Genomic DNA, 115,343 nt, shown 5'->3' with positions numbered 1-115,343 from the left:
CTCGAGTTCGTCGATCGCGTTGGATCGGCGCGAACCTGGCCGGCGCGAGGAATAGCCTTTCGGCTATCCGTCAGCCCCTGCGGTTCCCTCGTTAACGGGTCGTTAACCCGCGTCCGCCACGGTTAATCTGTCGTTAAAAGACGAGTCGCGAACGCGTCAGGTTGCGCTCGGGGGGCGCATGCGCACGGCGGACCATCACCACAGATCAGCGGACAATCCGCCCGACATCGATGAACTGTCGGCGCGGCTGGCTGCCTTGGCCAACCGCATCGACACGCTCAATGGCGGCCGGCGGCCCCCAGGAGCCCGCAGCGGCCCTGCGGCAGCGCCCCGCCGCGAACCCGCGGCGTCGCCAGCCGGCGACGGCGGCGTGCGCCAGTGGCCGCGCCTGCCGGTGCCGGACGAGGCCCCGGCGCCCGACCGTGCCGAATCCGTTCCGCCGGCCCGTGTCGTTCACATGGGCGATCACGAGCAGCGCCTTGCCGAACTCACCGCCGCCCGTGATCGCCAGGCGACCGATCTGCGGGAGGCCCGTGAGCATCTCGAGCGCCAGGCGCTCGCCATCAAGAGCCTGCGCGACCTCGCCAGCGAGCGCGATGCCGAAGTCGCCGAACTGACGCGCCGGCTGATGGAATCGGAAGCCGACAAGGTGGCGCTGGAGTCGCAGCTCGCCTCGGCGCTGCGCGATGCCAGCAATTCATCGGTGCGACTGGCGGCCAAGGAAGGCGCGCTCAACAACCAGTCGGCCGATCTCGCCGACGCCCAGCAGTTGATCGACCATTTGCACGCCGAACTGGCTGCAGCGCAGGTGGCGGTCGCCACCCAGGTCGTCGCCACCGAGGAACGCATTGAACGCCGCCACGAATTGGAGCGCAGTGCGCTGATCGCCAACACCGAACGGCGTGTCGCCGATCTGCAGGGCATCATCGCCGAGCGCGACGCCCGCCTCGAGGCGTTGGAGCAGGACAAGGTCACGCTGGCGGAGGAAATCGCCGCGCTGCGCGCCCTGCTCGACGACAGCCATGCCGAGATCACCGCCGCTATCGAAACCGCGGCCGGCAAGGACAGCCACATCGCCTTCCTCGACACCGTCATCAATGTGACCCGCGAGAACGCGGAGGCGACCGTCAAGGAACTCATCGCCGAATTCGATCGCGAGCGCACTGAGTTTAAGCGCGAACGCGAGGCGCTCATCGCCAAGGCGCAAACCGCCAGCGCCTTCCAGCAGGACATCGCCAAACTGCTGCCGCGGCTGCTCGAGCGCCGCGCCGCGGCCGCCTAGCGCGGCGCCAGCAGCGCGCCGCGCAGCAACAGATACAGCACCAGCCCGTTGAGCGTGTGCCAGAGGAAATGCGTGCCGAGCGGCACCGCCTCGCACACCGCCTGGTCGATACTGCGGAAAACGATCGACAGCGCGAATACGGCCGCCGCCGCGAACAGGCACCGCCGCGTGACGCCCGGGCGGCTCAACCAGCCGACCACGATCAGCGCGGCCAGCGCGGGCAGATAGGCATGCGAGCCGTTGAGCGTGCCGGGCGGCACCAGCGCGCCCTCGGCCGCGCTGAACACGCCGAAGGCCACGACCAGCGCCGGCGCCACCCACGCCGACAGGCCCAGGAAGCGCCGCAGCGCCAGCCATAAATAGCCGTAGATGAAAACCGCGATCGGCACGGTGTCGAACAGCGCCGCCCCGCGCGTCGCCACCGTATGGAAAATGAAGGAGCCGACACCGATCGCCGCCGTCACGGCGATCAAGGCGAGCGCCGGAATATCCCCACCCCCGCCGCGCCGCCACTGCAGAAAGGCGGCAACGGCAGCGATCAGGAATGACGCATTGGTGACGGCATTGACCGGCTCGGCCCAGAACGACGGGTCTAGCCTTTCGCAGTAGAGATCGACGGCGCGTGACCAGTCCATCAACCTCTTCCCCGCCGCCGTCTACTTGCGAACGATGCCGGCCTTGTCGACCACCATGTTCAGATTGGCGATATCGTCCTTGAGCCGCTGCATCAGCTCTTCCGGGCTCGACGGTTGCGCTTCGATGCTGAGCTTGGCGAACTGCTCCTGCACCTCTTTCATGGCGAGCACTTCGCGGATACCCTTATTGAGCTTGTCGACAATCTCCTTCGGCGTGTCCTTCGGCGCAAAGATGCCGTTCCACGAATAGACGCGGAAGCCCTTCATCCCCTGCTCCGCCGCGGTTGGGACGTTCGGGAACATCTGCGAGCGCTTGTCCGCGGCCGTGGCCAGCAGCCGGATGTCACCGGACTCGACCTGGCCCTTCACCGCCGGCGGAAAGTCGAGCATCATCTGCACGTCGTTGCGCAGAAGCCCGACGACGATATCCGGCGAGCTCTTGTAGGGAACGATCACGACGTCGATATCGGCCGCCGACTTGAAGTATTCGCCGCCGAGATTCTGCGTCGAACCCGCGGTGATGGTGCCGACATTGATCTTGCCCGGATTGGCCTTGGCGGCCTTGAGGAGATCGCCAAGCGTCTTGAATTCGGACTTCGCCGACACCGCGAGCACGGCGTCGAACTGGCCCATGGTCGAGACCATGGCGAATTCGGTGAGCGGATCGAATGGCAGCTTCTTGAAGGTGGCCACCGCCGCCGCCGTGCCGTTGCTCAGAAGGCCAAGGGTGTAACCGTCAGGCTGCGCGGTCGTGACCGCCCGCGCCGCGCTGATGCCGCCGGGCCCGGGCATGTTCTCGATGGCGATACGCTGGCCGAGCTTATCGCCCAGTTTCTCGGCGACGATCCGCGCCGTCACGTCGCCGACACCGCCGGCGCCGAACGGCAGCACAAGGCGTATCGGCTTGTCCGGCCAAGCGGCCTGCGCCTGCGGCATGGCCGCCAACATGACGGCAGCCGCGCCGGCCAGAATGATGCCGCGCCGCGTACCATCAAAAACACGTTTTGCCATTGGGGCCTTCCTCCACTGTCGTTTGTTGAATTCTTCCGGCTTCTCAGAAACCATACAGACGCGCCGGGTTGTCGACCAGCAGGCGTTGCTGCGCCCGTTCGTTCACGGCGTAATGCGGTATCAGGTCGACCAGATCGGCCTCGTCGCATTCGTGGGTCGAGTTGGGATGCGGGAAGTCGGTGCCCCACAGCACCCGCTCCGGATTGACCTCGACGAGGATACGGGCAATCGGCGCCGCGCGGTTGTAAGGCGGCAGGTCGATGCGCTCGGCGCCGCAAACCTTGATCCAGCAATTGTCGAGGCGCGCGAGCTTGACCAGCGCCCGCAGCGGCTCCTGATCGACGCCGGCCAGCGCCGGCACACGGCCCATGTGATCGACAATGAAGGGCAGCGGCAGGCGTGAAATCATGCCCGACAAAGGCACGATGTCGGGGGCGTCGAGATGCAGCACGACATGCCAGCCCAGCCCCTTCACCCGGTCGATGACGCGCATGAACACGTTCATGTCCGGTGCGCCACCCAGATGCTTGACGAAGTTGAAGCGAACGCCGCGAACGCCGCCCTCATGCAGCGTCTCGAAGTCCTTGTCGGTAAAGGTGCCATCGACGATGGCGACGCCGCGGTAGCGCTTGGGGTCGGAAGCGATGCAGTCGAGCATCGCGCGGTTGTCGGTGCCGTGGCAGCTCGCCTGGACGATAACGGCCCGTGAGACGCCGAGATGGTCGTGCAGCGCCCGCAGCGCTTCCTTAGGGGCGTCCTTGGGGGTGTAGCGGCGGTTCGGCGCGTAGGGAAACGTGTCGCCTGGCCCGAACACATGGCAATGCGCGTCAGTCGCCCCCGCCGGCAGCTTCACCCGCGGTGCGCGCCGGTGTTCCAGAAAGGTGAGATCGACGGTCATGGGGACGCAGCTCCAAGTGAGTTCGTGGCGTGGCATAGCGAAGGCAACGGCCGGAGACAATCGCCCCGTCATTCCGGCCCGGCAGCGAAGCGAACGGCCCCGAAATAACCGGTCCTTTACAGGGGCGGCAGATCGCCCTTGCGCCAGCCTTCCAATACCGTCTCCCGGTAATCGGCAAAGCGCCCGGCCTCGATCGCGGCGCGCATACCGGCGGTCAACGCCTGGTAGTAGGCGATGTTGATAGTCGACAGCATCACCTGTCCTAGCATCTCGTTGGCCTTGGTCAGGTGGTGCAGATAGGCGCGCGAATATACGCGCGCCAAGGGGTGCGGGCTGTCCTCGTCGAGTGGGCGCGGGTCGTCGGCGTGTCGCGCATTGGACAGGTTGATCTGGCCGAAACGGGTGAAGGCCATGCCGTGGCGGCCGTTACGGGTCGGCATCACGCAATCGAACATGTCGACGCCGCGGGCGACCGCCTCGATGAGGTCGTGCGGCGTGCCGACCCCCATCAGGTAGCGCGGCGCGGCTGCCGGCAGCGCCGGCGTCGTCTCCTCAACCACCTTAAGCATCACTTCCTGCGGCTCGCCCACCGCCAGCCCGCCAATGGCGTAGCCGTGGAAGCCAATATCGGTGAGCGCCTTGGCGCTCTGTTGCCGCAGCGGGACGTCGTCGCCGCCCTGGACGATGCCGAACAGCGCATAGCCGTCGCGCGCGCGGGCCTCGAAGGCGCGCTTCGACCGCTCGCCCCAGCGGATCGAGAGCTGCATCGCGCGCTCGATCTCCTCCCGCGAGGCCGGCAGCTTCAGGCATTCATCGAGCTGCATGGTGATGTCAGTGCCGAGCAGAGCCTGAATCTCGATCGAACGTTCCGGCGTCAGCTCATGTTTGCTGCCGTCGATATGCGAACGGAAGGTAACGCCCTGCTCCGTGAGCTTGCGCAAGGTGGCGAGCGACATGACCTGAAAGCCGCCCGAGTCGGTCAGAATGGCGTGCGGCCAGTTCATGAATTTGTGCAGGCCGCCCAGGGCGGCGACGCGTTCGGCGCCCGGCCGCAGCATCAGGTGATAGGTGTTGCCAAGCAGGATCTGCGCGCCGGTGCCTTCCACCGCTTCCGGGTAAAGCCCCTTCACCGTGGCCTGGGTGCCAACGGGCATGAAGGCCGGCGTCTCGACCGGACCATGCGGCGTCACCACGGTACCGCGCCGGGCCATGCCGTCGGTCTTGTGAAGAGTGAAGGAAAAAGATTGGGTCACGCGGGCTCAAATCTCCTGCGGGCTACAGCCGAAGCGCAGCAGGTTGCCGTGCGGGTCATGGATGTAGAACTCCTTCATGTCCCACGGCCGGACCTCGAAATCGGACAATCGCTCTACGCCCCGCGCTTTGTATTCCTCGTAGAGCGCCACAATCTGGCCTCCGCGGATATAGCAGGAGGTGTTCTCGGGATGAATGCGATCCGGCGCCAGCCAGAAATGCAGTTCCATCTCGTCGCGCCGGACAATCAGATATTTGTCGTCGCGATATCCGGCCTCGAAGCCGAGCTTGCCGACATAGAAGTCGTGCGACTGGGCGATATCGAGCGAGGCCAGAACGGGGATGCACCGAGCCGGATCGGACGGAACCGTCATTGTCATGCCTTTGCTGCGGCGACTGCCGGATGCAGCAGGCAGGCATCGCCGTAGGAGTAGAACCGGTAGCCGGTCTCGATGGCATGGCGGTAGGCGCGCTGCATCGTCTCGAGGCCCGAGAAGGCCGAGACCAGCATGAACAAAGTCGAACGCGGCAGGTGGAAGTTGGTCATCATCAGATCGACCGCCTTGAATCGGTAGCCGGGCGTGATGAAGATCGCGGTGTCGCCCGCGAATTCATGAATAACGCCGTCCGCGCCGGCCGCGCTTTCCAGAAGCCGGAGCGCCGTCGAGCCGACCGCCACGATGCGCCCGCCCTTGGCGCGCGCCGCGTTTAGCGCTGCGGCCGTAGCGGCGCTCACCACGCCGAATTCGGCATGCATCTTGTGGTCGGCCGTGTCGCCCGCCTTGACCGGCAGGAAGGTGCCAGCGCCGACATGCAGGGTCACCTTGTGGAGGGCGACGCCGCGCGCTTGAAGCCGCGTTAAGAGCTCGGCGGTAAAATGTAATCCGGCAGTCGGTGCCGCCACCGAGCCGTCCGCATGCGCGAAGACGGTCTGGTAGTCGGTCTTGTCCTGCGCGTCGGTTGGCCGCTTCGAGGCGATGTAAGGCGGCAACGGCATGTCGCCCCGCTCCTCGATCGCCTGATCCAGATGCGGACCATGCAAGGAAAATGAGAGGGTTACATCCCCGCCCTCATCTTTATGTAAAACTTGAGCATCGAGCTGATCGAGGAAGCAGACCCGCCCCTCGGAGCCGAATCGCAGCACGTCGCCGGCCTGAACCTTCTTGGCGCCGAGGATGAAGGCCCGCCAGGTCGAGCCGTCGAGCCGCTTGTGCAAGGTCGCCTCGATGGCCGGCTCCGTCTCACCCCGCCCGATACGGCGGCCCTTGAGCCGCGCGGCGATCACCTTGGAATCGTTGACTACCAAGCAATCGCCGGGCTGCAGGAACTCCGGCAAATCGCCAACCGTGCGATTTTCGAATTCCGCCGCCTGCCCCGGCCTGACGACCAGAAGCCGCGCGCTCTCACGCGGCGACACCGGCCGCAAGGCAATGCGGTCGGGCGGCAGATCGAAGTCGAAGAGGTCGGTGCGCATAACTGTCCGTCATTCCGGGACGGCGCGTGAGCGCCGGGCCCGGAATCCATACTCCGCAGCGCTGGGGTTATGGATTCCGGGCTCGCTCGCTATCGCTCGCGCCCCGGAATGACAATACCTTACGCCCCCATCGTCGCCTTGACGATCTTGTCGGGGCTCTGCACCGGCTCGCCGCGCTTGATCTTGTCGACGTTCTCCATGCCGGAGATCACCTTGCCCCAGACCGTATACTGGTTGTCGAGGAAGGTGGCATCGTCGAACACGATGAAGAACTGACTGTCGCCCGAATCCGGGTTCGAGGCGCGCGCCATCGACACCGTGCCGCGCACATGCGGCTCGGTGTTGAACTCGGCCTTCAGCTTTTTGCCGGAACCGCCCATGCCGGTGCCCTGCGGACAACCGGTCTGCGCCATGAAGCCATCGATGACACGGTGAAAGACAATGCCGTCATAGAAGCCTTCCTTCACCAACTCCTTGATGCGCGCGACATGGCCGGGCGCGAGGTCGGGGCGCATCTCGATGACGACGTTGCCCTTGGTGGTTTCGAGCGTCAGCGTATCTTCTGGCTTGGCCATAATCGGAAAACTCCTTGTCCTGGAAATCGAAGGCTTGTCGTCAGGGGACGATGGTCGCCTTGGTGACGTGATCGAGCCGCGGAAAGCCTTGCGTCAGATACGCATTGCCTTCCGTCTGGATGCGGTTCTGGTCGGGGCCGCGGCCGTTCGGCGCGCCCTCGCCATAGCCCGAATAGAGCTTGTCGACGATATCCATGCCCGAGACGACCTTGCCGAACGGCGCAAAACCCATGCCGTCGAGCCGGCTGTTGTCGTCGAAATTGATGAAGACCTGCGTGGTGCGCGCGTTCGGGCCGGAAGTCGCGAAGGTGACCATGCCGCGCGTGTTGCTCTGGGAGACGCGGTCATCCTGAATACGCGCGACGCGCCATTTAGCATTCAGCGCCGGATCGGCATTGAGGCCGAACTGCACCATGAAACCCGGGATAACGCGGAAGAAGCGGCCATCGTCGAAATAGCCGTTCTTGACGAGATTGTAGAAGCGGTCGGCGCCGGTCGGCGCCCAGGCGCGCGTCACCTGGATGACGAAGGAGCCCTTCGATGTGTCGAACTTGGCCTTGTAGGTTGCCGGCGCCTGTTCGGTGAGCGCGGCGGGATTGGCGAGTTTGGCGTTCTGCGCCAAAGCCGGAGACAAACCAGCCGTCAGCAGCGCCACCGACAAGAGAAGTCGTCGAGAGATCATGGTCGGTCTCCGGAAAATCAGGATTTGGCGAAGCGCTTTTTCAGCCGCTCGGCGACGCTGGCCGGCACGAATGACGACACGTCGCCGCCCATCGCGGCGATCTGGCGCACCAATGTGGCGGTGATCGGGCGCACCATCGGCGAGGCCGGCAGGAACACGGTCTGAATCTCGGGGGCCATCGCCTCGTTCATGCCGACCATCTGCATTTCGTAGTCGAAGTCCGTGCCGTCGCGCAGGCCGCGGATCAGGATGCTCGCGCCGGCCTTTTGCGCCGTGGCGACCAGCAGGCCGTCGAAAGTGATGCAAGTCATCTCGCACTTGGCCGCCTTGGCCAGCGGCGCACAGGTCTCTTCGAGCATGGCCAGTCGCTCCTCGGCCGGAAACAGCGGCGCCTTGCCCGGATGAATGCCGATGGCGAGGATGAGCTTGTCGGCCAGCCGGACGGCATGGCGCACAACATCGATATGGCCGTTGGTGACCGGGTCGAAAGAGCCGGCGTAAAGGGCAATCCGCGACATGGGTTCCGTCTACCCCGGCCCCGCCCTTGCGGCAAGGGTCGGCCGGTCCAGCATCCCGGCTGCGGCCGCGGGCCGCGCCCTGATGCCGGATGAACGGCCCGCATTCGGGGTTAGTCTCGGGCAAATCTTGGCGGCCAACCATCCGGGGACCCATCCGATGCTCATCCGCTTCATTGTTGCCGCCCTCGTCCTGACGGCCCCGGTTGCGTCGGCGCAGGTGGCCCCCGATGCCACCGAGATCGCGGCGTATCAGGGCCTGCACGCTGCGGCCGCCGCGGGTGACGCAGCAGCGGTCGAACGGCTGGTGAAAAACGGCGCCGCGCTCGAGGCGCGCGACAAAGGCGGGCGCACGCCGCTCCATGTCGCCGTGCATCTGAAAAAGGCCGACGCCGCCCGCGCCCTGCTCCGCCTCGGCGCCGACGCCAATGCGCTCGATGCGCAAGCCTATGACATCGTCACCATCGCTTCGGTCGCCGACGATGTGGCGATGCTGAAACTGTCACTCGATGGTGGCTGCAAGGCGACAAACATCACCAGCCCCTATCACGGTACGGCGCTGATCGCCGCCGCGCATCTCGGCCATGATGAGGTGGTGCGCATGCTGATCGCGGCGAAAGCGCCACTCGACCACGTCAACAATCTCGGCTGGACCGCGCTGATCGAATCCATCGTGCTCGGCAATGGCGGCGCGCGTCACACCGCGACGCTGAAGGCGCTGGTCGAAGCCGGCGCCAACGTCAACATCGCCGACCGCTCCGGCGCAACACCGCTGACCTTGGCGAAGACCCGCCGCTACGCGGACATGGTCGCGATCCTGGAACGCGCCGGCGCGCGCTGAGCGTCAGGTCTGGCGCGCATCCACACGTCATAGAACCGTCGCCTCTGATCCCAGACTGGGACACCAAGCCCAATCTGAGCCATGCCCATTCTTGAATGGATGGTCCGTTTGGCCGGATAACACTGGGGCGGCTCCAACAGCTCAAATACCCATATCCGACACGACATGACTTGATCGTTTCAAGTATCGCGGACGCATGTCCGATCTACTGAGAAATTTTGCTGACGGAGGGAGCGACAGGAGGCCGCTACGCGTCAGGGACTGAGGATTTGAAATGCGAAATGGACGACCCCCGGTTGGGTCTTCACAGGCTTCGACGTCACCCTCTTCGACTTCAACGAACGCAAGACGCCAGACGGTCCGCTCAGGGCTATTGTCCTCCACCGCACTCGCCGAGCCAGCCGCATCGGTACGCGCTGTCGCCTGCGGCGTGACCGCGCTGACGCTGGCAACTCTTGTCGGCGTCCCGGCATCGGCCGGCACCATCGACTACACCGACGGCGCAAACCTCACCGTCCCCATTACTCTCAGCAACCCGGCAACGCTCAACGTCAACAGCGGCGCTGCCACACAATCCGGAGCGCTTGGCGAAGGCGTTGCCGGCATGGCCGTGACCAAGACCGGCCCCGGACAACTGACGCTGTCCGGCACCAACACCTATACCGGTCTCACCACCATTGCCGGCGGCACGCTGACCATGGGCATCGCGAACGCCATCGCAACCTCGTCCGGCGTGCTTGTGCAGTCCGGCACGACCTTCGACCTCGGTGGGTTCAACCAGTCGATCGGCACGCTCACCATCAATAGCGGCGGCACGGTTCAGATCGGCGCCAAGGCGCTGACCATCAGCGACAATGCCAACACCGTCTGGTCCGGCACCATTCACGGCACCGCCGATACCGGACAGATCAAGAAAACCGGCACGGGCACCGTCACCTTCGACAATTTCACGCAAGACGGCGGCGAACTGCACATCAATGGCGGCGCGGCCGCGCTGACGTCCGGGACGTCCTCTATCTGGTATCTCGCGGTCGGCTCCGACTCCGGCACAGCGGGCATGACCATGTCCGGCGGCACGCTGAACATCAGCGGCGGGCCGGGCGGTTCGCTGGATCCGGCGTTTCAGATCGGCGACTGGGGCGGCACCGGCACCATGAACCAGACCGGCGGTGCCGTCACGGTGACCTCGGGCAGCATGAACATCGGCAATCAGGGCGGCACCGGCACCTACAATATCAGCGGCGGCACGCTCAGCCTCCTCGGCGGTCTGCACAACATCGGCCGCAACACCAGCACCAATCCGGCGAGCACCGGCACGCTGAACATCAGCGGCACTAGCCTCGTCGTCGTCGACACCGACTCGATCTCCGCCGGCAGACTGATCATCGGCAATCGCGATGCCACCGCCACCGTCGGCCAGGGCAGCGGCACGATCAATCAGAGCGGCGGCATCCTGCGGATCGGGGCCATCTCCGGTCTTTATCTCTCCGCTTATGGCGATGGCACCTATAACCTCACCGGCGGCACACTTCAGATTGGCGGCAGTAACCTGCATGCGCGTAACGCCGGCAGCGGCAGTTATGCCTTCAATCTCGGCGGCGGCACCGTGCAGGCCTATGGTTCAGCGCTGACCGCCGCCGTAAATGCAACGCTGCTGAGCGGTACCACATCGACGATCGACACCAATAGCCTCGGCGTTGCCTGGTCCGGCGTGCTGTCCGGCAGCGGCGCGCTGAGCAAGATCGGCGACGGCACACTGACGCTGTCCGGCAACAACACCTTTAGCGGCGGCACCACGCTCAATGGCGGCACGCTGCGTCTGGGTCACGGCAACGCCCTCGGCACTGGCGGCCTGACCGTGCAGAACGGCGGCGTCGACTTTGCAAGCGCCGTCACGATCGCCAACAACATAACGATGAAGGCATCGACGACCTTCAACGTCGACAGCGGCTCCGCCACGCAAAACGGCATCGTCGGTGAAGACAGCGGCAGCTTCGGTCTCACCAAGACGGGCGGCGGCACCCTCACCCTCGGCGGCGTCAACAACTACACCGGCGCCACCACAATCTCGGCCGGCACCTTGTCCACGACCGCCGCCAACGCCTTCTCCAGTCTGACGGCCATGAGCATCGCGTCGGGCGCCATCTGGAATGCCGGCAGCAATAATCAGTCCATCGGCTCGCTGGCCGGCGCCGGTATCGTACAGACCGGCGCGATGGCGCTCACGATCGGTGGCAATAACACCAGCACAACCTTCTCCGGCGTCATCGGCGGCAATGCCTCGTTAATGAAATCAGGTACGGGCACGCTCACGCTGAGCGGCGCCAACACCTACGCCGGCGGCACCACCATCTCCGGCGGCACGCTGCTGGCCGGCGCTGTTAATGTGCTGCCGACCGCGACCTCACTCACCATCGGCACCGGGGGCGCGTTCGATCTCGGCGGCTTCAACCAGACCACAGGCGCGCTGACGAACGCGGGCAAAGTCTCGGTCGGCGCCGGAACCAGCTATTCCGTCATCGGCAACGTCACCTTCAATGCCGGCTCGACGTTCGAGGTCGGCACCAATGCGACGCAGGCCGGCAAGATTGTCGCCACCGGCAACGCCAGTTTGGACGGCACGGTGACCGTGCGCGCCGGAACCATCAGCAACAACACCGCGACCATCCTGCAAGCTGCGACCATCAGCGGCACATTTGCCGGTGTCAATTCCACCTACGCCTTCCTCAATGCCGCGCTGAACTACAGCGCGACCGATGTCACGCTGACGCTCACCCCCAATGGCCATGCGTGGTCCAGCGTCGCAGCCACGTCCAACCAGAGCGCGGTGGCGGCCAGCGTCGAAGGCCTCAGCCGCGCCAACCCCTTGTACCAGTCGCTGCTGTATCTCGACGCGGCCGAAGCACGAAAGGCATTCGATCTGCTCTCCGGCGAAGTCTTCGCTACGCTGCAAGGCACGCTGATCGGCGGCACGCAGACCATCAATGCGTCAATCTTCAACCGCCTGGCACAAGGCTCGGGCGCCAGCGCCCGCTTCAGCGGTCCGACGGCGATGCAGGTGTCGGGCGGCGCGTCGTCGGCCTATGCCGACGACGGCAAAACGCGCCGTCCCTTTGCCGGCCGCTGGCCTTTCACGCGCGCCGAAGACAACAGCCGCAAGGTGTCGCTCTGGAGCCAGGCCTTCGGCAATTGGACCCGCACCTACGGCAACGCCGACATGGCGGAATCGCGCAGCAACACCGGCGGCGTTGTCACCGGCTACGATGTGACCGTTGATCGCATTTGGCGCTACGGGCTTGCCGCCGGTTTCGACCGGACCTGGATCTCGTCCGATGCGCGGCTGTCGAACGCCACCTCCGACGGTTATCACGTCGCCGCCTATGGCGGCGTGCAGCAGGACAGCTACGCCCTGCGGGGCGGTGCGGCCTTCACCTGGAACGACATCAGAAGCAACCGCACGGTGGCGTTCACCGGCTTCAATGAAAAGCTCGAAGCTCAATATCAATCCATGAGCACGCAGCTGTTCGGCGAGATCAGCACGCGCCTGCCGGCGGGTGCGGCCATCGTCGAGCCCTATGCAGGCCTCTCCAACGTGAACACGGTGACGCCGGGCTACAGCGAGACCGGGGGCTCCGCTGCCCTCACCGCGGCGCGCACGGTGCACAACACCGGCTTCTCGACGCTCGGCGCGAGAGCGGCCGGCGCGCTGCCCTTCGGTCCGCAAGCGGTGACGCTGCACGGCGCACTTGGCTGGCGCCACGCCTTCGGGCAACGGGCGACAACAACGCAGCTCGCACTCGGCGGTGCGTCGGCGTTCAACGTCAACGGCGCGCCGATCGTCGGCGACACCTTGCTCTACGACGCCGGACTGACCTGGGCGATCCGGAACGGCATGAGCTTCGACCTGAGCTACGCCGGAGAACTGTCCACGGCCGCGATCAGCAATACGGTGCGCGGGACGTTTACCTATCGCTACTGAGCGATATCAGGCCCCGCGCACGTTCTTGCTCCCGGCGGCGCCGGGCGTATCAGCCCGGCCGGCGTGTCAGGCTCAGCCATACGCCGCCGCCCATGAGCACGAGGCCCGAGATGCGGCCCAGCAGCTTGTTGTGGTGGGGTTTCAGGAACCAGGCACGGCCAAGCCCGGCGGCAACCGCCCAGCATGAGTCCAGCACCGCCGCGATCAGCAGCGACGTCACCGACATCACGAAGATCTGGAAGCCGACCGGCAGCGCCGGATCGATGAACTGCGGCAGGAAGGCCGTGAAGAAGGCAATGGTCTTCGGGTTGGTCACCGCGACGAGAAAGCCGCGGGTCGCAAACACATGGCCGCGGGGCTCGAGCTTCGGCACCGGATCACCGGCATGCCGCCAGGCCTGAATGCCGAGATAGAACAGATAGGCGGCGCCCGCCCAGCGCATGATCTCGAACAACGTCGTCGACATCCGCAGCAGCCACTCGAGGCCGAAGCCGATGGCGGCCAGCAGCACCGCAGTGCCGGCCATGGTGCCGATCACGGTCGCCAGCGCCGGACGAATGCCGCGCTGCGCGCCGGTCGCGATCACCAGGGTCACGACCGGACCCGGAACCGCAATAAGGATCGTGGTGATAACGAGAAACGCCGAGAAAAGCTGCCAGTTCATAGGGAGTTCTCACTGTCATCGTCCGCAAACGCGGGCGATTCAGTAATCCCTGTCTGAACGGAAATGTCCAGCCGGGGAGATTTACTCCCCGCCTTCGTCCTCGCTGAGGCGCTCGACCGACACGACGCGCTCGTCGTCCGCCGTATCCAGCACGATAACGCCCTGCGTCGACCGTCCGGCGAGACGGATGCCCGTGACTGGCGTGCGGATCAGCTTGCCGGCATTGGTCACCAGCATCACTTGATCGTCTTCCTCGATCGGGAACGACGCCGTCAGGCGGCCGATCTTCGGCTTGAGTTCGAAGCCGCCGCCCTTGGCCTTCTGCCAGATATCCATTGCGACGATGCCTTTGCCGCCGCGGCCGGTGATGCGGTACTCGTACGACGACGTCCGCTTGCCGTAGCCGCGCTCCGACAAGGTCAGCACGAACTGTTCGGCCGCCGACATCTCGACATAGCGCTCTTCGCTGATCTCGATCGCGGCCACATTCTCTTCGGCTTCGACCTGCATGGCCGCCACCGCTTCGTCGTCGCCGCCGGAACTGCGGCGCACCGCGCTCGCCTTCTTGAGATAAGCCGCGCGCTCTTCCGACGACGCCTCGCTGTGGCGCAGGATCGACATCGAGATCAGGCGATCGTCGTCCTCGAGCGCAATGCCGCGCACGCCCATCGAGGTACGACCGGTGAACACGCGCACCTCCGGCACCGCAAAGCGGATGCACTGACCGCCCGACGAAGTCAGCAGCACATCGTCCTTCTCGGTGCAGATCTGCACGCCGACAATACCCTCGCCGTCCGCGAGCTTCATGGCGATGATGCCGGAGCGGCGTACTTCGACGAAGTCCGACAGCTTGTTGCGGCGGACCGTGCCCTTGGTGGTGGCGAACATGACGTCGAGATCGCCCCAGGTCTTCTCGTCCTCGGGCAGCGGCATGATCGAGGTGATGGTCTCGCCGTTGTCGAGCGGCAGGATGTTGATGAACGCCTTGCCGCGCGCCTGCGGCGCCGCCAGCGGCAGCCGCCACACCTTCTCCTTGTAGACCTTGCCGGCCGACGAGAAGAACAGCACCGGCGTATGCGTCGAGGCGACGAACAGCCGGGCCACGAAATCCTCGTCGCGCACCTGCATGCCGCCGCGGCCCTTGCCGCCGCGGCGCTGCGCCCGGTAGGTCGAAAGCGGCACGCGCTTGACGTAACCCAGATGCGACACGGTCACGACCATGTCCTCGCGCTGGATCAGGTCTTCGTCGTCCATGTCGCCGGCCGCTTCCGAAATCTCGGTGCGGCGTGGCGTGGCGAACTGCGCCTTCAGCGCCGCCAGATCGTCCTTGATGATGGTCTGGATGCGCGCGCGCGAGCGCAGGATGTCGAGATAGTCGGCGATCTCGGCGGCGAGCTTGTCCAGCTCTTCCTTGATCTCGTCGCGGCCCAGCGCGGTCAGGCGCTGCAGGCGCAGATCGAGGATGGCCTGGGCCTGTTCGGCCGACAGCCGCGTCGAGCCGGTATCGGAGACGCGGTGCCGCGGATCGTCGATCAGCAGCACCATGTTGATCATGTCTTTGGCCGGCCAGTCGCGCGCCATCAAGGCCTCGCGCGCTTCCTTGGCGTCCTTCGAGGCGCGGATCAGCTTGATCACTTCGTCGATATTGGCCACCGCGATGGCGAGACCGACGAGGATATGGGCGCGGTCGCGCGCCTTGCCGAGCAGGAACTTGGTGCGCCGCGACACCACCTCTTCGCGGAAGGCGACGAAGGCGGTCAGCATGTCCTTCAGCGTCATCAGCAGCGGACGGCCGCCATCGAGCGCCACCATGTTGACGCCGAACGACGTCTGCAGCGGCGTGAAACGATAGAGCTGGTTGAGCACGACTTCGCGCTCGGCGTCGCGCTTGAGCTCGATCACGACGCGATAGCCGTCGCGGTCGCTCTCGTCGCGCAGGTCGGAAATGCCTTCGATCTTCTTGTCGCGCACCAGTTCGGCGATGCGCTCGACCATGGTGGCCTTGTTCACCTGGTACGGGATTTCCGAGATGATGATGGACTCGCGGTCCTTGCCGAAGGTCTCGAAGGCGACCTTGCCACGCATCACCACCGAGCCGCGCCCGGTCGTGAAGGCCGAATAGATGCCGGAGCGGCCCAGGATGATGCCGCCGGTCGGAAAGTCCGGTCCCGGCACGATGTTGAGCAGGTCGTCGGTCGTGATCGCCGGATTGTCGATCATCGCCACGCAGGCGTCGATGACTTCGCCGAGATTGTGCGGCGGGATATTGGTCGCCATGCCGACGGCAATGCCGCCGGCGCCGTTCACCAGCAGGTTCGGATAGCGCGCCGGCAGCACCGCCGGCTCCTGCTCGTTGCCGTCGTAATTGTCCTGGAAATCGACGGTGTTCTTGTCGATGTCGTCGAGCAGCGCCATCGCCGGCTTGGCGAGACGGCACTCGGTGTAGCGCATCGCCGCCGCCGGATCACCGTCGACCGAGCCGAAATTGCCCTGCCCGTCGATCAGCATCAGGCGCATGGAGAAATCCTGCGCCATGCGCACCAACGCGTCATAGATCGCGCTGTCGCCATGCGGGTGATATTTACCCATCACGTCGCCGACGACGCGGGCCGACTTCACGTATTTCTTGTCCGGCGTATGGCCTTGCTCGTGCATCGAATAGAGGATGCGCCGATGCACTGGCTTGAGGCCGTCGCGCACATCGGGCAGCGCGCGCGACACGATCACGCTCATGGCGTAATCGAGATAGCTGCGCTTCATCTCTTCGGTGATCGAAATCGGGCGCACGTCGGAGGGGTTTTCACCCCCCGTTTTGGGGATCTCGGTATCGGACAAGGACGCGTTCCTGAGGGCAGAGAATCTGCTGCGGATTTGTAGCTGATTTGGCCCCCGGACGCCAATTTTAAAGCCCCGGCAAGACAGTCTTTTTTTCTTGCAATTTCAATATTTTACAGCCGATTTTCCAAGCCCTCGGAAAGGGCACACGCGCGCCGCGAATAAAGCCGCGCAAAAGCGCTTTTAGGGCGCGTCAACGCCCCCGCGAACGGCTACCATCGGAACTATGGTGCTTGGCTCCGTCCCCTTCGATTTCCTGATCTCGGCGCTGGTCACGCTGCTGGTCGTCATCGACCCGATTGGCCTTGTCCCGGCCTTCCTCGCCGTCACCCACGGCTTGCCGGAAAAGAACCGGCCGCAGGTGGCGCTGCGCGCCTGCATTATCGCCACCATCATTCTCACCGGCAGCGCCATGATCGGAAACTGGCTGCTGCATGCGCTGTCGATCACGCTGCCGGCCTTCCGCATTGCCGGCGGCCTGCTGCTGTTCTCGATCGCCTCTGAAATGGTGTTCGGCGTGCGCGTCACGCGGCAGACCGAAGCCGCCGAACAGGCGATCGAGGAGCGCGTGCGCAACATCGCCGCCTTCCCGCTCGGAATTCCGCTGATGGCCGGCCCCGGCGCCATCACCGCGTCGGTCCTGCTGTCCGGCCGCGCCGGCGGCGACCCCATCAAGCTCGGCATGCTGTTCGCGGTAATCGTCGCCATCATGCTGCTCTGCCTTGCCGTGTTCCTGATGGCGACGCGGCTCGGCCGGCTGCTCGGCAGCACTGCCAATATGGTGCTATCGCGCCTGCTCGGTGTGCTGCTGGCGGCACTGGCGGTGCAGTTCGTCATCGACGGCATCCGCGCCACCATCGGCGCGTAGTCGCGTAAAGAGTCGCGCGGCAAAGTGCCGCCACGGGGCCGCGCCGGCCCTCGCGAACCATTAGATTGCCGTCATGGTCTATATCGAAATCGCCATCGTCATCGCGCTCACTTTCGTCAATGGCGCGCTTGCCATGTCGGAACTGGCCATCGTCTCGTCGCGGCACAGCCGCCTGAAGACGATGATTGCCCGCGATGTCTACGGGTCGCGGCGGGCGCTGGCGCTCGCCTCCGATCCCGGCCGCTTTCTCTCCACGGTGCAGATTGGCATCACTCTGGTCGGCATTCTATCAGGCGCCTTTTCCGGCGCGACGCTCGGCCTGCGCCTGACCGGCGTGCTGCAGAATCTCGGCGTGCCGAATGTCATTGCCGACTCCCTCGGTGTCGGTCTCGTCGTGCTCGTCATCACCTATCTGTCGCTCATCCTCGGCGAACTGGTGCCGAAGCAGGTCGCGCTGCGCGACCCCGAACGTGTCGCCTGCCGCGTTGCGCCGGCGATGACCGTGCTGTCGAAGATCTCCGCGCCGCTGGTAACGCTGCTCGACTTCTCCGGCCGAACCGTGCTGCGCCTGCTCGGCCAGGGCGAACGCGGCCAATCGCGCGTCAGCGACGAGGAAATTCAGAGTCTGATGGCGGAAGCCGAAAGCGCCGGCGTCATCGAGGCCGGCGAGCGCAAGCTCATCTCCGGCGTGATGCGGCTCGCCGACCGCTCGGTGCGCGGTGCCATGACGCCGCGGCATGAGGTCGAATGGATCGACTGCAATGCCGACGACGAAACCGTGCGCGGCATTCTGAACAGCACCAGCCGCGCCATTCTCCCCGCCGGAGAAAACATCGACGACATTCACGGCGTCGTGCGCATTCGCGACATGCTGCGCGCCGCGCTGGCCGGTGAGGACTTGTCGGTGCGCCGCTTCGTCAAAACCGCGCCGGTCGTCATCGACACCATGGATTCGCTCGACGTGCTGCCGGTGCTGCGCGATGCGGCGATTCCGCTGGCGCTGGTACATGACGAATACGGCCACTTCGAAGGCATCGTCACGCCGGCCAATCTGATGGAAGTCATCATCGGCGCCGGGCAGGCCTCGCATGATGAGCCGTCCGCCGTTCGCCTCGGCCCCGAACGCTGGTCGCTGGCCGGCTCGCTCGCAGCCGACGAGATGGCGGAGTTGCTCAGCATCGCGCTGCCGCGCGATCGCGGTTACCAGACCGCCGCCGGCTTCCTGCTGGCGCGGTTCCAGGCCATTCCGCAGATCGGTGACGCCATCGCCGCGCATGGCTGGCGCTTCGAGATTGCCGACCTTGACGGCCGCCGCATCGACCGCATTATCGCGACACGCGTCGTGACGGCGAACAGACGCCAGAAACTCTGAACGGCTGGCAGGTTTCAACACCACGACACGCCCTTGCCGCAGTTCGGAAGCACTTTGCGCCGATGCTTGCCCTGCAATTCGTCGCGCTCTTCCTCACCGCCTTCGCTCTGGTCCCGGGCGGCTCGCATGCCGCCTCGCTGATGACCAAGCTCGCCATGACGCAGGAGACCTATTTCGCGGCGCAGGCAATCTATAACGGCTGGGCGCTGTTCGGCATTGCCTCGTTCGGCGCGCTCGCCGCCAATGCCGTGCTGGCCGTTGCCCTGCGACGGCAGGCGATGCCGTTCCGACTCATGTTGCTTGCGGTCGTGTGCCTCGCCGGAGGCCTCGCGATCTTTTTCGCCTTCACCTATCCCGCCAATGTCGCGACGGCGAACTGGACCGTGGCGCCGGCCGGTTGGCAGGCGCTGCGCTGGCAATGGGAAATGTCGCACGCCGCCAATACGGCACTGACGCTCGCGGGATTCTGCGCGCTGTGTCTGGCAACGCTGCTGACCGAGCGCACGTAACCTGCGCGAGCGTTAGGCCGGTGCCCTACATCGGGCACTTCATCCTGTTCGGCTTCCAGCTGATGACCCGGAGCGACCACGCCCCGCACAGGAAGTTGTAATCGCCCTTCTCGCCGACCAGCGTCACGCCGATGCCGGCCGGCACAGACGCTCCGATCAGGGCATACGAAGACTTGCCGGTCTTCAGCATCGTGCAGAACGGCACTTTGAAGCTGGTGCAGCCGCTGGCAAAAACCTTGTTGCCGCGCATTTTCTCTGCCGACCAGGCGGCAGTGGACGCCGCAACGCACAGTGCGCCGGTGAGCGCAATCAACAGAACGCGATGCATGACAGACCTCCCCGTGAGCCGTTGAAACGGGAGCGATCTAACCATGCATCGCGGACGCTTACAATCTATGCGTTAGCGGCCACGGGCCATTACAACCGATTTCAGAACGGGATCTCGTCGTCCATGTCGTTGCTGCGGCCACCGCCGCCGGCCATCGCCGGCTGCCGGCGCGGCGCGCTCGACGACGGGCCGCTGGAGCCGAAGTCGTCGCTCGATCCGAAGTCGCCGCCGCTCGCACCGCCGCCGCCGCTGCGGCCGTCAAGCATGGTCAGCACCGAGTTGAAGCCCTGCAGCACGACCTCGGTCGAGTAGCGATCCTGACCGTCCTTGTCCTGCCACTTGCGAGTCTGCAGCGCGCCCTCGAGATAAACCTTGGCGCCCTTCTTCAGATACTGCTCGATGACCTTGCACAGGCCTTCGTTGAACACGACGACGCGGTGCCACTCGGTCTTTTCCTTGCGCTCACCGGTGTTCTTGTCGCGCCACGTTTCCGATGTCGCGATGCGCAGATTGGCGATCGGCCGGCCGTCCTGCGTGCGCCGAATTTCCGGATCGGCGCCCAGATTGCCGATCAAAATCACTTTGTTGACGCTACCCGCCATGATGCTCTCCGCCTGGCTGACCGATCTGCCGACAAAAGCCGAACCGAACCGTTCTTGAACCTAATCTTGCGCCACAGCTGATCCTAAACAGCTTAGGCGCAACGCAACCGGTCGCCGCTTCCGTTAAAAGGGTCCGCTCGCCGTGCGGCGTTCCCTGCCAATCTCACCCTACCGGCGCGGCATGGGAGGCGTCTCAGGTCGCCGCCTGTAATCCACAGCGGATCATGCCCCGCTTCGGGCGCCGACGACAGCGACGTAGCCACAGCGCCGAATGTTCTTATTTTGTTCTAGTTATCGAGCCCGCCTTTGTCAAATGGGTCGAGACAGCGTGTGGCACCCGCATTGCCGGAATGGTCGGCTGACGACACAACCCTGGCCTGTAGAAAAGTTCCCGCAATGGAACTTTTCGATCCCGGAGTTCCAAAATAGATTATAAGTTCCAGTAGCTTATATGCAACAGCTTTTACGCGAACATCGGATATAGGTTGCACACTACGCAGGTATTGCTTTCTTCTGCGCGTCCAAACCGGGAGCTTCTGATGCGATCAATTCATCTTTTCACTGCAGCGCTGGCCGTCATCGGCCTTACTGGCGCCGCCTCTGCCGCCGACATGCCGGCGCGCAACTACACCAAGGCTCCGCCGATGGTGGCTGGCTATAACTGGACCGGCCTCTACGCCGGCCTGAACGGCGGCTACGGCTGGGTCGACACTGGCGGCAACCCCGGCGGCTTCGTCGGCGGCGGCCAGATCGGCTACAACTGGCAGGCCTATGGCAGCCCGCTGGTGCTCGGCCTCGAAGCCGACATCCAGGGTGCCGACATCGACGAAACCGTGACCGGTGGCGGCATCTCGACCACCACCCGCATCAACGCCTTCGGCACCGTGCGCGGCCGTATCGGTTATGCCTGGGACCGCTTCATGGTCTACGGCACCGGCGGTTTCGCCTATACCCGCACCGAACTGAGCGCCACCAACGGCGTTGCTTCGGTTTCGGACAAGTCCTGGAGCTCGGGCTACACGCTCGGCGGCGGCCTCGAATGGGGTGCCTGGGATCGCTGGACCGTCAAGGCCGAGTACCTCTTCATTCACTCGGGCGACGTCAACCTGAACCTTGCCGGCGTTCCGGTGTCGGGCAACTACGACTTTAGCGTCGTGCGCGCCGGCCTGAACTACCGCTTCTAAGTTTCGCATCGACGAGACTGAAAAGGCCGGCCTCGTGCCGGCCTTTTTTTTGTGGTTTTGCGATGTATTTCCCCGCGCAGCGACATTGTCCGGCCACCGGTTATCCCCATATCGCAGCCGGCCGCAGCGAAAGCGTGCGCCGCCCCTAGCGAACCGGACCCGTTCTCACTACGTTCCACCCTGTCGTGTGCTCCAGCGGACCCAGTCGGTCGCCGGAACGCCGGCCTTTTGCCGCGCCAACAGGTTCTTCCGTGCCCATGAACGACAGAGCAACCGACAAATCCGCCAAACGCGCCCTCGACTCCCGCCAGATCACCATCCGCGGCGCCCGCGAGCACAATCTCAAGAACGTCGACGTCGTGATCCCGCGCGACCAGCTTGTGGTGTTCACGGGCCTGTCAGGTTCCGGCAAGTCGTCGCTCGCCTTCGACACCATCTATGCCGAGGGCCAGCGCCGCTACGTCGAGTCGCTGTCGGCTTACGCGCGCCAGTTCCTCGAGATGATGCAGAAGCCGGACGTCGACCAGATCGACGGCCTCTCCCCGGCCATCTCCATCGAGCAGAAGACGACGTCGAAGAACCCGCGCTCGACCGTCGGCACCGTGACCGAGATCTACGACTACATGCGTCTGCTGTGGGCGCGCGTCGGCATTCCCTATTCGCCCGCCACCGGCCTGCCGATTGAATCGCAGACCGTGTCGCAGATGGTCGACCGCGTCCTCGCGTTGCCCGAAGGCACGCGCATCTATGTGCTGGCCCCGGTCGTGCGCGGCCGCAAGGGCGAGTACAAGAAGGAGCTCGCCGAGTACATGCGCAAGGGCTATCAGCGCGTGAAGATCGACGGCGAATTCCACGAGATCAGCGAGGTCAAGCCGCTCGACAAGAAGTTCACCCACGACATCGATGTCGTGGTCGATCGTCTGGTCGTGAAGTCCGACATCACCGCGCGCCTCGCCGACTCGCTGGAGCAGTGCCTCAAGCTCGCCGAAGGCCTCGCCGTGGTCGAGCTTGCCGACGCCAAGGCGACCGGCGCCGCCGCCAATCGCGGCCGCAACGCCACCCACGAGCGGCTGATCTTCTCGGAAAAATTCGCCTGCCCGGTCTCCGGCTTCACCATTTCGGAAATCGAGCCGCGGCTGTTTTCATTCAATAACCCGTTCGGCGCCTGCCCGGCCTGCGGCGGTCTCGGCGTCGAGCAGCATATCGATGCCGAGCTGGTGATCCCGGACCGCGACGCCAAGGTCGGCAAGGGTGCCATCGCGCCCTGGGCCAAGTCGTCGTCGCCTTATTACACGCAGACGCTCGAGGCGCTCGGCAAGCACTACAAGTTCACGCTCGACACCAAGTGGAAGGACCTCGGCAAGAAGACCCAGGAGGCTATCCTCTACGGCTCCGGCGAGGACGAGATCAAATTCGTCTATGACGACGGCATGCGCGGCTACACCACCAAGAAGCCGTTCGAGGGCGTCATCACCAATCTCGAACGCCGCTTCAAGGAAACCGATTCCGAATGGGCGCGCGAGGAACTGGGCAAGTATTTCACCGACACGCCCTGCGCCGCCTGCCATGGCGCGCGCCTCAAGCCCGAGGCCCTGTGCGTCAAGATCGCCGGCCTGAACATCTCGCAGGTCACCGAACTGTCGGTACGCAAGGCCGAGGAATGGTTCACCGACCTCCCCAAGCAGCTCAACAAGAAGCAGGCCGAGATCGCGCCGCGCATCCTCAAGGAAATCCGCGACCGCCTGCGCTTCCTCAACGATGTCGGCCTCGATTACCTGAACCTGTCGCGCGCCTCCGGCACCTTGTCCGGCGGCGAGAGCCAGCGCATTCGCCTCGCCTCGCAGATCGGCTCCGGCCTCACCGGCGTGCTCTACGTGCTCGATGAGCCGTCGATCGGCCTGCACCAGCGCGACAATGCCCGCCTGCTCGACACCCTCAAGCGCCTGCGCGATCTCGGCAACACCGTGATCGTGGTCGAGCATGACGAGGATGCCATCCGCATCGCCGATCATGTGCTCGATATCGGCCCCGGCGCCGGCATTCACGGCGGCAACATCATCGCCGAGGGCCAGGTCGAGGACCTGATCGCCGCGCCGCAGTCATGGACCGGCAAGTACCTGTCCGGCGAACTCAACGTCGCGGTGCCGCAGCGCCGCACGCCCAATCCGCGCCGGCAGATCAAGGTCGTCAACGCCCGCGGCAACAACCTCAAGAACGTCACCGCCGACATCCCGCTCGGCCTGTTCACCGCCATCACCGGCGTGTCCGGCGGTGGCAAGTCGACGCTGCTGATCGACACGCTCTACAATTCGGTGGCGCGCAAGCTGAACAACGCCTCGCTCGCCCCCGCGCCGCATGACCGCATCGAGGGCCTCGAGCACATCGACAAGATCATCGACATCGACCAGTCGCCGATCGGCCGCACGCCGCGCTCCAACCCGGCGACCTATACCGGCGCCTTCACGCCGATCCGCGAATGGTTCGCCGGCCTGCCCGAAGCCAAGGCGCGCGGCTACGAGCCCGGGCGCTTCTCCTTCAACGTCAAGGGCGGCCGCTGCGAGGCCTGCCAGGGCGACGGCGTCATCAAGATCGAGATGCACTTCCTGCCGGACGTCTACGTCACTTGCGACGTCTGCAAGGGCAAGCGCTACAACCGTGAAACGCTCGAGGTGCTGTTCAAGGGCAAGTCGATCGCCGACGTGCTCGACATGACGGTCGAGGAAGCGCTCGAATTCTTCAAGGCCGTGCCGCGCGTGCGCGACGTGCTGGCGCTGCTGCACCGCGTCGGCCTCGACTACATCCATGTCGGCCAGCAGGCCACGACCCTGTCGGGCGGCGAGGCGCAGCGCATCAAGCTTGCCAAGGAGCTGTCGAAACGCTCGACCGGCCGCACGCTCTATATTCTTGATGAGCCGACGACGGGCCTGCACTTCCACGACGTCGCCAAGCTGCTCGAAGTGCTGCACGAGCTGGTCGAAGGCGGCAACACCGTGGTGGTGATCGAGCACAATCTCGAGGTCATCAAGACCGCGGACTGGGTGATCGACCTCGGCCCCGAAGGCGGCGACGGCGGCGGCGAGATCGTCGCCAAGGGCACGCCGGAGGACATCGTCAAGGAAAAGCGCAGCTACACCGGGCAGTATTTGAAGCCCGTGCTGGCGAAGAAGGATGCAGGCCCGAAGAAGAAGGGTCAGAAGGCGGCGGAGTAAGACCTACCGTCAGCACTACTGAGCATCAGGCGAATCGGCTAAAATTAACTTCTTACGTTTCGCCATGCGCGATTTATGCAGCCGGTGCATAAAACCGGACTACCATCAAACCCGCCTTTTTCGGGGTTGCAGAGTATTGACTCGCAGCCATTAATTGTATTCGATTTTATAAAGAAGTCGAACCCGGCCAAAATACAGTTAAACCTCATTTCCAGCCCTAGAGACCCTCCAATAGAACGTCTCCTCGCCATACCGGTGCATCTTTTCTACTGGGTTGTCGGCGCCTCCGCGATAATCACGGTAGCGCTTGCGTATGTTAATTCGAATCACCCGGCCACATTCGAGAATATATTTGAGTTCGTAATTTCCGACCCGATTGCGCAAAAAATCTATGCAGCGCGCTACGGAATTGTGTTGGTGGCATTTCTTACGCTTCTATTGCGGGGCGCTCTTCGAGAGCGAGAGGAGCGCCGAAAATGGATTGCAATCCTGAAAGAAATGGAAAGCACGTATGCAATCTTCGATCATATACGCGAAGAACTCAACAGCCACACTGGCTACATATCACAAGACTTAAAATACCAACTGAATCTCGAGCTAACAAGACTCGCCAACGCGACATGCAACATTCTTGGTACTTATACCGGGTATTCATGCCACGTTTCTATTAAGACACTTAGTGCTTCAGGCCTAGTGCAAACCGCAACACGTTGCGAAGCGAGCGCAACCGCGAGACGAGACGCAGACGACCGACTTGAGCAATTCCATTATCAAGGCAACACAGCGTTTAAGGCCATTGTAGATCCGCCAACTAGGTGGCAACGAAAGCGCGGGTACTACATTTCAAATCATTTACGTTTACTGTGGGCGCTACGACTTTATAAAAATCAAAACAAAGACTGGTTCAAAAAGTATCGCGCAACACTGGTCGTGCCGATTACGACGGCCAAATCGGATGCACAAGTTAGCATCGATAACACTTATGGATTTGTTTGCGTGGATAATAAGCATGGGCGTTTTGACAATGCCGCAGCCCGCCTCCTCTTGGCACGCACTGCCTCCCTATGCGTAGGAGTTCTTACTAGACTCTCCCGGCAACGCTCCTCCTAAAAGGACAGGCCACATGACAACAAAAGACGCCCTCTCTTACGCGACACCCTCCATCGTCGATATATCCGACGAAGACACCTTCAACCTCCAGCAGAATCGGCAATACGTAATCAAGATACTTTTGGAAAGCAGAGATATTTATCTTAGAAAGAGAGATGCACACGAGCTGCCAGAAGATTTGACCGCGTTAAGTGCGCCACAGCCGCTGATATTCAGATTTTTACATGCTCTGCGTCATGACCAGCAATCAAAAGCCGGAGGGAGAAAATAGCGTCTTAATCAAACCCGACCTATAGGACGCGTTTCGCGTAACGACCATTGAGTATGCGCCCCGAACATTTTTTATCGCCCGAACAAATCGAGTCTATTTGCCATTCCGACACCGCCTCGTCAGCGATGTTCGGATATGTTTCCGGCTTGAGCGATGAGCTATTCTTAGATTACGTCGGCATGCACCGCAGTCACCCAACCGTACGACGCATTTTCTTCAATGAAATCACAAAACGCCCTTCACTACCGAGCGAAGCGATCGATCGTCTAACAGAATTGTTAGTTCTGGACATTGAACGAGGAATTGATCGACAGAAGAACGAAACACTTATCCGTCACCTTTTTACAAGCATGTCAATGCAAATGCGGACACGGACATTTCGCTGCTTGATGAGCAATGGTACCCGTTCTGCAAAGAAGTTCATGCTCCGAAGAACAAGTCCCGATATGGTTCCGGGAATTGAAGATGTCGTTCTATCTTTGGCTTTAGCTGAGAGAAATGAAGATGCATTAGTCGGCATTGTATACCGCTGGCCGCTTCCAATGTGGCATAGTCGCGCGCTGGAGCTTTATCAGGCCGCCGCTGATCTTCCGTGGCTGCAACGCAAAATAATCTTCAACACCAATGAACCGGATGCGTTTCTACAAAGCGGATTGGTCAACGACCCAATAACTGAGCTCTATGTTCGGGCAAGATATTCTCGCCCGGCGGCAGAAATGCTGTTTGACGCAGCTATCAAAGCCGCAATTGATGAAGTTGATCTTCTCGCTGGCGTCAATCGCCTTGGTCTGGTTGCGTGGTGTTTAGGGCGATACAAGGCATTCGATCATTTGGCCAAAATTCCTTCCGTATTCGAGATCAATGGATTACCGATCGAATAGGCTGTCTGGACACATTCTTAAAAGATTCAGCCCGTAGACCGCACGCCGAACTAGCGAAGCGTAATTCGCCGTTTAAGCCAGCGGTGACAATTTGGTGGGTTACGGCGCCACGCGCCTGACCCGCCCTGCAATCCCCAAAACACCAGGCGTGGAAAGTCCCTACTCCGCCTTTTCTTTCTCCTTCACGCGCCAAAGCTGAAATCCCACCAGCTTGAGCGCGGCCTCGATCTTGAAGCGGGAGAAGTTGTGCGGCGGCTGCGCGCCGTTCTCGACAAAGCCGGCGGGCGTCCACGGCGCGAATTGCGCCGGCAGCTTGGCGCCCTCCTCATCGCCACTGAAGGCGGAAAGGTCATTGTCCTCGGACGTGAAAATATAAATACGCATGCAGATGACTCCTTACAGTTAGGCGGGCCGAGGGCCGCGCGGCGCGAGCGGCTTGCCCTGGGCGTCGAGTTTCGGTTTCGGCTTCGGCGCGGGCAGCAGGCCTTCGCGGATCGCCTTCTTGCGCGCCAGCTTGCGGATGCGGCGCACCGCCTCGCCCTTCTCGCGCACCGTCTGCTCGGACGGCTTCTCGTAAAAGCGTCGGCGCTTGAGCTCGCGGAACACGCCCTCGCGCTGCATCTTCTTCTTCAGAACGCGCAGCGCCTGATCGACGTTATTGTCGCGAACGAAAACCTGCATCCATCGGTGCTCCTGTTGAGGCGGGAGCCCGGACACCTGGCGCAGCGTCTCGCTGTCTCTCAGCCACCGGCGCCTGTTGCATCAGCCGATGATGGAATCGAACCTAGGCCCTTTGGCGCGCAATAGCGAGGCACGAGCGTTGACCGCGCGGCACTAGGACCGGCCGCGAGGAGTTCGCTGACAGTGCGCGCTACCTGCCGAAAGGCAGATCAGCCGCCGGAAGCGCGGCCCGGCGCCGCCAGGAGAAGCGCGATGACGGAGCAACGCTCAGCCGTGGTCGACACCCTCGCCGCTCTGCGATTTTGCGGGCCGCTGGCCAAGCTGTTCGACCTCCTCCACCGTCCTGCCTTCCCTTGCGCGGTACACCGGCAGCGACCAGTGATAATGCAGGGCCAATGCGCGGATGGTGAAGCACAGCGCAAAGCCGGTCCCTGTGGCCGCCGCGTTTGACACACCCAGCCCGATCAGCCCGACATAGGCACCCGCGCCGGCCAAAGCCGCGGTGACATAGATCTCCTTGCGCAGCACCAGCGGGCTCTCGCCGCCGAGAATGTCGCGGATCACCCCGCCGAAGGTCGCCGACATCACGCCCATCGCCACCGCGATGAAGCCGCCGGTGCCGGCTTCGAGCGCCTTGTCGGCGCCGACCACGCAGAACAGCGCCAGCCCGGCGGCGTCGAGCCAGAGCAGCGCGCGGTAGCGCGACTCCGGAATATGCGCGAGGAAGAAGGTCGCCGCCGACACGACGAGGCAGATCACCAGCGACGCCGGTTCCTTCACCCAGAACACCGGCAATTGCCCCAGCATCACGTCGCGCAGGCTGCCGCCGCCGATGCCGGTGGCGGCGCCGAGCAGCATGAAGCCGAAAATGTCCATGCGCTTGCGTGAGGCGACCAGCGCGCCGGTCACTGCGAAAATCGCAATGCCGAACCAGTCCAGCGCAGTCAGCCAGGACGTGGGCATTGAATCGGGCATAAGTGCTTGTAGCGGGACCGGTGCCGGCAGGAAAGGCGGAGTCGAACCATGATAGGCTGCCCGCACGACCAGCGCCCGACCGGAGCGACCGCCAGCGTGACCCGAGCGAAAGCCAGACCAGCCAACAGGACAAAAACCGCCCCCGGCCGCTTGGCCGGGTTTCGCGGGTCCCTGCAACAGCTCTACGAAGGCGCCACGCCGGCGGCCTATCGCTTCCGTTATGCGCTGCTGGCCTTCGACATCGGCACCATCCTCTTCATCGTCGGAACCTCGTTCATCGCGCGCGAGCGATGGGTCGAGACCTGCGACATCGTGTTCGGCCTCATCATCCTCATCGATTTTGCTGCGCGCCTGTTCATCAGCGACCGGCGCTGGCGGGACCTGATGCATCCGGCGACCTGGGCCGACATCGCGGCCATCGTCTCGTTTCTGGCGCCCATCGTCGGCGAAGGCGCGGGCTTCCTGCGCATCCTGCGCACGCTGCGGCTGCTGCGCAGCTATCGCCTGCTGGCGCAACTGCGCGCCGACAGCGGCTATTTCCGCCGCTACGAGGAAGTCATCTTCGCCGTCATCAACCTGGCGGTCTTCATCTACGTGATGACCGCGGTCGTCTATGAGACGCAATATCCCGTCAACAAGGAAGTCGCCAATTATGCCGACGCGCTGTACTTCACCGTCACGGCGCTGACCACCACCGGCTTCGGCGACATCACATTGCCCGGCACCACGGGACGGCTGATCACCGTGGCGATCATGATCTTCGGCGTGACCTTGTTCTTCAATCTGGCACGGGCCTTGATCAGCCCGAACAAGGTCCGCTTTGCCTGCCCCGATTGCGGCCTGCAGCGCCACGATGCCGACGCCGTGCACTGCAAGGCCTGCGGCCGGACGCTGAATATCCCCGATGAAGGGCACGTATGACGCAGCGTGCCCGTGACGTCGCCCGTCAGCTTTCGGCGGCGTCGCGGTGCTCGATGATGTGCATCGCCTCGTCGGCGATCGTCTTCAGCGCCATGAACAAGGCAATCGCCCAGCCGCCGGTCGCCGCCAGCAGCGCGCCGCCAATTATGAAGGCGTGCATCGGCAGAATGCGGATATAGGGAAACGCCATCATCGTACCGATGTTGGGCGGCACTTTGCGCACGCGGCCGCGGTTGTCGAGATACGAGAACAAATGATTGGCGAAGAAGGCGAGCCCGGACAGGGCCACATCGCCCCAGGCGATGGCGCCGTATTGCACAATGAACATCGCATAGACGAGGTGGAAGAAGCCGTAATGGACGAGGAAGAAGGCCACCATGCCGCGCTTGGTCGCCACCGTGGGCTGCACCGGCACGTCGTTCATCTTCACGCCCTCGGTCGAGAACACCGTGAGGTCGGCCATCTTCTGCGCCTGGAACAGGCCGATGATGATGCTCTGCAGCCAATAGCTGGCAAGAACGGTGGCCAGGCTCCAGTCCTGCGTGACGGCAAGGCCGATGACGCCGAGATTGACGCCGAGCAGCGCCCATGACGATCGCGAAACCAGCGCCTCCATGCGTCCCCCGCCCCGTCCGCGCCGTTGCGCGTCACAGTTCCCTCGCCGCCTCATTGCGCCTGCGTTGATCCAGCGCAAGGCCGCGGCGGCGCGCTTCGTATGTGCTGCGGTCACTGGAATGACCGTCAAAGGAATCGCGTTATGGCCAACATGATGAAAGCCGCTGTGGTGCGCCAGTTCAAGGCGCCGCTCGTCATCGAGGATATGCCGGTGCCCGTGCCTGGGCCCGGCGAAGTGCTGGTCAAGGTCGCCGCCAGCGGCGTCTGTCACACCGATCTTCACGCCGCCAGCGGCGACTGGCCCGTAAAGCCGACGCCGCCTTTCATCCCGGGTCACGAGGCGGTCGGCGCCATTGCCGCTGTCGGCAAAAGCGCCAATGGCAAGGCGCCGTTCGGCCTGCGCGAGGGCGATATCGTCGGCGTGCCGTGGCTGCACGATGCCTGCGGCGGCTGCGAATATTGCACCAGCGGCTGGGAAACCTTGTGCGGCGAGCAGCACAACACCGGCTACAGCGTCAATGGCGGCTTCGCCGAATATGTCATCGCCAGCGCGCCTTACGTCGGGCGCATTCCCAAGGGCGCCGATCTCGTCAACATGGCGCCGATCCTCTGTGCCGGCGTCACCACCTACAAGGGCCTGAAAGAGACCGAGGCCAGGCCCGGCGAATGGGTCGTCATCTCCGGCATTGGCGGGCTCGGCCATGTCGCCGTGCAATATGCCAAGGCCATGGGCCTGCATGTCGCCGCCGTCGATGTCGCCGACGACAAGCTGGCGCTGGCGCGCAAACTCGGGGCGGACGTCACGGCCAATGCGATGACGGAGGACGCGGTCGCCAAGGTGATCAAGGAGACCGGCGGCGGCGCCCATGGCGTGCTGGTCACCGCGGTGTCGAACGCGGCGTTCGGTCAGGCCATCGCCATGGCGCGCAAGCGCGGCACCGTGGCGCTGGTCGGCCTGCCGCCGGGGGACTTCCCGGCGCCGATTTTCGATGTCGTGCTCAAGCGCATCACCGTGCGCGGCTCCATCGTCGGCACCCGCCGGGATCTCGCCGAGGCCATCGCCTTTGCCGCCGAGGGCAAGGTGAAATCGACCACGACGACGCGCAGGCTCGACGACATCAATACGGTGTTCGACGCCATGAAGAAGGGCGCCATTGACGGCCGGGTCGTGCTGACGATGTGAGATTCGTATTCCGTTACCGGGAGAGCCGGTTGCGCGCACGGCGCTTTGTTTCCATCATGGGCGCAATCAACAATGCGTCGCACCGGGTCACCCGGGCGCTCTTCGAGGAAACGAGCCATGAAGACCGGCACGCAGGTGCAGATCGCCCTGCTCTTCTACACGACATTCAACCTCGTGGTGTTCACGGCGGCGATTTACGCCGGCACGCTGTTTCCGCCGCTGGTGCCCTATGCCGGGCTGGTGATCACCGGATTCATGACCGTGGGTCTGATTGGCGGCTTGCCGCTCGCCTGGCTCGTCGGCCGCTCCTGCCCGGCCGACTGGCACAAGGAGCTCCTCGCCCGGCCGTCGCCGCTGGCACACGAGCCTGGCCGCGAGATCTAGTCAAGCCGCCGACCAAGCGTCGAAAACGGCCTGCTACTTTGCGCCATCGCCCGCGGCACCAAGCCGTGCGCCGACATCCCGCTGCACTGCAATACAAATTTTGATGAGAATTCGCCGCCCCAGCGCAATTTAAGTAGTGCGACAGCGCGATCACGCGCAATTTTAACAAAACTGTTTGCCGATACCTGCAATTTCTATAACGTTTTACCGATCTGACGTCGGTGGGACGGACGATGCTGCGCTTGTTTGCCGGTGACAAAGCTGTCGAGGAGACCGTCCGCTTCGCCGAGGAAGTGGCGGGCTACGGGCTATGGCAAATCGACTTGGGCAGCGGGCAAATCGGCTTCTCCTCCAACAGCTATCGCCTGCTCGGCCTGAAGGTGCCCGACGGGCCCCTTGAGACAATCGAGGGTCTCACCTTCAGCGTGTTCGAGAAGGTCACGCATCCGGACGACCTGCCCGTGATGGCCGACATTCAGCACATCCTTGCCGAAGGTCTTCCGTTCGAGCGGACGTTTCGCGTCATTCATCCCAACGGCCGGGTTCGCACCATGGCGATCCATGGCGAGGTCGTGGTCGATGTCACCGGCCGCAAGTCGCGCGCCATCGGCGCGCTGATGGATGTCACCGCCCATGTCGAACATGTCCGGGCCTCCCAGGTCGATTCCGAGCGCGTGCGCACCATCATGTCGGCGATCGACGGCCGGCTGTGGACTGCCCGATCGGACGGCTTCCGAACCGATCTTCTGCTGCGCGGCCGCTCGAGCACCGCCATCGCCAGCAACTGGCTCGGTTTTGGCTGGCTCAGCCGAGTCCACCCCGACGATGCCGAAATCGCCCGCACCGCCTGGGCCACCGCTGCGGAACGCAAAAAAAGCTTTACGCTCGACCTGCGCGTCCGCGGCGAGGACGACAATTATCACTGGCGGCGCCAATATTGCTCGCCGATCATCAATGACGACGGCAGCGTGCGCGAATGGGTCGGCCTGTCGCAGCTCATCAATGGCGACCAGATCGCGGCGGAATCTGCCGCCGGGCTCATCACGGGCGCGCAAATTCGCGCGGCTCGCGGCATCCTGAATTGGTCGGTGCGCGACCTCGCCGACCGCACTGGCCTGTCGACCGGCACGCTGCGCCGGATCGAAGCGCACAATGGCTATAATAAAGGTGCGTCGCCGGCACTGCTTTTGATCAAAGATGCGCTTTCAGCCGCCGGTATCGATTTTTTCGTTCTTCCGACCGGAGAAGCTGGCGTGTATCCGACGCACAAGGGCTCGCGACTGAAAGTCGTCGGCAAACGCGACGACGCCAAGAAAGCTTCCGCCTGATTTCGGACAACCGACGGAATTGGTTCGCCAAGCCTCATCTGCCTACCACTGCGCGGCTATTTATAATCGCCAATGCCGCGAAACGGTAAAAGAGACCGCGCCCGCCGTCAAAATTACGCGTCAGAGTTCCATCGCCCGTCATAATTCTTTCATGGCTGCATTTTTTGGCGGCTGGCTTCATTGCGGCGAAAGCATCATGGTCCGCGCGCTTCCAGGTCGGGAGCAGACGGAGATTCGAGAGATGAATTCGGCGATCACCAAACGGTCGGTGTTGATCAATGGACACAAGACCAGCATCAGCCTGGAAGACATGTTCTGGCACGCGCTGAAAGACATCGCCGCGGTACAGCGCGTTTCGGCGACCGCATTGCTGGTGCAGATCAATCAGACGCGAGGCGCGACCAATTTGTCGTCGGCGGTTCGCCAGTTCGTGATGGCCTACTACATCAATCTCGTGAGCGACCTGCGCAAGTCCCTGACACCCGGCGCACGCGCGGCGTAAAGCGGTCGAACAGCGTGACACCCGTGCCGCTGCCGCTTAAATTGAGCTGAAGGCACCCGCGAGCGCGGTCCGCCGCCGCGCGAGGACACCTTCCGAATGTCGAATCAGGTTCACGACGCCACGGAGCGCCAGCGTTTCGAGCTGGACATCGACGGCCACATCGCTTTTTCGACCTACCGGCGTGATGGCGACGTCATCACCATTCTGCACACCGAAGTGCCGAAGGAACTTGGCGGCCACGGTGTCGGCTCGGCACTGGCCCGCGGCCTGCTCGATCTGATCCGCAGCAACGGCCTCAAGGTGAAACCGCTCTGCCCCTTCGTGAAGGCCTATATCGACAAACATTCCGAATATGCTGATTTGCTGGCCTGACGATTCGGCACACAACGTCACGTCGGCCTAACGTTATTTTTACGTTTCGGTAAGACATTGGGCGCCTGCGGCAGTTTTTGCAGGGAGCCTCTCTTGGACTTTGCAAGCGGCGTACAATTTTTACTTGGCCAGTGCGAGAAATTGCTGTTCTCGCTCGGTTCTCCTTTCTCCCTGACCTCGCTGACGGCCGCGTTTATCGTCGCCATCGTCTTCTTTATGGCGCAGCGTCTCAAACGCGGTCGCCGCCTAAGCTGGCGCACCTTATGGCGCGCGTTGTTCCCCAAGCGCATCGTCACGTCGAAATCGAACGAAGCCGATATCGGCTATGTGATCTTCAACGTCTTCGTCTACGGCGTGGTGTTCGGCTGGGCCGTAATTTCATACCAGTCGATTTCGCACGGCATCGTGGCGAGTGCGACCGCACTGTTTGGCCCGATCGAGCCGACAACGTTGCCCGCGTGGGTGCCACGCACCGTCATTACGGTCATGCTGTTTCTGTCCTACGAGCTCGGCTACTGGTTCAATCACTGGCTCAGCCACAAGGTGCCGCTGCTCTGGGAGTTTCATAAAGTCCATCACAGCGCCGAAGTTCTGACGCCGCTGACCAATTTCCGCGTTCACCCGGTCTACGCCTTGATCTTCGCCAATATCCTTGCCTTCTCGGCGGCGATTGCCAATGGACTGGGCCACGCCATGTTCGGCCAGACAGTGCCGCAATATGCGTTCACTGACACCAATATGATCCTGGTGCTGTTCATTCACACCTACGTGCATCTTCAGCATTCGCACATGTGGATCTCGTTCCAGGGGCTTCTGGGCCGCATCTTCATTTCGCCAGCGCATCATCAGGTGCACCACTCGGCCGACCCGAAGCACTTCAACCGAAACTTCGGTAGCTGTCTGGCGCTCTGGGACTGGATGTTCGGCACGCTGTACATACCGGCCAAGAAGCGCGAAGCCATCACCTTCGGCTTTCCCGGCGATCCGGATGCGCACACGGTCAAGGGCGAGCTGATCAATCCGCTGATCAACGCCGCCGGCCATTTGAAGCCGTGGTGGCCGAAGAAGTCTGAAAATCCGGTGCCAGCAACCAGCCGCGAGCAAGCGTAACCGCTATCAATCGGCCGCGTGGCCCATCGCCTCGACCTCGTACAGCCAGGCGTGACGCTTGTCGTCACCGGCGGCCTCGATCATGCCGAAGATGGTCGAACGCACCGGCTTGATGCCGATGAAGCCGAGGATGTTGCGCTTCATCAGTTTGAGTGCATGCGCGCCATAGTACCAGCGATAGAACCAGCCCGGCATGCCCATGGTCATGATGATGCGGGCCGATTTGCCGGCATAGACCTTCCAGTTGGCGCCACCGCCGCTTTTCTGAAACGCCAGCAGATCGGACTGCAAAATGCGTTCGATAAATCCCTTCATGATGGCCGGCATGTCGCCGCACCAAAGGGGAAATACGAACACCAAATGGTCAGCGGCCTTGAAGGCGTCGCGCGCAGCAACAAGATCCGGCTCCAGCGGCTGCTCGCGGCGATAGCCCTCGCGCAGCACGGCGTCGAACCGCATCTCGCCCAGCACGAACAGGTCGGCCTGATGCCCTCCGCTTTCGGCGCCGCGTTGATAGGCGCGGCCGACCGCCTCGCAATAGCTGTCCTGCAACGGCGTGCCGACAATGATCGCGATCTTCGCCATGGCCTGCTTCTCCCGTTCGGGACAGGCAGCCTAGCCGCGGGCGATCGTCGCGCGTTGATTCAGCGCAAAGCGCCGAGCCAGCTCAGGCGACGATACGGCTCAGAAGGTCGGCAAAGGCCTGCGGCGCCGTGATGTGCGGATTGTGGCTCGCGTCTATTTCGTAAGGCTGCCAGCCCGCTTCCACCTTCGCGCGTTCGTAGAACGGCCGGAAACGGTCCTCCGGGGTATGCCGCGTGCAGTAGATGTAATGGCGCGGCAGCGTCAGGTCGCCGTTCTGAAATTTGAGCTTCTGCTCGAACGTCTTGAGCGGCTGCGGCACGCGGCGCGGTGCGCACCAGACCTGATCCTCCGGCGTAGTGTCGGCCGGCATCGGTCCCGGCGGAATGCGCCAGCTATCGGGCCCGCCAGCCGCTGCCGACTGGCGCTGCTGGCGTGTCGATTCCGGCATGACATCGAAGGCGCTCTCGCCGTTGCGCGGCACGAAGGCGTCGACATAAATCAGCTTGCCGATGCGGTCGCGGGCGCGATCGGCGACGCCGGTCGCAACCATGCCGCCATAGGAATGGCCGATCAGGCAGACGTCGCGAAGATCGTTATAGAACAGGCAGGCCAGCACATCGGCGATGTGCGTTTCGAGATCGATGCCCGGATGGGCAAGATGGCTGCGCTGGCCGAGGCCCGTCAGCGTCGGGATGACGAGATGAATGCCGCGCGGCTCCAGCAGCGGATACATCTTTTTCCAGGCCCAGGCCGAACTCCACGCGCCGTGCGCAACGACACAGAATGGCATGCCTCTTCCCCGTCTCTATTGAACCGCGACCGGCCGCGCGGACCGGCTATTCCATCGGGCGCGCACGAAATCAAGCACGACCACGGCAAGCCCGGCGGCCAGGACCTGCCAGCCGGGCCGGATGCCGGCGTCGAAATCGAACGCCGTGGCCAGCACCCGCATGGGCGACACACCGAACTGAACGGCAATGCCGATCGCCTCGCCGGCGAAAGTCAGCGCCCCTACGATCACGCTGAGCGCCAGCAGGCTCAGGGTCGAGAGTTCGGCCTTGTCCTGCCACCACGCCCAGATCCGATAAGCGAGCAGCCAGCCGAACAGGCCGGCGACGAAGACAGGCACCGTGACGTCGGCCTTGGTTTGCTGGAAGTAGTGGATGAGCGCGAGCAGCGCGATGGCGTAGATCGCCTGATGCAGGCGGCGCCAGCTCCGGCCGCCCATGCGCTTGATCATGCCGTCGGTCGAAGTAATCGCCAACGCCGCAAGACCGGTGAACGCCACCATGCCGATGATGAGATAGACGCGCCGCGTGATCTCCTGAAACACCTTGACCAGATCGAAGCTTTGATCGGCGATGTAGAGCAGGATGTGGGCGAACGCGTAGCAGAAAGTGCCAACGCCGATCATGCGGCGCACGTCAATAAGATTGCCATAACGTGCGACCCGCCGCAGCGGCGTGATGGCCAAAGTCACGCCGAGAAACACCAGGGTCCAGAAGCCTGTGCGGTGAATGACGTCGTTGAGCGGCCGCGCGCCGCCGGCGATAACACCGGCTTCGACAAGCGCCTTGACCACCGGGAACAGCAGCAAGGCGACCGCGACAATGCGCAAGGTGGAAACACGGCCCCGCCGGTCTCGCCAAAGCTCAAAAGACGCCATTCCATGCCCTCGCGTCGCGCCCTCGTGATGTCGCGCGCTGACGATGCCATAACACGGCCCGCCTTCACCAACTTCTAAAGCCTGCGTGAGCTTTGTGTGAGCGGTCTAAACCCGCGGCAGCGGCCGGCCACCCTGCTCTTTCGACGGCACCTTTACCCAGGCTTCGCCGTCCAGCACGACATCATCGCCGACCTTGCAGATGCAGGATAGGCGCGCGCGCGCGCGTTCAGGCATGAGTTCGGCGACCGACACGATGACCTCGACCGTGTCGTCGATCTTCACCGGCGCGCGGAAATTCAGGGTCTGCGAGATATAGATGGCGCCGGGACCGGGCAGACGGGTGCCGAGCACGGCCGAGATCAGGCTCGCGGTGTAAAGGCCATGCGCAATGCGGGTGCCAAACGGCGTCTGGGCCGCAAAATGCTCGGACAAATGAATCGGATTGCGGTCGCCCGAAATCTCCGCGAAACCGACCACGTCGGACGCGCTCACCGTCTTCGACAGTTTCTCCGTCTGACCGACGGACAGGTCTTCGAAATACAGCGTTTGCAGCACCAGCATTGTCACGGTTCCGTTCGCAGTTGAGCCCGGCACATCGTCCACAACAGAGCGATCAGCACCACATTGATCAAAGCGAACGCGGTCAATAGGCCGATGGTCGCATCGACACCAGCGTGTTCGATCATCAGTGCGCCGGCCGAGGGCGCAAGTGCCTGGACGATCAGGCTGGGGAACGCAATCTTTCCCATCAGTCTTGGGAAACGAACCGGCCCGAACAGCGCAAGCGGCAGCGTACCGCGGCCCACCCAGGATATGCCGTACCCGGCACCGTACAGCAGAATGGTAACGACGAGCCACGCGAAATGGCCGAAAAGCAGCGCTAAACTCACAGCCATCAGCACGCAACACGCGACCATGGTCCAGATCGGATGATAGCGCGTGCCGAACAGCCGCTCGATGATGCGCGCGCCCACCTGCGCCGGCCCGAACAAAGTGCCGAGCGTAACGGCGGCGGCTTCGGCCACACCGCGCGACTGCAGAAATATCATGAAGTGGACAATGACGATCGACCCGATGCCGGCGGCGAGCGAAAGAATCGTGGCAACCAGAAGGAAGATCCGTCGCTCGTGCTTGCTCGAGACCGTTGGCGGCTGCGGGGCGACTTCGTCATTCGTTGTCGTTGCGGATGGTACTATTCGCCGATTGCCCGTGACCGCGTATTGCAACGGTAGCGCGACCAGAATGTGCAGGCCGGCGTAGATGAAACAGGCCATGCGCCAGCCGGTGTGCTCGATCAGGAAAGCGCTCAGCGGCCAGCATATCGTGCTGGAAAAGCCGCCGAACAACGTCAGATTGGTAATCGGCCCCCGCGCCTCGCGGCCGTAACGCTGGCCGAGCGCGGCAAAGACGGCATCGTAAAGACCCGTGCCCATGGCCAGACCGATCACCACCCAAGCGATGAGATAGACGGCGACATTCGGCGCCAGACCGACGGCAATGAGGCCCGCCGCATTGAGCAGCGAACTGGCACAAATCACAGGCCGCGCGCCGTGGTGATCGATGAGGTGGCCCACCTGCGGCGAGATCAATCCGGCCACCAGAAGCCCGATCGACGTCCCGGAAACCACCAGGCCCAGCGACCAACCGGTGTCGGCGACGATCGGCGTAGCGAACACGGCGGGAAAATAGAATGAGGTGCCAAAGCCGAGAATCTGCGCGACGCCGAAGGCGGCGACGACCAGACGGCGATCGGGTCCTAGCCCGTCGGTAGCCCTTGTCACTGCGCCAATCCCTGAATGGCGCGCCCCCAGGGCCTTGAGGCGCAGCATCGTTTCAGCAGCAAAGCGCGCGCCCGACCCATGTACCGCCCCCTGCTGAACGCTTAAAATTTACACGCCCGTCGCCCGGCGCGATACCGGCCAATACCCCACGAAACCCTCAAGAAACGGCTCGATTCGTGGGCTTGGCGCCTTCATATGCGCTTAACGCATAGGACAAAATTGTGACACCTGCACCGATCAGCCGGGATTGCGTCGATTCGTCGCCAGTATGATCAAACTGGGGACGATTCTGGGCGATGTCGTGGGTTTCCAGGCTTGGAGGGCTCTTCTCTTCGCGCTTGCACAATAAGTAGGCTGATAAAATGACTGCCTAACCCGCAGCCTTGGCCAAATTTTCTATTTTTTAGTTTTATTACAGATACTTAAGCTATGCAAATTCGCTTAGCTGCATCGCAACATAAGTGCTTTTCATATGAGCAGCGATGAGTATGTTCGTTGCAGATTGATCGGGACGCCCAACATCCCGGTCGAAGCGAAGACTTCAAAAACAGATAGCTGAAAGAGAAATCCCATGTTTGCCGCCCTCGTCCGCTTCATCCAGGAATGGAAGCGCTACAGCCGCAGCGTCCGTGAATTGTCCCGTCTGGACGATCGCGAACTGGCTGATATCGGTCTCAACCGCTCGGAGATCGAACGCGCTGCCTGGGGCGCCGCTCAGGTCCGCTAAGGTCCCAGGAAGCGTTTTAAGTGTCTGAAACGCCCGCAACTTTGCGGGCGTTTTGATTCCGAACCGAGATCAGTCGAGCTCCTTCCAGCGATCGAGCGGCATGACTTCCGGCGCCTGGCCGTAAGACCTGGTCCATGCGTCAACCGACCATTTGACGCCGCTGCCCTTCTCGACCAGCACCGCCGTCGCGTGCGGTGCATTGAAATCAATAATATGGCCCCGCGCCTCCGGTTCGGCGACGACATGATATTTGAGCAGCCCCAGTTCATCGAGCACTAGCAGGAGACTGGTGATGTTACGGCTGGTGTCGATGCAGTCGAACTGGCCTTTGTCGAACATGTAGTCGCGGTTGGCGCGCGCAACGTGGCCTGCCGTGCCGGCCAGTGGCGCAATGCGCTTATCGAACCAGGCGCCTACCGCAGCCACTGCCTTGCGTTCGCTCGCCGCCGACGCCTTGCCTGCCGCCATCAGCCGCCGCAAGGTCGCTTGGTCCGTTAAGGAGAAGCCGAGCTCCACCCGGTACTGACAGCCGAAACCATGACACACGGTCATGAATTGCGCCGTCGGCGCCGAAATCGACAGGTCGGCATAGGCCGCCTGCTCGACCGCCGCACGGTCGGCGTGGGCCGGCGCCGCCAGAACCGGCGCCATCAGGACGGCCAGCAGGGCATTCCGACCCAAACTCATCGCTCGACTCTCGACCATTGCCGGTCCGCCTCTCAGCGCCTAATGATCACGCAATGACCATCAAACACCCGACGACCATGGCGAAATTCGCACCCATCCACATCGTCGGCGGCGGATTGGCCGGTTCCGAAGCGGCCTGGCAACTCGCCCGCGCCGGAGTGCCGGTGATCCTGCACGAAATGCGCCCGCAGCGCGAGACTGCGGCGCATAAAACCGACGGCTATGCGGAACTCGTGTGTTCCAATTCCTTCCGGTCCGATGACGCCGCCGCCAATGCCGTCGGCCTGCTGCACGAGGAAATGCGCCGCCTCGGCTCGCTGATCATGCGCGCGGCCGACGCCAACCAGGTTCCCGCCGGCGGCGCGCTCGCGGTGGACCGCGATGGCTTTTCCGATGCCGTGACCGCAGCGCTCAAGGCCGAGCCGCTGATCACACTGGAGCGCGGCGAAGTCACCGTACCGCCGGCCGACTGGGACAGCGTCATCATCGCCACCGGTCCGCTCACCTCGCCCGATCTTGCCGCCGCTGTGGCGCAGAAGACCGGCGAGACGCAGCTCGCCTTCTTCGATGCCATCGCGCCGATCGTGCATCGTGAATCGATCGACATGGACAAGGCCTGGTTCCAGTCGCGCTACGACAAGGCGGGGCCCGGCGGCTCAGGCGCCGACTACATCAATTGTCCGATGTCGCGCGAGCAATACGACGCCTTCATCGATGCGCTGCTCGCCGGCGACAAGACCTCGTTCAAGGAATGGGAAGCGAACACGCCCTATTTCAACGGCTGTCTGCCCATCGAAGTGATGGCCGAGCGTGGCCGCGAAACCTTGCGCCACGGCCCGATGAAGCCCTTCGGCCTTACCAATCCGCGCTCGCCCGATGTGAAGTCCTACGCGGTCGTGCAACTGCGGCAGGACAACAAGCTCGGCACTCTGTTCAACATGGTCGGCTTCCAGACCAAGCTGAAACACGGCGAGCAGGTGCGCATCTTCCGCACCATTCCGGGCCTCGAGAATGCCGAGTTCGCCCGTCTCGGCGGCCTGCACCGCAACACCTTCCTGAATTCGCCCAAGCTTCTTGATGAGACGCTTCGGCTGAAGGCCAATCCGGCCTGGCGTTTCGCCGGCCAGATCACCGGCTGCGAGGGCTATGTCGAAAGCGCTTCGGTCGGCCTGATGGCGGCGCGCTTTGCTGCCGCCGAGCGCCGTGGCGAAACGCTTCCGCCCCCGCCGCCGACCACGGCGCATGGCGCGCTGCTGGCGCACATCACTGGCGGCCACATCGAAACCATCGATGGCGGCGCCTCGTCCTTCCAGCCGATGAATGTCAATTTCGGCCTGTTCCCGCCGATCACCGAACCGGTCGCCTACGACAAAGACGGCCGCAAATATGGCCGCGGCTCGGCGAAGAATGTCGCGCGCAAGGGCGCGCTCAGCGCCAGGGCGTTGGCCGATCTGGCGCTGTGGATGGACGGCACCAAAGCCGACGCGGCGGAATAATCAGACGGCGAAGATCCGCTGCGGGTCGCGAGAGGCCCGCCAGATCAGCCACTGGCGCCTGAGCCGCGACAGCGGCGTTACATCGAACGGCTCATAGCCGCGCCGGTCCATCGGCTTGAGCGTCGGGCCGATGAGCGCCAGCGGCAGCAGCGCCGGCAATATCGCCAAAGGCACCTGCGCCCCGTCGTTACGAGCGGCGATCATCTGCCGCCGCGCATGGCGGCGCATTTCGGCGAGCGCGTTCTTCAGCGCCTCGCTCGTCTTGCCGGCATAGACTTCGTCGATGTTGACGCCATGCCTGTCGAGCACCTCGATCGGCACGAACATCTGACGTCGCGAGACGTGTTTCGCCAGATGGACCAGACTGTCCGTCACCGTCAGCGCAATGCCGGCGCCGCGGATCACCATCATCGCTTCCGGACCGCCGCCGCCGAGAATATCGATGGCGACATCGAGCAGCGCCGATTGGGTCATCACGCCATAATTGTCGAGATCGTCGAGCGTGCCCATCGGCTCGTCATAGAGATCGAAGCCATGCGCATCGACAATGCCGACGAGACGGTCGGGCTTGATGCTGTGGCGCTTGAGGCCCGCCATCAACGCGGAAGCCACCGGATGGGCCGCTGCCTCGCCGTCGCGCTTCCCCTCCAGCACCTCGCGCCACCATTGCAGCCGGATTTCACCGGGCATCGGCTCGCGCGCCACATCGCGCACGCGGCCGATTTCGATGGCGAAGGCATAGAGGGCGAACAGTGCGGCGCGTCGGTCGGCAGGCGCGAACAAGGTCGCAAGATAGCGATCGCGATCGGCCTCGCGGACCAGTGACGCGCAGTGATCGGCTTGGTTCGCCATGACAGCTACTCGACCGCGATCAGTCCGGCGCCGGCGCGGCGGTTCTCCGCCAGCAGGACATTATAGGTGCGCACGGCCGCGCCTGTGGTCATCACGTCGACCGAAATCGAATGGTCGTGGAACATCTCGCGCAAGGCAGACGGCAGCAGCGCCGGGTCGCGCCCGGCACCGATCAGGAACACGTCGAGCGTCGCGCCGCGAGCGAAGACCTGCGCCAGCGTCTCCGCCGTCACGTCCATGAACGAGGCGACCGGCCAGGCCCACATGCCGTCGGGAAAGCAAATCAGCGACCCGCGATGCGACATGCCGCCAGAATGGCCGCCGAAACGGAAGCCGCCATTGCCGTAGGCGTCGATCGGCGCCGGTGTCGGCAGATGCGGCGCATCCGTGCCGAGCCCGGCCGCCATCGTCAGCGGCGGCCTTTGGGCTTCGGCTTGTTGGTGATCGAGGTCTTGCCGCCCGGCCGCGAAGCCGGTTTGTCGGCGACTTCGTCCGCGGCCGTATCCTCGACAAAGCGCGCCGGAATGGCATTCGGATTGATGATCTCGGGCTCCGGCTCTGCCGACAGCGCATCGCGGCCGGTGCCGACACCGAGATAGATAAGGATCGGCGCCGCGATGAAGATCGACGTATAGGTGCCGACCAGCACCACGCCGAACAACATGGTCGCGGTGAAGGAATGGATTGCCGGGCCACCGAACAGAAGCAGCGCCAGGAGCGCCAAAGTCACGGTGACGTGGGTGATGACCGAACGCGACAAGGTCTGGTTGACCGAGGCGTTCAAGAGGTCCGCCATCGGCATCTTCTTGTAGCGCCGCAGCATTTCACGGATACGGTCGTAGATAACGACCGTATCGTTGAGCGAATAGCCGAGAATGGTCAGCAGCGCCGCGATGCTGGTCAGATCGAAGTCGATCTGCGCGATGGACATGAAGCCGATGGTCAGCACGAGATCGTGCACGTTGGCGATCATGGCGCCGAGCGCGAACTGCCACTCGAAGCGGAACCACAGATAAATCAGGATGCCGATGATGGCGAGGCCGAGGCCGACAACGCCGTAGGACAACAGCTCGCCCGACACGCGCGGACCGACCACTTCAACGCGGCGATAGTCAATCTGATCGCCGAGCGCGGCGCGCACCTTCTGCACCGCCTGCTGCTGCGCGGCATCGCCGCCGGGCTGCTCGGCGATACGGATCAGGACCTCGCCGGCGCTGCCGAACTGCTGGAGCTGCACCTCGCCGAGATTGAGCCCGCCGAGCGTCGCACGCATCTTGGCGATATCCGCCGGGCCCGACGTATCGCGAATTTCCATCAGCGTGCCGCCACGGAAATCGATGCCGAAATTCAGGCCGTGCGAGAAGTACAGGACGATCGCAAGAATCGACAGCAGCGCCGACAGCGGAAAGCTGATGTGGCGAAACCGCATGAAGTCGAATTTGGTATCGTCCGGGACAAGGCGGAGGAGCTTCATGATCGTTTCTCCCGCCGTCAGATCGTCAGCCGTTGCGGACGGCGCCAGCGCACCCACGTCGCAACGATAAGCCGGGTCACCGTGAAGGCCGTGAAGACCGTCGTGATGATGCCGATGCCGAATGTCACCGCAAAGCCGCGCACCGGGCCAGTGCCGATATAGAACAGCACGGCGGCCGCGATGAAGGTGGTGATGTTGGAGTCCAGAATGGTCGCCAGCGCGCGCGCAAAGCCCGCGTCGATGGCGCTGATGACCGTCCGGCCGGCGCGCAGCTCTTCGCGGATGCGCTCGTAGATCAGCACGTTGCTGTCCACCGCGATGCCGACGGTGAGCACGATGCCGGCAATGCCAGGCAGCGTCAGCGTCGCGTTCAGCATCGACAGGACGCCGAAGATCATGGCGACGTTGATGGCCACGGCAATGTTGGCGAACAGGCCGAACAGCCCGTAGGTCACGAGCATGAACAGCACGACGAGACCGGCGCCGACATAGGACGACACCTTGCCCTTGGCGATGGAATCCGCGCCGAGGCCCGGACCGACGGTGCGCTCTTCGATGATGGTCAGCGGCGCCGGCAGCGCACCGGCGCGCAGCAGGATCGCGAGGTCGTTGGCGCTCTGCACCGTGAACGAGCCGGAAATCTGGCCCGAGCCGCCGAGAATCGGCTCGCGGATCACCGGTGCCGAGATCACCTCATTGTCGAGCACGATGGCGAAAGGCCGGCCGACATTCTCCTGCGTCGCCTGAGCGAATTTGCGGGCGCCAGAGGTGTTGAAGCGGAACGAAACGATCGGCTCCGACGTGCGCTGGTCGAAGCCCGGCTGGGCGTCGGTCAAATCGCCGCCAGACACCAGAACGCGCTTCTCGATGAGATATGGCGTCTTCGGCGCGGTGGCGCTGTACAACAGGTCGTCTTCAGGCGGCACCCGGCCCTGGAGGGCCTGCTCGACCTGGTTGTTGGAATCGACCATGCGGAAGTCGAGCTTGGCGGTCTTGCCGAGCAGTTCCTTGAGGCGCGACGGGTCCTGCAGACCCGGCACCTGCACGAGAATACGGTCGGAGCCCTGACGCTGGATCAGCGGTTCGACAGTGCCGAGTTCGTTGACGCGGCGCTCGATGATCTGGATCGACTGCTCGACCGACTGGCGGATGCGTTCCAGCATCGCCGCATCGGTCACGGTCAGGCGGATCAGGTTGCTGTCCGACGACACTTCGAGGCTGCGCTGGCCGCTGCCGCCGAGAATGCCGCCAAGCGGCACCGAGAGTTCGCGCAGCTTGGTGAGCGCCTGGCCGGCATTGGCATCCTCACGGACGCGCACCTCGACGCTGTTGCCGCGAATATTCAGACCCGTATAGCCGATACGGGCGTCGCGCAGCACGCGGCGCACGTCGTCGCGGGTGGTCTCAAGCTTTTCCTTGCGCACGGCATTAGAGTCGACTTCGAGCAGGATGTGCGAGCCGCCCTGCAAATCGAGACCGAGCACGAGATGACGCTGCGCCCATTTCGGCCAACCGGCGACGATGTCGCTCGGAATGAAATTGGGAACCGCGCACAGGCAGATGACGAGCGCCGTGAGGATGGTCGCTGCCGCCTTCCACCGTGAAAAATAAAGCATGAGATCCTGGCTTGCTTGACCGAGTAAAGACGTCCGCGCCGTCAGCTGGCGGCGGCTTCGTCCTTCACCGGTTCACCCTTGGCGCGCACTTCGCTGATCATGCCGCGCATCTGACGCACGCGCACGCCGTCGGCGATTTCGATTTCGATGTGGTCGTCGGTGTCGGAGACCTTGGTCACCTTGCCGACAAGGCCGCCGCTGGTGACGACCGAGTCGCCGCGGCGCACGTTCTTGACCATCTCCTGATGCGCCTTCACGCGCTTCTGCTGCGGACGCAGAATGAGGAAATACATGATCACGAAAATCAGGACGAAAGGCAGAAGCGACATAAGCATGCCGCCGTCGCCGCCCAGTCCCGGTGCCCCTTGCGCAAATGCGGACGTGATGAACATCGTTTTTCAGACCCCTGGCTGGTTATTCGGTCGCGCTGGGCCTTTAGCCCATGCCGGACCCGGCTCAAATCGTTTGAATTCGGCGCGGACTATAGCGGCCGCCCGCTCAATTGCAACGCTGCCAGACCCCGGAATCAGAGGCGTTTTCTTGGCCGTTTTCAGTCATTTCCGGCTGGTTCGGGTTGCCGGACAAGCGCCCACCCGCTAAGGAGCAGCCCGTCAGTTCCGAAAGCACCGCCATGGCCAAAAAGAAGACCTCCAGGACCGCTTCGAAGAGCAAATCCTCCAAGGGAAAGACGCCCTCGCGCAAGCCGGCCGCCGGCCCGTCGCAGGCTGGCGCCGACCCCATCGTGCTGGCGCGGATCGCCGATGCGCTGGAGCGGCTCGCCCCGCCGGCCAAGAAGCCGATCGACCTTGAAGCCGCCGACGCCTTCGTCTGGCAGCCGGACGGCCAGCTATCGCCGGTGCCGCACGTCAACCGCGTCGGTATGTCGCTGCTCAAGGGCATCGACCGGGTGCGCGACACGCTCATCGAAAATACCGAACGCTTTGCCCGCGGCCTGCCCGCCAACAACGCCCTGCTCTGGGGCGCGCGCGGCATGGGCAAGTCATCGCTGGTGAAGGCCGCGCAGGCCACCATCAATGCCGACCTTGCCAAGAGCGGCAAGCGGCCGCTCAAGCTCGTCGAGATTCACCGCGAGGATATCGAGACGCTGCCGAACCTGATGGCGATCACCCGCGCCTCGCCCTACCGCTTCGTGCTGTTCTGCGACGATCTCTCGTTCGACAACGAGGACACCAGCTACAAGTCGCTCAAGGCCGTGCTCGATGGCGGCATCGAAGGCCGCCCCGAGAACGTGATCTTCTATGCGACGTCGAACCGGCGCCACCTGCTGTCACGCGACATGATCGAGAACGAGCGCTCGACCGGCATCAATCCCGGCGAAGCGGTCGAAGAGAAGGTGTCGCTGTCGGATCGCTTCGGCCTGTGGCTGGGCTTCCACCGCTGCTCGCAGGACGAGTTCCTTGCCATGGTGCAGGGCTATGTCAGCCACTACGGCCTGACGCTGCCGGCAGACGAACTGCGCCGCGAGGCTCTGGAATGGGCGACGACGCGCGGCTCGCGTTCGGGCCGCGTGGCGTGGCAGTTCATTCAGGAAATCGCCGGGCGTCAGGGCGTGGCGCTGAAGGACTAGCGCACGCAGGCGCGCTAGTTGCTCGCCAGATACTTGGTCGGATCGACCGGCGTCGAGCCCTTGCGGATCTCGAAGTGCAGTTGCGGCGACGTGACGTTGCCGGTCTGGCCGGACAGCGCAATCACCTGCCCGCGGCGGATGGTGTCGCCGCGCTTGACGAGCAGTTCGCTGGCATTGGCGTAAGCCGACACATAGCCGTTGGCGTGGCGCACCAGCACGAGATTGCCGTAGCCCTTCAGCTCATTGCCCGAATAAGCGACGACGCCGTCGTCGGCCGCCTTGATCTGCGTGCCTTCCGGCACCGCGATGTTGATGCCGTCGTTCTGCGTGCCGTTCGGCTTGGAACCGAAGCCGGCGATGACGCGGCCATGCACCGGCCAACGGAATGACTGCAGGCTGCCGGCGGGCTCGGCGGCCTTTTCAGGCGCCGGCTCGGCCTTCGGCGTCTCCTGGCTCACCATGCGCACGCTCTGCGTCGGCTCGGCGGCGGGCGCGCGGTCGATCGGGATGGTGCGCGGCTGCGCGACCTGCTGCGTGTTGTTCGGCCAGGTCGAAGTCTGAGCCGCCGTGGTCTGCGGCCTTGCGACCTGCGGCGCCGGCGTGGCGGCAGCGTAACGCTGCGGCTGCGGCGCAACCGGCTTGGACTGTTGCGCAACGGTCTGGCGGCTGTTGCCCGGCACCTTGATGCGGTCACCGACATTGACCCGCGTGTAAGGCGAGATGCCATTGTAGCGCGCGAGTTCGGTCAGCGTGGTGCCGTAGCGGCGCGACACGCCGATCAGGCTTTCGCCGGGCGCGATGACATGGACATTCGCTCCGGCAGCGGGCGCCGCATGCGCGACGGGGGTCGGCGCTGGAGCGGGCGTGTAAGCCGGCGCGGCAACCTGCGGCGCGGGCTGGGCCGGCGCAGCGGTCGAAACGTAACGCGGAATGACGAGACGCTGGCCCGGGCGGACCTGCGACGCATCGGAAATGCCATTGGTTTGCAGGATCGCCGAGACCGGCACGCCCTGCCGGCGCGCGATCATGTCGACGGTTTCGCCGTTGCCGACGGTGACCGGATGGCCGCCATCCCAGGTCCACTGACCGGCCGGTTGCGGCGGGCTCGACACGCTGCCGGTGACGTCGCCGTAACGCTGCGCCGGGCGATAGGCGCCAAGCCCCTGCGAGCCGCCGGAGGTGCCACCGCCGGACGCCACGGTCTGCGGCGGGGTCGGCAGCGGCTGCGAGGTGATGCGCGTCGTCGGCGCCGGAGGACGCGTGGCGATGGAACCAGTGACCTCGCCGCGCATCGGCGTCGTCTGACGCGAGGCAGTCGGGTACGGACTGTCGAAGCGGCTGGAGTTGGAGCAACCGGCAAGCGCTATGCCAAGCGCAGCGACGGCGGCAACGCGCGGTCCTACACGCGATGGAAATGACACGACGGCACGTGACATATGGTTACTCACTCGGGCACAAAATTACGTGAGTTTTAAATAAAGCAGCACCAAGTAAATAAGGCTTTAAGGTCTCGAATCCGGAACATCGCCGCCACATTGCGGACTCGGCAATTCGTGCCCGCTCGCTTTGGCCATGGCGACAGCGTGAATAGCTAGAGTTCGCGGGCCTTGCCGCGCAGCATCGGTACGAAGCGCACCGGGATCAGCTTCTCCTGACCAAGCCTGACGCCCTCCGGCGTTTGCGATTTGGTAAGCTTGACGAGATGCTGCGGTCCGTTCTCGGGGCCCAGTGGCATAATCATCACACCACCGTCGGCCAGTTGCTCGGCCAAGGCTTCGGGCACCTCCTCCGCCGCAGCGGTGACGATGATGCGGTCGAACGGTGCCCGGTCCGGGCAACCCTCGAAGCCGTCCCCGACGATCACCTCGACATTGGCCGCGCCTTCGGCGCCAAGCCGCCGCCGCGCCTGATCGGCCAAAGTGCGGTAGCGCTCGATGCTGACCACCTCGCGCGCCAGCTTGGCCAGGATCGCGGCCTGATAGCCCGAGCCGGTGCCGATCTCGAGCACGCGATGGTGCGGCTTCAGGCCGAGCTGTTCGGTCATGTAGCCGACCACGTAAGGCTGGCTGATGGTCTGCCCGCACTCGATCGGCAGGGCCTGATCGGCATAGGCGCTGGCTATCGTATCCGGCGACACGAAGGCGGTTCGCGAGACCTCGCCCATGGCGCGCAGCACCGCCTGGTCCGAAATGCCGCGCCGGCGCAGCGTCAGCAGAAAGTTGACGCGGTCAATATCGGCCTGGTTGGCGGTTTCGTCTGTCATCGCTCCATCTCCATGCTAAGATTACCATGGACACGCGGCAATTCGGCTTCTAGGTGCATCGAAGGCACGGACGCCGAACAGGAAGACAAATCGTATGGCAGAGCAAGCGGCAACGCCAAAAACCGCACGGATTCTGGTGGTCGAGGACGAGGCTCTCATCCGTATGCTGCTTGAGGACATGCTGACCGATCTCGGCCACGAGATCGCCGGCACGGCCGCCACGGTCGAAGCGGGCAAGACGCTGGCGGTCGCCGGCGGCTTCGATGTCGCCATCCTCGACGTCAATCTCGAGGGTCAGGAAATTTTTCCCGTCGCCGAAATCCTCGCCGCAAACGGCCTGCCCTTCGTCTTTGCCAGCGGCTACGGCCATGCCGCCCTGCCCGAGCAGTTCCGCGACCGGCCGATCCTGCAGAAGCCGTTTCAAGGCGAGCAACTCGAAGCCGCGCTCAACCGGCTTCTCGCACTCGCATAGATCGCTTGCCCCGGACGCGGCGCGGCACGAAGTGATGCACCGCAGATCCGGAGCCATCCCAACGAACGAGTTTTCCGCGGTCCCGGTTCTGCGCCGCACCGTTCATTTCATTCACGCTGCGTCGCGCCCGGGACAGGCTAAGCCAGCAACTGCGCCAGCCTGGTCATGAACGGCTCGTCGGTGAGATCGAGCCGCAGGGGCGTGACCGAGATCTTCTTGTTGTCGAGCGCGGCCAGATCGCTGCCCGGGGGCGCAGTCGGCTTGAGACCGCGCGCAATGGCGATCCAGTAATAAGGATTGCCGCGGCCGTCATGGCGCGCGTCGATTTTCAGAAACTCGGCGTCGCGCTTGCCCTGCGTCGACACCGCCACACCCTCGACTTCCTCGGGCAGGCAGTCGGGGAAGTTGATGTTGACCATTACATCCTTCGGCAAGCCCTGCTTGAAGATCTTCTGGATCAGCGCCGGACCGTGAGCGATGCCGGTCTGCCAGTGCGGCAGATGCTTGGTGGTGAAGGCATAAGCCTGCGACAGCGCGAAGGACGGAATGCCGAGCACGGTCGCTTCCTTGGCGCCGGCCACCGTGCCGGAATACAGCACGTCCTCGGCGACGTTGCGGCCGCGGTTGACGCCCGAGATCACCAGATCCGGCTTGTCCGGCATGATGTGGCGCACGCCCATGATGACGCAATCGGTCGGCGTACCCTTGACCGCGAAGTGACGCTCGCCAATTTCGCGCAGGCGCAACGGGTCGTTCAGCGACAGCGAATGCGACACGCCGGACTGGTCGGTCTCCGGCGCCACGATCCACACATCATCGGAAATCGCGCGCGCGATCTTCTCGCAGGCGACCAGGCCGGGCGCATGAACGCCGTCGTCATTGGTGATGAGGATGCGCATTGTTATTTCCTATCATGGCCGGGCTTGACCCGGCCATCTCGCTTAGGGACGCACAGTGCCCGCCTAAGCGGGATCACCGGGACAAGCCCGGTGATGACAACGGAGCTTGTTGCGGCGCTTACGATCACTTCTTCTCAATCACGCTGACATTGCCCATGTACTTCTTCAGCACGTCCGGCACGGCGATCGCGCCGCCGTCCTGCTGATAGGTTTCCATCACGGCGATCAGCGCGCGGCCGACGGCGACGCCCGAGCCGTTGAGCGTGTGAACGTGACGCACCTTGTTGTCCTTGTCGCGGAAGCGCGCATTCATGCGCCGCGCCTGGAAATCGCCGCACACCGAGCACGACGAAATCTCGCGATACATGTTCTGGCCCGGCAGCCAGACCTCGATGTCATAGGTCTTCTGCGAGGCAAAGCCCATGTCGCCGGTGCACAGCGTGATGACGCGATAATGCAGATCGAGCTTCTTCAGCACCGCCTCGGCGCAGGCGAGCATGCGCTCATGCTCTTCCTTCGATTTCTCCGGCGTGGTGATGGAGACGAGTTCGACCTTGGTGAACTGGTGCTGGCGGATCATGCCGCGGGTGTCGCGCCCCGCCGCGCCCGCTTCGGCGCGGAAGCACGGCGTGCAGGCGGTGAGCCGCAGCGGCAGCTCGTCTTCGGCGACGATGGACTCGCGCACGAGGTTGGTCAGCGGCACTTCGGCGGTGGGGATCATGCCCCAGCGCGCACCTTTCATATCCGTCGCGCTCGCATTCTTCGCGAAGACATCGCCACTGACGGCCCAGAACTGATCGTCCTCGAACTTCGGCAACTGTGCGGTGCCGAACATCACGTCGTCTTTGACCAGCAATGGCGGATTGACTTCGGTATAGCCGTGCTCATCGACATGGGTGTCGAGGAAGAACTGACCGAGCGCGCGTTCGAGACGCGCGAGGCCCTTCTGCAACACGACGAAACGCGCGCCGGACAGTTTGGCGGCGGTTTCGAAATCCATTTGCTTGAGGTCTTCGCCAAGTTCGAAATGCTGCTTCGGCGTGAAGGCGTAGTTGCGCTTGGCGCCATGCACCGAGCGTTCAACATTGCCGTGCTCGTCGGCACCCTCGGGCACATCATCGGCCGGCGCGTTCGGAATCTGCGCCAGCTCCTTGTCGAGCGCGTCGCCATGCAGCTTCGCCTCGGCCTCGAGCGCCGGCATGGTCTCCTTGAGCGTCGCGACCTCGGCCATCAGCGCGGCCGCGGCGGCCTCGTCCTTCTTCGCCTTGGCCTGGCCGATTTCCTTCGACGCAGCGTTGCGCCGCGCCTGCGCCTGCTCGGACGCGGCAATGGCGGCGCGGCGCTTCTCGTCGAGCGCCAGCAGTTTACCGGAGAGAGGCTCCAGCCCGCGCCGGGTCAGGCCACGGTCGAAAGCCTCGGGGTTCTCGCGAATCCATCGAATGTCATACATGGGCGGCGTTCTAGTCGGATTTTGGGGAGCGGGAAAGACGGCTGATCCGCCTCGTCCTGAGGAGGTGCGAAGCGCCGTCTCGAAGGACGGGGCGGTCACCGATATCGGGCTTGCCTGATATCGGCATCGAATATACGGAAGTCGGCTATAGCCGACTTCCGGTGTTCGAGAGGGGCCTGACGGCCCTCCTCACCATGAGGCCGGTTTAGCGCAGCGGACCGACCGAAAGCTCAATCCGGGCCGGCGGCGCCGACCTTCGCGGCAGCTTCGGCATCGGCCTCGGCCTGGGCGTCTTCCTTGGCCTTGGCTTCGGCGGCCGCCTTCTTCTCGACGATGCGCACCGACCAGATCGAGCCCTCGTAGAGAATGAGCAGCGGAATCGCGAGCGAGAGCTGGCTGATCACGTCCGGCGGCGTCAGCACCGCGGCGATGACGAAAGCAGCAACGATGAAATAGCGCCGCTTCTCCCTGAGCGTCTGCGAGGTGATGACGCCGATGCGGCCGAGCAGCGTCAGCACCACTGGCAACTGAAACGCCGCACCGAAGGCGAGCACCAGGGTCATCATCAGCGACAGATATTCACCGACCTTGGGCAACAGCGCGATCGAGGCCTCGCCCTCACCCGTCTGCTGCATGCCGAGCGAGAAGCGGATCAGCATTGGCAGCACGACGAAATAGACGACGGCGGCGCCGAGCGCGAAGAAGAACGGCGTTGCGATCAGATAAGGCAGGAAGGCGCGGCGCTCATGCTTGTAGAGGCCCGGCGCAACGAACATGTAGATTTGCGCGGCGATCACCGGAAACGACAGGAAGGCGGCGCCGAACATGGCGAGCTTCAACTGCGTGATGAAATATTCGAGCAGCGCCGTGTAGATGAACTTCGAGTTCTCCGCGCCGGCAACCCAGACGAAGGGCCAGACCAGCACGTTGTAGATGCTCTTGGCGAAGAAGAAGCACAAAGCGAACATCAGGCCGAAGGCGATCATCGCCTTGATGAGCCGCGAGCGCAGCTCAATCAGGTGATCCATCAGCGGCGCTTTGCTCGCTTCGATGTCGTCGTGACTCACGCTGAGCCTCCGGCCTTCTTGTCGGCGGGCGGCATCGCGGCCTCGGCTGTCTTGATGTCGTCTTTGGGCAGGAAGTCCGCGGAGGTCGGCGGCGGCAGCGGCTCGGGCAGCGGCACGTCGATCCGGGCGAGATCCACGCTCGGCTCGGCCGGCGGAAGTGCCTCGGCGGTTTGCACCGGCGTCACCGGCGCGGCATCAGGCTGATGATCAGCGGCAGTCGCGCTCGGGGCGTCGAAGGCGCTCTCGATCTGTTTCTTGGTGTCGGAGAGCGGATCGATCTGGGTGAAGTCGGTGACCTTCTCCTTGACCGAGGTGGTCAGGTCCTCGGCCTGCTTCTTGAGGTCGGCGATTTCGGCCTCGCGCAGCGCTTCCTGGAACTGGCCCTGGAATTCGGCCGCCATGCGCCGGACCTTGGCCATCATCTGGCCGACCGAACGCAGAACGGTGGGCAGCTCCTTCGGTCCGATCGCGATCAGCGCGACGATACCGATGAGGACGATCTCGCCCCAACCGAAATTGAACATGACTTAAGCGTCCCGAATTCGCCCCGGCGATCTTGTATCAGAAAGCCGGCGGCGTGGCGCAAGCCTCAGGAGCGCGCGCCCTCGGCACGACGCTCGGCCTCGGTCTTCTGCGCACCGGCCTCCAGCGACTTGACCGGCTCGGCAGGCTTGGCGCTGTCGTCCTCGGCCATGCCCTTCTTGAAGGCCTTGATGCCCTGGGCGAAGTCGCCCATCAGGCCGGAAATCTTGCCGCGGCCGCCGAACAACAGCAGCACGACGACGGCGACGATGAGCCAGTGCCAGACGCTAAACGAACCCATGATGTAATCCTCCGCGGCAGCGACAATTGGGATGAGCTTTGGCCCCCAAGCTCGTCCCGCCTCGTGTTTGCACCAGAAGCTAGGCCGCGGAGACGGCAAAAACAAGGAGTTAAGGGAGCTTGGTTAAGGGGCCAAATGGCGCGGGCCATCGGCCTCATGGTGTGAGGAGCGCTTCCGTCGGGAAGCGCGTCTCGAACCATGACGGCCGCCCCATCCTTCGAGACGCGCCCTGCGGGCGCTCCACAGGATGAGGCGGATCAGCCTCTACTTTTCGCCCTCGCCAGCCGCATCTGGCGCCTCGGCGGAACCTTCCGCCTCCGGCGCCGGCGCCAGGCCGAGGTCGAGATCACCCGGCTCGAGCGGGTCTTCGTCGTCACGCAAGGTGGTGTCGTCGGACGGCATCGGCACCGAGAAGCCCGCCGGCATAGCGCCTTCGATCAGGCCTGCGCCCTTGAGTTCGTCGAGGCCGGGCAGATCGCCGACTTCCTCGAGACCGAAATGCGACAGGAACGCCTCGTTGGTGCCGTAGGTGATCGGACGGCCCGGCACCTTGCGGCGGCCGCGCGGGCGGATCCAGCCGGTCTTGAGCAGCACGTCGAGCGTGCCGGCGGCGGTGGCGACGCCGCGGATTTCCTCGATCTCGGCACGCGTCACCGGCTGATGATAGGCGATGATCGCCAGCGTCTCGATCGCGGCGCGCGACAGTTTGCGCTGCTCGACCGTCTCCTTGGTGAGGAGCCAGGACAGATCGGACGCGGTACGGAAGGTCCACTTCTTGCCGATGCGCACGAGATTGACACCGCGCGGCGCATATTCCGCCTGCAGCGCCGCGAGCGCGGCCTTGACGTCGACGCCGTCCGGCAGCGCGCGCACCAGCGTGGGCTCGTCGAGCGGCTCGGAGGCGGCGAACAGCAGCGCCTCGAGCAGACGCAGTTCGTCCGGACGCTGCGCCAGTTCGGATTCGGACGCCTCGGCCTCGATCACAATCGTTTCTTCCACGCTTTGTTCAAACTGGACGGCAGCGGTTGCCGGCTCGTCGTTCGACACGATCACGAGCTTCTTGGCCGCGCTGGGCATGGCTTCCGTCTCCTTATGCGGTTTCTTGTGCGTCATGCGACGATGCAAAGCCGTTCGCGCTCACACGTTTGCGCATGTAGATCGGCGAGAACGCATCCTTCTGATGAATTTCGGCGCGGCCGTCGCGCACCAGTTCCAGCGCCGACGCGAAGGACGACGCAAACACGGTGGCGGCGAGCGCCGGCTCGACCACGTATTGGATGAGGAACGAGTCGATGCGCGACCAGTCGCTCGACTGGCCGATCATACGCTCCAGCGTCTGCCGCGCTTCGGCGAGCGACCACACCGTGCGCTTCTTGAAGCGCACGCGCGACAGCGTCGTGCGCTGGCGCTGCACGGCATAGGCCGAGAGCAGGTCGTACAACGTCGCGGTGTATTCCGGCTTCTTGATCTCGGCGATCGGCTCCGGCAGGCCGCGGCCGAACACATCGCGGCCGAGCTGCGGACGGTCCATCATCCTGCTGGCGAATTCGCGCAGCGCCTCGAGACGGCGCAGACGGTTGGCCAAAGCCAGCGCCATATCCTCGGCGGACGGCCCCTCGCCCGGCGCCGCTTCCGGCAGCAGCAGACGCGATTTGAGATAAGCCAGCCACGCCGCCATCACGAGATAGTCGGCGGCGAGTTCGAGCCGCACCTTGCGCGCCTGCTCGATGAAAATCAGATACTGGTCGGCGAGCGCGAGGATCGAGATCTTGTGCAGATCGACCTTCTGCTGGCGCGCCAGCGTCAGCAACAGATCGAGCGGACCTTCGAAGCCTTCGACATCGACGATCATCGCCGGATCGGTGACGCCGCGATCCGCTTCCATCTCCGCCGCAAGTTTGTTGTCGAAATCCTCAGGCGCCATGAGCCTGTCTGTCCTTGCCTCGCGATGCCGGCTTACGCCACCATCGCATTGAAAATTCGCCGCGCTTCGGCGACATCGAATGCTTCACCCTGCGACCGCATCGAAAGCGCACGCGCCGCGCGGGTTGCGGCGATCCCGGTGAGTTTAGGCGCCACGCCCGCGACCTCGCTCATCTCCGTGAGATCGCCATTGCAATGAAGCACGACATCGCAGCCGGCCGCGAGCGCCGCTTGGCTGCGCTCGGCAATTGTCCCCGACAAAGCACCCATTGACACGTCATCGCTCATCAACAAACCGGTGAAGCCGATGAAGCCGCGAATCACCTCGCGCACCATTGTGACGGAAGTTGTGGCCGGGGCATGGGCATCGATGGCGCTGAACACAACATGCGCGGTCATGCCCAGCGGCAGATCCTTGAGCGGGCGGAATGCGGCGAAGTCGGTCCGCTCCAGCGTGGCGCCGTCGGTGTCGACGACGGGAAGTTCCTTGTGGCTGTCGGCGCGGGCACGGCCGTGGCCCGGCAGGTGCTTGAGCACCGGCAGCACGCCGCCGGCCAGCAGGCCTTCGGCCACCGCGCCGGCCAAGGCCGCGACCTTGCCCGGCTCGGTGCCGTAAGCGCGGTCGCCGATGATGGGATCGGCCTCGGACACCGGAACATCCGCCAGCGGCAGGCAATCGACGTCAATGCCGAGGGCCCGAAGATCGGCCGCGATCAGATGCGCCCCCATGCGGGCGGCGGCGAGTCCGGAGGCCGGGCTGCGGTCGTAGATGGCGCTAAACACGGCGCCCGGCGGATAGGCCGGCCAGTGCGGCGGGCCGAGGCGTTGCACCCGGCCGCCCTCCTGATCGACCAGGATCGGCGCTTCCCAGCCGACGGCATCGCGAAAGTCGCGAGCAAGATCAGCAACCTGACTGGGGTCGCTGATGTTCCTCTTGAAGATGATGAGACCCCAGGGCTGCGCCTCGCGCAAAAAGGCGCGCTCCAACGGGCTGATCGTCGGGCCGGACAGACCGGTAATGAAGGCGCGGGATGCCGATCCTTGTGAAGCCATGGCGGCGGCTTAACGCGCGCTGCCGGAGGGAGCAAGCAAGCCTGTTGATGGCTCAAATCCCGCCCCGGCCGCCGCGCGGCCGGTCATGACGGCTAATTACGCTGGACGATGCACTGGCCGCCGGCGGCCTTCAGGCTCGAGCACAGCTCGCTGGCCTCGCCGGACGAGCCGACCGCCACCATGGCGCGGTAGTAGATGCCCTTGTCGCCGAGATCGACGCGCTTGATGAAGGGCGCTCGGCCCCCGAGCTGGTTCGGGAATTTGCCCTGCAGCGCCTGGAAAGCGGCCTGGGCCTCGCCCTCGCTGCGCTGGGCGGAAACCTGCACGGCATAGCCGCCAGCCGTGGCAGCCGCCGTCTGCGGCGCCGGAGCCGGCGTCTGCGCGGCGACACGGGCGGGCGCGGCGGCCCGCGCCGGCTGGGCATTCGGATTGAGCGACAACGGCGCGTTCGACGGCTGCGCGGGCGGCGGGGGAGCCGCCTGGACGGGCGCGGCCGCCTGCGGCGTGACGTTGCGGGCCGGCTGCGGTGCCGGACGCGGCTCAGGCTGCGCCATGACACGCGCCGGCGGCGGCTCGGCGGCAGGCGCCGTATTGACGACACGCACCGGCGGCTGGGCGGCCGACGGCATGGGCTCCGGCGCAGCGGGCGCCGCGCTGGCGGCGTCGCCGGCCTGATCGGGGCGGATCTGGATGGTGCGGATTTTGCGCGGCTCACCGACGATCCCGCTACCCATGGCTGGGGCGGCGCTCGCGGCGGACGGATTCGGCGTCGTTGTCACCGGGACCGGCTGCTCCTCGCGCGACAACAGGCGCTCGATCTGGCCCGTGCCGCCGACGCGGTCAGTGATCGACTTGCCTGCTTCCTTGTTCGACGTCGCCGGCACGACCTTGCTCGGTGTCGCCTCGGCCTTGATCACCGGCGGCGTTGTCGGCGCCGACGACGGCCCGAACACCGCGCGATAGCCGAGCGCGCCAGCGGTGCCGAGCACGGCGAGAGCGAAGACGCCGGCGATCGCCAGCACGCTGATGCGGCGCCGGTTCGACGCAACATCATCGTAATAGTCGTCGGTCGCCGCCGGGCCGAATTGCTGATGCACGTCGTGCAGCGGCTCCTGCGACGGCGGGAAAGCCTGATCATAGCTGCCGGTCGGTCCGTTGGCGTAAGGATCGGCCTCGTAGCCCTGCGGGGCATAGCCCGGAGCATGGGCATCGACCGGATAGAGCTCGGCTGAATCGCCGGACAAGGGCGCGCTGCCATAGGACTGGCGGGAGAAGCCGCCATTGCCGTAAGCGCGATCGGCGTAAGCGTGCGGCTCGGGCAAGGCCGATTGTTCGGCAGGATAAGCGGCGGTCTCTTCCGGCCAGGCCGTCGGCGCCGCCTGCTGCTGTCCGGGGACGGTAGCGGTGCGATTGGCGCTATTGCGGCCGTATTCGGCGAAGGGGTCGGTCTGGCCGATCAGACGGGCCAGCTCCGCGAGCGGGTCGTTGCCGGAGCTGCCGTTGCCGGCGGCCGCGCCACGCGAGGACAAGTCACCCCCGCGATAAGCCCGCTGATTATGGTCGTCCGCCATGGCGTCCCCGGTAACGAGTTACAAATCGCGCAAGGCCCCTACGCGGCCCTCCCCGCTTTCCTAGCGAGCCCGCGTCATGCGCTCCGGCGGCGTCAGCCTACCGCATTTCCTCAGGCGCTTCGACCCCGAGTAGATCGAGACCGGAAGCGAGCACGGTCACGATGCCCTGCACCAGGGCGAGCCGCGCCTGCGTCGTTTGTGGATCATCCTGGATAATGAACCGTAAATGCGGCGATTCCTTGCCTCCGCGGGTCCATTGCGCGTGGAATTCGCTCGCCAGTTCATAGAGATAGAAGGCGATCCGGTGCGGCTCGTGCGCTAGCGCCGCCGCCTCCAGCATGCGCGGATAGAGCGCCAGCTTGCGGATGATCGACAGTTCGCCGGAGTCGGTCAGGCGGACAAGATCGGCCCGTTGCAGGGCCGCCGGATCGGCCGGCAACACGCCCTGCTCGGCCGCGGTGCGGAAGATCGACTTGCCGCGAGCGTGGCCGTACTGGACGTAGAACACCGGGTTGTCCTTCGACTGCTCGATCACCTTGGCCAGATCGAAATCGAGCACCGCGTCGTTCTTGCGATAGAGCATGTCGAAGCGCACGGCGTCCTTGCCGACCTCATCGACCACCTCGCGCAAGGTGATGTAGTCGCCGGCGCGCTTGGACATCTTCACCGGCTCGCCATTGCGCAACAGGCGCACGAGCTGCACCAGCTTGATGTCGAGCTGGCCCTTGCCGCCGCTGACGGCCTTCACCGCCGCCTGCATGCGCTTGACGTAGCCGCCGTGATCGGCGCCCCACACGTCGATCATGTCGGCGAAGCCGCGATCGAACTTCGATTTGTGATAGGCGATATCGGTGGCGAAATACGTGTAGCTGCCATCCGACTTCAACAGCGGACGATCGACGTCATCGCCGAATTCGGTCGAGCGGAACAGGGTCTGCTCGCGGTCTTCCCAATCCTCAAGATTGCCGCTCTTGGGCGGCGGCAGCCGGCCTTCATAGACATGGCCAGCCTCGCGCAGCGCCGCGATGGTTTCGGCCACCACATCGACAAGCGGCTTCGGCGGCTCCTTGGAAAACGGATCGGGCAACTCCCCTTCGATCAGCGAGCGTTCGGAGAAAAACACCTCCGGCACGATGCGCAGACGCGCCAGATCGTTGCGGATCTCGGCCATCATCATGTCGGTGGCGCGCAGGCGCACGATCGGCAGCCATTCGGCTTCCGGCATGGCCTTGAGCCTGTCGCCATAATCGGCAGCGAGTTCGGCACCGCATTCCTTGAGATAATCGCCCGGATAAAGGCCTTCCGGAATCTCGCCGATGTCCTCGCCGAGCGCCTCGCGGTAACGCAGGAAGGCCGAGCGCGCGAGCACGTCGACCTGGGCGCCGGCATCGTTGATGTAATATTCGCGCGTGACGCTATAGCCGGCGGCGACCAGCAGGCTCGCCAGCGCATCGCCGAACACGGCGCCCCGGCCGTGACCGACATGCAGCGGGCCGGTCGGATTGGCGGAGACGTATTCGACGTTGACCTTTTTGCCGGCGCCGACGGTGCCGCGACCATAGCCCTTGCCCTGCTCCAGCACGGTGCGCAGCGCGTCGGGCCAGACTTCGCCTTTCAAGGTGAGGTTGATGAAGCCGGGACCGGCAATATCGACTTTCTCGACCTTGGCATCGGCAAGCAGCTTCGCCGCGATGGCCTCCGCCAGATCGCGCGGCTTCTGTCCGGCGTCCTTGGCCAGCACCATGGCGGCATTGGTCGCCATATCGCCATGCGAAGGATCGCGCGGCGGCTCGACGACGATGCGCGTGAGGTCGGCCGAAGGCCCGAGCACGGCGGCGGCAGCCGCGTGAACCCGGGCAAGCATATCGGCGAACAGATGCATAGATGGCGCTTTCAACGCGAGGGTCTCGGGCGGCGCAGCGATCAGGCGCTGCTCGGCCGGCTGCACCGCTTTGTTTGCGGGCTTTCCGGTCGCGATCTTGCTCGTGGTTGTTGTCTTGGTTTTGCTGACCGCTTTGACGCCGCCACTGGCTGCGGATTTCTTCGCAGCTGCAGCACGCCGTGCGCCCGCACCGGCTTTGGCTTTCGCCTTCGATTTCAGCGTGCTCTTGGCCTTGGCCAGAGTCTTGGCTGCAGTCTTCGCCTTGGTCTTGGCTTTCGCTTTGGGCTTTCGCTTAACGGAAGCGGCCTTGCGCGCCTTTTTGCTGCGCGCGGGCGAAGCTTTAGACTTTGACCGCGCTTTGGGGCGCGTCTTGGCTTTGGACCGCGACGCGGCCGCGGCTTTGGATTTATTCGATCGTTTTTTGGCCATGATGGTCGCTGCGGGTAAGGGATTTCGGCGGGCGAGTCAAAGTGGAGTCATGATATAGCCAAGAGCTTATAGGATATTGGAGATTCGCTCGGGCTCGTCCCCAATACTGGAATTCTTTGTCATGTCCGGCTGCCTTTCCCCTCTTTCCCGCCGCCAGGCGGTTGTCGGTCTCGCCTCTCTCCCGCTTCTCAGCCTGCCCAACCGGGCCTATGCGCTCGACCCGCCAGCGCAGCGCGTGGCCGCGCTGGAAAAGAAGATCGGTGGCCGTGTCGGCGTCTATCTGCGCGACATCACCGGCCGGGTGCTGGTGGCGCACCGCGCGGACGAGCGCTTTCCGATGTGCAGCACCTTCAAATTCCTGCTCGCGGCAGCGGCGCTCCGGCGCGTCGATCAAGGCCAGATGTCGCTCGATCAGGTACTCAATTTCGGCGAGGCCGACCTCTTGAGCTACGCCCCCGTCGCCAAGGCCAATGTCGCCAAAGGCGGCCTGTCGCTGGGCGAATTGTGCGCGGCAATCGTGACCGTCAGCGACAACACCGCGGCCAATGTCATCCTGCGCAACATCGGCGGCCCGCAGGCCGTGACCGCGTTCGCGCGCGCGATCGGCGATCCGGACACGCGGCTCGACCGCACCGAGCCGGAGCTCAACTCCGCCATCCCCGGCGATCCGCGCGACACCACGACACCCCAGGCGATTACCGAAGACCTGTTTCGCCTGCTCTCCGGCAACGTGCTGGCGCCGGCCTCGCAGCAGATGCTCGAAAACTGGATGATCGCATCGAAGACCGGGCTCAAGCGGCTCCGGGCCGGCGTGCCGAACGGCTGGTCGGTCGGCGACAAGACCGGGACCGGTGCCAATGGCAGCGCGAATGTCGTCGCCATCATCCGCCCGGGAAACCGCGCCACCTTGTTTGCATCGGTCTATCTCACCGGCTCGACGGCCGAAGCCGACGAGCTCGACGCGGTCCATGCGGAGATCGGCCGGATCGCCGCCGACATCGTGACGAAGTCCTGACCGGGCGCGGCTCAAAGTCCACGCCGAAGCCATTGCGCGTTGCAATCATCCGGGGCGCCCGACCGCGGCGCAACCGATAAACATGTATTAACTGTATTTTAGTAGGGTCCGCCCGCGAATAAAGCTTAAGAAAACCGGGCGAGACGCATGGCCGCACGACTCTTGCGAATGCCCCTGCGGAGGGATCACCGCGCCTCGTCGTTCTCGGACATCGGCGACCGCGCCGGGCGTTTGAGCGTCGAGATTGCCGATGCTGCCGGCCTGATCGGCGACCTCACCGCCCTTGGCCAGACTCAGAGCCAGCGCGCCGAAGGCGCCATAGCGGCCGCGCGACAGATGGCTGAAACCAATGCCGTGCTGTCGTCGGCCATGACGGCCGCGCGCGCCTCCGCCGACGCCGCCGAAGCCACCTTGCGCGAAAGCTCGGACCACGTTTCCACCGCGCTGACCAATTCCATCGAGAAGATTGAAGCGCTCGGCGACGGCGCCATCGCGCTCAAGACAACGATCGAGAAAGTGTCGGCGACCATCCAGCGCGTTCAGGAAACCAGCGCCGCGGTGCGCCGCATTGCCGACGAGACCGAATTGCTGGCGCTCAACGCCACCATCGAGGCCGCTCATGCGGGCACCGCCGGCGCCGGCTTTGCCGTCATCGCCGGCGCGGTGAAGCGCCTTGCCGAGCAGTCGCGCCAGTCGACCAAGGACGCGCAGGCCCATCTCGACACCCTGACGCAGACGCTGTCCGAACTGGTCGGCCGCGCCGACGTCAATACCCAGACCGCCCTCGCCGCCAAGGCGGAGTCGAGCGGCGCGCAGGCCTCCATCGCCGAGCTTCAAGCGTTGGTCGAGACCGTGCAGGGCATGACCCGCGAGATCGGCACCATGGCCACGCAGGTCGACAGCAACAATGAATGCTTCGACAGGCTGCAAGAAGAAATGACCGGTCTGGTCGACGCCGTCGATGCCTGCGGCGGCAAACTCAAGCAGGCCAAGGCGCGCACCGACTCGATCCTCGACATCAGCGAAGACTTCCTGCTGTTCATCGCCGAGAGCGGCATCAAGACGCCGGACACGCCGATCGTCACTTTGTGCCAGAAGACCGCGGCGCAGATCGCCTCGGCGTTCGAGCGCGCCATCGCCAAAGGTGCGATCACGACGGACGCGCTGTTCGACGAACGCTACGTGCCGATCGCCGGCACCGATCCGCAGCAGATGATGACCAAGTTTGTCGCCTTCACCGACAAGGTGCTGCCGGACTATCAGGAGCCGCTGCTCGAGGCCGATCCGCGCATCGTGTTCTGCGCCGCGATCGACCGCAACGGATTCCTGCCGACGCATAACCTCAAATACTCGCAGCCGCAGAGCGACGATCCGGCCTGGAACGCCGCCAACTGCCGCAATCGCCGTCTCTTCAACGACCGCACAGGACTTTCCGCCGGCCGCAGCAAACGCTCGTTCCTGCTGCAGACCTATCGCCGCGACATGGGCGGCGGCGCGTTCGTGCTGATGAAGGACGTCTCGGCGCCGATTACCGTCAACGGCCGCCACTGGGGCGGCTTCCGCATCGGCTTCAAGGTTTAACAAACATCGATACCGCAGCGGTATTGATCGGCGGTATTGCGCCAGATCAAGGCCGCGTACGCATTCGCGATCTTGAATGTCGCTGCATTCAGGAGACTCGCCATGCTCAAGATCGTAGCGCCCGTGTGGATCATGCTCGGCACGACATTGGCCGGCATCGCCGTGATGACTGTTCTCAGCGTGCCGTCGCTGGCCGTGCACGACCGCGAATACATCCCCTATGCCGCCCTCGCCGGATTCATCGTCGCCATTCCGATTGCCTTCGCAGTCGCCAAACGCATGCGCGACGCATTCGCGCGTTAGAGCGGCCGTCAGCGCAGCTCGGGCGTCGATTTGAAGAAGCGCGCGTGCTCGGCCAGCGCATAGCGGTCGGTCATGCCGGCGATGTAGTCCGCGACGCGGCGCTCCCGGCCCGTCAGGTCAAGCGCATCGAAACCGTCGCGCCATTCATCCGAGAGATCGTCGGGTGAGGCGCTGAAATGCATGAACAGGTCGGCAACCACGCTCTCGGCGTTGGTCATCACCCGCATGACCCGGTTGTGGCGATACATGCGCGGATAGAGGAACCCCTTGATCGCCTCGTCCACCGCCGCCATCGCCGCCGAGAAGCCGACCACCGCGCCCGGCGCGTTGCGAATATCGGCGACGCTTTGGGGCTTGAGCGCGGCGATGCGGCGTTCGCTCTCGGCGATGACGTCCTCGATCATCCGCGTGATGACGCGGCGCGTGACTTCGTGGACGCGGCGCGCCGGCTCCAAACTGCGATAGCGATCCTCGATCTCGCGCACGATGCCACCGAGAAACGGCACGCTCGACAGGTCGCCGAGTGTGAACAGATCGGCGCGCAGACCGTCATCGATGTCGTGCGCATTGTAGGCGATGTCGTCGGCGACCGCGGCGATCTGCGCCTCGGCGGAAGCCTGCGACCACAGTTCGAGGTCGTGGCGCCGGTTATAGGCGAGGATCGGCTTCGGCACGCCGTGCGCGGCGTAGCGCGCGGTCGGCGCGCCATCGCGCGTCATCAGCGCACCGTTGTGCTTGACCAGCCCCTCCAGCGTTTCCCAGGTCAGATTGAGGCCGTCGAAGTCGGCATAGCGGCGCTCCAGATCGGTAACGATGCGCAGCGCCTGCGCATTGTGATCGAAACCGCCGGCATGGCGCAAAATACGGTCGAGCGCCCGCTCGCCGGCATGGCCGAACGGCGTATGACCGAGGTCATGACTGAGGGCCAGGACCTCGGCGAGATCTTCATCGCAGCCCAGCGCCCGCGCCAATGAGCGGGCGATTTGCGCGACTTCCAAAGTGTGGGTCAGCCGGGTGCGATAGTGATCGCCTTCGTGAAAGATGAAGACCTGGGTCTTGTAGGCCAGCCGGCGAAACGCGGCCGAATGGATGATGCGGTCGCAGTCGCGGCGGAAATCGTTGCGGGTCGGGCTGGCCGGCTCGGCCACCAGCCGGCCGCGGCTGGCACCCGGATCGGCGGCGTAAATGGCGCGGGGGCGGCCGCTATCGATGGCCATGAGGGCATTTTCCGGCGAATCGGGCCGCATTGACGGCACGGCCCGGCGCACTTAACTATCGGAGACAGCCAATGGCAACGCCGCAGAGGAACTGACATGGACGCGATCACCGATAGCGTCGCCAACACCCCGGTCACGGTCAGCGCGCGCGCCGCGCGCCGCATTGGCGAGATCCTGAAAAGCGAACCCACCGGCACCATGCTGCGCGTCTCGGTCGAAGGCGGCGGCTGCTCCGGTTTCCAGTACAAGTTCGACACGGACCGCGAGCAGGCCGACGACGACCTCGTGATCAGCCGCGACGGCGCCACGGTGCTCATCGATCAGGTGTCGGTGAACTACATGGCCGGCTCCGAGATCGACTTCGTCGACGACCTGATCGGCGCCTCGTTCAAGATCAAGAACCCGAACGCCACCGCGGCCTGCGGCTGCGGCACCAGCTTCGCGCTGTAGCTTCGCCACAAGCAGCCGACTGTGACGCCTGCGAGAAAACTGAGCGCTTAAGCCGTTCCCGCGGTTTACTGCAGTGGCGCGCTACCGGCCGTGGCTTGCGTCGCCGACGTCTGCTTGGCTAGAAGCTTCTGTAACTGCTCCTGCAGGTTCATGTTATCGATGCGGGCTTGCAGCTCCGCATTTTCGGCCTTGAGACGCGCTGTATCGCTATTGGCCGCCCGGGCCGCGCGCTCCTCGGCAGCAATCGCGTTCGCGGTGTTGATGGCGCTGTTCAACATACCGCTCGCGGCAACTCCAAGTCCTTTGTTTACGAACTTTGTTTCGGTGATCTCACCGCTTTCAAGAAACGTAATGGACCAATCCTGATTCTTTAGGAATCCCGCAGTTACAGGAAGCCCCATCGAACGCCCGTATTGCCCAAAAGGAAAACGCACTGGCGGACCAAGCATTTTATTTTGCTTGGCTTCATTCTGAGAAACAATATTGGACACGCCCGGCCAAGTCGTTCCCATGCCGCGGCCGCCGGTCGGCCAATTATCAAGTGGCGTTCCCGCGTAGATATAAACCGGAATATAGGCAACCTCACGATACAAATGCCCACCAGGCTGGTCATCTACCTCCGTCTGCCCCCTGGCTTTATCAATGCTCGCCTGCGCTCTTGGAATCGTTTGGCCAAAGTCCATATACAAATTGACCCTCAATTTCTCGAAACTTTCCCGATCGATCTGAAGTCCTTTTTTTATCCAACCAGACTCCTCGATTTGTTTCTGCGTCGGCACAATCATCGCAATCAGGCCATTGGGATTGATATCCGCCGGCCTTGTTGAAGTGCGCTTGGTGGGGTCGAGGACGTCGATCGGTGTGAACCCAGGATCGATCGTGGCTTGCAACGTCAGCGTATGAGCGGCGGCGCTCGCTATTGTCCAAGATGCCAAAACCGTTTGATAGGCATCGACTTTAGCAACCGCCGCTTTCCGCTGCTCTTCGGTTGTCGCGTCCAGGATCGCCTGTTGAAGACCGACCAGCGTACCTTTAAGCCTGACGATCTTGTCCTTGTCAGCCGAAGCGCTCCCGCATTTTTCTCGCGTCACTTCGGTACTGGCGGCGAGAGGCGCAACGCCTAGTACGAGCGCCGCGATCTTACCAATACCGGAAAAAATGTTGTTTGCGATTGTCGCGGCTTGGCTAACCGGCGTCGCACCGATTGATTGCAGGATATGTGAATTCTGAAATGTTTTAATCGTAACACTATGGTCCGAGGTCCAAGACTGAAGCGTCGAACTGGAAATATCGAGCGTACCCACGACGGAATCGGGCACAGGACGAGCCACCAGAGTTGGCTTGATCGTCACGCTGACGCCGTTGCGGTCATCGCAATCTTCGAATGTGTAGGTGATCGTCGCATCGATCACGGTACGCGGTAACGTCCAGGTGAATTTCGCTTCGGGATCGGCGGCAGCGCCCGTCGTCGTCGCCAGCAAGCCAAACACCGCCACGGCCAACGTGGCTGCGGTCATCGAAGCACGGCTGTTTCCAATGTGGATTGAAGTAACCATGTCGCTCCCCCTGCGCCAAAGTACTTCGATCAGGCTAGCATACGGTTTTATAAATACAACTATCGGTACTGCCGCCCGCTCGGCGCACGCAGTCGCCGCGCCCTTCGCTATTTCCGCCGCACCACCAGCGACGTGCCATGCACCGCCGTGATGGTGAGTGCCGTGCCGGCGGCGAAGTCCTCGTCGCCCTCGGCAAGCCAGAGCGTGTCATTGAGGCGGATGCGACCATGACCATTCACGAAGGCCTCGCTGGCCAGGCCCGATTGGCCGACGAGTTCGAGGTCGCGCCGATTGACAACATCGGTATCGGGCCCGCGCAACGCCAGCCGGCGATAGACGAAGTAGCCTGCCACGCAAGAGATGAGACAGGCCGCCGAGAAGAAAGCCAATTGCGCGTTCAAGGTCCAGTCGATGGCAAAACCAACCAAAGCCGTCAGCGCCGCGGCGCAGGCGAACCAGATCAGGTAATTGCCCGGCACCGGCAACTCAAGAAAAGCGATGACGACCGCCGCGACCGCCCAAACCCAAGGCGAGATGGCGCCGGTCATTTGGTCTCGCCCAGTTTGGCGTTGCGCGTCAGTTCGGCAATGCCGGACACCGCGCTGACGATGCTGCTCATCTCCATCGGCATCAGCAGCAACTTGGAGTTCGGGGACTGACCGATCTGGTTAAGCGCGTCGACGTATTTCTGCGCGACGAAATAGTTGAGCGCCTGCACGTTACCGTCCTCGACCGCTTTGGAGACGACGCGCGTGGCTTCGGCCTCGGCGGTGGCCAGACGTTCGCGCGCCTCGGCGTCACGGTTGGCGGCGGCCAGACGGCCTTCGGCCGCTAGAATCTGCGACTGTTTATCGCCTTCGGCCTTGAGGATCGCAGCCTGCTTGATGCCTTCGGCGGTCAGAATGGCGGCGCGACGTTCGCGCTCTGCGGTGAGCTGCATCGCCATCGATGCCACCACATTGGCCGGTGGACTGATGTCCTTCAGCTCGACACGGGTAATCTTGACGCCCCAGGGCTGCGTGGCGGCATCGAGCACCTGCAGCAGACGGTCATTGATTTCGTCGCGCTTGGACAAGGTCTCGTCGAGATCGAGCGCGCCGATGGCGGTGCGGATATTGGTGAGCGCCATGTTTTCAACCGCGCCCTGCAGATTCTGCACTTCATAGGCCGCCCGCGCCGCCTGCAGCACCTGGTAGAACACGATGCCGTCAACCGTCACCGAGGCGTTGTCCTTGGTGATGACGGATTGGCTTGGAATTTCCAGCACGGTCTCCTGGACGTTGATCCTGTGGCCGATGCGGTCGATGAAGGGCACGATCAGATTGAGGCCCGGCATCAAGGTGGTGCGGTAGCGGCCGAAGCGCTCCACGGTCCACTGGAAGCCCTGCGGGACGGTTTTGACGCCCGCGGCAACGACGGCCAGCACCAGCACGACCAGTGCGACCAAAAATACCAGCGATTCCATGTTGCCTCCCATTGGACCTGTACCTGCGGGCAGCATCATAGCATCAAACGTGACACGGCAATGGCCGGACTACGGTCCGGCCAGTGAAAGGAGATATCGCCTGTAACTGTGCGTGGGCCCAGCGGCGCGCCGCGGACGCTACTCGGCCGCCACCTGCGCCGGTGCGTCCTTGACCTCCTCGAGCTGTGGCTCGAGGCGGCGCTTGAGCATCCGATCAAAGCGGTCGAGATAGAGGTAGACGACCGGCGTGATGTACAGCGTCAGGAGCTGCGACACGCACAAGCCGCCGACGACGGCGATGCCGAGCGGCTGGCGCAGTTCCGCGCCGGCGCCGGCGCCGAGCGCAATCGGCAAGGTGCCGAAGATGGCCGCAAAGGTCGTCATCATGATCGGACGGAAGCGCAGCAGCGCCGCCTCACGGATCGCCGCTTCCGCCGACAGGCCGATACGGCGGCGTTCGAGGGCGAAGTCAATCATCATGATGGCGTTCTTCTTCACGATGCCGACCAGCATGACGATGCCGATCATGGCGATCACCGACAAGTCCATCTTGAACAGCATCAACGTCAGGATGGCGCCGATACCGGCCGACGGCAGGCCGGAGATGATCGTGATCGGATGAATGAAGCTTTCGTAGAGAATGCCGAGCACGATGTAGGCGGCGAAGATGGCGGCGAGGATGAGGATGCCCTGCCCCTTTTGCGCCTCCTCGAACACTTGCGTGGTGCCCTGGAAGGTTGCCGTGATGCTCGCCGGCAGGCGTTCGTCACGCTCGAGCTTGCGGATCGCGTCGGTCGCCTGACCGAGCGACGTGCCGGGCGACAGGTTGAACGAGATCGTCACCGACGGCTGCTGGCCCTGATGGTTGACCTGCAGCGGACCGACGGTGCGGTCGAAGCGCGTCACCGCCGACAGCGGCACCGAGGTGCCGCTTGCGGTCTTCAAATAGATATTGTTGAGCGCATCGGGGCCGAGCTTCTGCACCTCCGGCAGCGCCTGCAGGATGACCTGGTAGTCATTCGATGGCGTGTAAATCGTCGCCACCTGACGGGTGCCGAAGGCGTTGTAGAGCTCCTGGCGCACCTGATCGATGGTCACGCCGTAGACCGCGGCCTTTTGCCGATCGACTTCGACCGAGACCTGCGGGTTGGTGACGTAAAGATCGGTGGTGACGTCCAGCAGGCCGGGCAATTCGGAGATCTTGTTGCGCATGTCCGGGGCCAGCCGGTACAGCGCGTCGGTGTCGTTCGACTGCATCGTGTACTGGTACTGGCTCTTCGATGGCCGCCCGCCCAGATTGATGTTCTGAATTGGCTGGAAGAAAATGCGGATGCCCGGCACGGCATTGGCGGTGCGCCGCAGGCGGTCGAGAACGCCGCGCAGTTCGTCGCGATCCTTCTTGGGCTTGAGCGCCACCAGCATGCGGCCGTTGCTGACGATCGAATTCGGACCGCCAATGCCGACGGTCGAGTTCACATAGGCCACCGCCGGATCAGCGCGTACGATATCGGCCACCTTGCGCTGGTGCTCGACCATCGCCGCAAATGAGATATCCGTCTTGGCCTCGGTGATGCCGGTCAGGAAGCCGGTGTCCTCGGTCGGGAAGAAGCCTTTCGGCGCAACGGCATAAAGCCAGATCGTGCCGATCAGCGTCAGGAACGTTACGCCGAGCATCACCGGCTTGTAGGCGATGACGCGGTCGAGCGACCATTCATAACCCTTGAGGACGCGGTCGAAGGCCCATTCGAAGCCGCGCAGGATGAAGTTCTGCTTCTCCTCGTCGCCGGGATGGTGGCCCTTGAGCACGCGCGCGCACAGCATCGGCGTCAGCGTCAGCGACACGAAGCCGGACACGACGATCGCCACCGCCACCGTGACAGCGAACTCGCGGAACACGCGGCCGACCATGCCCCCCATCAGCAGCACCGGGATGAACACGGCGATCAGCGAGAAGGTAATCGAAACGATGGTGAAGCCGATCTCGCGTGCGCCTTTCAGCGCCGCCTCGTAGGGCCTCATGCCACCCTCGACGTGGCGCACGATGTTTTCGAGCATGACGATGGCGTCGTCGACGACGAAGCCGACCGACAGCGTCAGCGCCAGCAGCGTCATGTTGTTGATCGAGAAGCCGAACATGTACATCGCGGCAAAGGTGCCGACGAGCGACATCGGCACCGCCAGCGACGGAATCACGGTCGCCGACACCTTTCGCAGGAACAGGAAGATCACCATGATGACGAGCACGACGGCGATCGCCAAAGTCTCCTTCACGTCATGCACGGCATCGCGGATCGAGGTCGATCGGTCGAACAGCGGCCGCAACTCGATGGCCGCCGGGATCTGCGCGCGCATGCGCGGGATGAGATTGAGCGCGGCGTCCACCACCTCGACTGTGTTGGCGTCAGGCTGGCGCTGAATGGCAAGCACAATGGCGCGGTCGTCGTTGAACCAGGTGGCGACCTTGTCGTTCTCGACACTGTCCACGACCCGCGCGACTTCACTCAGCTTGATCGGCGCGCCATTGACGTATTTCACAATAACGTCGGCGTAATCGGCCGCGCGCTTCATCGACGAGGTCGCGACCAAAGTCAGCGACTGCTTATTGCCGTCGAGATTGCCGACCGGGGCCGCCGAGTTGGCGCGCGACACCACGGTCCGGATTTCATCGAGCGAGACATTCCGCGCCGCGGCGGCGGCCGGATCGACCTGAACACGAACCGCATAACGCTGCGCGCCGTAGACGGCGACCTGCGCCACGCCGGGCAATTGCGACAGCTGCGGCGACAGCACCGTCTCGGCGAAGTCGTTGATTTCCGACAGCGGCATGGTCGCCGAGCGCATCGAGAAGAAGATGACCGGGAAGTCGCCCGGGTTGACCTTGCGGAAAGACGGCGGCGTCGTCATTTCGACCGGCAAGCGGCGCTGCGCGATGGACAGCGCGGTCTGCACGTCGAGCGAGGCGCCGTCGATGTTGCGGCTCAGGTCAAACTGGACGGTGATATCGGTGTTGCCGAGCGACGACGACGACGTCAGCGTCGTAATGCCGGCGATGGTCGACAACTGGCGTTCGATCGGCGAGGCCACCGATGCCGCCATGGTCTCGGGCGACGCGCCCGGCAGCGTCGCGGTGATGCGGATGGTCGGGAAGTCAACCGCCGGCAGCGCCGCCACCGGCAACAACCGATAGCCGAAAAGGCCGAGCACGATGATCGACGCCATCAACAGCGTCGTCAGGACCGGCCGGCGAATGCAAACTTCGGAGATATTCATCGACCTCGACCTGCCCCTATCAGCCCGAACCGTCGTCCATGACCGGCGTGCCCAGCTTCGCCGGGTCGCCATTCATATTCTCAGGTGCCCGCCGGTTTGCCGCCCGCGGCCGGACGGCCGCCGCTCTGAACACGCACACGCGTGCCGTTCGACAGGAAGGCTTGGCCGTCGGTGACCACCGTCTCGTCGCCCTTGAGACCGGACGAAATGATCGCGTCATCGCCGGTCTGTCGCTCCACGACAACCGGCTGAACCTTGGCCTTGCCGTCCTCGATAACGAAGACAAAGTTGCCGGTCTGGCTGACCGACACCGCACTCGCCGGCGCCGTTACCGCGTCTTCGACGCGCAAGGTCATGCGCGCATTGACCAGCGTGCCCGGCCATAACAATTCGTCCTTGTTCGGCATGGTGGCGCGGATCATCGCGGTGCCGGTTGCGGCATCGACCGAGTTCTCGATCATGGTCACCGCGCCCTCGGCGCGCTTGGCGTCACCCGGGATGCCTGCCTGGACAGTCGCTGTTTCCGCGGCGATCGCCTCGCGGATTGCCGGCAGGTTCTTCTGCGGCACGGGGAAGCTGACATAGATCGGGGCGGTTTGGATGATGGTCGCCATCGGCGCCGTGTCGGCCGGGCGTACAAAGTTGCCGACCTTGACGTTGGCCATGCTGATGCGCCCGGCGATCGGTGCCTTGATCGAGCAGAAGCCAAGTTGGACGCGAAGGTTCTCGAGCTGGGCGCGGTTCGATTCCGCTGTGGCCTTCGACACGTTGACCGCGGTCTGCGCGTTATTGAGCGTGACGATCGGGGTCGCGTTGCGATCGACCAGATCCGAATAGCGTGACACGTCACGCTGCGCCTGTTCGAAAGAAGCCTGCGCGCCGTCGATCACGGCCTGCACGCGCTTCATGTCGGCTTCAATCTGGCGACAGTCGAGCGTGTATAGGAGATCGCCCTTGTCGACATGGGCGCCGTCGCGGAAGTGAACCGCGGTGATGGTCGTTTCCAGCCGCGCCTTCAGGGACACGCTGGCGATCGGTGTGACCGTTCCCAGTGCGTCCAGATTGACCGGAACCTTCTTGCGTTCGATCTTGGCGACTTCGACCGGAACAACGCGTTCGGTGCCGCCCTGCGCCCGCACGGCCACCGGCCCGCCCGCAAAATATCCGCGTGCAAAATAGGCTGCACCGGCCACCGCCAGCACGAGAACTAAAACCAGCAACTTTCGGCTTTTCATCGTCTCCAGACGGTCCGGGTCCGTGGGGGCCCTCCCCGGACGCTCCTTTTCGCGGTTACCGGCCGGGTGGCCGGCCGGTTCGACCGCAACGGCGGCCTGATAACGGCGGTACTTAGCATATAACGGGCCAAACTGCACTTACCTGCGCTGTTCTGCTAAACACCGTAATGACACGCCGTTTCGTCTGATTCTGGCGCGTAAATTCTTGTTTATGTGTTCCTGACGGACCCCTGCCCCATGCGTATTGCCACCTGGAACGTAAACTCCATCCGCCAGCGCCTCGACAGCTTGCAGGCTTGGCTCAAGGAGCGGGCACCGGACATCGTCTGCCTGCAGGAGATCAAGTGTCAGGACCATGATTTCCCGCGGGAGCCGCTCGAAGCGCTCGGTTACAACGTTGCGGTGCATGGCCAGAAGACTTTCAACGGCGTGGCGCTGTTATCCAAATTGCCTTTCGACGAGGTGGCACCCGGCCTGATCGGCGATGACGGCGACGTGCAGGCGCGTTTCCTGGAGGCCCTCGTTTCGACCAAGACCGGCGTGGTCCGGGTGGTCAGTCTCTATCTGCCCAATGGCAACCCCGCCCCCGGCGACAAATACGATTACAAGCTGCGCTGGATGGACCGCCTCATCGCCTTTGCGGCCGATCGTCTGCGGCTCGAAGAGCCGCTGGTGCTGGCCGGCGATTACAACGTCATTCCCACGCCGCTCGACGCCAAGCGCCCCGAGGCCTGGGTCAACGATGCGCTGTTCTTGCCGCAGACACGCGAGAAATTCCGGGCGCTCGCCAATCTCGGTTTCACTGACGCCATTCGCGCGGTGAGCGACGATGGCGGGCTATACTCGTTCTGGGACTATCAGGCCGGCGCCTGGCAGAAGAACGACGGCATCCGCATCGACCATCTCATGCTGTCGCCGCGCGCCACCGACAAGCTCGTCGATGCCGGCATCGACAAGCACGTCCGCTCCTGGGACAAGCCCTCGGACCATGTGCCGGTGTGGGTCGACCTGGCGATCGAGGGCCGTTAGGCGGCTCTGCCCATCATCGGCTGGGGCATGGAGCGACCTTTTTCGGCCTGAGCCTCGCCGCGTTCCGCCGGCACTGCCGCCCCCGGCACGTCGACCTGGAAGAACGACATCTGTTCGTCCATCACCTTGGCCTGGTGCTCGAGCGTCTTGGCGACCGCCGCATTTTCCTCCACCAGCGCCGAGTTCTCCTGCGTGGCCTGATCCATCTGCATCAGCGCCTTGTTGATGTCCTCGATCCCGCTGGCTTGCTCCCGGCTTGCCGCGGCGATTTCGGCGACCAGACGGACGGCCTCGTCAACCGACCCGGCAATCTCATTCAACGACGCGCCGGCCTGATTGACGAGATCGACGCCTTCGGAAACGAGCCCGGTCGAATTCGTAATCAGCTCCTTGATGTCCTTGGCGGCCTGCGACGAGCGCTGCGCAAGGCTGCGGACTTCCGACGCCACCACCGCAAAACCGCGGCCCGCCTCGCCGGCCCGCGCGGCTTCGACCGCAGCATTCAGCGCCAGCAAGTTGGTCTGGCGCGCGATCTCGTCGATCACCGTTATGATGTCGCCGATCTTGTGCGACGACTGTTCAATCCTGGCCATCGCTTCTACGGCCTTGTTGGCAATCTTGGCACCGTGCGTCGCCACATCGCGTGTCCTGCTCGCGGATGCACTGGCGTTTTGCGCATTTTCGGCGTTGCGGCGCACCGTGGCGGACATCTCCTCCATTGCGGCGGAGGTCTCTTCAAGGCTCGCGGCCTGTTCTTCGGTGCGATGGGAAAGGTCAGTCGTTCCCGTCGAAATCTCCGTCGTCGCATTGGCAACCTCACGGCCCGACGCAACGACAATGGACACCGTCTCGCGGACTTTGCTCGCCATCTCATCCACCGCCCGCGAGATATCGCCGATCTCATCCCGCCGTCCGAGCGAGTCGAGTTTGATGTTGAACTGTCCTCCGGCAATCTTGTGCAGTTCAGGTATCAGCGACTTGACCGGCCTCGAAACGCTGCGCCCAAGCGTCACGCACAATCCGCCGACGACAACAGCGATAATCAGCATGGCCGCCATGAGTTGCAGCTTGGCTCCCTCCTCGATTTCTTCGGCGCGTCGATCGAGCTCGGCCACCGCCGCCTCGACGTCCTTGAGAATTCCGGTCAGCAGAGGCTCGACGTTACGAAACGCCTGCGACAGTTGCGCCTGGCTCGCTTCAAATCCCTGCTCGGTGTTCGCCCACTCAAGGAAATCCTTCAGGTAGGCGCTGGCTTCCTTTTTCATTTCGGTTTGCATCTCGCTCGGGATAGCAGCGCCGTCGATCTGCTGAACGAGCATTGCAACACTCTTTTTTACGCTCTCGATGTAAGACGGCGCCCGGCGCAGCATGAAATCTTTCTCGTGACGCCGTATCGTCAGCACGGTCACCATGAGGGCGTTGTCGCCGACGGCGGCAATACGGGATTCAAGAGCGCGAACCGACTTGCGCAGAGTGCCCGACAGCCCTGAATTTTCGTCAAGACCAAGCGCAACCATCTGCGCCGTCAGGTCACGGAAGTGGCCGAAATACGTTTCCAGGCCTTTGACGAGATTGTCCGCATTGGCGGTGACCTTGTCGAGATCGGCCTCATGCGCATCGTGTCTGAGATGCTCGATGTCGGCCAGTACGCTCTTGCGCAGCGCCGCATGAGTTTCGGCGTATTTTAGATCGTGACGCAGCAGAAAGTCTTTTTCCGCACGCCGCGCCTCCAGCAAATCGACGCGCAGTTCGCCGGCGCGGGTTCCTGCCAGATGCGCTGCCTTGACTGTCTTATGAATGCTGTCCAGCACGCCTTCTTCGTACCGCACGATGCCCGCCATCACGCCGATGCCGACAACGACGATGACCGCGATGAGATTGATCTTGTGCGTGATCTTCAGGGAGAAGGACGGGAGGGCCATGGGATGTCCGGCGTGCAGCAGCGGCGGCCGGCAGCCCCAGCCAGGCAATTGCCATCGATTCCATGCCGACTATAGCAACCTGTGGTTTGGCAATTCCTTCCTTTGCCACCAAAAAAATCTAATAAACAAAATTGTCATGCTAAATAAGAAAGGCCCGCTTTTGAGAGCGGGCCGCCGGTTCGCATCGCCAAAAGAGGTAACCTGTTATCAAGTCACTCGCGCCGCGTTTCCATCCAGCGCTTGAGATAGACCAGCGCCAGCGCGCGCTCGTCCTCGATCGACTGCTGATAGGCGCCGTCGTAAAGCTGTGCCACCCAGGTTTCATCAGCACTGGAACGACAGGCATCGCGCGCCAGCGTGAGCCACATCAGGCCACGCGCCGCCTGGCGCGGGACGTGATCGCCGGCAAACAACATGGCGCCGAGCATGGCCTGCGCCTGACACTGGCCCTTCTGGGCCGCCAGACCGAACCAACGCGCCGCGGTGCGCGGATCATGCGGCGCACCGGTGCCGTTGAGATAAAGCCGCGCGAGATAATACTGCGCCTCGGCATCGCGGAAATACGAAGCGGCATAGTCGAACATCTGCCGCGCCCGCTCCGGCTCGGCCTTCACTTTGGTGTTCGGAATGCCCTCGAGATAATAGTGGCCCAAGGCGACGAAGGCCGAAGCCACGAAGCGTGACTGCGGGCCGTCCGGATTGTCGTCGGCATGATTGGCCGCGACGCTGCGGAAATACTGGAAGGCCTTGAGATCGTCCTGCGTGACACCGTCGCCGGCCTGATACATCCGGCCCAGTTTCCACTGCGCTGCGGCGTGGCCGCGTTCGGCAGCGTATTCGAGCGAGACCAGCGCTTTTTCCTTGTCGCCGTTCTTGAGCCAACGGGCGCCCGAGCGGAACGCCTCGTCCATAGATTTCAGCACCGGCGGCCCGCCGGCGACCATGTCGTCGGACTTGCTGCCGTCAAGCGCCAGCGCCGGCCCGGCCATAACCAGAAGGGTCAGGCCGGCACCCAGCGTTGCCAAACGCAAATATGCGTCAGCTGTCGGCATAGCACTCCTTCTCGCCGGCGCCGCCCGGATGCGTCACCGCGCCATCGACGGCAGGGCCGACCTGCTGCGCGTACTTCCAGAGATAGCCGGAGCCGAAATGCGTCTCGCGCGGCTTCCAGTCCTTCTTGCGCGCGGCGAGCTCGTCGTCGGAGATCTTCACCTCGATGGTGCCGTTGACGGCGTCGATGCTGATGATGTCGCCATCCTTGACCAACGCAATCGGGCCGCCAACCGCCGCTTCCGGTCCGACATGACCGATGCAGAAGCCGCGCGTCGCGCCGGAGAAGCGGCCGTCGGTGATCAGCGCGACCTTGCCGCCCATGCCCTGGCCGTAGAGCGCCGCCGTGGTCGAGAGCATTTCGCGCATGCCCGGGCCGCCGCGCGGACCTTCGTAACGGATGACGAGGACGTCGCCTTCCTTGTAAGTCTTGTTCTTCACGGCTTCGAAGCAGGCTTCCTCGCCGTCGAAACAGCGCGCCGGGCCGGTGAACTTGAGTTCGCTCATGCCGGCGACCTTCACGATCGCGCCTTCGGGAGCCAGGTTGCCCTTGAGGCCGACGACGCCGCCGGTGACGGTGATCGGCTTGTCAGCAGGACGCACGACATCCTGGTGCGGATTCCACTTCACCGACTTCAGGTTCTCGGCAATGGTACGCCCGGTCACAGTCATGCAATCGCCGTGCAGATGACCGTTGTCGAGAAGCGTCTTCATCAACAACGGAATGCCGCCAACCTCGAACATGTCTTTGGCGACATAACGGCCGCCCGGTTTCAAATCCGCGATATAAGGTGTCTTTTTGAAGATTTCGGCGACGTCGAACAACGTGAATTCGATACCGCATTCATGGGCGATCGCCGGCAAATGCAGCGCCGCATTGGTGGAACCGCCGCTGGCGGCAACCACCGCCGCCGCATTTTCCAGCGCCTTGCGCGTCACGATATCGCGCGGACGCAGATTGAGCTGCAGCAGCTCCATGATCTTTTCGCCGGCGAGAGCGCAGAACTTGTCGCGAATTTCATAAGGCGCCGGCGCGCCCGCCGAATACGGCAGCGCGAGGCCGATGGCCTCCGACACGGTTGCCATGGTGTTGGCGGTGAACTGGGCGCCGCAGGCGCCGGCCGACGGACACGCCACCTGTTCCATGGCGTCGAGATCTTCGTCCGACAGCGCACCGACCGAGTTCTTGCCGACGGCTTCGAACATGTCCTGAACGGTAATCGGCTGGCCCTTCCAGGAACCGGGCAGGATCGAGCCGCCATAGATGAAGATCGATGGCACGTTCATGCGCACCATCGCCATCATCATGCCCGGCAGCGACTTGTCGCAGCCGGCCAGACCGATCAGCGCGTCATAGCCGTGACCGCGCATGGTGAGTTCGACGGAGTCCGCAATCAGGTCGCGCGACGGCAGCGAGGCGTACATGCCAGCATGGCCCATGGCGATGCCGTCGGTCACAGTGATGGTGCAGAATTCGCGTGGCGTGCCGCCAGCGGAGGCGACGCCCTTTTTGGCGGCCTGGGCCTGGCGCATCAGCGAAATGTTGCAGGGAGCGGCTTCGTTCCAGCAGGAGGCCACGCCGACGAACGGCTGGTGGATCTGCTCCTTGGTCAGGCCCATCGCGTAATAGTACGAACGATGCGGCGCGCGGGCCGGACCTTCGGTCACATGCCGCGAAGGAAGTCGGAATTTGATATCGGTCTTGGCGTCCATAGTACTTTTCGGGCCCCCGCCCCATTTCAGCGCCGCCGGTTACGTCCGGGCAGGCTTTGTCGACACTTCACGCGAAGGCCCTTCGATTCCGATCCCGGCGGCCCCAAAACGGGACACCCGGCGGGGTGGAAATCCAGAACTCCCGCAACGGTTTGCGCCGTAACTTGGAGGCCTTCGATGTGATTGAAGGGTATGGCCAAATCGCGGCGTGGCCAGCCATCATTGGCCGGCAGAGCTTGATTGTTTCTTAAGTGTTGCAGGCTGGACACAGAAACTGCCACCACCCGCCGGCATGAGAGACGAATGCCCCCTCGCCTGACCCGCAAATTCTTCGACCGCTCGGTGCACGACGTTGCCCCGGAGCTGATTGGCGCCACGCTCTTGGTGAACGGGGCCGGCGGGGTCATCGTCGAAGTTGAGGCCTATCACCACACCGACCCGGCCGCACACAGCTACCGGGGCCAGACGCCGCGCAATGCCGTGATGTTCGGGCCGCCGGGCTTTGCCTATGTGTACCGGTCCTACGGCATCCACTGGTGCCTGAACTTCGTCTGCGAGGACGCCGGCTCGGCCAGCGCCATCCTGATCCGGGCGATCGAACCCACCGACGGGCTGGCCGCCATGCGCAGGAGGCGGAAGCTGCCCGAGGCCTCCGACCTGTGCTCCGGGCCGGGCAAGCTGTGCGAGGCGATGGGCGTCTCCATCAAGCACAACGGCCTGCCGCTCGACCGGCCGCCGTTCGAGCTGCGGGCGCGGCCTGCCACGCCGGAGATCGTCACCGGCCCCCGCATCGGCATCACCAAGGCGGTCGAATACCCCTGGCGCTATGGGCTCAAGGGCTCGCGCTTCCTGAGCAAACCGTTCCGGTGATGGCTACGCCGCGCCCTTGAGCCGCTCGATCGCCTCGGCGATCTTGGCCTTGCGGGCAACCGCTTCCTCGCGCTTGGCCCTTTCCTCGTCGACCACCTCGGGCTCGGCACGCTCGACGAATTTCGGATTGCCGAGCTTCTTCTCGACGCGGTCGATGTCGTCCTCGGCCTTCTTCATTTCCTTGGCGAGGCGCGCGCGCTCGGCGGCAATGTCGATGACGCCCACCAGCGGCAGCGCCACCAGATCGCCGCGCACCACGAGTTGCGCCGAACCCTGCGGCGGGGTTGCCGCCGCCGACATGTCCGACACGCGGGCGAGCCGCTTGATGAACTCGGCCCACCGATCCGCGCGCGCGCTGATCTCGGCGGACACCCCCGCGAGCACCAGCGGAATATTGACGTTGATGTTCATCTCGGCGCGGATCGACCGGATCGCGGTGATGAGGTCGATGACCCAGCCGATTTCGGCTTCTGCCTTGTCGTCGGTGAGACCTTCCAGTTTCGACCACGGCGTCAACGCCAGCAGCGCCTCGCGTTGCGGCCCCTGCTCGGCCGTGACCCGCCACAGCTCTTCGGTGATGAAGGGCATGAACGGATGCAGCATCTTGATGATTTCATCGAGCGCCCAGGCCGCCATGGCGCGGGTCTCGTCCTTGGCCGCGCCGTCCGGCCCGGTCAGCAGCGGCTTCGACAGCTCGACATACCAGTCGCAGTACACATTCCAGACAAAGCGATAGGCCGCGCCGGCCGCTTCGGCGAACTTGTATTCGCCAAGTGCAGCAGTGACCTCGGCCAGCGCTTTCTGCGTCTCGTGTGCGATCCAGCGGTTGAGCACTTCTTTTGCGGACTTCGGATCGAAGCCGGCGACGCGCGCCGCCCCGTTGAATTCGACGAAACGCGCTGCATTCCACAGCTTGGTTGCGAAGTTGCGGTTGTTCTCGACGTCCTGCGGGCCGAGACGGATATCGTGCGACGGCGCGACGTTGCGCATCAACGTAAAGCGCAGCGCGTCGGCGCCGAACTCATCAATAATGCCAAGCGGATCGACGACATTGCCCTTGGACTTCGACATCTTGGCGCCGGAGGCGTCGCGCACCAGGCGATGGATGTAGATATCCTTGAACGGGATTTCGGGCTGCCCCTTCTCATCCTTCATGAAGTGCAGGCCCATCATCATCATGCGGGCGACCCAGAAGAAGATGATGTCAAAGCCGGTGACCAGCGTATTGGTCGGATAGAAGCGATTGAGTTCGCGCGTTTCCTCCGGCCAGCCGAGCGTCGAGAACGGCCACAGCGCGGAAGAGAACCAGGTGTCGAGGACGTCTTCGTCGCGTTTGAGCGTGGTCTTGGCGCCGTAGTGCTTGTCGGCCTGCGACTGCGCCTCGGCTTCGCTCTCCGCAACGAATTCCTTGCCGTCCGGCCCATACCAAGCCGGGATCTGATGGCCCCACCAGAGCTGGCGCGACACGCACCAGGGCTGGATGTTTTCCATCCAGTTGAAATAGGTCGCTTCCCAGTTCTTCGGCACGAAGGTGGTGCGGCCATCGCGCACCGCGGCGATCGCCGGCTTCGCCAGTTCTTGGGCGTTAACGTACCACTGGTCGGTCAGAAACGGCTCGATGACAACGTTCGAGCGGTCGCCGTGCGGCACCGCAAGACCATGCGGCTCAATCTTCTCGATAAGGCCCTTCTCTTCAAGGCGCGCCACAAGCTGCTTGCGCGCGACAAAACGATCGGTGCCGTGCATCGCCAGCGTTTCGTCGAGATCGGCGGAGGCCGGCACGCCAGCCATGAAGGCTTCATTGTCCTTCAGCGCCAGCTTCGCCTCAACGCTGAAGATATTGATCTGCGCCAGATTGTTACGCTTGCCGACCTCGAAGTCGTTGAAGTCGTGCGCCGGCGTGATCTTCACCGCGCCCGAGCCCTTCTCCGGGTCGGAATATTCGTCGGCGACGATCGGAATTTTGCGGCCGACCAGCGGGAGCATGACGTTCTTTCCGACCAGCGCCTTGTAGCGCTCGTCGTCCGGATGCACGGCAACGCCGCTATCGCCCAGCATCGTCTCCGGCCGCGTCGTGGCGACGACGATGTAGGTCGACTTGTCTTCAGGATTGAAGGTCTTGCCTTCGAACGGATAGCGCAAATGCCAGAGCGAGCCCTTGGTCTCGACCGGCACGACTTCCAGATCGGAAATCGCGGTGAGCAGCTTCGGGTCCCAGTTGACCAGCCGCTTGTCCTTGTAGATCAGCTTCTCGTTGTAGAGCTGAACGAAAACCTTGGTAACGGCCTTGGAGAGACCCTCGTCCATGGTGAAGCGCTCGCGCGACCAGTCGCACGACGCGCCAAGGCGCTTGAGCTGATTGACGATGGTGCCGCCGCTCTCGGCCTTCCACGCCCAGACCTTCTCCAGAAACTTGTCGCGGCCGATATCGCGGCGCGACGGCTCCTGCCGCTCCATCATCTGGCGTTCGACCACCATCTGCGTCGCAATACCGGCATGGTCGGTGCCCGGCTGCCACAGCACGTCCTTGCCGCGCATGCGCTCGAACCGGCACAGCACGTCCTGCAGCGTGTTGTTGAGCGCGTGGCCCATGTGCAGCGAGCCGGTCACGTTCGGCGGCGGGATGACGATGGCGTAGGTCTCGGCGCCGGAGCGCTCCGGACGGCCGGCCTTGAAGGCCTGCGCCTGTTCCCAGGCCTGCGAAATGCGGCCTTCGACTTCGGACGGCTGATAAGTCTTGTCGATCATGCGTTTTTGGGGGCCGGAATTCGTTTCATGCGATGCGATTGGGCGGCTACAAAGCCTGCCACACTGCCGGGTGTCAACTTTGAACGAGCATTCCCCGCTTGCTCCGCCGGCCGGGCCGCAGCCCGGGGCACTGCTTTCAAGCTGATTTTATGATCGCTTCACTACGGCTGACTTTGTCGTCGCGGCGGCGATGCTGCTGGCATTGAGATCATGGATGGCGCGGCATTTGACGCGCCGCGCTGTGGCGGGCGTCTAGCGGGCTACCGACCGCCACGCGAGACGCGCTCGATCTCGGCGCGCACAATGCGCTCGACGAGACCCGGCAGGTTGTCGTCGATCCAGCTCTTGAGCATGGGCCGCAACATTTCCTTGACCAGATCTTCGAGCGTGCGCGCGTTGTTGCCGAGCACGGTGTTGGCGAGCGAGCTGAAGGCGTGATCGACAGCCGACCGCGTCGCGTTCGACATCAGACCGCGATCGAGCATAGGCGGCGACGCCGGCGGCGGTGAAAATACCGGTTCCGGCGGCGGCTCGGATGTGCCTTCGGCAAACACCACATCGGATGCAGCATCGATGGTGCGGAAACTCTGCGCCGGCGGTGCCGCGGTCATCGCTTCGGTGAGATCGAGAACATCGCTGGCCGGCGGCGCGACCGGCTTCGGCGGCGGCGGAGCAGCGACGGGCGCCACGTCCACGCTCGCCAGCATGGCGTCAATATCAGCCTGCTTGTTGACGGCCTCGGGCGGTCGCGGCGGCGGTGGTGCTGGCGGCGGCGCGACCGGCTTGGCGGCGACCGGCGGCGGAACCGGCGCCGGCTTGGGCGGCGCAGGCGCAGCGGCGGCCGGCTTGGCCTTGCCGGTGTCTTCATCGGCAATGATACGCCGGATGGAGGCGAGGATTTCCTCCATTGAAGGCTCTTGGGCCTTGGCCGGTTGATTCATTCGCTATCCCCGAACGCCGTCACCCACAGACGACACGCTGCCGATACCCAATGACGCCTGCACAATGGCGACGGCGAATCGGCATACTTCATAGTTATACGACACGGGGGCTTGACGAGGCAGCCGGAAAAGACCGGTGGGTCAATGATCTGTGGACACGGCCCCGCTCGTGGGCCGCACTGTTCCCACGAAGAGGGCTTAGCGGCCGTCGGGCGTGCGCACGCCGGCCCAACTGTCGCGAACCTGCTCGTAGTGGACCTTCGGATTATAGGTTGGCGCCCGCAGGCCAAGCACCTGGGCCGACAAGCGCCCTACCGCCGCAAGCAAGGTGTACGAGGCGACCACACGATCGCGCTGCGCCGAGACGAGCGACACACGCGCATTCACCAGAGCCTGCTGAGCGTTCAAGACGTCGAGCGTGGTGCGCTGGCCGACGCGTGCTTCCTCGCGCACGCCGTTGAGAGCGATTTCCGACGACTGAACCTGCGCCGTCGTCGCTTCGATATTGCCCTTGGCCGCTTCGAGCTGGCCCCAGGACTGCACGACACTCTGGCGCACCTGCTCACGCGCGGTGTCCATGTCGATGCGGCGCTGGCCCAGCGTCTCCTTGGCCTGGCGGATGAGCGAGTATTCCGAGCCGCCCTGGTAGACCGGGATGCTCAGCGTGCCGAGCACCGAGGCGTTATAGGCTTCCATCGTCGTCAGCGACTGGCTGGACAGATAGTTCTTTGTGAAGTTGCCCTGCACCGAAACGGTCGGATAGAGCGCGCCTTCGGCAACCTTCACGGCCTGCAGCGCGGTGTCGATGTTGTACTGCGCCGCCGTGATCGACGGATGAACGGCGCTGCCGGTCGAAATCGCGGTGGCAAGGGTCGTCGGCGAATAGCGATCAACCGGCGATGCCGCCGCCAGCTTGCCCGGGTCGATGCCAATCACCTGACGATAGACGGCAACCGAGGTCTTGTAGTTCGATTCAGCGGTCAACACCGCCGAGCGGCCGGCGGCGAGACTCGATTCCGATTGCGCGACGTCGGTGCGCGTGACTTCGCCGACATTGAAACGGTCGCGCGTCTGCCGCAGTTGCTCCTGCAGCACTTCGACGTTGCGGCGCTGCAAGTCGAGAATGGCGGTGTCGCGCAGCAAATTCATGTAGGCGGTGACGCCGCTGAGCAGCGTGCTCTGCTCGGTCGAGCGCAGGCTCTCGCGCGCCGCCAGCACCTGGGCTTCGGCCTGCCGCGTGCGGTTGGCGGTCTGGAAGCCGTTAAACAGCGTTTGCGTGATCGTGGCGCCCACCGAGACCGGCGAGTTGTAGCCGCTCAGCGTCGAATAGGTGGCCGGATTGGTCGACGTCACCTTGGTCGTCGAGGAGGACGATTGCTCGCCGCCGGTCGCGGTGATCGACACGCGCGGACGATAGCCGGAAAGCGCCTGCGGGACGTTTTCGTCGGTGGCACGGACCAAAGCGCGCTGTGAGTTCAGCGTCGGGTTATTGACATAGGTGTGGGCCAACGCTGCTTCGAGCGTGTCGGCAAAAGCCATCTGACCCGTCGCAGGCAATACAGCCAGCGCCACGCCCGCTGCCAAGCCGGCAGACCAACGAACCAAAAAATGATCGCGCATTACCGAACCCAAATTCTACCAGAGGGCGTCCCGCCAGCGGGCGCAATTCTTGCCCGATTCAGGCCGCCTTGCCTGCCACTTTGACTGCCCTGAAACGATTTGTCCCCAGTGCCTTAGGCCAGTTCGGCAGACAATAGGCACTGCAGCAATCAGTGAAAACCCCCGGACCGAGATACCCTGTCAGAATGCCGGGGGTTGGGGCATTTTCGCCACGCTTCTGTAGTGGCTTGGAATTAAAAGGCGAATTCGGCCGCCTTGGCAAAACCAGGCAGCATGGCGGCACTGGCGTCGAAAATCCGCCGGCCTCCCAGTTCCGCCCCGCTGCGGCGAAACGCCATGGCGGAACCGCCAGGCGCGGCTCCCATGACGCAAACGAGTCGGCCGCCATCCTTGAGCTGCGCGCGCAGGGCGTCGGGAAGTTCTTCGACAGCGCCTTCGACCAGCATGGCATCGTAAGGCGCCGCGCTGGCATAGCCTGACGACAGCGGTCCGGTGACGACTTTCACATTGGTGGTGCCGGTCAGCGCGGCCGAGGCGCTACGCGCGAGCCCTTCTTCCTGCTCCAGCGCCACCACCTCGCCGGCCATGCGCGCCAGAATCGCAGCGGAATAGCCGGTGGCGGCGCCAACGATGAGAACCTTGTCGGTCGCTTCGATCTCAAGGGCCTGGATGAGCTTGGCCAGCACCATCGGCTTCATCAGGCAGCGCCTGGCCACGCCGAGATTGAGATCGAGATCCAGATAAGCCAGCGCCTTCTCCGGCACGAAGGCCTCACGCGGCACCTCGAGCATCGCCGTGGTGATGCGCAGATCGGTGACATCGGCAGGGCGAATCTGGCCATCAACCATGTGACGGCGCGCACTGGCAAAATCGGTCATCGCAAACCTCGATGCTCGGCCCTTCGAAGCGCAAGGGACAGCGCAGGGGCCAAAACGCGCGGCTTTTGTGCGGCACGGCAGATCAAAAGGCAAGCCGACGAAGACTGTCATCCAGCCGTTGTCGACCGCGTTATCGTCCTGTATAGGCTCGGGCCTTCGGAGATGCCGGCCGTACCGGCCTGCGCCTCCGGATGGCCTCGTGGCGGAGTGGTTACGCAGAGGACTGCAAATCCTTGCACCCCGGTTCGATTCCGGGCGAGGCCTCCAACTTCACAGCCGGCCCTTGTTCCGGCTTGCAAATCAGGACGGCTTTGTTATAGCCCCACCCTGTCAGGCGGAAACGCCCTGTTCCCGAGTAGCTCAGCGGTAGAGCATTCGACTGTTAATCGAATGGTCGCTGGTTCGATCCCAGCCTCGGGAGCCATTTTCTAAACAAAATCAATATCTTGCGATTTCGTCATGAAGCGGCACGTCAAGGTGTGGCCGCTGATTTTTGCCGTGGGCGATCATCTGTCGCCGCGATCCCTATGCTCGCCCGAACGGCAATTATCGTGCATACGTCCAGCGCCGTTCAACAAATTTGGCTCCCACGCACATGCCCACCCCCACTACGCCGCCAGTCAGCGCGCTGACCACCGACCTTTATGAACTCAACATGGTCCAGGCCTACCTGGACAAGGGTGAGACCGGCGAAGCGGTGTTCGAATTCTTCGTGCGGCGCCTGCCGGCGCGGCGCGGCTTTCTGCTCGCGGCGGGGCTTGAGGACGCGCTCGATTACATCGAAACGCTGCGCTTCACGTCCGAGGAAATCGACTGGCTCAAGAGCACCGGGCGCTTCCGTGACAACTTCCTCGCCTATCTGAAAGACTTCCGCTTTACCGGCGACGTCCACGCTATTCCCGAAGGCTCGGTGTGCTTCCCCAATGAGCCGCTGATCCGCATCACCGCGCCCTTGCCGCAGGCGCAGCTCGTTGAATCGCGGCTCATCAACATCCTGCATTTCCAGACGCTGATCGCCTCCAAGGCGGCGCGCATGGTGCTGGCGGCGCCGGGCAAGATTCTCTCCGATTTCGGGCTGCGTACGGCGCACGGCGCCGAGGCCGGGCTCTATTCGGCGCGCGCCAGTTACATCGCCGGCTTTTCCGGTGCCGCCAATGTGGTGGCCGGCCAGCGTTATGGCATCCCGGTGATGGGCACCATGGCGCATTCCTACATCCAGGTGCATGACGACGAACTGACGGCGTTCGAGACCTTCGCGCGGGCGCGGCCGAACGATGTCATCTTCCTGATCGACACCTACGACACTGAGGCCGGCGCGCGCAAAGTCGTGGAGCTTTCGGCACGGCTGAAGGCCGATGGCATCGTTATCCGCGGCGTGCGTATCGACTCCGGCGATCTCATCGCCTCGGCCCGCAAGGTGCGCGGCATTCTCAACGCCGGCGGGCTCAAGGACGTCATCATTCTCGTCAGCGGCGGCATCAATGAGGATGTGCTGCAAGGGATGATGACGGAACGCGCGCCGATTGACGGCTTCGGCATCGGCGTCAACCTCGACGCCTCGATCGATGCGCCGTCGCTCGATTGCGCCTACAAGCTGCAGGAATACAAAGGCACGCCGAAGCGCAAGTTATCGGAGGGCAAGCAGACCTGGCCGGGCCGTAAGCAGGTCTGGCGCTCCTACGGGGCCGACGGCCGCATGAGCGGCGACGCGCTGTCGGTCGAAGGCGATCCGCAGGCCGGCGAACCGCTGATCGAGCAAGTCATGCGCGGCGGCGAGCGGATCAAGCCGGCGCCAACGCTGGCGCAAATCCGCGAGCGCGCCGCACGCGACCTCGCTCGCCTGCCCGAACCGCTCAGGCAATTGCAGCCAGGCAATGATTATCCCGTGAAGGTGGCGGACAAACTCGTCGCATTGGCGAAGGAAGCGGACGCGAGGACGAGAAGGTAGCTTTTTTGTCCCGGGCGCGGCGCGGCACGCCAGTGTCGCGCTGTAGAACCGGGACCTTTACATACTCCGAATGCGCAACGGCCCCGGCTCAGGCCGCAGCCCTGCCCCACAGCTCGGCCGTCGCCAGCCGCGCGCCGGCGACCAGCGCTTCCAGCTTGGCCCACATCACGGACGGATGGACCCGGCGGTAGAACGGGCCCTGCGCGAAGCCGCAGTCGGTGCCGCCGATAACGTTCTCGCGGCCGACGAGGTTGGCGAGGCGCACGATGCGCTCCGCGACCAGTTCGGGGTGTTCGACCACATTGGTGGCGTGGCTGATGACGCCGGGGATGAGCACGCGGCCGTCGAGCTTGGCGTTCTTCCACACCTTCCATTCGTGCTCGTGACGCGGATTGGCACCCTCGATGACGAAGGCACCGACTTTGGCCTTCAGGATCACGTCGACGATATCCTTGAGCGGCACGTCGGACACATGCGGACCCGGCCACGAGCCCCAGCAGACGTGGTAGCGGATCTGCTCCTGCGGCAAGCCCTTGGTGGCCTCGTTCATGACCTCGATCTGCTTTTCCAGCCAGCTCTTGTAGTCGGCGAAGGAACCCGGCGGCACCATGCGGTCATAAGTGACGGCAGAGCGCGCATCGTCGAGTTGCACGACGAGGCCGGCATCAATGATCGCCTTGTATTCGGTGCGCATGGCGCCCGCGATCGCCGTCTGCAATTCCTCGTCGGTCTTGTAGAATTCGTTCTTGCGATCCGGAATAACGCTGGCCGGCGCGGCCACCGGCAGAAAGCCTTCCGAGACTTTCACCTTGCCGAGCGCGGCCTTGAAGTTCTCGATGTCGCGCTGCAATTCGCCGAGCCCCGTATAGGCGATCGGCCCGACGCAGATGGCTTCGGTTGTTGTCGAGACAGCTTCCTTGGCGTCGAGTTCGGCATAGAAGTCGGCAAAGCGCGTGCGATCGGCGCCGCGCTTGAACGGATTGGCCTTGTCTTCCTTGATCGGCCGGCGCTCGAAGCCGGACAGCCGCGTCAGTGCATACTGCGCCCAGGAAATCGACTTGCCGAACTCGCCATCGCTCGGCACGTCGATGCCCGTATCGGCCTGCTGCCTGACCACCGCGGCGACGCTGTCGGTCAGGCATGTCTGGTAGGCCTTCTCGTCATAGGGCTTGCCGCCCTGCACCGCGCGCAGAAACTCCTGCAACTCGGCCGGCCGGATCAGACTGCCGACATGGGTGGTGAGGATGCGATCGGTGCTGCGCTTCATGGAACGTGCCTGCCCTCGTGACGAGTTATAAGGACAAGGCTATGCGTCGGCAGGCGGCAAATTGCAACGGTGGGCAGCGCGGGTCCAACCGGGCGTGGTGCGGGACGCGGCGATGAACGCGGAAGTTCAGGCGGCGCTGACCTGAACAGGCTCGGCGCCGGTGAGCGGCGCCAGCGCCTCGTCGTTGCGCCTGAGGATCATCTCCAGCGAGGCGACTTCGACACGATTGCGGCCATTTTCCTTGGCGAAATAGAGCGCCTGGTCGGCCTGCGACAGCAGTTCGGCGATGTCGAGCACGTCTCCGTCGCAATGCACAAGGCCGATGCTGACAGTGGCGTTGACCGGTCGCCCATCGACGACTTGAGCGACGTGCGCGAAGGTTTCGCGGATCCGCTCGGCCACCGCGACGGCCTCCACCGATTTGATGTCATGCAGTACCGCGGCGAATTCCTCGCCGCCGATGCGGCCGATAAGGTCGTTCGGCCGGATGGCTTCCGACGCCGCGGCGGTGAACACTTCGAGCACGCGATCGCCGACGGCATGGCCGAAGCGGTCGTTGATAGACTTGAAGTGATCGAGATCGACCAACATCACGGCCGTGGGCAGCGGATCGGCAAGATGGTGCTTGGCCATCGCCGCAGCATCGTGAAGAAACGCGCGGCGATTGGCGATCCCGGTCAAGGGATCGACCATCGCCGCGGTTCGGTGGCGCAGTTCGGTGCGCTCTTTGGCCATCGCCAGCAGGATAAAGGCGATGGAGATTGTGAACAGCAACGCCTCGAAACTCAGTACGGTCAGCCATACGCTGCCGAACATCTTGTCGGCCGTCATGCTGAAGGGCAACATGGAGACCAGCGGGGTGCGCAGCAGGAACAGCGCACCATGCGCGAACAGCATGAAGATCGCCGGCCAGCGCGAAACGAGTTGCTCCTTACGGCCGCGCCAGAATTCGTACGCCGTCAGCCAAGTGTAACCGGTGATGATGCCGGACGCGATCAGGCCGCGCACCTCGATGGCATCGTTGAGCACGGGCAAACGGCAAACCAGAAGCCACAGCACGGCGCCGGTGACGAGATAGACCGGCTCGACCGGTCGGCCGTCGAACACGCGCGCGCCGGTCCAGGTTACAGCAAAAGCAGTGAACAAGACGGCGTTGGCGAGATCGATGGTGATGATATCCGGCGCCGTTCCGTACATGCCGAACAGCACGATGGAGGCCGCGCGGAGCAGATGGGCAAAACCCCACCAGGCCACGGCCCGGACAGCCATGTTCTGGGCCCACGCAAAGAGCAAAAGCAATCCGAGGATCGCTTCGACGTAGATCGTCACCAGAAACAGGGTATTGACGTCGAGGTTCATCGCTAACGGCGCCCATTCTCAGGCGAGGCTCGCCGGTCGCGTTCGAGCCCCACCCGACAATTATCGATCACCCATAAAAAAACTGGTGAACACCGGTTGAAATGTGTGGCGAAGCGCAAACATGGTTTCGAACATCTTTCCGCTGCGTTGCGAAATAGCCGGATGGGCACGACGGAGCCAGTTCATCCTCAAAACCAGCACTAAACGGCAAAATCCTTCTCTTCGGAGCGCCCGCCTTGTCGCAAAGGAAGGCCTCCACTAGGCTCACCGCCGCTCCCGCCAACCCTTGGAATAAGAATGCAAATTCGTAACGGCATCATCGACGCCATCGGCCATACCCCCCTCATCCGCCTGCGGCGCGCCTCGGAGGCGACCGGCTGTGAGATTCTTGGTAAAGCCGAGTTCATGAATCCGGGTGGATCGGTGAAGGATCGCGCCGGCCGGCAGATGATCCTTGAGGCGGAGAAGCGCGGAGAGCTCAGGCCCGGCGGGCTGGTCGTCGAATCGACCGCAGGCAATACCGGCATCGGCCTCGCCGTGGTCGCGGCCGCGCTCGGCTATCGCACGCTCATCGTCATCCCCGAAACGCAGAGCCAGGAAAAGAAGGACATGCTGCGGCTCGCCGGCGCCGAGCTGGTCGAGGTCCCGGCCCTGCCCTTTGCCAACCCGAACAATTATCAGCATGTCGGCCGGCGCCTCGCCGACGAACTGAAGAAGACCGAGAAGAACGGCGTCATCTTCGCCGACCAGTGGAACAACCTCGACAACAGCAAGGCGCATTACGTATCGACCGGCCCGGAAATCTGGGACGACACCGCTGGCAAGGTCGACGGCTTCATCTGCTCGGTCGGCTCGGGCGGCACGCTCGCCGGCGTTTCGACCTATCTAAAAGAGAAGAAGCCGGGCGTGACCATCGGCGTTGCCGATCCGCGTGGCGCGGCGATGTATCACTATTTCAAGGACGGCAAGCCGACCGTCACCGAGGGCGGCTCGGTGACCGAGGGCATTGGGCTCGCGCGCGTCACCGCGATCGTCGAGCAGATGAAGGTCGACAAGGCCTATCTCATTCCCGATGATGAGGCGATCCCGGCCGTGTTCGACCTGCTTGAACATGAAGGCCTGTGCGTCGGAGGTTCGTCCGGCGTCAATGTCGCAGGCGCGATCCGCCTCGCCAAGGACCTGGGCCCGGGGCACACCATTGTCACCGTATTGTGCGACGGCGGCGCGCGCTATCAATCCAAGCTGTTCAATCCGGAATTCCTGCGCTCGAAGAAGTTGCCGGTGCCGGAATGGCTGACGCGCCGGACCGACATCAAGCCGCCTTTCGTGTGAGATCGCAATGCCGACGGACTGTCTGTTTCGTGAGGACTCCTATCTGAAGGATTGCGAGGCCACGGTCGTTGCAATTACCGAGCAAGGCGGCATCGTGCTCGACCGCACGGTGTTTTATGCCAATTCAGGCGGCCAGCCGGGCGACACCGGCGCACTCATGACTGCAGACGGCACACGCATCGCAGTTGCCGACACGGTCTACACCGACAAGCTGAAAACCGAGATCGCGCATATGCCGGCGGCCGGCGCGCCCGCGGTCAATATCGGTGACGCGGTGCGCGCTACGATCGATTGGGACAAACGTTACGGCCGCATGAAAATTCATACGGCATTGCATCTTCTGTCGGTGGTTCTGCCCTATCCGATCACCGGCGCTTCGGTCGGCGACGCCGACGGCCGGGCCGATTTCGACATTCCCGAAGCGGGCCTCGACAAGGACGTCATCGCCGCAAAGATTGCCGCGATGATCGCCACCGACGCCGCCGTGTCGAGCCGATGGATCAGTGATGCCGAGCTTGAAGCCAATCCTGGTCTTATCAAGTCGATGTCGGTCAAGCCGCCGATGGGCACTGGCCGCGTTCGGCTGATCGAAATCGAGAGCCTCGACCTCCAGCCTTGCGGCGGCACGCATGTGCGCCGGCTGGGTGAGATCGGGGCGGTTTCCGTCACCGGCATCGAGAAGAAGGGCAAACAGAATCGCCGCGTGCGCATCGCGCTCGCCTGAGCGATGCTGTATGGGAACGATTGAAGCGCACCGCGCATTAACGCCGACAGGCAAAGGGACCCCATGGCCGACACACCGCACAGCAAGTGGCTGAAATCGACCGAATGGCTCGCCGGCGAACTCGGCAAAAGCAATGTCGTCGTCGTCGACGGCTCGTACTACCTGTCGACACAAAAGCGTGACGCCAAGGCCGAGTTTCTTGAGGCCCATATCCCGGGCGCGGTGTTCTTCGACATCAACGCGATCGCCGACGATTCCACGGACCTGCCGCACATGATGCCGGGGCCGACGCAGTTCGCCGAAGCTGTCGGCAAGCTTGGTATCGCCGACACCGACACCATTGTCGTCTATGACGGGCTCGGCCTGTTCTCGGCGCCGCGCGTGTGGTGGAGTTTCCGCGTCTTCGGCGCCAAGAACGTTTTCATCCTCGACGGCGGCCTCCCCGCCTGGAAAGCCGAGAACCGTAAAGTCGAAAGCGGCGAGACCAAACCCGCGCCCAAAACCTTCAACGCCGAGATGGCCACCGGCGCCATCGCAATGACCGACGACGTATCGATGGCGCTGAACGGCAAGGACATCCAGGTGGTCGATGCTCGCCCGGCCGGCCGTTTTGCCGGCCGTGATCCGGAGCCGCGGCCCGGCCTGCGCCCCGGCCACATGCCCGGTGCCTTCAATGTGCCCTCGAGCGAACTGATCGAAGACGGCCGCCTCGTCGCGCCCGACAAGATCAAGGCCGCCTTCGCGAAAGCCGGCGTCGATATCGACAAGCCGATCATCACCACCTGCGGCTCCGGCGTCTCCGCCGTTATCCTCGCGCTGGGCCTCGACGCCATCGGCAAGAAGCTGCCGCCGGTCTATGACGGCTCATGGTCCGAATGGGGCGGCCGGCCGGATTTGCCGGTGGAGAAGGACTGACGTTGGCGTCGATACGCCAAGCCCCTCTGCCGTACACTTTTTACCCGGGTGATTTGACAACCTGATTTCATCCGGGTAAATAGGCGGCATGTCAAATATAGCTCAGCCCACCGCCCCGACGTTCCGCTGCACGGCTTTCGAGGGCGGCAATCGCCTGGCCTCCGGTTCCTATGTCGAGGTGGCTGTCGCGGTAAAACAGCGCGCTCGCGCTTGTCCGGACGCTCCCATCCTCATTTTCGACGACCTTTCGGGCCGCGAGATCGATTTCGATCTGCGCGGCTCGGATCGCGACATCGCGGCACGCCTCGAGAAGCAATTCGCGAACGCCGCCGAACCGGCCCGCGCCGCCGGACGGCCGAAGCTCGGAGTGGTCAGCCGTGAAGTCACGTTGCTGCCACGTCATTGGGAATGGCTGGCGGCACAACCCGGCGGCGCCTCGGCCACGCTGCGCCGGCTTGTCGAGGGCGCAACGCGGGCGACGGGTGACGACCGCGCCGTGCTGCGCCAGCTTCAGGAGCGCACTTACGCCTTCATGTCGGCGATGGCCGGCAACCTGCCCGGCTTCGAGGAAGCATCGCGCGCGCTGTTTGCGAACAAGATTGCCGACATGGAAACACACATGGCAGCATGGCCAGACGACGTGCGCGCGCACGTCCTGCGGCTGTTCGAGGGCGAACCGGCAGCCGCCGCCTGATGGCGACGGCGCTGACCTGCCCTTCGGTCAGTGCAAAATCTGGCTGAGGAACAGCTTGGTGCGCTCGTGCTGCGGGTTCGAGAAGAACTCATTCGGCGTGTTCATCTCCACGATCTGCCCGGCATCCATGAAAATGACGCGGTCGGCGACCTGACGGGCAAAGCCCATTTCGTGGGTCACGCACAACATGGTCATGCCTTCCTCGGCGAGCGTAACCATGGTGTCGAGCACTTCCTTGACCATTTCCGGATCGAGCGCCGAGGTGGGTTCGTCGAACAACATGATCTTCGGACTCATACAAAGCGCGCGCGCAATGGCGACACGCTGCTGCTGTCCGCCGGAGAGCTGACCGGGAAACTTGTGAGCCTGCTCCGGGATCTTCACGCGCTTGAGATAGTGCATGGCGACCTCCTCGGCCTCCCGCTTGGGCATTTTGCGCACCCAAATCGGCGCCAGCGTGCAGTTCTCCAGAATGGTCAGATGCGGAAACAGATTGAAGTGCTGGAACACCATACCGACTTCACGCCGCACCTCATCGATCTTCTTGAGGTCCTGGGTCAGCTCAACGCCGTCGACGATGATCTGGCCCGTCTGGTGTTCTTCCAGACGGTTGATACAGCGGATCATGGTCGACTTGCCGGAGCCGGACGGCCCGCAGATGACGATGCGCTCCCCGCCATCGACACGCAGATTGATGTCGCGCAACACATGGAAGTCGCCATACCATTTGTTCATACCGATAATTTCGACCGCGACTTTATTGGTCAGTCGGCTCGGTTTGATCTTGAGAGCGGCTTCGGCCATCACGGCACCTCTATGACAATCCAGTTCGTCGTTTCAGCGAACCGCCAAGGTTGACCCTTCGCGGCATCATTCTCAGCGGCGATCGGCTTTACGCAGCCGCTTTTCGGTCTCTTGCGCGTAACGCGACATTCCATAGCAACAGATCAGGTAGAAAAACGCCGCCACGGCGTAACCGGTCGCAGACGTGCTCGGCGCCGCCCATTTCGGGTCGATGCGCGATACTTCGATCGTGCGCAGAAGATCGAAAATGCCGACGATGAACACCAGGGTCGTGTCCTTGAACAGACCGATATAGGTGTTCACGATGTTCGGAATGGTGATCTTGAGTGCCTGCGGCAGCACGATCAGTCGCATCATCTGCCAGTAGCCGAGGCCCACCGCTTGCGCGCCCTCGAACTGCCCCTTCGGAATCGCGGCCAGACCGGCCCGCACCACTTCCGCCATATAGGCGGAAGCGAACATTGCAATGCCGATAAGCGCACGCAGCAGCTTGTCTGGCGACAGATGTTCCGGCACGAACAGCGGCAGCATCACGCTCGCCATGAACAGAACGGTGACGAGCGGCACGCCGCGCACGAACTCGATGAAAATCACCGAAAACAATTTGACGGCAGGCATCGCCGAGCGTCGGCCGAGCGCCAGCAGAATGCCGAGCGGCAACGAAATTACAATGCCAACGGCGGACACCACGATGGTGACGAGCACACCGCCCCACAACACGGTATCGACCTTAGGCAGGCCGATCAGCGACCAGCCGCTGAGCAGGATGTAGGAGCACACCGGCGTTACGACGAAGGCATAGATGACGCCGAGGTCGCGCCGCGGCGCATTGAGCCACAACAGCCAGACGATCGCCACCGCCAGCATCACGAAGAAGACGTCAACGCGCCAGCGCTCAGGGATCGGATAAGAACCATAGATGAAATACGGCAGGCGCTCGAATACGAAGGGCCAACAAGCCCCAACGACCGGACGCTCGGGCGTGATCAAACAGACAGTGCGGTCGGCGCCGCTCCAGACGGCGTCGAATATCAGATAACGCAGCATATCCGGCACGATCCACAGGAACAGCAGCGCGATCAGTATCGTCAGAACGATATTGAACGGCGTCGAGAAAAGGTTCTCGCGCAGCCATCCGACCGGACCGGTCATCGACGACGGCGGCGGCTGCGGCTCCAGCGTCTGCTGGCGGACGAAGTTGATCCGGGCAACGGCGAGATCGCCTTCTGACATTGTCATGGCGCGCCCCTCACCTTTCCACCAGCTTCACGCGGCTGTTGTAGACGTTCATCAGGAACGAGGTGACGAGGCTGATGGTGAGATAGACCGCCATGGTGATGGCGACCACCTCGACCGCTTGGCCGGTCTGGTTCAGCACGGTTCCGGTGAACACCTGCACCAGGTCGGGATAGCCGATGGCAACCGCAAGCGACGAATTCTTGGTCAGGTTGAGATACTGGCTGGTCAGCGGAGGAATAATCACGCGCATGGCCTGCGGCACAATGATGAGACGCAGCGTTGGCCCCGGCTTCATGCCGAGCGAATAGGACGCCTCGGTCTGGCCATGCGACACCGCGAGAATACCGGCGCGGACCACCTCAGCTATGAAAGCCGCTGTATAAATTGACAGGCCGAACAGCAGCGCCGCGAATTCGGGCACCACTTCAAGACCGCCTGCGATGTTGAAGCGACCGGCTTCCGGGAAGTCGAACTTGAGCGGCATGCCGGCAAGCAGAAACACGAGCAGCGGCAGACCGACGATCAGCCCGAGCGAAACGAGAAACACCGGCGCCTGCTGGCCAGTCTGCTCCTGGCGTTTGCGCGCCCAGTAGCGGTAGGCGATCGCGCCGATGACGCCGACCAGCAATGTCAGTTCGACGAAACCAAAGCCGGCCTGCGCCGAAGGCGCCGGCATGAAAAGGCCGCGGTTGTTGAGGTAGATGCCGCCTGGAATTTTGACGCTGTCGCGCAGGTCGGGCAGCGCCTTGAGCACCGCATTGTACCAGAACAGCAGTTGCAGCAGCAGCGGCAGGTTGCGGATGGTCTCGACGTAGAACGTCGCCGCCTTGTTGACGAGCCAGTTCTTCGACAGCCGCGCGATGCCGATGATGAAACCGAGAATGGTCGCGAAGATGATGCCCAGGCCGGCGACCAGCAAGGTGTTGAGCAGGCCAACCCAGAAAGCGCGGCCATAGGTCGATGTGTTGGAATAGGAAATCAGCGTCTGGCTGATGTCGAAGCCGGCAATGTTGTCCCAAAAGCCGAAACCGGACGCGATGCGTGCGCGTTGCAGATTTTCGATCGCGTTCGACGCGGCCCCGTAAATCAGGCCGGCGACGACGAGACACAGAGCAATCTGATAGGCAATGCTCCGTACCTTCGGGTCATTGTAAAAAGGCACGCTTGCGGGCGGAGAGCCCGCTTTTAATTCGGTCGACATCTACCCCTCATCCGGGCTTTTGAAACGCCCGTTTACCCGCCATCGCCTCCGCCGTTCGCTCGCGACAGCTTCCCTCAAAGACTGTCGCTTGGCCGAAACGCTGGCTTTTATGTCCGGATCGCCGCAGGGACCCGGCCCGCGGCGATCCAGTATTCATTCCCTCTCGCGCATGTGCGAGCGGCTCAGCGCACCGGCGGCGCGTATTGCAGACCACCCTTGGACCACAGCTTGTTAAGGCCGCGGTCGATCTTGAGCGGCGAGCCGGCGCCGACGTTACGATCGAAGACTTCGCCGTAGTTGCCGACCTGCTTGACGATCTGCAGCGCCCAGTCCTTGCCCAGACCGAGTTGTTCGCCGAATGCGCCTTCGCTGCCGAGCAGCCGCCTGACGTCCGGGCTGGTCGACTTGAGCATCTCGTCGGTGTTCTTCGACGTAATGCCGAGTTCTTCGGCATTGATCATCGCGAACAGCGTCCACTTCACGACGTCGAACCACTGGTCGTCGCCGTGACGCACGGCCGGGCCGAGCGGCTCCTTCGAGATGATCTCCGGCAGAACGATGTGATCGCCGGGCGTGGCAAGACGCAGACGTTCGGCATAGAGGCCCGACGCGTCGGTCGTGAATGCGTCGCAGCGGCCGGAGTCATAGGCCTTCACGGCTTCGTCCGACGAGGCGAAGGTCACGGTCTTGACCTTCATGTTGTTGGCGCGGAAGTAGTCGGCCAGATTGAGCTCCGTCGTGGTGCCCTGCTGAACGCAAACCGACGCTTCGTTGAGTTCCAGCGCCGAGTTCACCTTGAGCGCCTTGCGAACCAGGAAGCCCTGGCCGTCGTAGTAGTTGACGCCAGTGAAGTTCAGGCCGAGCTGGGTGTCGCGCGACGAGGTCCAGGTCGTGTTACGGGCAAGTACATCGACTTCACCGGACTGCAGAGCGGTGAAACGGTCCTTCGCCGACAGCGGAACGAACTTGACCTTGTTGGCGTCGCCAAGCACCGCGGCGGCGACCGCACGGCAGGTGTCTACGTCGAGGCCGGTCCACTTCCCCTGCGCATCCGGCAGGCCGAAACCAGCAAGACCCGTGTTCGCACCGCAGTTCAGAATGCCGCGGTCCTTAACCTGCTTCAGCGTCTGTGCCGACGCGCTCTGAACGGCGAACATGACCGCCGTCAAAGCAACAACACTGAGAACTCGTTTCATCATCCAGCCTCATGCAATAGGTGTTGAATTGTTCTGAATCGTTGGGGCCTCTCGGGGGCTGGCTCTTAGTTCCCCTCATTGAGGACGTTATGGCGCTTAAATAGCCACAGCCATCCCAAAGCCATCCCCCCAAGCTTTGCTCCTGAAGGCCATCACAGAACGATTGCGGCGCAAGGTCAAGGGTTTAAACACGCTCGCGTTGCACAAAGCGGACCCGACCTGCCCATAATGGTGCAGGCGAATGCATCATTTTTTCTCAAACCGTTACAGATGGAGAACGGCGGCCGCGACAAAAAAGCCGCAGCGAAAATGCCCGTCTCCGGTCGTCACGGTGCATGAACCGTGCCGGCCCTTGTCGTCCGAAAGTATCAGGCCGCGGCGCCCTCACCGCGGCCCCGCATGACGAATTGCAGGTTGCGAATATAGACGAAAACACCAAACGCCTGCCCGATGATGAAAACCGGGTCCTTCCGGTACAGCGCATAGCCGAGCAGCATCAGACCGCCGCCGATCGAGAACACCCAGAACGCTGTCGGCACCACACTCCTGCCGGCACGTTCGGACGCAATCCATTGCACCACGAAGCGCATGGCGAAAAGAATTTGCGCGACGTAGCCGATGAGGACACCCCAGTCGGCGTTGCCGACGAAAACGTCATGCAGGTAGCCGCCGACCGCGTTCGTGATATCGATCAACATGGATTACTTCCCTTTCTCTCGGGCGCCGATGTAAAGCCGTCATGACGGCCACGCGACAGCCCGCGTCAATCTTCGACGATGTCCGGAATATGTTTGCGACGCCGGATCAACCACCAGACCCCGGCCAGATCGAGAATGCCGACCCAGAGCCGATCCCACAGACCGTAATTCGACACGCCGGAACCGCGCGGCCGGTCGACCACGTCGACATAGCCGATGCCCAATCCTTCGCGCTTGATCAGCGCTGGCATGAACCGATGCAGCGCGTCGAAATATGGCAAACGCATATACACATCGCGGCGGAACGCCTTGAGGCCGCAGCCAGTGTCACGCGTGCCGTCACGTAGTACCGCGCCGCGCACGGTATTCGCGATGCGCGATTGAAGGCTCTTGAACTTGCCTTTACGGCCGAGACGCTGTCCGGCCACAAGACCTACTTTCGGAGCGCCATCGCGCAGCACCTTGAGCAAAGCCGGAATGAAGGCCGGGTCGTTCTGTCCGTCGCCGTCGATCGTCACGATGACCGGCGCGCGCGCCGCCCAAACCCCGCTGCGCACCGCTGCCGACTGGCCGCAGGACTGGCGATGGCGGACGCGGCGCAGGTACGGATGCAGCGCCATCAGCCGCTGCAATTCAGCCTCGGTGCCGTCTGTCGAGCCATCATTGACGTAGACGATCTCAAACGGCGCCTGACCTTCCAGCGCCGCGGCGATCTCGGCGACCAGCGGCGCGACGTTGCCGGCCTCGTTGCGGACCGGAACCACGACCGCGACGGCCGGCTCACTGCTGCTCATCTTTGCGCTCATAAGGCTATGATTTAACTTCTGTTTCCCGGGCGCCCAGGAAACGCCTCGTCCGCTCGCCGGCGCAGCCTACGCCGCCCCGGCGCTGCTCTTTATTAAGCCAAGAGGTCGCGGGCAACTGCTTTGATCCGGCGAACCGACGGCCCCGGGTACGGTACGATCCGACCATCCGGCCCGATGGCAAAGCCGAGATGCACGGCCGCAAACCATCGCCGCACCAGGATGACGCCCACAATGCCGAACGCGGCCGAGACCATCACGTCGCTGACGTAATGCGCCCGGATCACAACGCGGCTGGTCGCGATGATGACTGCGTAGATGAGCAGCGCCGTGCGCGCCCGCGGAAACAGCGTACCGAAGGCGGCCAGCGCGGCGAAAGCCGTGGTGCCGTGTCCCGACGGCATGCTGGCGTAGGCCGGCGCCCAATGAAACGGATCGAAGAGAAATGGATTGATGGAGCCGCCGACGCCGGGACGCGCCCGCCCGATCATATTCTTGACGAGACTCGCAAACAATCCCGGCAAGCCGACAGCCGCGAACAGGAAGCCGGCGCGCACCATGACCGCAGCGAGGACTGCCTGCGAGATGCGCGTCGCCGGACGCGGCAACGCGGCGAGCGCCAGATAGAACAACCCGAGTGGCCAGAGCACCCAGGCGCCCTTGCCGAAATCCGTGACGAAATTGAACAGATCGATGACCCAGACCGGCAGGCGTTGCACTGCGCGGGTCACGCTGGCATCGACGAGACCCATCACCGCGATCGCCGCGACAACGACGACGGCAGCGCCGATCAGAACCTGCTGCGGTGCTTCGATCCACGGCAATGCCTTGCGCCAGTCGAACGGCCGGAAGAGACGCCGGAACGAGGCGATGACGTTTTCGATGCAGCGCCGCGGCGTCTTCAACAACGCACGCCCGGCCGTATCCGTCGTTCCTGAACTCATGGCACCGCCGAATGGAACACAGCCATCGAGAACCGTTTGCCATTGCTGATGTTGAAACCGTCGATACGGCTGCCGAGCGTGAAGCCGACATTGAGCGCGTTGGCGCGCTGCACGAAAGCCCGCTCACTGCGGGCATCGACCAGGGCGAAGCGGCACGGCCCGCCATTGAGAAACTCGGCGACACCGGCACCATCACTGAACTTCGTACCGGTGCCGAGCAGGAAAACGAGGCTCGGCTCCTGATAATTAAAGGTCGAGGCCAGTTGCGGATCGGCACAGCCTTTGGCGCGAACTTCCCGCGCCACGAGCTGGCTCGGAAACAGCGACGGCAGCATCGGAAAGGTGATCGCGTAAACGGTGACAGCGATGAAGACCGACGACACCATGCCGCGCAGCAACGCGCGTTCCGCGCCGTCGACGTCGAACAGCCACCACGCAAACAGCCCCGCAATCACCGCGACCGCGGCGAAGGGCCAGGCCACCAGACCGAGGTCCTTGCTCATGGTGAAGAAAATGATCGGCACTCCCACCGCGATCACGGTCGGCAGCAGGAACCAGCCGATGGTGCCGTGCTCGATCCATTTGTTGCGCCACAGACCGTTCTTCTCGACGATGCCGGCGATCAGGATGGCAATGGCCGGGTAAAGCGGCAGCACGTAATGCGGCAGCTTGGTCATCACCGCTTCGAACACGATCCACGACGGGATCACCCAGGCGAGCAAAAAACGCGCGCCCGGCTCCGCCCTTGCCTTCCAGATTGTCGGTGCCGCCAACCCGGCCAGCACCGCACCCGGCCAGAACGTGATCCAGAACAGCAGGAAGTAATATCCGGGGGGCGCACCATGCGCTTCCTGTCCACTCGTCACCTTGGCCAGCATGTCGTCGCCGACCGATTTCATGAAGAAGCTTTCGCCGGACTTGGCAACGATGGCAATGAACCAAGGCGCGACCAGAAGCAGCATCCAGAGAAAGCCAACGACCGGCCGTACGTCCCGCATCCAGCGCACCGAGCGGTCGGCGATGCCGAGCGCCAGCATCGTCAGTCCGACGAACATCAGGACCAGTGGCCCCTTGATCAGCACGCCGCCCGCTATGGCGGTCCATAGCAATGCCGGCAGATGCCAGCCGGCCGCGCGCGGTGGCTCATGCCGGGCGCCGAGGTAAATACGGGCGAGCGCGCCCATGGCGGCGACGCTCATCAGCAAAAGAGTGGCGTCGGTGGTGGCCATCCGCGCCTCAACGCCGAGCAGCAGCGATGTCGCCATCATCAGCGCCGCAATGAGCGCCGTACGCCGCGCGACGAATGCCAAGGCCGCCCAATAGGTCAACAACACCGAGCCGATCGCGGCCAGTAGCGACGGCAAACGATAGAGCCAAATTGTTCGGTGCGCGTCGGCGACGCCGAGTGCGTCGCCAACCTTCGCGGCGGCCGACTGCAGCCAATAGATGCCGACCGGCTTCTTGTAACGAACCTCGTCCTGGAAGCGGATATCGACATAGTCGCCGCTCTCCACCATCTGCTTGGAGGCCTGCGCAAAACGCGACTCGTCGCGATCGACCGGCGGGATCTGGAAGAACCCCGGCAGGAACGCGATAAGGCATACCGCGACGAGAAGCGCGGCCGCACGACGATGCGACAGCGCCGCAAGATCAAGCATCGCGCCGAGGCCGCGGGCGGCGCCGCGCTGCGGTGCTGCGGTCACTACTGAATGACTTTCCATTTGTTATAAAAAATGTGGTTGGCTCTGCGGAATACGTGGTTCACGATTGTGATCGCCGGACGCAGCAAACCGGAGAACAACGACGGCCTCACCATATCGACGAACAGGCAATAGCGCACCTTGTCGGTCTCGTTGATCGACTGATGCATCAGCGTGTCGTCGAAAATGAACAGCTTGTTGTCCTGCCAATAGCTCACATGATCGCCGACAGTAATGTAGGTGGAGCGGTCGTCGATATCGTTGAGATTATAGAGCACGCGGAATGTCGGCCTCAGCGGGCCGAAGTGCTTCGAGGTGGAGACCTTCTTGTTGAAGATCGATACGCCGATGGTCTGGATATATTTCCATTGCTCGTGGAAGGCCGGAACGTTGATGAACGTATCCCGGTTCTCACCGTACCATTTGAAGAAGATCATGGTGCGGCCGTCGGTGGCGCGTTGCTCGAGTTGTTCGACCAGCTTTTCGCGTTTGGCAATATCGATGAGACGCGTCACTTCGTCCCGCCACGGACCCGGCAGGTCGTCCAGTTTGTAGACGCCCTTGTTGACGTGGGGCAGCGCGAGGACGTCGAGCAGAATGTTGATCGGCGACAGCAGCCAGGTCAGCACACCGTTGCCGACGAAATACTGCTTGAGCAGAAAGCCGTTGATGGGTCGGTTGCGGCAGACATCGTAAAGTCCGCAGGCGGCGTAGAACAGCGAGAGCTTCGGGAGCACGTAGAACATCCCGACGCCGGCGCCGAACATGGCGCCATACTTGATCGTCTTTTTCAAAAGCTGTTCTCCGGTCGATCCGCTGCGCGTGCCGATTCTAGGCTGATGCCGTTACCGGCTCGGACCACGGTTACCCCGCCAAATCCGCGCCAGACAATAGTGAATCGGGCTTGCCCACGGAAGCTTGCACGGCCGATTACGGCCACTTTGCCGGCAGCTATTGTATTCTGATCACTACGCTATCGGCCGCGCCGCGGGCATCCATGACGGTCAGGCGGACGAAGCCTGGTCCATCGGGACGGACGAACAGGGTCCGCCGGTGGCCGGGAGCCCCGACCGGCACCCCATTGACCATTACGGTGAGCGGTCCCGTTCCGCCGGCGATCTTCAGCGCCATCGGATCGAGCGCCCCGCCAGACGCCAGTTCCAAGCGGGCGCCGTTCGGCGGAAACATGATGCGGGGCGCCTCGGCTGCCGCCCCATAGGCTTGAGCATTGAAACGCTGCAGCGGCGGCGGCAGTTTGGCAGAAACCGCAAAGACCGCCCCTTTGGGCGCCGCCGGCAGCGGCGCCGGCGTCGCACCGGAGCGGGCGAAGGCATCGAACAGGATTGGCGCTGCGGCTGACCGCCCGACCAAACCGGGTACGGGCGCGCCATCCGGCCGGCCGACCCACACGCCAACGGTCATGCGGCCGTCGAAGCCGACTGCCCACGCGTCCCGATAGCCGTAGGACGTGCCGGTCTTGAAGGCCAACCGGTTATGCGGGGCATTCTCCGGCGGCGGCGCGCCGATCAGGACGTTCCCGACATACCAGGCCGCCACCGGATCGAGCAGCCGGCGCGATGGTGGATTGGCCTGTCCGAGCCGCTCGACCAGCGGTTCGGCCTCCCCGCCGCGAGCGAGCCCGGCATAGAGCATCGTGAGATCGTTGAGCGTCACGCCGACGCCGCCAAGGCCCATCGCAAGACCCGGCGCCTCCTCTTTCGGCAGCACCAGCGCCGCGCCTGCCTGTGTGAGCCGGGCACTCAGCCGATTGACGCCAACCTTGTCGAGCACAGCAATGGCCGGCACATTGAGCGACAATTGCAGCGCGCGGCGCACTGTCACCGTGCCCTGAAACGTGAGGTCGAAATTTTCGGGCATGTAGCCGCCGTAACGCTGCGGCCGATCGTCGATCAACGTCTCGGGGTGAATGAGGCCGTCCTCGAAGCCGAGACCGTAAATGAACGGCTTTAACGTCGAGCCGGGCGAGCGCAATGCGGCGGTCATATCGACCTGACCGGCGCGGCGGGTGTCGAAGTAGTCGGACGAGGCAACGCGCGCCCTCACCTCGCCACTGTCATTATCAACAGCCAGGATGGCGACCGAGATGTCGGGGCCGAGCGCCTCGGCGCGTTCTTTTGCCAGCGTCTGCAGCTTGGCCTGCAGCGGCTGATCGATGGTAAGCCGGTGGATACGGCGATCCGGCTCGGAGATAACAATGCGATCGGCTGAATGCGGCGCGAACACCGGCATAGGCCGGCGTACATGCGGCACGATTTCCGCTTTGGCGCGTGCGATCTCGTCGTGGGGCACGGCTCCGGCGAGCGCCACCCGATCGAGCACACGGTCGCGCGCCGCCTGCGCGCGACCGCTATGGCGATCCGGCCGCCGCGTCTCCGGCGATTGCGGCAAGGCCACCAGCAATGCCGCCTCGCCCAGCGTCAGCCGCCTTGGCTCTTTGCCGAAATACGCCAGCGAGGCCGCGCGAATGCCTTCGAGATTGCCGCCATAGGGGGCCAGCGTCAGATACAGAGACAAGATTTCCGGCTTGGAAAGCCCATACTCGAGCTGAAGCGCGCGTGTTACCTGCCGCAGCTTAGCCGTAACCGTGCGATGTTCGCGCGGCTCCAGAAGTCGCGCGACCTGCATGGTAAGAGTCGAACCACCGGAGATAATGTGTCCCGTGGAGCCGAGCTGCCACGCGGCGCGGGTCATCGCCAACAGGTCGACGCCATGATGCGTCAGGAAACGTTTGTCCTCGTAGGCGTAAAGCAATTTGAAAAACCGCGGATCGACATCCTCGACACTCGCCGGCAGCCGCCAGCGGCCGTCTTTGGTCGCGTAAGCGCGCAGCAGCCGGCCTTCGCGATCGAGCACGACATGAGACAATTCGATGTCTTTGCCGAGCGGTGCGGGCCCGAATGCATAGACCCATCCGGCGCAAGCGATGCAGGCCAGCGCAATCGCGCCGGCACACGCCGCGACGATGAGTTTGATGCGCTTCATCGTGCCGCCGTGATCTCCACCGTACCGGTCGCCGTGCGCGCAAAGCGTTCGGGGCGATACATGTCCTCCACCGTCGCCTGCGGCAGCACATAGCGGCCGGGCGATATCGCGCGCACGACATAGGCCGCGGTGAACACAGGCTTGTCATTGTTCGGCCGGCGCTCGAAGGCCGCAGTGAAGCGGTCGTCACGGAATTCCGTGTTCGCCGCCGGCGCGCCGTCCGCTATCCAGCCGAGCGAGCCGGTGTCGCCGGACGAGACCAGCTTCGGATTGTCGATTTCGAACCCGGCGGGCAGATAGTCGGCCACCATGATGCGGCCGAATTGCACCTGCGGCTCGGTCACCTTCAGCACCACGACGAAGCGATCGTTCTGCTTGGCTTTGGACGGATCGGCCGGCTCACCGCCGAGCGTGTAGTAATTGCGCTCGAGCTTGAAGCCCGCTTCCGCCGCCGGCTCCGGATTGAGCGGCGCGCCCGACACCGAGACCACCACTTGCACCGCGCCGTCGCCGCTGTTGGCAACGCGGAATGGCGAGGCGAGTTGGTCCGGATTGAACCGACGGTAGTAAGCGCCCTTCTGCGCTGCGCCGTTGACGTTGAGCGAGATGGCGTTGAGTTCGCCCGCGAGCGCGCGGGCCGCCATCACCAGCCAGGCATCTTCCTGCGTCGAAGTCTGCTTGATGGCGGCGCGCGCGGAGTCGATCCGCGCCACCGCCTGCGTGATGGTTGCTGCCGGTGCGTGCCCTTCGGAAGCGAGCGTTACCAAGGCTGCGGCGTCGCGCAGCGCCGAGCCGAAGTCCTCGCGGCCGATTTCCAGCCCCGGCTTCGCCGGAATGGCGTCGAGCGCGGCGCGGTAGACACGGTCGGCTCGGGCTTTATCCCCCAACATCGCGAGCGCGGCGGCCACTTGCGCCTTGGCGATCGGGGTGGCCAGCGCATCGAGCTTGACGTCGGCGATGTAGCGCAGATCGCCGACCGGCGCGGCGCCATTGCGGGCCAATACATAGAGGGCGTAGGCGAGTTCGCGCCCCCCGTTCTTGTCCGGCTCCGGCGCGGTGGCGACATAGTTGCGCAACCGATCGATGGCCAGCGTCATTGCAACTTGCGGCACCTCGAACTTCTTTTCCCGCGCGCGGGTGAGGAAGTCGGTGATGTAGGCATCCAGCCACGGATCGCCGCCACCAACCGACCACAGGCCGAAGGAGCCGCTCGAACTCTGCCGCGCGGTGAGCCGCGCGATCGCATCCTTGATGCGGGCATCGACGTCGCCGTCGGGGGCAAGGCGCGCCTGCGCGGCCAGATCGTTGATGTAGAGCATCGCCACGGCGCGGCTCGCAATCTGCTCCGAACAGCCGAACGGATAGCGGTCGAGCTGGTTGAGCAAGGTCGCTGCATCGAGTGACGTCGAGATCGCGACCGACAGGCCGGCGCGCCCGGTGCCCGGCACAAAGTCGGCAAACACGTCATTGGACAAGGTGAGCGTCTCGCCCTTGGCGAGCGGGCGCACGGTGCGGCGCGTCAGGATCTGCGTCGACGGCCGCACGTCGAGGTTATAGCTCCTCGCCAGAGCAAAGCCGTTCGGCCCCAACACATTGACCACGACCGTGCTCGCTCCCGAGCCAGCCGCCGACACGGGCACCGACAGGCGTCCGCGCGCCTTGGCGGCCAAGGTCAGCGCCGGCGGCACATCGCCCTCGCGCTTGACCGAACCGGCCGTGTCGACTGCGACTTTATAGTCGCCAGCCGCGCCTTCGACGTTATCAAGCTCGATCTGCACCGTGCCGCGATCGCCGGTGCGCAGGAAGCGCGGCAGCGTCGTCGTCAGCACGACCGGATCGCGCACCACGACATCGCCGGACGCCTTGCCAACCTTGTCGTTGCTCCAGGCCACTGCCATGACCCGCACAGAGCCGGCAAAGGCGGGGATGGCGAACGAGACGTTGGCCGTACCGTCGGCGCCAACCGTCACGATGCCCGAGTACAAAGACAACGGCGCCTGCGCCGGTGGTGACCCGGACAGTTCGGCACCGCCGATGTCACCGCCGGAACGGATCTGGCCGCGCGCGCCCTGCATCCCGTCGATCAACTGGCCGTACAGATCGCGCACTTCGGCGGTGAGCCGGCGCTGGCCGAGATAATACTCGTCGGGCGCCGGCGGCTTGTAATTGGTAAGGTTGAGAATGCCGACGTCGACCGCAGCAACGACGACGCGCGCCTGTTCGCCGGCGGCAAGCCCGCCGACCTTGATCGGAATGTTGAGCGCCGTCTCCGGCCGCATCGTAGCAGGCAGATTCATCGTCATATTGAATGTGCGCTGGCTGCGGTCAATCGCGAACCACTGCACGCCGATGGCCCGGCCGGGCATACGCTGCGCCGGCGCATCGAGCGGCCGCCGCAAGGTAGCGACGAGATAGGCTCCGGTGCCCCAGTCCTTGCCGACAGGCATCGCAACATTGACGATGCCGGCCGCGTTCACGTCCTGCGACTGGCTCATGACCAGTTTGTCGGTGAACACGTTGAGCGTCAGGCGGCCGGCGCTGCGCGCCGTCACCGCGACATTCATGGTGTCGCCCGAAGCATAGCCGGGCTTGTCGAGCGCGATGTCGAGCAGGTCCGGCGTGTCGGCGCTCGATTCCGCATAGAAGCCCGCATCGAACGACATCGAGGTCATCATGCCGTTCGGGCTGCCATCCGTCACTTCCAGGCGATAGCGGCCCCACTTCACAGGCAGCGACAGTTTGCCGGGCTGGGCGGCCGTCACATCGACGGTGCCATTGGCGATGCGCTGCGTGCGCTTGACCGGCTCGTAATTCCATTGCCCGTTCTGCCGGTACCACTGATAGGTGGTCTCGACGCGCAGCAGTTCATACTTCAACCCCTTGCGCATGAGCTTTGCCCCGTCCGGTGCGGCAACGATGATATCGAAATCGGCGTTCGCACCGTCGGCCAGCGAGAGACCGTTGAAATTCGGCTTGACGCCGATCATGTCGCTATCCGGCGCGATCGGCAGTGTCAGCTTGCGCTCGACGCCGCGGCCGCCCGACTCCAGCATGTCGATGGCAATCAGCGCCTCCAGCGGTCGCGTCGTGTCCGGCAGGTTGGTGAGTTCGACCGGCACGGTCGCTTTGCCCTTGTCGTCGGTCTGCGGCAGGTCGGCGAGTTCCTGGCGATCCGCCGTTGCCGGATCGTCGAACAAGCCGAAACGATAACCGGGGAAGCCGGCGCGCTCTTTCGCAGCCTGGATAGTCACCGAGCCACTGAGATCGAGATTCGACGCCGCCGCTCCGTAGAGAAAGTGTCCGTCGACGGTGAGCTCGATCGAGCCCTTGCGCGGAATCGCCTTGGCCTGCGTGGTCAGATCGAATTCGATACGATCCGGCACATAGTCCTCAACCATGAAGGTGGCCTCGCCGACCGCCGGCCGCTTCGGATCGGTATAGGCGCGCACGCGCCAGGTGCCGGTCGAGGCCGTCGATACGATCGGCACTTCGAGACTGCGGCCGCCCAGGCCCTGATCGGCCACGACGACGCGCTTGTAATCGACGCCGTCCGGCCGCTCGACAACAAGCGTCAGCGGTACATTCGGTGCGGCGAAGCCGCGCGCATCGCGCAGCAGCGCCGTGATCGCCACCGTCTCCCCGGTGCGATAAACGCCGCGCTCGGTGTAAACGAAGGCATCGAGCCCAGCCGGAGTGACGCGGCCGGCAACGCCACGATCCGACAGATCGAAGGCCGCCGTCTTGAGGCTGAGGAACGCGTAGTCGTTTTTGCCTGACACGATGACCGCGGCCGGCGATTGACCGCCCTCGCCGCGCGATAGCCCGGCCTCGAAATGAACGCGGCCATTGGTGTCGGTCGTCTTGCTGGCAAGGCCTTCATTGTTGCGCGCCATCAGCCGCACTTCGACGCCGCTGAGCGGCTGGGCACTGGCGAGCGAATGCACGAAGACGTCAATGCCGTCCTGGCCCGAATAAGCGGTCAGGCCGAAATCGGACACGATGAACCACTGTGTCGGTGCCTGCTCGTAGTCGTTGGCGGCAATGGCGTCCTTCGGCAGCGCCGTCATCGCATAGACGCCGGGCTTCAGGTCCGGCAGCGCCTCGTCGACGGGGAACGCGGTGACCACCTCGGTATTCAGCTTCTGCTCGACGGCGAGTTCGCCGCTCCACACTTTGGCACCGCGTTCGGACGCGAGTTGCTCGCCCTCGAAGGGGCTGAGATTGCGCTGGAAATCGTAGCCCAGCACGGTCTCGATGAGGTTGCGGTCACCAATGCGATAGACCGTCAGCTTGACCGCCGACGTATTGACGCTGAGCACCGGAATGCCGCGCTGACCGGTTTTGGGCAGCACATAGGCCTTGCCGGAGAAGCGTGCGAACGGCTTGCGATCGCGCACGAACACCGTGAATTCGGCGGTCTTGGTCAGAGTCTCATGCACCGTCGATGGCAGGCCGGCGCGCAAGGTGATGGCATAACGCTCGCCGTGCCTGAGGCCATCGACGCAAAGCTGCCTGTCGTTGACTGAAATCGCCGGCTTGTCCTGCCCGGCCACGGCGACGAAGGGCGAAAAGTCGGTACGCTTTTCCGGCAGCGCCTCGGAGAACTGGAAGCAGGCGCGCGGCGAAACGGCGTCTGAATCGACCGTGTAGTCAAGCATGCGGAAGCCGTGCTCGACGCGCAGCCGTTCATACTGGCCGCGCAGATCGGCGGTCTCGCGTAATTGCAGCGACAGCCGCATCGTATTGAGTGCCGGACGCCACTCTTTACGCGCTGCGAAGGCCTGACCGAGCGCAGCCAAGCCGTCAGCCTCCGTCGCCGGCTGCGTTGCGCGGATATAAGCGACGTAAGCCGCGGTGGTGGCGCGCTCGTAAAGCGTCGCCTGTTCGTTCGCGTCGCGCGTACGGATCTGCAGTACGGCGCGGCTCAACCTGAGCCAGGCATCGGCATCGTTCGGCGCCGCCGCAACCAGCTGGCCCAGCAGCAGCATGCCGTTGCGCACGTCCTTTTTCTGGAAGGCGGCGTCGGCTTCGCGGCGCAGAACCTGCGGCGTCTTAGTAACGTTGCCGGCGTCCTGCTTGATCTGCTCTTCGAGCGAGATCGCGGCCTGATCGAGATCGGGGTTGGTGTAAGCCTTATCGGCCGCTTGGGCGCTCGGGCTGATGAGGCTGAGCGCCAAAGCAGCGGCAGCCAGAAAGCCGGCAAGACCAACGCGTATCGACCGTGACATGACGAAAACCCTCCGGATTCGGCCACCCATTCTTATCCCATTATGCTGTGCCGGATGGTGTCCATGACATGACGGCAGATCTTTGCGGCAAATCATGGAATCGCGTGACCACGGGGTCGACGAGCCGCGGGGTGCCAGGATGTGCCGGCCGTCGAGCACTATGCTGGCAACGCCGGAAATCAATCGCGATTCTAGATCCTCACTTCAAGAACATGAAGATCCGCCCACAACACTATGATATTACTATGTATTGAAGATGATCCTGGTGGCGACTTTCAAAAGCCTGCTCAGGCCGCTAAAGCTTAGGCAACGACCCCGTAGCTCAGTTGGATAGAGCATCAGCCTTCTAAGCTGAGGGTCGCTGGTTCGAATCCAGCCGGGGTCGCCAACTTCTTCCGATCGGGAACAGCTTCGTTTCGCACGGGGAATTGCGACCGGCGTCGATGCCGAAATGGCAATGCAATTTAACAACCCAAATTTAATGCTTCTGGTTCACAGATACCTTCCACCTTTGATTCTGTATGCGTTGTATTTCCATTTTTACGCGAGCCGTCGATGCCCAAGACGCCCGCCACATCCGTCTGTGAGGAAGCCGCGACCGTCTCGCCACCCTTATCGCCCGGCAATGTGCCGTTCTGTTTCGTCATTGACGAAGAGCCGAGCATCCGACACTTCCTGTCGCTGATCCTGCACGGTGCCGGCGTCGATACGATGGACTTCCCGGATGGGGCGACCATGCGCGTGGCGTTGACGCAGCGCGTTCCTGATCTCATCTTTCTCAACATCGCACTGGATTCGCGCGACGCCATCGAGACCATTCTCGCACTCGGCCGCCATTCATATGCCGGTGCGGTTCAATTGATGAGCCCGCGCGGCAGCGCGGTGCTCGAGCATGTGCGGAAGATCGGCGCGGAGCAGAACCTCAATATGCTGCCGGTGCTGAAGAAGCCGTTCGAGACCGACACGGTCGTTGGCACTTTGCAGACCTTGAATCTCGGCACCCTCAAGGTGTCGGCCTCGCGGATCGATCTCGGCGAGGCAATCGATTCAGGCTGGATCGAATTCTGGTTCCAGCCAAAAATCGACCTGCGCAAGAGACAATTGGCGGGCGCCGAAGCCTATGCCCGCGCGCGCCATCCGACCACCGGCGTCGCCCTGCCCGGCTCGTTCATGCCGACCGCGGATGAATCCGATATCGTCAGGCTCTCGGAACTGGCGCTGCTGAGCGCGCTCAGAACGGCGCAGAGCTTCACGCAGCTCGGCCTTAATCTACCGGTGACCGTCAATATTCCCGTGCCGGCACTGGAAAAGCTCGCTGCCGAAGACATTATCCGCGCCAATAAGCCGAAAATTTCGAACTGGGCCGGCCTGATCATCGACGTGCCGGAAGAGCAGATCATCGCCGATCTGTCGCTGGCCGGCTTCCTGGCAGAACGACTACACCGTTGCCGCGTCCGGCTGGCCATCGACGATTTCGGCCGCGGCATGTCCTCGCTGGCCAAGCTGGGCAAGATGCCGTTCGTCGAACTCAAGCTCGATCGCTCATTCGTCACCGACTGCGGCACCGACAAGGTCAACGCACCGCTGTGCAAGACCGTGATCGACCTCGCCCACAATTACGGCCAGGTCGCGGTCGCGATTGGCATCGAAAAGGCGGCCGACATGACGGCACTGGTCAGCATGGGTTGCGATTACGGCCAGGGCTTTCTGTTAGGCCAGCCGATGCCCGAAGACCGCTTCATATCGCTGCTGCGCCAGCGCACCGATGCCAGCCGCAAACGACACGCGCCTGCGTCCTGAACGGTCAGCCCATCGCGCTGACGCCAGACATCAGTGTGTCCAGGCGTCGCGGCGTTTGAAGGCAAAATTGTCGGAATAGGAGATTGCGCGCCGCGGCGAAGTCTTGGTTTCGAACACCTGGTACGGAATGCCATTGCGTTCGCAATAGGCCACCGCCTCCGCTTCCGTATCGAAGCGCAGCTTGAGCTGCTGGCGCGTGTCGCCCGACGAAGTCCAACCCATCAGCGGCTCGACTGTGCGCGGCTCGCTGAGGTCGTACTCCACGACCCATTTCCGGGTGTTGGCGACGCCGGACTGCATGGCGGTTTTGGACGGACGGTAGATGCGCGCGGTCATGGCTTGGGGCCTGTCTGGCAAACGGCTTGGACGCGATTCCGTATAATCCGCTGCCCCGGCCCTGGCAACGCACCCCTTTGCATCCCCACAATGAGAAGATTTCGGCGGTTCAGGTCCGGTATCCGGCGGACGGACCATCTGGCCCTGGCCCAAGCGGCAAGCCATGCGGCCGATGCACCGATGTCGTTGCCTCAAAGGCCGACGAACGGATGACAGCCCGGAAGCCGCCATCGACCAGATCCTCGAATTCGATGCCTTTCTCGCGCCAAAGCATTTCGAGCGCCACGACCGTGGCACGGCGCGGCTCGGTGCCGCCCTGCTCGAGCTTGTGAATGGAGCGCTGCGTCATGCCGATGCGCGCCGCTAGTTCGCTTTGGCTCAAGCCTGCGACGGCGCGCGCGAGGCGCACTTTCGCGGCGAAGGCGAGCCGCTCCATCCGCATCAAATTGGACAGATCGAACGAACGATCAGGCGCGTTGCGAACCGGCATGGTTTTTCTCAAACGCACAGGGACCCGGCAAAAGGTCCGGACTCGTTAGCAAAAAGCCCCCGGCGATTTTCTCGCCGGGGGCCTTTAGTCACGCTATCCGATCAGGGATAGAAGTTGCGCTGGGCGCGGAACATGCCCGACCACCAGCTGTTGCTACCGGCAGTGGTACCAGCCGCCGGGGCAGCGAAGTCGCTCGAGATGCCCTGGTACATAACTTCGACGCTCAGGTCGAGGTTGGTGACCGGCGTCCAGGTCGTACGCGAACCGACCTGCCACAGAGACCAGTCGAAGGACTGGCCAGCAACACCAGCGTTGAGGACGGTGTTCGCCGCAGTCGAGTAGTCCAGCTTGCCGTACGCGCCGTACAGCGAGGTCTTCCAACCGGGGACCCAGTTGTGCTCCAGACCGCCGGTGATCGACCAGCCCTTGGTCATTTCGACTCCGGTGGCGCTCACGGTTGCGTCCCAAGCCTGGGCGTTCGTCACAACAGTCGCCTGCTGGACGTTGTTGCTGCCGGTGGAGAGGCCCGAACCGACATAGTCCATCGCGCCCTGGCCGTAGGTGAACTGCGCGATGATGGAGTCGCCCTTGCCGAGCATCGGCAGGTTGATCTTCACGCCAGCGCCGAAGGCATAGCCCCACTTCGCACCCGGATTCGGGAACGTCTGAGCCGAGGTGCCCGCGAAGGTCAGCTGATGCGCCGCACCCATGATCTGGGCAGAACCCCAAGCCTGGTCGATGCGCAGGTTGCCGACGATATCCGGAGCGCCTTGGCCGCCATACACGGTGTTGGCAACGGTGACGCCAGCCGCGGAAGCTACAACGTTAGCGCCGGTCGAGGTAATGCCGACGCGACGGCCATTGTTGTTCTCGACCGAGATCGACGCCGACAGGCCGTTGCCGAGCTGAGCGGTGTACGCGAACACCTCGATGCCGTTGCCACCCTGGGTCGAACCCCAGATGTTCGACTGGTTCGAATAGGTCATGTTGTCGAAGTCGAAGAACGAACCGGTACGACCAGCGGTGAAGCCGGCGAACTGGATGAACGCCGCTGGCGAGTACAGGCGGTCATAAGCATCCGCACCACCCGAGTTGCTGGTTGAAGAGTAGCCAGTAGTGGAGCTCGGGATCGCATTCGGACCGGAGTAACCACCACCGCGGCTGTTGTCCGACGTGGCCGCCAGGTAAGCATAGCCACGCAGGGTGCCGTAGGCGGTCTGCGAGCGGGCATCAGCCGTGATGCCGGCGCGGGTACGCCAGGTGTTCTCGTTGTAGGTGGCCGAGCTGTGATTGCCGGTCGATGCACCCATGTTCGGGGCGAACGAACCGCCAGCATTGAAGTTCACCTCGGCGCGGACGAAGCCGCCGACCTTGATGCAGGTATCCGTGCCCGGCATGTAGTAGAAGCCAGCACCGTAGAGCGAGCAAATCTTCACGTACTGGACCGG

Annotated in this window: 105 protein-coding genes and 3 tRNA genes (1 of these 108 running past the window's edge); 39 read left to right on the top strand and 69 right to left on the bottom strand. The window is 63.6% G+C overall.

Annotated elements, in window-relative coordinates:
- Positions 1–55: the 3' portion of a hypothetical protein gene (locus tag DXH78_RS18005; protein WP_115518647.1), read on the top strand. It extends 164 nt beyond the left edge of the window; only the last 55 of its 219 coding nucleotides appear in the window; its start codon lies beyond the left edge, outside the window; it ends in the stop codon at positions 53–55.
- Positions 56–178: 123 nt separating this feature from the next.
- Positions 179–1,282: a coiled-coil domain-containing protein gene (locus DXH78_RS18000; RefSeq protein WP_115518646.1), complete on the top strand. Its 1,104-nt coding sequence runs from the start codon at positions 179–181 to the stop codon at positions 1,280–1,282.
- Here DXH78_RS18000 and DXH78_RS17995 read toward each other — a convergent pair.
- The 9 genes from DXH78_RS17995 to coaD all read right to left on the bottom strand — a co-directional run bounded on the left by DXH78_RS17995 (position 1,279) and on the right by coaD (position 8,326).
- Positions 1,279–1,917 (bottom strand): ceramidase domain-containing protein, encoded by a 639-nt coding sequence (locus DXH78_RS17995; protein ID WP_115518645.1) that lies wholly within the window; start codon positions 1,915–1,917, stop codon positions 1,279–1,281. The two genes, DXH78_RS18000 and DXH78_RS17995, sit on opposite strands and share 4 nt — an antisense overlap.
- A 21-nt stretch (positions 1,918–1,938) precedes the next feature.
- Complete coding sequence (locus DXH78_RS17990; RefSeq protein ID WP_168192884.1) at positions 1,939–2,928, bottom strand: Bug family tripartite tricarboxylate transporter substrate binding protein; 990 nt, start codon at positions 2,926–2,928, stop codon at positions 1,939–1,941.
- A 43-nt stretch (positions 2,929–2,971) separates the two neighbouring features.
- Positions 2,972–3,826, bottom strand: coding sequence for an amidohydrolase family protein (locus DXH78_RS17985; RefSeq protein WP_115518643.1), 855 nt, complete (start codon positions 3,824–3,826; stop codon positions 2,972–2,974).
- A gap of 116 nt (positions 3,827–3,942) precedes the next feature.
- On the bottom strand, positions 3,943–5,079 hold the full coding sequence (tgt, locus tag DXH78_RS17980) for a tRNA guanosine(34) transglycosylase Tgt (protein WP_115518642.1): 1,137 nt from the start codon (positions 5,077–5,079) through the stop codon (positions 3,943–3,945).
- 6 nt (positions 5,080–5,085) lie between these two features.
- On the bottom strand, positions 5,086–5,451 hold the full coding sequence (locus DXH78_RS17975; protein ID WP_115518641.1) for a bleomycin resistance protein: 366 nt from the start codon (positions 5,449–5,451) through the stop codon (positions 5,086–5,088).
- Positions 5,452–5,453: 2 nt separating this feature from the next.
- Positions 5,454–6,551, bottom strand: a complete 1,098-nt coding sequence (gene queA / locus DXH78_RS17970) for a tRNA preQ1(34) S-adenosylmethionine ribosyltransferase-isomerase QueA (RefSeq protein WP_115518640.1) — start codon at positions 6,549–6,551, stop codon at positions 5,454–5,456.
- Between the two features lie 119 nt (positions 6,552–6,670).
- Positions 6,671–7,126, bottom strand: coding sequence for a peptidylprolyl isomerase (locus tag DXH78_RS17965; protein WP_115518639.1), 456 nt, complete (start codon positions 7,124–7,126; stop codon positions 6,671–6,673).
- Between the two features lie 40 nt (positions 7,127–7,166).
- Complete coding sequence (locus DXH78_RS17960) at positions 7,167–7,808, bottom strand: peptidylprolyl isomerase (RefSeq protein ID WP_115518638.1); 642 nt, start codon at positions 7,806–7,808, stop codon at positions 7,167–7,169.
- Positions 7,809–7,825: 17 nt separating this feature from the next.
- Positions 7,826–8,326: a pantetheine-phosphate adenylyltransferase gene (gene coaD / locus DXH78_RS17955; protein ID WP_115518637.1), complete on the bottom strand. Its 501-nt coding sequence runs from the start codon at positions 8,324–8,326 to the stop codon at positions 7,826–7,828.
- 157 nt (positions 8,327–8,483) lie between these two features.
- Here coaD and DXH78_RS17950 point away from each other — a divergent pair, with 157 nt between their 5' ends.
- The gene (locus DXH78_RS17950; protein WP_115518925.1) at positions 8,484–9,164 is read left to right on the top strand and encodes an ankyrin repeat domain-containing protein; all 681 of its coding nucleotides are present in this window, start codon (positions 8,484–8,486) and stop codon (positions 9,162–9,164) included.
- 373 nt (positions 9,165–9,537) lie between these two features.
- Positions 9,538–13,143 carry an autotransporter outer membrane beta-barrel domain-containing protein gene (locus DXH78_RS20300; protein ID WP_168192883.1) on the top strand — a complete coding sequence of 1,202 codons (3,606 nt, stop codon included), beginning with the start codon at positions 9,538–9,540 and terminating at the stop codon, positions 13,141–13,143.
- 49 nt (positions 13,144–13,192) lie between these two features.
- Here the strand turns inward: DXH78_RS20300 and DXH78_RS17940 are convergent, their stop codons facing one another.
- Both DXH78_RS17940 and gyrA read right to left on the bottom strand, forming a co-directional pair.
- Positions 13,193–13,807 (bottom strand): LysE family translocator, encoded by a 615-nt coding sequence (locus tag DXH78_RS17940; RefSeq protein ID WP_115518635.1) that lies wholly within the window; start codon positions 13,805–13,807, stop codon positions 13,193–13,195.
- 81 nt (positions 13,808–13,888) lie between these two features.
- Positions 13,889–16,642, bottom strand: a complete 2,754-nt coding sequence (gene gyrA / locus DXH78_RS17935; protein ID WP_115518634.1) for a DNA gyrase subunit A — start codon at positions 16,640–16,642, stop codon at positions 13,889–13,891.
- Positions 16,643–16,868: 226 nt separating this feature from the next.
- Here gyrA and DXH78_RS17930 point away from each other — a divergent pair, with 226 nt between their 5' ends.
- The 3 genes from DXH78_RS17930 to DXH78_RS17920 all read left to right on the top strand — a co-directional run bounded on the left by DXH78_RS17930 (position 16,869) and on the right by DXH78_RS17920 (position 19,391).
- On the top strand, positions 16,869–17,510 hold the full coding sequence (locus DXH78_RS17930) for a MarC family protein (RefSeq protein ID WP_115518633.1): 642 nt from the start codon (positions 16,869–16,871) through the stop codon (positions 17,508–17,510).
- Positions 17,511–17,583: 73 nt separating this feature from the next.
- Positions 17,584–18,882, top strand: coding sequence for a hemolysin family protein (locus DXH78_RS17925; protein WP_115518632.1), 1,299 nt, complete (start codon positions 17,584–17,586; stop codon positions 18,880–18,882).
- A 62-nt stretch (positions 18,883–18,944) separates the two neighbouring features.
- Positions 18,945–19,391, top strand: a complete 447-nt coding sequence (locus DXH78_RS17920; RefSeq protein WP_115518631.1) for a DUF1772 domain-containing protein — start codon at positions 18,945–18,947, stop codon at positions 19,389–19,391.
- Positions 19,392–19,416: 25 nt separating this feature from the next.
- Here DXH78_RS17920 and DXH78_RS17915 read toward each other — a convergent pair whose 3' ends face one another.
- Positions 19,417–19,719 carry a hypothetical protein gene (locus tag DXH78_RS17915; RefSeq protein WP_115518630.1) on the bottom strand — a complete coding sequence of 101 codons (303 nt, stop codon included), beginning with the start codon at positions 19,717–19,719 and terminating at the stop codon, positions 19,417–19,419.
- Between the two features lie 101 nt (positions 19,720–19,820).
- Complete coding sequence (locus DXH78_RS17910) at positions 19,821–20,321, bottom strand: single-stranded DNA-binding protein (RefSeq protein ID WP_115518629.1); 501 nt, start codon at positions 20,319–20,321, stop codon at positions 19,821–19,823.
- 539 nt (positions 20,322–20,860) lie between these two features.
- Between DXH78_RS17910 and DXH78_RS17905 the strand changes: the two genes are divergently transcribed.
- The 5 genes from DXH78_RS17905 (at position 20,861) to DXH78_RS19695 (ending at position 26,976) form a co-directional block, all read left to right on the top strand.
- Positions 20,861–21,505 (top strand): outer membrane protein, encoded by a 645-nt coding sequence (locus DXH78_RS17905; protein WP_115518628.1) that lies wholly within the window; start codon positions 20,861–20,863, stop codon positions 21,503–21,505.
- A 257-nt stretch (positions 21,506–21,762) separates the two neighbouring features.
- On the top strand, positions 21,763–24,714 hold the full coding sequence (gene uvrA, locus DXH78_RS17900) for an excinuclease ABC subunit UvrA (protein WP_115518627.1): 2,952 nt from the start codon (positions 21,763–21,765) through the stop codon (positions 24,712–24,714).
- A gap of 75 nt (positions 24,715–24,789) precedes the next feature.
- Positions 24,790–25,824: a hypothetical protein gene (locus DXH78_RS19705; RefSeq protein ID WP_147292675.1), complete on the top strand. Its 1,035-nt coding sequence runs from the start codon at positions 24,790–24,792 to the stop codon at positions 25,822–25,824.
- A 13-nt stretch (positions 25,825–25,837) separates the two neighbouring features.
- Positions 25,838–26,095, top strand: coding sequence for a hypothetical protein (locus tag DXH78_RS19700; protein WP_147292674.1), 258 nt, complete (start codon positions 25,838–25,840; stop codon positions 26,093–26,095).
- 47 nt (positions 26,096–26,142) lie between these two features.
- Complete coding sequence (locus DXH78_RS19695) at positions 26,143–26,976, top strand: hypothetical protein (RefSeq protein WP_210209609.1); 834 nt, start codon at positions 26,143–26,145, stop codon at positions 26,974–26,976.
- A gap of 159 nt (positions 26,977–27,135) precedes the next feature.
- On the opposite strand, the gene DXH78_RS17890 is transcribed toward DXH78_RS19695, so the two are convergent.
- The 3 genes from DXH78_RS17890 to DXH78_RS17880 all read right to left on the bottom strand — a co-directional run bounded on the left by DXH78_RS17890 (position 27,136) and on the right by DXH78_RS17880 (position 28,620).
- Positions 27,136–27,360 carry a hypothetical protein gene (locus DXH78_RS17890; RefSeq protein ID WP_115518625.1) on the bottom strand — a complete coding sequence of 75 codons (225 nt, stop codon included), beginning with the start codon at positions 27,358–27,360 and terminating at the stop codon, positions 27,136–27,138.
- A gap of 18 nt (positions 27,361–27,378) precedes the next feature.
- A complete protein-coding gene (gene rpsU / locus DXH78_RS17885; RefSeq protein ID WP_115518624.1) occupies positions 27,379–27,657 on the bottom strand; it encodes a 30S ribosomal protein S21 in 279 nt (92 codons plus the stop codon).
- A 267-nt stretch (positions 27,658–27,924) separates the two neighbouring features.
- Positions 27,925–28,620: a trimeric intracellular cation channel family protein gene (locus DXH78_RS17880; RefSeq protein WP_115518623.1), complete on the bottom strand. Its 696-nt coding sequence runs from the start codon at positions 28,618–28,620 to the stop codon at positions 27,925–27,927.
- Between the two features lie 162 nt (positions 28,621–28,782).
- On the opposite strand from DXH78_RS17880, the gene DXH78_RS17875 reads away from it, so the two are divergent.
- Positions 28,783–29,553, top strand: coding sequence for an ion transporter (locus tag DXH78_RS17875; RefSeq protein WP_245416940.1), 771 nt, complete (start codon positions 28,783–28,785; stop codon positions 29,551–29,553).
- A 25-nt stretch (positions 29,554–29,578) separates the two neighbouring features.
- Here the strand turns inward: DXH78_RS17875 and DXH78_RS17870 are convergent, their stop codons facing one another.
- Positions 29,579–30,169 carry a DUF6498-containing protein gene (locus DXH78_RS17870; RefSeq protein ID WP_115518621.1) on the bottom strand — a complete coding sequence of 197 codons (591 nt, stop codon included), beginning with the start codon at positions 30,167–30,169 and terminating at the stop codon, positions 29,579–29,581.
- Between the two features lie 141 nt (positions 30,170–30,310).
- Between DXH78_RS17870 and adhP the strand changes: the two genes are divergently transcribed.
- From adhP to DXH78_RS17840, 6 genes are all read left to right on the top strand, one after another.
- Positions 30,311–31,351, top strand: a complete 1,041-nt coding sequence (gene adhP, locus DXH78_RS17865) for an alcohol dehydrogenase AdhP (protein WP_115518620.1) — start codon at positions 30,311–30,313, stop codon at positions 31,349–31,351.
- A gap of 117 nt (positions 31,352–31,468) precedes the next feature.
- A complete protein-coding gene (locus DXH78_RS17860; RefSeq protein WP_115518619.1) occupies positions 31,469–31,735 on the top strand; it encodes a hypothetical protein in 267 nt (88 codons plus the stop codon).
- A gap of 233 nt (positions 31,736–31,968) precedes the next feature.
- Positions 31,969–33,063 (top strand): PAS domain-containing protein, encoded by a 1,095-nt coding sequence (locus tag DXH78_RS17855; RefSeq protein ID WP_115518618.1) that lies wholly within the window; start codon positions 31,969–31,971, stop codon positions 33,061–33,063.
- Positions 33,064–33,082: 19 nt separating this feature from the next.
- Positions 33,083–33,565 (top strand): ribbon-helix-helix domain-containing protein, encoded by a 483-nt coding sequence (locus DXH78_RS20170; protein WP_245416939.1) that lies wholly within the window; start codon positions 33,083–33,085, stop codon positions 33,563–33,565.
- Positions 33,566–33,661: 96 nt separating this feature from the next.
- Positions 33,662–33,937, top strand: coding sequence for a GNAT family N-acetyltransferase (locus tag DXH78_RS17845; protein ID WP_115518617.1), 276 nt, complete (start codon positions 33,662–33,664; stop codon positions 33,935–33,937).
- Between the two features lie 93 nt (positions 33,938–34,030).
- Positions 34,031–35,047, top strand: a complete 1,017-nt coding sequence (locus tag DXH78_RS17840) for a sterol desaturase family protein (RefSeq protein WP_147292672.1) — start codon at positions 34,031–34,033, stop codon at positions 35,045–35,047.
- A 6-nt stretch (positions 35,048–35,053) separates the two neighbouring features.
- Here DXH78_RS17840 and DXH78_RS17835 read toward each other — a convergent pair whose 3' ends face one another.
- The 5 genes from DXH78_RS17835 to DXH78_RS17815 form a co-directional block, all read right to left on the bottom strand.
- A complete protein-coding gene (locus DXH78_RS17835) occupies positions 35,054–35,632 on the bottom strand; it encodes an NAD(P)H-dependent oxidoreductase (RefSeq protein WP_115518615.1) in 579 nt (192 codons plus the stop codon).
- 82 nt (positions 35,633–35,714) lie between these two features.
- Complete coding sequence (locus DXH78_RS17830; RefSeq protein WP_115518614.1) at positions 35,715–36,422, bottom strand: alpha/beta fold hydrolase; 708 nt, start codon at positions 36,420–36,422, stop codon at positions 35,715–35,717.
- Positions 36,423–36,437: 15 nt separating this feature from the next.
- A complete protein-coding gene (msrQ, locus tag DXH78_RS17825) occupies positions 36,438–37,298 on the bottom strand; it encodes a protein-methionine-sulfoxide reductase heme-binding subunit MsrQ (RefSeq protein WP_115518613.1) in 861 nt (286 codons plus the stop codon).
- A 105-nt stretch (positions 37,299–37,403) separates the two neighbouring features.
- Positions 37,404–37,859, bottom strand: a complete 456-nt coding sequence (locus tag DXH78_RS17820) for a MaoC family dehydratase (RefSeq protein WP_115518612.1) — start codon at positions 37,857–37,859, stop codon at positions 37,404–37,406.
- 2 nt (positions 37,860–37,861) lie between these two features.
- On the bottom strand, positions 37,862–39,079 hold the full coding sequence (locus tag DXH78_RS17815) for an MFS transporter (protein ID WP_245416938.1): 1,218 nt from the start codon (positions 39,077–39,079) through the stop codon (positions 37,862–37,864).
- 571 nt (positions 39,080–39,650) lie between these two features.
- Here DXH78_RS17815 and DXH78_RS17810 point away from each other — a divergent pair.
- On the top strand, positions 39,651–39,806 hold the full coding sequence (locus DXH78_RS17810) for a DUF1127 domain-containing protein (RefSeq protein ID WP_115518610.1): 156 nt from the start codon (positions 39,651–39,653) through the stop codon (positions 39,804–39,806).
- A 69-nt stretch (positions 39,807–39,875) separates the two neighbouring features.
- Here the strand turns inward: DXH78_RS17810 and DXH78_RS17805 are convergent, their stop codons facing one another.
- On the bottom strand, positions 39,876–40,493 hold the full coding sequence (locus DXH78_RS17805) for a hypothetical protein (protein WP_245416937.1): 618 nt from the start codon (positions 40,491–40,493) through the stop codon (positions 39,876–39,878).
- 77 nt (positions 40,494–40,570) lie between these two features.
- Between DXH78_RS17805 and trmFO the strand changes: the two genes are divergently transcribed.
- Positions 40,571–41,989 carry a methylenetetrahydrofolate--tRNA-(uracil(54)-C(5))-methyltransferase (FADH(2)-oxidizing) TrmFO gene (gene trmFO / locus DXH78_RS17800; protein ID WP_115518923.1) on the top strand — a complete coding sequence of 473 codons (1,419 nt, stop codon included), beginning with the start codon at positions 40,571–40,573 and terminating at the stop codon, positions 41,987–41,989.
- Here the strand turns inward: trmFO and DXH78_RS17795 are convergent, their stop codons facing one another.
- Genes DXH78_RS17795 through yajC form a run of 5 tightly spaced genes read right to left on the bottom strand, consistent with a single transcriptional unit; the run spans position 41,990 to position 46,323 of the window.
- Entirely contained in the window at positions 41,990–42,841 is an 852-nt protein-coding gene (locus DXH78_RS17795) for a phytoene/squalene synthase family protein (RefSeq protein ID WP_115518608.1), read from the bottom strand.
- Positions 42,842–42,846: 5 nt separating this feature from the next.
- Entirely contained in the window at positions 42,847–43,248 is a 402-nt protein-coding gene (locus DXH78_RS17790) for an Mth938-like domain-containing protein (protein ID WP_115518607.1), read from the bottom strand.
- A gap of 2 nt (positions 43,249–43,250) precedes the next feature.
- The gene (gene secF, locus DXH78_RS17785) at positions 43,251–44,315 is read right to left on the bottom strand and encodes a protein translocase subunit SecF (protein ID WP_115518922.1); all 1,065 of its coding nucleotides are present in this window, start codon (positions 44,313–44,315) and stop codon (positions 43,251–43,253) included.
- A gap of 17 nt (positions 44,316–44,332) precedes the next feature.
- A complete protein-coding gene (secD, locus tag DXH78_RS17780) occupies positions 44,333–45,931 on the bottom strand; it encodes a protein translocase subunit SecD (protein ID WP_115518606.1) in 1,599 nt (532 codons plus the stop codon).
- A gap of 41 nt (positions 45,932–45,972) precedes the next feature.
- Positions 45,973–46,323, bottom strand: a complete 351-nt coding sequence (yajC, locus tag DXH78_RS17775) for a preprotein translocase subunit YajC (RefSeq protein WP_115518605.1) — start codon at positions 46,321–46,323, stop codon at positions 45,973–45,975.
- A gap of 239 nt (positions 46,324–46,562) precedes the next feature.
- Here yajC and DXH78_RS17770 point away from each other — a divergent pair, with 239 nt between their 5' ends.
- Positions 46,563–47,519, top strand: coding sequence for an ATP-binding protein (locus DXH78_RS17770; RefSeq protein ID WP_115518604.1), 957 nt, complete (start codon positions 46,563–46,565; stop codon positions 47,517–47,519).
- A 14-nt stretch (positions 47,520–47,533) separates the two neighbouring features.
- Here DXH78_RS17770 and DXH78_RS17765 read toward each other — a convergent pair whose 3' ends face one another.
- Together DXH78_RS17765 and DXH78_RS17760 are read right to left on the bottom strand one after the other, a co-directional pair.
- On the bottom strand, positions 47,534–48,955 hold the full coding sequence (locus DXH78_RS17765; RefSeq protein ID WP_115518603.1) for a peptidoglycan DD-metalloendopeptidase family protein: 1,422 nt from the start codon (positions 48,953–48,955) through the stop codon (positions 47,534–47,536).
- A gap of 155 nt (positions 48,956–49,110) precedes the next feature.
- Complete coding sequence (locus DXH78_RS17760; protein WP_115518602.1) at positions 49,111–49,782, bottom strand: protein-L-isoaspartate(D-aspartate) O-methyltransferase; 672 nt, start codon at positions 49,780–49,782, stop codon at positions 49,111–49,113.
- A 94-nt stretch (positions 49,783–49,876) separates the two neighbouring features.
- Between DXH78_RS17760 and DXH78_RS17755 the strand changes: the two genes are divergently transcribed.
- A complete protein-coding gene (locus DXH78_RS17755) occupies positions 49,877–50,254 on the top strand; it encodes a response regulator (RefSeq protein ID WP_115518601.1) in 378 nt (125 codons plus the stop codon).
- A gap of 137 nt (positions 50,255–50,391) precedes the next feature.
- Here DXH78_RS17755 and surE read toward each other — a convergent pair whose 3' ends face one another.
- The 10 genes from surE to DXH78_RS17700 all read right to left on the bottom strand — a co-directional run bounded on the left by surE (position 50,392) and on the right by DXH78_RS17700 (position 60,922).
- Positions 50,392–51,153 carry a 5'/3'-nucleotidase SurE gene (gene surE, locus DXH78_RS17750; protein WP_115518600.1) on the bottom strand — a complete coding sequence of 254 codons (762 nt, stop codon included), beginning with the start codon at positions 51,151–51,153 and terminating at the stop codon, positions 50,392–50,394.
- A 124-nt stretch (positions 51,154–51,277) separates the two neighbouring features.
- Positions 51,278–52,603, bottom strand: coding sequence for a serine--tRNA ligase (gene serS / locus DXH78_RS17740; RefSeq protein WP_115518598.1), 1,326 nt, complete (start codon positions 52,601–52,603; stop codon positions 51,278–51,280).
- 230 nt (positions 52,604–52,833) lie between these two features.
- Complete coding sequence (gene tatC / locus DXH78_RS17735) at positions 52,834–53,670, bottom strand: twin-arginine translocase subunit TatC (RefSeq protein ID WP_115518597.1); 837 nt, start codon at positions 53,668–53,670, stop codon at positions 52,834–52,836.
- Positions 53,667–54,194, bottom strand: a complete 528-nt coding sequence (gene tatB, locus DXH78_RS17730; protein ID WP_115518596.1) for a Sec-independent protein translocase protein TatB — start codon at positions 54,192–54,194, stop codon at positions 53,667–53,669. The genes tatC and tatB overlap by 4 nt, the downstream gene beginning before the upstream one ends.
- 65 nt (positions 54,195–54,259) lie before the next feature.
- Positions 54,260–54,493, bottom strand: a complete 234-nt coding sequence (locus tag DXH78_RS17725; protein WP_115518595.1) for a twin-arginine translocase TatA/TatE family subunit — start codon at positions 54,491–54,493, stop codon at positions 54,260–54,262.
- A gap of 264 nt (positions 54,494–54,757) precedes the next feature.
- Entirely contained in the window at positions 54,758–55,570 is an 813-nt protein-coding gene (scpB, locus tag DXH78_RS17720; RefSeq protein ID WP_115518921.1) for an SMC-Scp complex subunit ScpB, read from the bottom strand.
- Between the two features lie 13 nt (positions 55,571–55,583).
- A complete protein-coding gene (locus DXH78_RS17715) occupies positions 55,584–56,378 on the bottom strand; it encodes a segregation and condensation protein A (RefSeq protein ID WP_245416947.1) in 795 nt (264 codons plus the stop codon).
- Positions 56,379–56,449: 71 nt separating this feature from the next.
- Positions 56,450–57,469, bottom strand: coding sequence for a beta-N-acetylhexosaminidase (gene nagZ / locus DXH78_RS17710; protein WP_115518593.1), 1,020 nt, complete (start codon positions 57,467–57,469; stop codon positions 56,450–56,452).
- Positions 57,470–57,561: 92 nt separating this feature from the next.
- Positions 57,562–59,040 (bottom strand): SPOR domain-containing protein, encoded by a 1,479-nt coding sequence (locus DXH78_RS17705; RefSeq protein ID WP_115518592.1) that lies wholly within the window; start codon positions 59,038–59,040, stop codon positions 57,562–57,564.
- Positions 59,041–59,137: 97 nt separating this feature from the next.
- Entirely contained in the window at positions 59,138–60,922 is a 1,785-nt protein-coding gene (locus DXH78_RS17700) for an arginine--tRNA ligase (protein ID WP_115518920.1), read from the bottom strand.
- Positions 60,923–61,019: 97 nt separating this feature from the next.
- On the opposite strand from DXH78_RS17700, the gene DXH78_RS19690 reads away from it, so the two are divergent.
- From DXH78_RS19690 to DXH78_RS17685, 4 genes are all read left to right on the top strand, one after another.
- Positions 61,020–61,409, top strand: a complete 390-nt coding sequence (locus tag DXH78_RS19690; RefSeq protein WP_168192882.1) for a hypothetical protein — start codon at positions 61,020–61,022, stop codon at positions 61,407–61,409.
- Positions 61,410–61,472: 63 nt separating this feature from the next.
- Complete coding sequence (bla, locus tag DXH78_RS17695; protein WP_115518591.1) at positions 61,473–62,366, top strand: class A beta-lactamase; 894 nt, start codon at positions 61,473–61,475, stop codon at positions 62,364–62,366.
- Positions 62,367–62,513: 147 nt separating this feature from the next.
- A complete protein-coding gene (locus tag DXH78_RS17690; protein ID WP_115518590.1) occupies positions 62,514–63,947 on the top strand; it encodes a methyl-accepting chemotaxis protein in 1,434 nt (477 codons plus the stop codon).
- Between the two features lie 102 nt (positions 63,948–64,049).
- The gene (locus DXH78_RS17685; protein ID WP_115518919.1) at positions 64,050–64,250 is read left to right on the top strand and encodes a hypothetical protein; all 201 of its coding nucleotides are present in this window, start codon (positions 64,050–64,052) and stop codon (positions 64,248–64,250) included.
- Between the two features lie 8 nt (positions 64,251–64,258).
- On the opposite strand, the gene DXH78_RS17680 is transcribed toward DXH78_RS17685, so the two are convergent.
- Entirely contained in the window at positions 64,259–65,467 is a 1,209-nt protein-coding gene (locus tag DXH78_RS17680) for a deoxyguanosinetriphosphate triphosphohydrolase (RefSeq protein WP_115518918.1), read from the bottom strand.
- Positions 65,468–65,563: 96 nt separating this feature from the next.
- Here DXH78_RS17680 and erpA point away from each other — a divergent pair, with 96 nt between their 5' ends.
- Positions 65,564–65,917 (top strand): iron-sulfur cluster insertion protein ErpA, encoded by a 354-nt coding sequence (erpA, locus tag DXH78_RS17675; protein WP_115518589.1) that lies wholly within the window; start codon positions 65,564–65,566, stop codon positions 65,915–65,917.
- Positions 65,918–65,982: 65 nt separating this feature from the next.
- Here the strand turns inward: erpA and DXH78_RS17670 are convergent, their stop codons facing one another.
- The 5 genes from DXH78_RS17670 to DXH78_RS17650 form a co-directional block, all read right to left on the bottom strand.
- A complete protein-coding gene (locus tag DXH78_RS17670) occupies positions 65,983–67,473 on the bottom strand; it encodes a hypothetical protein (protein WP_147292669.1) in 1,491 nt (496 codons plus the stop codon).
- A gap of 107 nt (positions 67,474–67,580) precedes the next feature.
- Positions 67,581–68,021 (bottom strand): NfeD family protein, encoded by a 441-nt coding sequence (locus DXH78_RS17665; protein ID WP_115518587.1) that lies wholly within the window; start codon positions 68,019–68,021, stop codon positions 67,581–67,583.
- A complete protein-coding gene (locus tag DXH78_RS17660) occupies positions 68,018–68,938 on the bottom strand; it encodes an SPFH domain-containing protein (RefSeq protein ID WP_115518586.1) in 921 nt (306 codons plus the stop codon). The genes DXH78_RS17665 and DXH78_RS17660 overlap by 4 nt, the downstream gene beginning before the upstream one ends.
- 138 nt (positions 68,939–69,076) lie before the next feature.
- Entirely contained in the window at positions 69,077–72,208 is a 3,132-nt protein-coding gene (locus tag DXH78_RS17655) for an efflux RND transporter permease subunit (RefSeq protein ID WP_115518585.1), read from the bottom strand.
- 80 nt (positions 72,209–72,288) lie between these two features.
- Entirely contained in the window at positions 72,289–73,443 is a 1,155-nt protein-coding gene (locus tag DXH78_RS17650; RefSeq protein ID WP_115518584.1) for an efflux RND transporter periplasmic adaptor subunit, read from the bottom strand.
- 237 nt (positions 73,444–73,680) lie between these two features.
- Between DXH78_RS17650 and xth the strand changes: the two genes are divergently transcribed.
- The gene (gene xth, locus DXH78_RS17645; RefSeq protein WP_115518583.1) at positions 73,681–74,472 is read left to right on the top strand and encodes an exodeoxyribonuclease III; all 792 of its coding nucleotides are present in this window, start codon (positions 73,681–73,683) and stop codon (positions 74,470–74,472) included.
- Here xth and DXH78_RS17640 read toward each other — a convergent pair.
- The 3 genes from DXH78_RS17640 to ilvD form a co-directional block, all read right to left on the bottom strand.
- A complete protein-coding gene (locus DXH78_RS17640) occupies positions 74,469–76,313 on the bottom strand; it encodes a methyl-accepting chemotaxis protein (RefSeq protein ID WP_168192881.1) in 1,845 nt (614 codons plus the stop codon). The genes xth and DXH78_RS17640 overlap by 4 nt on opposite strands.
- 293 nt (positions 76,314–76,606) lie before the next feature.
- Positions 76,607–77,446, bottom strand: coding sequence for a tetratricopeptide repeat protein (locus tag DXH78_RS17635; RefSeq protein ID WP_115518581.1), 840 nt, complete (start codon positions 77,444–77,446; stop codon positions 76,607–76,609).
- Positions 77,433–79,157 carry a dihydroxy-acid dehydratase gene (gene ilvD / locus DXH78_RS17630; RefSeq protein ID WP_115518580.1) on the bottom strand — a complete coding sequence of 575 codons (1,725 nt, stop codon included), beginning with the start codon at positions 79,155–79,157 and terminating at the stop codon, positions 77,433–77,435. Before ilvD ends, DXH78_RS17635 begins: the two co-directional genes overlap by 14 nt.
- A 303-nt stretch (positions 79,158–79,460) precedes the next feature.
- Between ilvD and DXH78_RS17625 the strand changes: the two genes are divergently transcribed.
- Positions 79,461–80,027 (top strand): DNA-3-methyladenine glycosylase, encoded by a 567-nt coding sequence (locus tag DXH78_RS17625; RefSeq protein ID WP_115518579.1) that lies wholly within the window; start codon positions 79,461–79,463, stop codon positions 80,025–80,027.
- A 3-nt stretch (positions 80,028–80,030) separates the two neighbouring features.
- On the opposite strand, the gene DXH78_RS17620 is transcribed toward DXH78_RS17625, so the two are convergent.
- The 4 genes from DXH78_RS17620 to DXH78_RS17605 form a co-directional block, all read right to left on the bottom strand.
- Complete coding sequence (locus DXH78_RS17620) at positions 80,031–82,775, bottom strand: valine--tRNA ligase (protein ID WP_115518578.1); 2,745 nt, start codon at positions 82,773–82,775, stop codon at positions 80,031–80,033.
- A gap of 260 nt (positions 82,776–83,035) precedes the next feature.
- The gene (locus tag DXH78_RS17615) at positions 83,036–83,716 is read right to left on the bottom strand and encodes a PopZ family protein (RefSeq protein ID WP_115518577.1); all 681 of its coding nucleotides are present in this window, start codon (positions 83,714–83,716) and stop codon (positions 83,036–83,038) included.
- A gap of 198 nt (positions 83,717–83,914) precedes the next feature.
- Positions 83,915–85,336 (bottom strand): TolC family outer membrane protein, encoded by a 1,422-nt coding sequence (locus tag DXH78_RS17610; protein ID WP_115518576.1) that lies wholly within the window; start codon positions 85,334–85,336, stop codon positions 83,915–83,917.
- A 233-nt stretch (positions 85,337–85,569) separates the two neighbouring features.
- Positions 85,570–86,214 (bottom strand): protein-L-isoaspartate O-methyltransferase family protein, encoded by a 645-nt coding sequence (locus tag DXH78_RS17605; RefSeq protein WP_115518575.1) that lies wholly within the window; start codon positions 86,212–86,214, stop codon positions 85,570–85,572.
- A gap of 193 nt (positions 86,215–86,407) precedes the next feature.
- Between DXH78_RS17605 and DXH78_RS17600 the strand changes: the two genes are divergently transcribed.
- The 3 genes from DXH78_RS17600 to DXH78_RS17590 all read left to right on the top strand — a co-directional run bounded on the left by DXH78_RS17600 (position 86,408) and on the right by DXH78_RS17590 (position 88,162).
- A tRNA-Cys gene (locus DXH78_RS17600) sits at positions 86,408–86,481 on the top strand.
- Between the two features lie 82 nt (positions 86,482–86,563).
- Positions 86,564–86,638 (top strand) — tRNA-Asn (locus DXH78_RS17595).
- Positions 86,639–86,809: 171 nt separating this feature from the next.
- The gene (locus DXH78_RS17590) at positions 86,810–88,162 is read left to right on the top strand and encodes a nicotinate phosphoribosyltransferase (RefSeq protein ID WP_115518574.1); all 1,353 of its coding nucleotides are present in this window, start codon (positions 86,810–86,812) and stop codon (positions 88,160–88,162) included.
- 88 nt (positions 88,163–88,250) lie between these two features.
- Here the strand turns inward: DXH78_RS17590 and DXH78_RS17585 are convergent, their stop codons facing one another.
- Entirely contained in the window at positions 88,251–89,429 is a 1,179-nt protein-coding gene (locus DXH78_RS17585) for a cobalamin-independent methionine synthase II family protein (RefSeq protein WP_115518573.1), read from the bottom strand.
- A gap of 126 nt (positions 89,430–89,555) precedes the next feature.
- Positions 89,556–90,788: a GGDEF domain-containing protein gene (locus DXH78_RS17580; RefSeq protein WP_115518572.1), complete on the bottom strand. Its 1,233-nt coding sequence runs from the start codon at positions 90,786–90,788 to the stop codon at positions 89,556–89,558.
- A gap of 297 nt (positions 90,789–91,085) precedes the next feature.
- On the opposite strand from DXH78_RS17580, the gene DXH78_RS17575 reads away from it, so the two are divergent.
- The 4 genes from DXH78_RS17575 to DXH78_RS17560 all read left to right on the top strand — a co-directional run bounded on the left by DXH78_RS17575 (position 91,086) and on the right by DXH78_RS17560 (position 94,453).
- On the top strand, positions 91,086–92,120 hold the full coding sequence (locus tag DXH78_RS17575; RefSeq protein ID WP_115518571.1) for a cysteine synthase A: 1,035 nt from the start codon (positions 91,086–91,088) through the stop codon (positions 92,118–92,120).
- Between the two features lie 7 nt (positions 92,121–92,127).
- The gene (locus DXH78_RS17570) at positions 92,128–92,844 is read left to right on the top strand and encodes an alanyl-tRNA editing protein (protein ID WP_115518570.1); all 717 of its coding nucleotides are present in this window, start codon (positions 92,128–92,130) and stop codon (positions 92,842–92,844) included.
- 63 nt (positions 92,845–92,907) lie between these two features.
- Positions 92,908–93,759, top strand: a complete 852-nt coding sequence (gene sseA / locus DXH78_RS17565) for a 3-mercaptopyruvate sulfurtransferase (protein WP_115518569.1) — start codon at positions 92,908–92,910, stop codon at positions 93,757–93,759.
- Between the two features lie 88 nt (positions 93,760–93,847).
- Positions 93,848–94,453, top strand: a complete 606-nt coding sequence (locus DXH78_RS17560; RefSeq protein WP_115518568.1) for a DUF2239 family protein — start codon at positions 93,848–93,850, stop codon at positions 94,451–94,453.
- Between the two features lie 27 nt (positions 94,454–94,480).
- Here DXH78_RS17560 and DXH78_RS17555 read toward each other — a convergent pair whose 3' ends face one another.
- From DXH78_RS17555 to DXH78_RS17505, 11 genes are all read right to left on the bottom strand, one after another.
- Complete coding sequence (locus tag DXH78_RS17555) at positions 94,481–95,257, bottom strand: amino acid ABC transporter ATP-binding protein (protein ID WP_115518567.1); 777 nt, start codon at positions 95,255–95,257, stop codon at positions 94,481–94,483.
- A gap of 72 nt (positions 95,258–95,329) precedes the next feature.
- Positions 95,330–96,496, bottom strand: a complete 1,167-nt coding sequence (locus tag DXH78_RS17550; RefSeq protein WP_430727505.1) for an amino acid ABC transporter permease — start codon at positions 96,494–96,496, stop codon at positions 95,330–95,332.
- Positions 96,497–96,506: 10 nt separating this feature from the next.
- A complete protein-coding gene (locus DXH78_RS17545; RefSeq protein ID WP_115518566.1) occupies positions 96,507–97,697 on the bottom strand; it encodes an amino acid ABC transporter permease in 1,191 nt (396 codons plus the stop codon).
- Positions 97,698–97,879: 182 nt separating this feature from the next.
- Complete coding sequence (locus tag DXH78_RS17540; RefSeq protein WP_115518916.1) at positions 97,880–98,893, bottom strand: amino acid ABC transporter substrate-binding protein; 1,014 nt, start codon at positions 98,891–98,893, stop codon at positions 97,880–97,882.
- A 368-nt stretch (positions 98,894–99,261) separates the two neighbouring features.
- Positions 99,262–99,591: a lipid-A-disaccharide synthase N-terminal domain-containing protein gene (locus DXH78_RS17535; protein WP_115518565.1), complete on the bottom strand. Its 330-nt coding sequence runs from the start codon at positions 99,589–99,591 to the stop codon at positions 99,262–99,264.
- A 65-nt stretch (positions 99,592–99,656) separates the two neighbouring features.
- Positions 99,657–100,385 (bottom strand): glycosyltransferase family 2 protein, encoded by a 729-nt coding sequence (locus DXH78_RS17530; protein WP_115518915.1) that lies wholly within the window; start codon positions 100,383–100,385, stop codon positions 99,657–99,659.
- Between the two features lie 104 nt (positions 100,386–100,489).
- The gene (locus tag DXH78_RS17525; protein WP_115518564.1) at positions 100,490–101,338 is read right to left on the bottom strand and encodes a phosphatase PAP2 family protein; all 849 of its coding nucleotides are present in this window, start codon (positions 101,336–101,338) and stop codon (positions 100,490–100,492) included.
- A complete protein-coding gene (locus tag DXH78_RS17520; protein ID WP_245416934.1) occupies positions 101,335–103,041 on the bottom strand; it encodes an ArnT family glycosyltransferase in 1,707 nt (568 codons plus the stop codon). Before DXH78_RS17520 ends, DXH78_RS17525 begins: the two co-directional genes overlap by 4 nt.
- Positions 103,041–103,832 carry an aspartyl/asparaginyl beta-hydroxylase domain-containing protein gene (locus DXH78_RS17515; RefSeq protein ID WP_115518562.1) on the bottom strand — a complete coding sequence of 264 codons (792 nt, stop codon included), beginning with the start codon at positions 103,830–103,832 and terminating at the stop codon, positions 103,041–103,043. Before DXH78_RS17515 ends, DXH78_RS17520 begins: the two co-directional genes overlap by 1 nt.
- A 157-nt stretch (positions 103,833–103,989) precedes the next feature.
- A complete protein-coding gene (pbpC, locus tag DXH78_RS17510; protein WP_115518561.1) occupies positions 103,990–106,041 on the bottom strand; it encodes a penicillin-binding protein 1C in 2,052 nt (683 codons plus the stop codon).
- Positions 106,038–111,269, bottom strand: a complete 5,232-nt coding sequence (locus DXH78_RS17505) for an alpha-2-macroglobulin (protein ID WP_115518560.1) — start codon at positions 111,267–111,269, stop codon at positions 106,038–106,040. The genes pbpC and DXH78_RS17505 overlap by 4 nt, the downstream gene beginning before the upstream one ends.
- A gap of 311 nt (positions 111,270–111,580) precedes the next feature.
- Here DXH78_RS17505 and DXH78_RS17500 point away from each other — a divergent pair.
- A tRNA-Arg gene (locus tag DXH78_RS17500) sits at positions 111,581–111,657 on the top strand.
- A 167-nt stretch (positions 111,658–111,824) separates the two neighbouring features.
- Positions 111,825–113,069, top strand: coding sequence for an EAL domain-containing response regulator (locus DXH78_RS17495; RefSeq protein ID WP_115518559.1), 1,245 nt, complete (start codon positions 111,825–111,827; stop codon positions 113,067–113,069).
- A 30-nt stretch (positions 113,070–113,099) separates the two neighbouring features.
- Here DXH78_RS17495 and DXH78_RS17490 read toward each other — a convergent pair whose 3' ends face one another.
- From DXH78_RS17490 to DXH78_RS17480, 3 genes are all read right to left on the bottom strand, one after another.
- Positions 113,100–113,405 (bottom strand): ETC complex I subunit, encoded by a 306-nt coding sequence (locus tag DXH78_RS17490; protein WP_115518558.1) that lies wholly within the window; start codon positions 113,403–113,405, stop codon positions 113,100–113,102.
- A 109-nt stretch (positions 113,406–113,514) separates the two neighbouring features.
- On the bottom strand, positions 113,515–113,895 hold the full coding sequence (locus DXH78_RS17485) for a helix-turn-helix domain-containing protein (RefSeq protein ID WP_115518557.1): 381 nt from the start codon (positions 113,893–113,895) through the stop codon (positions 113,515–113,517).
- 101 nt (positions 113,896–113,996) lie between these two features.
- On the bottom strand, positions 113,997–115,343 hold a 1,347-nt coding region (locus DXH78_RS17480; protein ID WP_147292668.1), incomplete at its 5' end, for a porin.

Origin of the sequence: Undibacter mobilis, from assembly GCF_003367195.1 — a bacterium.
Classification (GTDB): Bacteria; Pseudomonadota; Alphaproteobacteria; order Rhizobiales; family Xanthobacteraceae; genus Pseudolabrys; species Pseudolabrys mobilis.
This window is presented reverse-complemented; position numbering and strand designations above follow the sequence as displayed.

Coding starts and splice junctions, on each gene's coding strand:
- DXH78_RS17715 (WP_245416947.1), bottom strand. CDS start 56,378: ATGGAAGCGGATCGCGGCGTCACCGATCCGGCGATGATCGTCGATGTC.
- DXH78_RS17845 (WP_115518617.1), top strand. CDS start 33,662: ATGTCGAATCAGGTTCACGACGCCACGGAGCGCCAGCGTTTCGAGCTG.
- DXH78_RS17660 (WP_115518586.1), bottom strand. CDS start 68,938: ATGGAATCGCTGGTATTTTTGGTCGCACTGGTCGTGCTGGTGCTGGCC.
- DXH78_RS17690 (WP_115518590.1), top strand. CDS start 62,514: ATGGCCGCACGACTCTTGCGAATGCCCCTGCGGAGGGATCACCGCGCC.
- DXH78_RS17770 (WP_115518604.1), top strand. CDS start 46,563: ATGGCCAAAAAGAAGACCTCCAGGACCGCTTCGAAGAGCAAATCCTCC.
- DXH78_RS18000 (WP_115518646.1), top strand. CDS start 179: ATGCGCACGGCGGACCATCACCACAGATCAGCGGACAATCCGCCCGAC.
- DXH78_RS17890 (WP_115518625.1), bottom strand. CDS start 27,360: ATGCGTATTTATATTTTCACGTCCGAGGACAATGACCTTTCCGCCTTC.
- serS (WP_115518598.1), bottom strand. CDS start 52,603: ATGTATGACATTCGATGGATTCGCGAGAACCCCGAGGCTTTCGACCGT.
- DXH78_RS17910 (WP_115518629.1), bottom strand. CDS start 20,321: ATGGCGGGTAGCGTCAACAAAGTGATTTTGATCGGCAATCTGGGCGCC.
- DXH78_RS17965 (WP_115518639.1), bottom strand. CDS start 7,126: ATGGCCAAGCCAGAAGATACGCTGACGCTCGAAACCACCAAGGGCAAC.
- DXH78_RS17755 (WP_115518601.1), top strand. CDS start 49,877: ATGGCAGAGCAAGCGGCAACGCCAAAAACCGCACGGATTCTGGTGGTC.
- DXH78_RS17655 (WP_115518585.1), bottom strand. CDS start 72,208: ATGAATATCTCCGAAGTTTGCATTCGCCGGCCGGTCCTGACGACGCTG.
- DXH78_RS17665 (WP_115518587.1), bottom strand. CDS start 68,021: ATGACCGGCGCCATCTCGCCTTGGGTTTGGGCGGTCGCGGCGGTCGTC.
- secD (WP_115518606.1), bottom strand. CDS start 45,931: ATGCTTTATTTTTCACGGTGGAAGGCGGCAGCGACCATCCTCACGGCG.
- DXH78_RS17620 (WP_115518578.1), bottom strand. CDS start 82,775: ATGATCGACAAGACTTATCAGCCGTCCGAAGTCGAAGGCCGCATTTCG.
- DXH78_RS17700 (WP_115518920.1), bottom strand. CDS start 60,922: ATGCATCTGTTCGCCGATATGCTTGCCCGGGTTCACGCGGCTGCCGCC.
- DXH78_RS17560 (WP_115518568.1), top strand. CDS start 93,848: ATGTCAAATATAGCTCAGCCCACCGCCCCGACGTTCCGCTGCACGGCT.
- DXH78_RS17640 (WP_168192881.1), bottom strand. CDS start 76,313: ATGGCGGGCATCGTGCGGTACGAAGAAGGCGTGCTGGACAGCATTCAT.
- nagZ (WP_115518593.1), bottom strand. CDS start 57,469: ATGGCTTCACAAGGATCGGCATCCCGCGCCTTCATTACCGGTCTGTCC.
- DXH78_RS17915 (WP_115518630.1), bottom strand. CDS start 19,719: ATGCATCGCGTTCTGTTGATTGCGCTCACCGGCGCACTGTGCGTTGCG.
- msrQ (WP_115518613.1), bottom strand. CDS start 37,298: ATGGCGTCTTTTGAGCTTTGGCGAGACCGGCGGGGCCGTGTTTCCACC.
- DXH78_RS17615 (WP_115518577.1), bottom strand. CDS start 83,716: ATGAATCAACCGGCCAAGGCCCAAGAGCCTTCAATGGAGGAAATCCTC.
- DXH78_RS17880 (WP_115518623.1), bottom strand. CDS start 28,620: ATGCCCACGTCCTGGCTGACTGCGCTGGACTGGTTCGGCATTGCGATT.
- DXH78_RS17670 (WP_147292669.1), bottom strand. CDS start 67,473: ATGGTTACTTCAATCCACATTGGAAACAGCCGTGCTTCGATGACCGCA.
- DXH78_RS17555 (WP_115518567.1), bottom strand. CDS start 95,257: ATGGCCGAAGCCGCTCTCAAGATCAAACCGAGCCGACTGACCAATAAA.
- DXH78_RS17585 (WP_115518573.1), bottom strand. CDS start 89,429: ATGAAGCGCAGCACCGATCGCATCCTCACCACCCATGTCGGCAGTCTG.
- DXH78_RS17765 (WP_115518603.1), bottom strand. CDS start 48,955: ATGTCACGTGCCGTCGTGTCATTTCCATCGCGTGTAGGACCGCGCGTT.
- DXH78_RS17545 (WP_115518566.1), bottom strand. CDS start 97,697: ATGTCGACCGAATTAAAAGCGGGCTCTCCGCCCGCAAGCGTGCCTTTT.
- DXH78_RS17705 (WP_115518592.1), bottom strand. CDS start 59,040: ATGGCGGACGACCATAATCAGCGGGCTTATCGCGGGGGTGACTTGTCC.
- DXH78_RS17990 (WP_168192884.1), bottom strand. CDS start 2,928: ATGGCAAAACGTGTTTTTGATGGTACGCGGCGCGGCATCATTCTGGCC.
- DXH78_RS17995 (WP_115518645.1), bottom strand. CDS start 1,917: ATGGACTGGTCACGCGCCGTCGATCTCTACTGCGAAAGGCTAGACCCG.
- DXH78_RS17860 (WP_115518619.1), top strand. CDS start 31,469: ATGAAGACCGGCACGCAGGTGCAGATCGCCCTGCTCTTCTACACGACA.
- DXH78_RS17930 (WP_115518633.1), top strand. CDS start 16,869: ATGGTGCTTGGCTCCGTCCCCTTCGATTTCCTGATCTCGGCGCTGGTC.
- DXH78_RS17975 (WP_115518641.1), bottom strand. CDS start 5,451: ATGACGGTTCCGTCCGATCCGGCTCGGTGCATCCCCGTTCTGGCCTCG.
- DXH78_RS17810 (WP_115518610.1), top strand. CDS start 39,651: ATGTTTGCCGCCCTCGTCCGCTTCATCCAGGAATGGAAGCGCTACAGC.
- DXH78_RS17905 (WP_115518628.1), top strand. CDS start 20,861: ATGCGATCAATTCATCTTTTCACTGCAGCGCTGGCCGTCATCGGCCTT.
- queA (WP_115518640.1), bottom strand. CDS start 6,551: ATGCGCACCGACCTCTTCGACTTCGATCTGCCGCCCGACCGCATTGCC.
- DXH78_RS17625 (WP_115518579.1), top strand. CDS start 79,461: ATGCCCCCTCGCCTGACCCGCAAATTCTTCGACCGCTCGGTGCACGAC.
- erpA (WP_115518589.1), top strand. CDS start 65,564: ATGGACGCGATCACCGATAGCGTCGCCAACACCCCGGTCACGGTCAGC.
- DXH78_RS17855 (WP_115518618.1), top strand. CDS start 31,969: ATGCTGCGCTTGTTTGCCGGTGACAAAGCTGTCGAGGAGACCGTCCGC.
- DXH78_RS17525 (WP_115518564.1), bottom strand. CDS start 101,338: ATGAGTTCAGGAACGACGGATACGGCCGGGCGTGCGTTGTTGAAGACG.
- bla (WP_115518591.1), top strand. CDS start 61,473: ATGTCCGGCTGCCTTTCCCCTCTTTCCCGCCGCCAGGCGGTTGTCGGT.
- coaD (WP_115518637.1), bottom strand. CDS start 8,326: ATGTCGCGGATTGCCCTTTACGCCGGCTCTTTCGACCCGGTCACCAAC.
- DXH78_RS17790 (WP_115518607.1), bottom strand. CDS start 43,248: ATGGCGGCCGGGCTCGGCACGGATGCGCCGCATCTGCCGACACCGGCG.
- DXH78_RS17590 (WP_115518574.1), top strand. CDS start 86,810: ATGCCCACCCCCACTACGCCGCCAGTCAGCGCGCTGACCACCGACCTT.
- DXH78_RS17495 (WP_115518559.1), top strand. CDS start 111,825: ATGCCCAAGACGCCCGCCACATCCGTCTGTGAGGAAGCCGCGACCGTC.
- DXH78_RS17570 (WP_115518570.1), top strand. CDS start 92,128: ATGCCGACGGACTGTCTGTTTCGTGAGGACTCCTATCTGAAGGATTGC.
- DXH78_RS17485 (WP_115518557.1), bottom strand. CDS start 113,895: ATGCCGGTTCGCAACGCGCCTGATCGTTCGTTCGATCTGTCCAATTTG.
- DXH78_RS17920 (WP_115518631.1), top strand. CDS start 18,945: ATGCTTGCCCTGCAATTCGTCGCGCTCTTCCTCACCGCCTTCGCTCTG.
- scpB (WP_115518921.1), bottom strand. CDS start 55,570: ATGCCCAGCGCGGCCAAGAAGCTCGTGATCGTGTCGAACGACGAGCCG.
- sseA (WP_115518569.1), top strand. CDS start 92,908: ATGGCCGACACACCGCACAGCAAGTGGCTGAAATCGACCGAATGGCTC.
- DXH78_RS17490 (WP_115518558.1), bottom strand. CDS start 113,405: ATGACCGCGCGCATCTACCGTCCGTCCAAAACCGCCATGCAGTCCGGC.
- DXH78_RS17795 (WP_115518608.1), bottom strand. CDS start 42,841: ATGGCGAACCAAGCCGATCACTGCGCGTCACTGGTCCGCGAGGCCGAT.
- rpsU (WP_115518624.1), bottom strand. CDS start 27,657: ATGCAGGTTTTCGTTCGCGACAATAACGTCGATCAGGCGCTGCGCGTT.
- DXH78_RS17985 (WP_115518643.1), bottom strand. CDS start 3,826: ATGACCGTCGATCTCACCTTTCTGGAACACCGGCGCGCACCGCGGGTG.
- DXH78_RS17830 (WP_115518614.1), bottom strand. CDS start 36,422: ATGCCATTCTGTGTCGTTGCGCACGGCGCGTGGAGTTCGGCCTGGGCC.
- DXH78_RS17760 (WP_115518602.1), bottom strand. CDS start 49,782: ATGACAGACGAAACCGCCAACCAGGCCGATATTGACCGCGTCAACTTT.
- DXH78_RS17925 (WP_115518632.1), top strand. CDS start 17,584: ATGGTCTATATCGAAATCGCCATCGTCATCGCGCTCACTTTCGTCAAT.
- secF (WP_115518922.1), bottom strand. CDS start 44,315: ATGAAGCTCCTCCGCCTTGTCCCGGACGATACCAAATTCGACTTCATG.
- uvrA (WP_115518627.1), top strand. CDS start 21,763: ATGAACGACAGAGCAACCGACAAATCCGCCAAACGCGCCCTCGACTCC.
- yajC (WP_115518605.1), bottom strand. CDS start 46,323: ATGTTCATCACGTCCGCATTTGCGCAAGGGGCACCGGGACTGGGCGGC.
- DXH78_RS17610 (WP_115518576.1), bottom strand. CDS start 85,336: ATGCGCGATCATTTTTTGGTTCGTTGGTCTGCCGGCTTGGCAGCGGGC.
- DXH78_RS19700 (WP_147292674.1), top strand. CDS start 25,838: ATGACAACAAAAGACGCCCTCTCTTACGCGACACCCTCCATCGTCGAT.
- DXH78_RS17505 (WP_115518560.1), bottom strand. CDS start 111,269: ATGTCACGGTCGATACGCGTTGGTCTTGCCGGCTTTCTGGCTGCCGCT.
- trmFO (WP_115518923.1), top strand. CDS start 40,571: ATGGCGAAATTCGCACCCATCCACATCGTCGGCGGCGGATTGGCCGGT.
- adhP (WP_115518620.1), top strand. CDS start 30,311: ATGGCCAACATGATGAAAGCCGCTGTGGTGCGCCAGTTCAAGGCGCCG.
- DXH78_RS17605 (WP_115518575.1), bottom strand. CDS start 86,214: ATGACCGATTTTGCCAGTGCGCGCCGTCACATGGTTGATGGCCAGATT.
- DXH78_RS17820 (WP_115518612.1), bottom strand. CDS start 37,859: ATGCTGGTGCTGCAAACGCTGTATTTCGAAGACCTGTCCGTCGGTCAG.
- DXH78_RS17725 (WP_115518595.1), bottom strand. CDS start 54,493: ATGGGTTCGTTTAGCGTCTGGCACTGGCTCATCGTCGCCGTCGTCGTG.
- DXH78_RS17680 (WP_115518918.1), bottom strand. CDS start 65,467: ATGGCCATCGATAGCGGCCGCCCCCGCGCCATTTACGCCGCCGATCCG.
- DXH78_RS17870 (WP_115518621.1), bottom strand. CDS start 30,169: ATGGAGGCGCTGGTTTCGCGATCGTCATGGGCGCTGCTCGGCGTCAAT.
- DXH78_RS17685 (WP_115518919.1), top strand. CDS start 64,050: ATGCTCAAGATCGTAGCGCCCGTGTGGATCATGCTCGGCACGACATTG.
- xth (WP_115518583.1), top strand. CDS start 73,681: ATGCGTATTGCCACCTGGAACGTAAACTCCATCCGCCAGCGCCTCGAC.
- DXH78_RS19705 (WP_147292675.1), top strand. CDS start 24,790: ATGCAGCCGGTGCATAAAACCGGACTACCATCAAACCCGCCTTTTTCG.
- DXH78_RS17535 (WP_115518565.1), bottom strand. CDS start 99,591: ATGTTGATCGATATCACGAACGCGGTCGGCGGCTACCTGCATGACGTT.
- DXH78_RS17835 (WP_115518615.1), bottom strand. CDS start 35,632: ATGGCGAAGATCGCGATCATTGTCGGCACGCCGTTGCAGGACAGCTAT.
- DXH78_RS17940 (WP_115518635.1), bottom strand. CDS start 13,807: ATGAACTGGCAGCTTTTCTCGGCGTTTCTCGTTATCACCACGATCCTT.
- DXH78_RS17575 (WP_115518571.1), top strand. CDS start 91,086: ATGCAAATTCGTAACGGCATCATCGACGCCATCGGCCATACCCCCCTC.
- DXH78_RS17530 (WP_115518915.1), bottom strand. CDS start 100,385: ATGAGCAGCAGTGAGCCGGCCGTCGCGGTCGTGGTTCCGGTCCGCAAC.
- surE (WP_115518600.1), bottom strand. CDS start 51,153: ATGCGCATCCTCATCACCAATGACGACGGCGTTCATGCGCCCGGCCTG.
- DXH78_RS17805 (WP_245416937.1), bottom strand. CDS start 40,493: ATGAGTTTGGGTCGGAATGCCCTGCTGGCCGTCCTGATGGCGCCGGTT.
- DXH78_RS17650 (WP_115518584.1), bottom strand. CDS start 73,443: ATGAAAAGCCGAAAGTTGCTGGTTTTAGTTCTCGTGCTGGCGGTGGCC.
- ilvD (WP_115518580.1), bottom strand. CDS start 79,157: ATGGACGCCAAGACCGATATCAAATTCCGACTTCCTTCGCGGCATGTG.
- DXH78_RS17960 (WP_115518638.1), bottom strand. CDS start 7,808: ATGATCTCTCGACGACTTCTCTTGTCGGTGGCGCTGCTGACGGCTGGT.
- DXH78_RS17540 (WP_115518916.1), bottom strand. CDS start 98,893: ATGAAACGAGTTCTCAGTGTTGTTGCTTTGACGGCGGTCATGTTCGCC.
- tatB (WP_115518596.1), bottom strand. CDS start 54,194: ATGTTCAATTTCGGTTGGGGCGAGATCGTCCTCATCGGTATCGTCGCG.
- DXH78_RS17550 (WP_430727505.1), bottom strand. CDS start 96,496: ATGACAATGTCAGAAGGCGATCTCGCCGTTGCCCGGATCAACTTCGTC.
- pbpC (WP_115518561.1), bottom strand. CDS start 106,041: ATGAAGCGCATCAAACTCATCGTCGCGGCGTGTGCCGGCGCGATTGCG.
- DXH78_RS17580 (WP_115518572.1), bottom strand. CDS start 90,788: ATGAACCTCGACGTCAATACCCTGTTTCTGGTGACGATCTACGTCGAA.
- DXH78_RS17635 (WP_115518581.1), bottom strand. CDS start 77,446: ATGCCGACAGCTGACGCATATTTGCGTTTGGCAACGCTGGGTGCCGGC.
- DXH78_RS17950 (WP_115518925.1), top strand. CDS start 8,484: ATGCTCATCCGCTTCATTGTTGCCGCCCTCGTCCTGACGGCCCCGGTT.